We start from the raw sequence: 111,283 nt of genomic DNA, 5'->3' as shown, positions 1-111,283 counted from the left end.
CCCAAACACCGTCCGGGAGCGGTTGACAACATCATTGAGACTCCTTCGGATCATACGTACCTGCTCCACCAGCTCAACGGCTACGCCGCTGCGCGATCAACCCACCGTGTCCGGCGCTCCTACGTCGCTTATTTCCTCCCACCTTGCCCCGCTCTCTTGCCCTACGGGTTGACCAGGTTCCGACAGGCACAGCTACGCAAGCTTCGCCAGCAGGCAAAAACAACGGGGAAAGGAGCACGAGGGATGCGGTGGGGTTTGTTGTCGCTCGCTGAGGGGTGCGAGGCGGCTCGGTCTGGTTGGTCGTGCGGGGTTGTACAGTCATCGTGGGTCGTGCGGGGTTGTACAGTCATCGTGGGTCGGCGAGGCAGCACAGTCATCGTGGGTCGGCGAGGCAGCACAGTCATCGTGGGTCGGCGAGGCAGCACAGTCATCGGTGGGTCGGTGGGTCGGTGGGTCGGTGGGTCCTCGAGTCCTCGAGTCCTGGCGACTGGCCTGGCCTGACAAAAGGCTCACGGCACGACTGCGGACACCCGGGTTGCTGCACGGCACTGTAGGACCTTCGACTCTGTGCCGACGGCTGGGTGAGCAGTCGAATGGGAAGTGGGCGAACCAGTTGAAGCCGCAGACTCTGGATTTACGGGACTTGGTCTCCAGATAAGGATCGCCCCCTCCATGACAGATGAGGATCGCCACCTCAAGGAAGTTACGGAAATGTCAAAAGAGCAGCTAGCCCCTTCGCCGTCCCAGACTGCCCCGGCCGAGCCAAGCCGACTGAGCAACACCCTCGCTAAACCGTGGGTAGGACTTGCAACCACTGCGGCTGTGACGGTCGGGTATGCGCTGATGGCCGGTTGGCTGACCCCCCGAGGCCCCCTGACGGAAATCCAAGCCGCAGTAACTGTGGCGATGAGTCTGCTGGTCGGTGCCGCCAGCGGCGTCGCTCTTCGCTCTCGGTGGGCGATTCTTGTTGCACCAGTGTTTTTCCTAGTGTCGTTCGAGCTCTTCCGTGCAGGTGTTCAAGGCCCAACCGTGGACGAGATTCGGCTCGACTCGATATACGGCATCATCGCCTTTGTCACCGGACGGGGGTTCCATTGGCTTCTGGTGCTGATCCCGATGATGTTGGGCGCCATCCTTGGTGCTGCGTTTGTTCGGTCGAGAAAGCAGCACAAAGGCCAAGACACTAGTGCTCCGGTTCACCGGCGTACACGGACATTCTTGTTCCGCGGACTGACGGCTCTGACCGGGGTCATTGTTCTTCTTCTCGGGTTCTTCGTCGCGTTGCCGGGATCCACGGACCCTATCGTTGCCGAGGACGGCACCCCGTTGCCAGGAAGCGTCTCCGAGTTCGCAAATGTGGATGTCGGAGATCATCAGCTGAGCGTAATGATCCGAGGACGCAGCGACACGAACCCGGTTCTGCTGTTTCTTGCTGGAGGTCCCGGAGGCACAGAACTGGGAGCGATGCGCAACCACGGGGGAGCCCTGGAGCAGGATTTTGTCGTTGCGACCCTCGACCAGCGAGGCACCGGCAAGTCGATGCACCAATTCGAGCCGGCATCAACCTTTACGCTTGAAAACGCAATTCGCGACGCACTAGCTGTCACAGAGTATCTTCGCCAAAGGTTCGGTCAGGACCGTATCTACCTGGTCGGACAATCCTGGGGGTCAACGCTCGGGGTGCTTCTCGCAGATCGTGAACCTCAGCTCTACCGTGCCTTCGTCGGCGTCGGCCAGATGGTGAGCCAGCGCGCCACCGACATCATCTTTTACGAGGATGCGTTGGAGTGGGCACGCAGCACCGGCGACGCCGGATTGGCAGCCACACTGGAGGCAAACGGTCCGCCGCCGTACACCGACATCAGACATTACGAACCGGCGATCGGCACCGAACAACTCGTTCATCCGTACGACCACACGCCGAACGCCGAGGGTGCAGGCCAAAACTTCGAAGGGCTCTTTGTCGAGGAGTACTCCAACGTTGAAAAGATTCGAAACCTGGGCGTCACCCTCGACGTCTTCGCAATGCTTTACCCACAACTGCAAGAGATCGACTTTAGAGAACAGGTGACGAGCCTTGATATCCCCGTGTATCTGGCGCAGGGACGTTACGAGGCCCCTGGTCGCGCCGACCTCGCGGAAGAGTGGTACGAGATGCTGGCTGCTCCCTCCAAGGAACTGCGTGTGTTTGAGACCTCAGGGCACCGACCAATGTGGGAACAGCCAGCCGAGTTTGATCGGCTGATGTCTGAGGTGCTGGCGGACACCAGCGAATAGGAAGCCCCCGGTCTGCCCTCAACGACAGGTGGTCCATCCACAACAGGCCAGCCGAAGCCGCTTATGGTCTGTACATCAGCCTCGCAACAGCACCCACCAGCAACCCGATGGCTGCCCCGATGCCAGCGCCCACCGCTATGCCAGGTCCACCCGCAATCGCCACACCTATCGTGGCGCCGGCGCCCGCGCCCAGGCTAATCCCCACACCGGGCAAGTATTCGTGGAACTCACGGTCGGGCGTCTCTGATGAAGCATCCATAGTGTTCATGAGCGTATTCTCGGCCTGCCAGCCTCCGAATGGCTAGGGGCTTTGGACCTCTTCGCGCTATCTCCCGATCATCAGGGACGACGGCGTATCCCAGCACACCGTCTGAATCTGTAGTAGTTGACCCAGCCATTGCGACAACCCGAGTCGATCCCAACCATGTGCCGCCCCTCTCGGCACACCGCAATCGGTGGCCAAACGTTCCACGTCATGTCGATACAGTTGAAACATGAGTCGAATCATCGCCGGAGCCGCTGGAGGCATACCGTTATTCAGTGTTCCGGGCACGGCAACACGGCCCACCACTGACCGGGTCAAAGAGGCGTTGTTTTCGCGTCTCGACGCCTACGAGGTCATCACCGATGCCAGAGTGCTCGATCTCTTTGCCGGTTCCGGCTCGCTGGGTGTCGAAAGCGCCAGCCGTGGAGCAAAGATCGTCGATCTGGTGGAATCGGGCGACAAAGCCGTTGCAGTGAGCCGAACCAACGCCGACCTGGTGAACAAAACCCTCAAACACCCGACTGTCCGAGTGCACCACCTCAGGGTAGAAACCTACCTGGATCGGGCTGTTCCGTCGGATCAATGGGATCTCGTTTTGATGGATCCTCCCTATCCGGTAGAAAACGAGGCGCTGACCGACATCCTCAAAACCCTGGTTCCCCACCTGGCAGAGGGCGCTGTCGTCGTACTGGAACGTTCATCGCGCTCGCAGGAACCTGAGTGGCCAGCCGGTCTGGAACGATTTGCCGAAAAAAAGTATGGCGAAACCAAGCTGTGGTTCGCGGAACCGGCCGTGGCAGCGGTCTAGTTTCCTAGGCGCTCACCGCCACCGGCATGCCAGGTACCCATTCCTCCCTTCTGCTGCTATCGGAATAGCGTCAGAAGGGAGGGACGGTTATGGTCTTCCGTCAGCACGGTAAAGGAATGCTGCCATGGCGTCGCGGTTGACTGGCTGCAGCGCACGATACGTGCTCGTCCCGTTCGGCTCTTTCCAGCCGGTGCTGATGCCTTGTGCAGCGAGCCAGGACATTTCTTTGTAGAAGAGTTGGTTGGTGGAGACATCCGCGAATGGAGACCGCTTTGGTGGTGTGTAGTCGGGGGATCCGGCTGCACGGGAGAGGAATGCTGCCATGGCGTCGCGGTTGACTGGCTGCAGCGGACGATACGTACGGGTTCCGTTCCGTTCTTTCCAGCCGGTGCTGATGCCTTGTGCAGCGAGCCAGGACATTTCCTTGTAGAAGAGTTGGTTGGTGGAGACATCCGCGAATGGAGACCGCTTTGGAGGTGTGTAGTCGGGGGATCCGGCTGCACGGTAAAGGAACGCCGCCATGGCGTCGCGGTTGACCGGCACAAGCGCACGGTAGGTGCTGGTTCCGTTTCGTTCTTTCCAACCGGTGCTGATGCCTTGTGCAGCGAGCCAGGACATTTCCTTGTAGAACAGCTGCTTGGTGGAGACATCCGCGAAGGGCGAGACTCTCGGCGGTGCGTACGGCGCGTTAGCGCTGCTGAACGTGGTGGTCCATTTGGCGGTGGCACCGGGTTCAAGAACGTAATCGGTCCTGGCACGGGCGGTCACGGTGACGGCACCTTTACCCGTATAGACGCCCTTGGCAGTTGGCTTACCGGCGAGTAAGTACTCGACACCTGTGGTGAAGGGGATCGTGACAGTGTCCTTGGCGGTGCCGTCCTTGTCGGTAAACACCACGGGTGCAGGAGTTACCCGGTAAGGGGTTTCCTTGAACTCCTTGGTCCAACGCGTAGTGGCACCGTCCCGAATGATGTAAGTGGGTTTAGCGTTCGCGTAGACGCTGACGTAGCCCTTCCCCGGGTGGGTTCCTGCGGGGGTGCGAGTACCGCCGATTGTGTACTCAACTCCCTCTGTTGAAGGGATCGTGATGGTGTCCTGAGCGGTGCCGTCCTTGTCGGTGAAGACCACGGGTGCAGGAGTTACTGTGGTGGACGGACGGACAAAAGTGTGGGACCAGGACACTGTTCCGAAGAGCTGATACCCCGGCTGTGCTCGCGCTTCGATATTGATCCGGTTCCACCCAGAATGGTGGGTGCCCGCCGGAGTCTTTTTCTGGTTGACGAAGTAGTCGACGCCGGTCACCGCGGGGATGGTGTAGTTACCTGTCGAGTTATCCCACGTCGGCGACTGGGTTGTCACCTTGCTGAGGGGCGGCACATCAAGGGAAGGTTTTCCGTCGAAGTAGTCCTGCGCCGTTGCGTATGTTCCCACGGGAGGTTGTACAAAAGTGAAGAAGTTAACTGTTCCGTACATGGTGTAGTTGCGCGGTTCATTCCGGTAATCCTTGTTGCCCGTAATGAAGATGCCGACTCCGATTGTTTTGAACCCGGGGTCGCTCAAGATCGAGCGATGTCCCGGCGAATTTTCCCATTGGGTGACAAGACTCTGGCCTGTGGTGTCCCACCGGGCAGCGATGACTTCCCCGGCGCGTGTCCACCGATTGGCAACCCTTGGATCCGAGGCATAGCCGGGGTTGTGAAGAAACATCTGGTTCGTCGCCATGTAGTCGGACCAGTCTTCGGCAACCTCTGCGGCGGTCACGTTGAAGTTGACCGGCTCCAACCCATTGTTCGCACGGAACACGTTAATGCCGTTGAAAACGTCCAGGATCTGTTGCTTGTTGGCAAGATCCAGGGTGCTCGGCGCTGGGCTCGCCTGAATGACATCAGATTCAGGACTGGCCGCCGCTGGTGCAGCCCCAAGGGAGAAAGTCGTCGCCACCAGTAGTAAACCGACAAAGCCAGCCAGAATCTTCCTGACACCGCTGCGGACCTGCCCATGTTTACCGGAATGTGGCTGTACCAACGTGGGACGACCAAGGTCTGCGGTGCGGGTCTGGACAGGGTGGTGCCCGGAAAATAGTGACATTGAATTCCCCCAGAGAATATTGATCGAGACCCTCAAAGCATAAACCACATAATTACTCTGAAATACCCAATTTTCTCCGGGTTTTGTGGCCGAAAAGTCAGCTTTTCCCGTGGGCGCAAAAACGCCTATTCAGATGTCGGATACATCAGATCAAAAGTCGCTACGTCGCACCCGAGCGGTGTTTGCAGCAAGAAACCTCTCGCCTTACTTCCGAAGATCCGCTTCCAGACGCTCAAACCAGAAGTGAGCGACAGCCCGATACGGCGGCCGAAATGCATACAGACAAGCCAGCCGCAATCTGGTCGCCGCTGAATAGGCGTGCATCCGGGTGTCGGACACCTTCATTGCCAAAGCGGTTTCAAGGATTGCCTGCTTAGCGGTCGATGCCGCAGCAGCAGAGAAGACACCCTGCGCTCGCCGAAAGTCGATATGTACCAACAAATTTGCCAAATCCAGCGCCGGCTCGGCGACCGACACAGTGTCACAGTCGATCAACCCGACCGAGCCAGAATCAGCGTTGAACAGCAGCTGTTTGTCGTGCAAATCCCGATGCGACAACACAGACCGTTCGGGCGCTCCGGAAATCAGTAGACGAGCCACCTGGGACGATGCTCCTTGGAGTCTTTCAGCTGAAACGGCCAACGCTCCGAATTCCTGGACCTGGTTCACCCAGCGAGACACCGTCCGAGCTTCATCCCGCGTCGAGTGGGTGGGCAATTCAGGCACACCCGACACAGCCGGCGCTACAGCCAACCTGGGCCAGCGCACCGCCCACTGGTGCCACGCCTGCTCCCACCCGTCCTCGACTGAGGGAACTCGTTCGGACAGGGGCGGCTGCGAAGACCCTTGATGCGGAGAGACGTGGCTCGAAGAGACCTGTCCCGTTACCGCCTGACCCAGTTCGTGGAAACTGACCCCGTGGACCGCTGTCAGGGTCACACCCGCCGAATGCTGACTAACGACGTCGGGCATCACGATCCCCGACGGCTGAGCCAACGCACGCATCAGCCGATGGGACGCAGCCACGCCTTCAGCCTTCCCTGGCACCAGAAGCTTGGTGAAGCCCACAGCATCGCGCACCACAGCACGCCGTTTGTACCGATGAACCAACAGCTGCCCCTGGGCCGCAGCGCCAGGCAAACCAGTCAACAGGGGATCTTCGGCAAAGGGGGACAGCCTCACTCTGCCGTCGTGCTCGATTGTCCCGGCACGTATCTGGCCGTTCTCGGCGTCAGAGGCCTCAAAGATCAGCCGACCACCATCTTTGGGCCACGCCCGATGAACCTTTAGCTCTCGGCCGGAACGATCGGCCATGCTCTCAGGAACAGTTGTCACCACAGGATGTCCTCCATCAGCTCAAGGTGGTTAGCCATGTCGTGCCGCCAGGTGGGGGAGCAGGACCGAAAAGAGTTGCTCAGACGGCTGAGCAGGTGAAAGATGGTCCACGCCAGCACCTCGGAATCGGTGGCACCAGTCGGCCCAGCACTGTAGCCGTCCAGCATGGCTGCAGTACGGGGAAGCGACAACACCTCGGAGCCCTTCGCCAGAGAGCCGTCAGCAGCGCCGTGCAAAATCTCAACCGCTGCAAAACTGCCCAGATCCGATGCGCCGGCACCATAGGTACAACGCTCCAGGTCGGTCAACCGAATATCGGAGCCATCGACCAGCACCTGATCGGCGGAAAAATCGCCATGCATCAGCGCCGCCCTGCCCGGACGTCGCAGCAACGGCTCCAACCCGGCACGCAACCGCTCAAGACGGCCAGCAAGCTCCGGAGACAACAACGAGTTCTCCTCCACCAGGTCCACAAGCGATCCGGCCGGCGCCCGCCACCGATGAGTACCAAACGCAGGGGGTTGGGCATGAAGAAGAGCCAACGCCACACCGGCAGCATACGAGGCTGCACCGGCGTTACCTTGCTCCACGGTGCTGAGATCACCAGTACCAAACCAGGTGAAGTACTGGAGCTGCCGCGACGAAGGCAACCCCATGGGCTCAACAGTCTCCAACACAGGGACTCCACTGGCAGCAAGCTGCGACAGAAGTTGTCCATCGGCATAGGGGACAGCAGTCCCGACCTTGCACACCAACCGCTCCTCCCCACGAACAACCTCAAACACCACCCTGCGCTGCGGGTTGTAATTGAGCACCCACACCACCCGATCGGTGAACAGACGCTCCATCCCCGCCCTGCGAAAACGCGCCAATGGCTTGTACAAACGGTGATCCAGTTCGATCGGACCCGTCACCAGACGGTGGCCTGGATGATCCGGCAACACCACGTGCCCTAGTTCCAGCCCGCTGGCCACCGCCCGAGCAAAGACCTTCTCCAGCTTGACCGCTACAGGGGGGGCATAGGTGGCTAGCCAGCTGATCCCGCCGTCGTCCTCCCGCAACCTGGCAACCGCCGACGTCCCCGGCTTATGCCGAAGCCGATCAGCACGCACCGGCCGACCCAGCAGCTCGCTCAGCTGGTCACTATCGAAAAACGGGGCAAGACCAGGCAAAGCCATATCCACGGTCGACGTCGGGCTGACAGTCATGGCGCTCATCCTGCACCACCGGCGGACTTCTCCGCCAGATGTGCTTCATCGGCTGCCTGCTGCTGACGAACCCAGGAAGCAAACACCTGATGCTCCATCAGTTCAGCAGGAGATCCATCCAGCAGCACCCGACCGTCCTGCAACCACACCACCCGATCATGGGTGAGAGCCACCGACGCCTCATGGGTAATCGTGATGGTGGTACGACCCTCGGTCAGAGTGGCCAGACCAGCCAACACCTCGGACCGTGACTCCTGATCCAACCCGGTCGTCACCTCATCGAGAATCACCACCGGCGCGTCGCGAAGCAACGCCCGCGCAATAGTGATCCGCTGCCGTTGCCCACCGGACAACGTGCCGCCGCGCTCGCCGACCAGGGTGTCGTACCCGTCCGCAAAACCTGCGATGAACGTATGGGCATTGGCCAACATCGCAGCCCGCTCCACTTCTTCATCGGAAGCATCGGCACGGCCATAGCGGATATTTTCCCGGATGGTGCCGGTAAACAACACAGCGTCCTGCAGCACCAGACTGATATTCGACCGCAACGACTCAAGCTTCACCGTCCGCAGATCAAGACCATCAACATGGGCCGATCCCGACACCGGATCCATCATCCGCACCATCAGCGACACCAACGTCGATTTTCCGGACCCGGACGGACCCACAATCGCCGTCGTGCGACCGCCCACCAGCGAAAGGTTGAGGTTCTTCAGCACCGGCGCACCATCACCGTAGGCGGCGGTCATGTCCCGGAACTCGACATCGCCCCACGCTTTACCCAGGGACACAGCGTCCGGGGCATCGACAATGTCCACCCGCTCATCGAGCAGATCGGCCACCCGCTCACCGGACGCCGTCGCCCTGGCAATCCGCCCGGTGTACTTGGCCAAATCGCGCAACGGCTTCATCGAAGTCTTCAGGTACATCAGAAACAGCACCAGGTCGCCGGGAGTCATCGCTCCCTGCACCACCCGCCAGCCGCCACCAGCCAGGACGACGGCGGTAGCAACGCCGACAATGACATCGGTGCGTCGCTCCAACGCGGCCGCCAAACGACGGGACTGCACCCCGTCCTTCAGCGTCTTCTGGTTGCTGCTGCCAAACCGGTCCGACAGGGTCTTCTCCAGCCCATAGGTCTGCACCACCCGAATGGCGCCCAGACTCTCCTGGGCGGTGTTGGCTAACGACCCTTCACCCTTCCGGGTTCTCCGCGCAGCGACAGTGATTTTCCCGGTGCTCAGTCGCGACAACAGCAGGAAGCTGGCACACGCCACCACCACTACCAACGCCAGCAACGGATCAAGCCAAAACATCACGCCGCCCATCACCACCAGCGTGATGCAATTGGCGATCAGCGGCAGCCCGGCGCTGACCGCCACCTCCTGCAGCCGGCCGACGTCGCCCACCAACCGCTGGATGGTGTCACCGGTCCGCGACGAGGAATGGTAGCGCGTGGATAGCGACTGGACATGTTCAAAGACCCGTCCGCGCAGCTCGGTAGCCACCCGCGATCCGGCAAGGGCAAACGCCACAGTGGCCAGATAGTTACACAGCGCCCGCATCCCAATGATCACCAGGAGCCCGACGCCGCAAGCCAGCAGCAGCCCCTCGGTCGCCAACGGACCGGTTCCGGCAAGCTCGGCACCCAGGCTGCGCGAAATGGCATCGACCACAAACTTCACCGGCCACGGCTCCAGGACCCTGAAAATCACTTCAAAGAGCAACGCCACCACTCCGCCGCCCATGAGCATCCGGTGTTTGCGTAGATGGGGTTTGGCGATATTGATGGTCCGGCGCAGCGGGCTGCGCGCCATCTTGGGACCGATGGTGGGCAGCGTCGCAGGTTCCGGTGCCCTGATGATTTCCGGAGCCGAAGGGGTCTTCGAAAGGCTCATGCCATGATCCCTTCAGTGATTCGGTCCAACACGCTGTCCCAGCTGTGATGAGCGGTGGCCATCGTGCGTGCAGCATCCGACATTGCAGCCCTCGCGAGCGGAGCCCCCGCCAGATCGTCAAGTGCGGCTGCAAGCGCCGCAGGATTTGAGGGATCCACCAAAAGGCCGGTCACGCCGTCGTCGATAATGGCTGGCACCTGACCCACCCGGGATGCCACCACCGGTAACCCCGCGGCACAGTATTCATAGATCTTCAACGGCGAGAAGTACTGGTCATTCGCGTCTTTCATGGCCGGATAGGGCGCCGTAGCAACCGCACAGCCAGCCAACGCCGCCGGAATGAGCTCGGGGGTGATGGCTCCGGTGAACTCGACGGCTGTGCCGGTCGACGCCGCTAGTTCACGCAGCCGCTCACCTTCAGGCCCGGCTCCAACAATCCGCAACGCCCAATCGGTCGACGCAACAGCCTTCGCCTGGATCAACGTCTCGACGCCGTGCCAGGGTTTCAGCGTTCCAACAAACACCACCACGGGGGTGCCCACAGTCTCGGGCGTTGGCTGAATCCGATTGACGTTCACCCCATTCGCGACCACCGCAACCGTCGAATGATGCTCAACGGACACCCGGTCCTTCACCCACCCAGCGACCGGTTCGGACACACACACCGTGCGGGCTGCCGCAGCCACCTGCCGCTGCAACACCTCAAGAGCAACATCCTCATTCACTAGGGAACGATGGATACGTTGCTCATCGATCAGCGGGGCATTGACCTCAAGGAATCCCGGAATGTTCAGCGCAGAAGTCACCCGGGCGAGAGCGTCGCTGAACAGCGAATAGCGCTCATACACCACCGTTGCACCATCGGCGATGACCCGGTCGGCCAATGCCGTAGCGGCAGCAGCCTGGGCACGTTCCCGTTCGACCCCATTGCCCTGGGGAATGGGCTGAACAACCACCGGGACATCGGCAAGATCAGCCGGAATGTCGGAGCCCGGCCGAGTGCAGTAGATCGTCACATCGGCGCCACGTGCACGCCAACTACGAATGATTTCCTGGACATGGACCGAGGCACCCTTGGAACCGAAAACCGGAACCCCGGGGTCCAGACACAGATAGGCGACACGCATCATGAGAGGGTCACCGCCTCTTCCAGCACCCGATCCGCTGGTCTGCCCGGTCTAGTCCCGGGAGTCCTACCAATTTCGCCTGCGGTCCTACCCGATTGCAGGTCCTGCAACAGCGCTGACTGCCGGTGGGAATCAAACGACGTCTCGATCAGCCGTCGAGCAGCAAGGGCAACCGACTGCCGATCGAACGACGACGACGCTACGGTCACCAGGGCATCAACCAGATCGCCGAGGACACCCGAACGGATCAGGATCCCGGTCTGCTCGGTATTCGCTGACCTCCTGGCCACCCCTGGCTCTGCCGCAAACACGCCGTTGGCGTCGGTGATGACCTCGGGAATCCCCGTCACATCGCTGGCAATGCACGGCACTCCCATCGCCATTGCCTCCAGCAGCACGGTCGGCAGACCGTCGGCGTTGCCGTCCTGGGCCACCAGGCAAGGGGCCGTGAACACATCGGCCCATCGCAGCAGTTCAACCACCTCTGCCTGGGTCCGCGGACCCAGCAGCGTGACAGTGGACTGCAACCCGACCTGAACGATCTGCTGTGCCAACTGCTCGTAGAGCTCGCCGCCACCAGCGATACGGACCTCAAGCGCCACACCCCGGCGCACCAGTTCGGCGACTGCATCCAGAAGAAGGCTAAACCCCTTCTTCTCGACCAGCCTTCCCACGGCGGCAACCCGAAGCGCCGGCCTGGGAGAAGACGGCGCAACAAAGGGAAACCGTTCGAGTTCGAGGCCGTTGTAGACCCGGGACACCCGGTCAGCATGGTCCGGAAAGAGCCCCGCCAGGTACGCCAGATTGAAATCGCTGACCGTGACCACATGGTGAGCGGTACCGATCAGACTCCTCAGTACCTCAAGATCCACCTCCTCATGAAAGATGTCCTTGGCATGGGCGGTGAATGAAAACGGAATGCCGGTCAGCTCGGACGCAATCTTGGCGGTCCGGGCGGCAATCGAGCCAAAATGCGCATGAAGGTGGGAAATGTTCCGTTGCCACAGCAGGGTGGCAAGCTCCACCCCCTGATGGACCTCGACCGGGTCCAGTCCAGCAAGGTCCGGAAGCATGCGGGCAAACCGGTCCCCGAAGCCTGGCATCGCCGCGTGCGCCGCAGACATGATGGTCCACCCCTCAGCCAGTTTTGCTGGTTTGGACACATACGTGACGGGTGCCTGGACCCGCGCCAGTTCGGGATGAAAGCGAGGATCGGCTGGCGGCCGCAACGAAAAGATCTCCAATTCGTCGCCGGCGGCTTCACGGGCCAGAATTTCAGTCACGATGAAGGTTTCCGAAAATCGGGGATAGATCTTCAGGATGTAGGCGGTGCGTGCGGGACTAGACGGCTGCAAGGGTCTGCCAATCGTTGTGACGGGTGGAGGATACGGACGGGACGGAGGGTCCGGCCAGTTCGGTGGACTCCGACGGCGCCGTGGAATCGGTCAAGCCGAGCAGGCCGGCTGCATAGCCGCCCACAGTCGCCAGTCCGCTCCGGTCGACGTTGAGTCGTTGCGTCGGCGTTCCCACCACCGAGTCGAACCAATCGGTGAGAACCTGCGGCGTGAACTGGTCCGGGTGACACAGATCCACGACCTGATGACGGGCCAACGACTGGGCCCTGATGAGCTGTTCCTGACGGGGCTTCACCCGGGGAACAACCAGGGCTGGGGTGGTGGTGCTCATGATTTCGCACACCGAGTTGTACCCGCCCATTGACACAATCGCCGATGCTTCACGCATTTCGGCCAGACCGTCCCGCACCATCGATACCACCCGGGTGCCCGGCGCTGCCGCCTGTTCGATGAGGATCCGGTCCTCCTTGGGCATCTGAGGTCCCGTGACAATCAGGTGTTCGTAGCCGTGGGGGACTGTTGCCTTCGCAGCGGTCAGCAGAACAGAGCGTCCATCCGAGCCACCGCCAGCCATGGTCAGGACGTAGGGCTTTCCCGTGGCACCGGTACGGCGCCTGACTTGCCGGCCATCCGACAGGTAGCCGGTGTACCGCACCATCGACGCCAGCGTGTCGGGAATCTCACCGGAGCTCACCGGATCGTGAATGGCCGGATCGCCATACACCCACAGCTCATCGAAGTACTCACACAGGCGATTCAGATCACCGAGGGCGGTCCATTCCCGTCGTGCGACCTCGGGAGTGTCCAGGACTTCACGCAAGCCCAGGACAACCTTGCAGTCGGGTCGAGCCTTCTTCAGTTTTGACAGCGCCGAAATGAGTTCATGGTCGACACCGAAGGCGTGACGGTCCACCACCACCAGATGGGGTCGAAACTCGGACAATACGGCATCCATAATCTGCGACCGCAGCCTGATGAGCTTGGACTGATTGATCGCCAGATTGCGGGGCGTATAGCCGTCGCTGCCCTTTGAAATACCGGGAAGCACCACCCAGTCCCAGTCGTCGGGACTGTCGAACCGGGTGGCCTGTGATTCGCCGGTGACCAGCAACCCGGTCACTGTGCGACCGGTCAACCCCGGAAGGCTTGCAGCAAGAGAGTGGGCCAGCGCCAGATTGCGTCGGGTGTGGCCCAGCCCCTGGGAATCATGGGAGTAGAGCACAACACGGAGTTCCTGGGAGGAGCGCTCTGTCGAGGACAGTCCCTTCGACGAGTGCGCCTGAGTCAAATGCGTTGCCATGGTGGTGACCGATCTTTCCCTGCGGTGATGTAACTGCTGCAGGTTCTCTATCTAGTCAGCCACCCATGAGACGTTCATGAGCCCCTTATGAGAGAACTCTCATCCGGCTGCCTGCCAGCGAAGCCCCGGAGACGGGCCCGAACGCGCTGAAGGGATGCCAGGACTGGCCCGTGGGACTATTGGGGTCAGCGCCCGTCCTGAACGATCAATCATGAACCTGAAAGATCAATCATGAAACATGCCTCACGCCACCCAGTTCTCAGTACCACCGGCACGCTTCGAGCCATCTCTCTCTTCGCACTGAGCGCCGGGTTGTGGTGGGGCTGGTTCGCGTGGGACACAGAGTACGACGTCGACCCCGCAACCGGCTCGGTATCCGGACCCTATGAGTGGTGGCAGGTCGGCGGATGCATTCTCGCCTGGGCAGGTCTCGGCTGGATCGGCAACAGGATGCTGCATCCGGCTGCTGTTGTCACGGTGATGCCAGTCGCCTTCACCACCGCGTTTGCCATCTCAGCCGGACACATGGACGACTCCGGGTTATGGATCGTCGGTGCGATTCTCATCATCGCGGGCACCACGATTGTCACCACGCTCTTCGTGGCACTCCTGAACTGGCGTACTCCAGTGAATGGACAAACCCCTCTGAATGCACAACCTTCTCTGGATGCACAGACCCGACCGTCCTAGTGGACAACCGGGTCTGTGACTCTGTGACTCTGTGACACCGTGACTCTGTGACACCGTGAAACGGCGAGGAGGTCCTACTGCGGTTGGTAGGACAGACAATCAGCAGTGTCGGCGCCGTGGCCAATGGTCACATTGGTCTTGCCGCACATCAGGTGGTCGTTGAACGTGCACTCGGTGCGCTGGCAGGCACCGACGTGAGCCAACACCATCGGCAAACCGCCGGTCTCTGACGTGTCGATGAACGTCGAACATGATGCATGATCGCGGCTACCACCGACAGTGATCGCATAGGCAGTACAGCCGTCGTGATTAAAGGAGCAGGATTCAACACTGCACTCTGAAACGCTCGTGACCTCGGTTGTCATGGTTCCTCCATCAGTAGCCGTCTTATGCATCAACGGTACTGCTGAACGAATGAAAAAACAGCCGATAAAAGCAATTCGATAGCGCACATTAAATTAGCGTATTTATTGCTTTCGTATTGCGGACGGATGAATAGGATAATGCACGCCCTGGCGTTACTGCGGTCCCGAAGAGAATGCAACAAGGTCGGAACCGGTCACCACGGCACCCGGATGCGGACCCGCCGCTACCAGCGCCGCCGACCACTCGGCGGGCCACACCGCATCGGTCCCCACCACCACGATATTCCCAGCCATCTGCCCTCCGATCATTCCCGCATCAGCCAGCACCGCGACGTCGTCGGCCGCCGCCTGCAACCGACGAACCTGGGCACGGGCAAAGGTCAGCGGCGGATCGTCCCCAACATTGACGAGAACAACTCCACCCGGAGCCGCCAAGGAGGTCAGCGCCTGATAGAACGCCTGATCGGTGAGATGGGCAGGGGCATCATCGCCGGCAAACACATCGAGCACCACTGCATCGAACGAGCCCGGCTCGAACCTGTCGAGCGCCACCCGGGCATCCTCAATCACCAGGGAACAGCTGGTCCCATCAGGCAGCGGCAGGTGCTCCAGGACAAAGTCCAACAACTCCTGTTCCAGTTCGACAGCAACCTGCTCAGAACCCGGTCGTGTCGCCTGCACGTAGCGCGCCAACGTCAACGCGCCAGCACCGAGATGCACCACCCGAATTGGCTCTCCGGCGGGTCTGAAGATATCCAGCACATTCGCAATACGCCGCAGATACTCGTAAAAGACGTGCCCGGGATTCCCCAGATCAACATGCGATTGTTGGGCACCACCAATACTGAGAATGAAAGCGCCTTCGGTGAACGCGTCTTCATCGATTTCGGCTAGCTGGCCACTGCCGGCAAGGGGAAGAGTGGGCACAGCGCCATCCTCGTCGGCGCCCAGTTCAACACCCTTCACAGCCGAGCCCGCAACGTCGACAGACGCTCAGCTGCTTCCTCGAGCACCTCGGTCTTCTTGCAGAACGCAAACCGGAGCAACGAACTGGTCCGTGCTGCACCCTCGGGATGGCAAAAGACAGCCACCGGAATAGCCGCAACCCCCAACAGTTCGGGCAACCGCCGAGCCAACACGGTGGCATCCGAAATTCCGAGCGGCGCTGCGTCGACGTTCACGAAGTACGTGCCCTGGGGTGAAAAGACATCGAAACCGGCAGCCTCAAGACCGGCACTGAGAATGTCCCGCTTACGCTGCAGCGTTGCGGCGGTCGCCTCGAAGAAGCTGTCGTCCAGGCCCAAGCCGTGTGCAACAGCGCTCTGGAACGGAGTCCCGGAGCTGTAGGTCAGAAAGGTTTTCACCGTACGGACCGCCGAAATGAGGTCCCGTGGCCCACTGATCCACCCAATTTTCCAGCCGGTGACCGAAAACGTCTTCCCCGCCGAGGAAATGGTGAGCGTGCGGTCCGCGGCGCCAGGCAACGACGCAATCGGCAGATGCCTGACGCCGAAGGTGAGGTGCTCATACACCTCGTCGGTGACGATCACCGCGTTGTGCTTCACCGCAAGATCGACAACCTTCTGCAACACCTCCCGCGTAAACACGGTGCCCGTGGGGTTGTGCGGATTGTTGACCAGAATGATTCGGGTGTTGGCGTTGACGGCCCGCTCAAGGGCGTCCAGGTCGGGCTGAAAATCGGGAGCCAACAACGGAACAGTGGTGTGGGTAGCGCCACTCAGACCGATCGTCGCGCCATACGAGTCATAGAACGGTTCAAAGGTGAGCACTTCATCGCCGGGCCCGGCAAGAGCCAACACAGCTGAGGCAATGCCCTCGGTTGCGCCGGTGCTGACAATAATCTCGGCACCGGGATCCGGGGTCAGCCCGTAAAACCGCTCCTGATGGGCAGCGATGGCCTCCCGCAGCACCGGCAGTCCCTGCCCCGGCGCATACTGGTTGGCGCCCGCCGCAATGGCCGCACGGGCAGCCTCAAGAATTTCAACCGGACCATCCTCATCAGGAAAACCCTGACCCAGGTTGATGGCGCCGTGCTGCATCGCCAACATGGTGATTTCCTCGAAGATCGTGACACCGAGACGCCCATCGGAGGCCAACAGGTTGGCGCCCGACGCCGTCCGTTGCCATGGCGTAGGGGTTGTGGCGGTGCCGGTCACCAGTGATGAAGTAGTTGAACTCATGCACTCAAGTATTGCCGTTATGACGCTGCACCGTCGCGGCCGGATGTGCCGCAGCGCACTTCACTGTAGATTCGAACCATGCGTCGTGCAGTCTGCCCCGGATCCTTTGACCCCATCCACAACGGTCACGTGGAGGTCATCGCCCGAGCCGCAAGCCTTTTTGACGAGGTAATCGTTGCGGTGTCCAACAACCCAGCCAAAAATTACCGATTCGACCTGGATGAACGCCTCGACAGCGTCCGCGAAACCCTCCAGTACCTCAGGGGTGTGTCGGTCCTGCCCATGAGTGACGGTCTGCTGGCTGACTTTTGCCGCGCACATGGCGCCAACCTCATCGTGAAGGGTCTGCGCTCCAGCCAGGACTTTGACTATGAGCTGCCCATGGCCACCATGAACCGCCAGCTCACCGGCGTCGAAACGGTCTTCATCCCGGCCGAAAACAGCTACACCCACCTGTCGTCGTCGCTCCTGAAAGAGGTCGCGTCACTCGGCGGAGACATCTCGCCGTTCGTTCCCAAGGGCGTGCTGAAAAGGCTCAAACGGCCCTCCTCGTAGCGCACGCCCGGGCTGACCGATCACGGCCGATGAAGTAGTCTGGCCTCATGAACGACAAGACCCGCCTCGCGCCCGAAGATCCCTTTCCCGAGGACCTCGACGAATTGGCCGATGGTGAAGTGGAAATGCTGAACAGCAAAGTCCACCGCCAGATCGACGAGGAATATGTGGACGAGGGCGAACCACACCCCGAAACCGAATTCCGCAAGGAAGAGCTCAACGAGGAACTTGACGAGCGCGACGACGGCGCCTCCGACGACGCGGGTGAGTCTGACGCAGCTGAGGACGATGCAGCTGAGTCTGACGCAGCTGAGTCTGACGCAGCTGAGTCGACGGACAGCGACACCCGCAAGTAGCGGCTACCTCACGTACAGCTACCTCACGTACAGCTACCTCGCGTACAGGGCGATCTCGGTGGACTTGACCACAAAGAACACCCGCATGCCGGGCACCAGGTCGAGATCTGCCGCAGCCGCGGCCGTAATATCGGCGCTGAGATGACCAGCCCGGACACTCACCAGCTCACCGCGTTGATCCAGGTCGCTGACCGTCACCGGCACCACGTTGCGTGGGCTGCCCGACGGTGCCTCGACAAACACTGACACCGCACGAGGACTGAATACCGCCGCCGCCTCCTGGCCCTCCGGCAGGGGTTGCTCGGCCAGCGCGGATAGTCGCAACCCCTCGACAGTGACCAACCCACCCCCGACACTGGTTCCGATCACCAGATTCAGCCCAGCCAGTCCGGCCCCAAAAGCGCTCCGGGGACGTTCCAGCACCTCGCGCGTCGAACCCATCTCAACCACCTCACCGGCCTGCACAATGATCGTGCGATCAGCAAGCATCAGCGCATCAAGCACATTGTGGGTGACGATAATGGCGCTGCGACCGGTCAGGACCCGACGCAAGGTCCGCCTCATGGCCGGAGTCACAGCGATGTCCAGCGCCGCCATCGGTTCGTCCAGGAGCAAAAGCTGCGGATGGGTGGCCAACGCCCTGGCCACCGCCACCCGTTGTGCCTGCCCGCCGGACAGCTCCGACGGCCGACGGTCAGCAAACTCCTCCGCCTCCACCTCCTGAAGCCACCGGAGCGCTTCGGCCCTGGCAGCAGCCCTGCCCTCGCCCCGGCTACGCGGCCCAAAGGCCACATTGTCCAGCACGCTGAGATGCGGAAACAGCAGCGGCTCCTGCGCCAGCAGCGACACCCCTCGGTCGTAGGGCGGCAGCCAAACCCGGTCGCCGAACAGAACCGTGTCGCCCAGGGTGGCGCTGCCGCCGTCGGGACGCAGCAATCCAGCAAGCACGGCAAGCAGCGTAGACTTGCCGGCACCGTTGGGCCCCAGGATGGCCACCGTTTCGCCTCGCTCCACCGTGAGTTGCACATGCAGACCGCGCGACGCTACCTGCACATCGGCCACCAGGCTCACAGTGCCCCCCCGCCGGGCGCCCGCGACCGATGCGCCAGCCCTACCACCAGCACAGCGACCACCACCAGCACCAGTGACAGCGCGACGGCGGCATCAGGGTCGGTTTCTCGCTGCAGGTAGATCTCGAGCGGCAGCGTGCGGGTGACGCCCTCCAGGCTGCCAGCGAAAGTCAGCGTCGCGCCAAACTCGCCGAGCGCCCGCGCGAACGACAGCACCATCCCCGAGATCAACCCAGGCAACACCAGGGGCAGTGTGATGCGCCGCAACACCGTCCCCGGCCGTGCGCCGAGGGTTGCTGCCACCGCTTCGTACCGGTTGCCCGCCGACCTGATCGCACCCTCGAGGCTGAGCACCAGGAACGGCAACGCCACAAACGTCTGGGCAATCACGACGGCGGTGGTTGAGAACGCAATGTCGATCCCCAGGACCTCAAGGCTGGTCCCCAGCAGACCCTGGCGGCCAAAGGTGTACAGCAACGCGATGCCGCCGACCACCGGAGGCAGTACCAGTGGCAACAGCACGAGGGCACGCAGCAGCTTCTGGCCGGGAAAGTCGGTCCGGGCCAACACCAGGGCCATCGGCACCCCAAAGACCACGCACAACACGGTGCTGATCATCGAGGTGCGCAGGCTCAGGCCCAGCGCTGCCACCGAAGAATCAGAGGTGATCAGGGAGAGAAACTCCGCCCAGTTCACCTGCGAGATGATCGCTGCCAGCGGCAACATGACAAACAGCGCACCAATTCCGGCGACGAGGAACACCCACCGCGGAATGCCGTGCTGGATCGACCGATCGCTGAAGGACCGGACCCGGGGCGGGGTCCGGGCGGAGATGCTCGCTAGGGGGTTGCTCATGGTGCGGCGAACCCGGCAGCACTGAGCAACCGCTGGCCTTCGGGCCCGGTCACCAGATCAAGGAAGTCACGGGCGGCCTCCACGTTGCCATCCGTCATCGCCGCCACCGGATAGGTGGTCACCGCCTGATCTGATTCGTCAAAGTCGATGCCCTCCACTGCGTCTCCGGCTGCGAGCACATCGGTGACGTAGACCAGCCCGGCGTCGGCCTCGCCGGAGCGCACCTTCCCCAGCACATCAGTGACCGAGGATTCCTCACTGACAGCATTCACCGTGATGCCTGCCGCTTGCTGCGCCTGGACAGCCGCCGCACCACAGGGCACCTGCGGAGCACAGAGGACAACCCTCGTGCTCGGATCCGCCAGATCGCCGAAACCCGCCACGTCGGCCGGATTGCCCGGGGGAACCGCGATCATGAGGGTATTGGACGCAAAATCCACCGGGGTTCCGTCGATCAAGCCCTCCTGGACCAGGCGGTCCATGGTGGCGGTGGCCGCTGACGCAAACACGTCGGCTGGGGCGCCAGCGGACAGCTGGGTGGCCAGATCCGAGGAACCGGCGAAACTCAGCGTCACCTCCATCCCCGGATTCGCCGCTTCAAAGTCCTCGGCGAGGGTGGTGAAGGTCGATTGCAGGGATGCCGCAGCAAAGACGGTCACCGTGTTGTCCCCCGATACTGCATCACCGGGGGTGCTGCAGGCCGACAGCGCGAGAACTGCCACCGACGACGCAACCAGGAGACGACGTCGTCCTCTGGCTGGCAGCCCAGGTCTAGTCTGCATGTCAGGCTTTCCGGCTGGGGGTTTCGACAATTACGGTGGTCGACTTCACCACGGCAACAGCTACCGAGCCGGGCTCCAACGCCAGATCACGCACGGCTTCGGCGCTCATCAGCGACACCACCCGATGCGGTCCGCACTGCAGCTCGACCTGGGCCATCACCGTGTCCGTTACCACCCGGGTCACCAGTCCCACAAACCGGTTACGGGCGGAACTGTCCATCCCCGATGGATCATCCGGTAGGACCGCCCGCTCACGGGCCAGGTGCGCAAGTTCCAGGCCGTCGACTGTGGTGATGCCGGAGCCCGACTTTTCACTGGTCAGAGTGCCATCGTCCACCCAGCGGCGCACCGTATCGTTGCTGACCCCAAGATAGTGGGCCGCATCCTTTATCCGTATTTGCGCCATAAACAACACCCTATCGCAGCAGATGCGGCAAGGGTTCGGTTCCCGCGCAGTGCGAGGTGAGTCTCAGATGCGGTTGGCGCACACCGGGCGCAGGTAGCTCGCAGTAACGGCGACGCTCTCCTCGACGAAGCGGGGCAGCCATTCAAGGAACCCGTGGTCCGGCTCGGAAGGCACCATGACCAGGTCCGCGGTGGAACACTGGCTCAGGTTGGTGAAGGCACGCAGGGAGTGATAGTCCGAGGTCACCACGATCAGCGTGTCCCAGTCCCGATCGGCGGCGAGCCGGGCCAAAGCGCGAGCCTCCCCCCGGGTGGTCCGGGGGTCAGGCTCAAAGCACACCCGCGACTCGTGGGCCGGGCGGCGGCACAACCTGTCGGCGTCGACGTTCCCCGGGGTGCTGGTAGTGGACATCACCAGGATGGATGAGTGGCCGGCAGCAACCAGTTCCTGCCCCACGGGGAGCCGCTCCGAACTGGCGCCACCCAACACCACGACGGCGTCCGCATCGACGCGTGCCAGATAGTCAGCGTCGAAGACCGGCGGGTTGATGAACAGGGAGTAGCAGGCGAGTAGCCAGACGCAGGCGAGGGCCATCAGCGTAGCCGTCGAGCGTCGCAGCCACAGCCAGAAGGCACTGGTGGCTGGGGGGATCTTCACCGGACACAGCCTACGTGCCGGGGCGGGGGAGTTGGGGGACCAGACCCCACCGGAGCGCCGCATCGCGTGGGAGCTACCCGCGTGGCGCGTTTGGCTCTGCACCCAATCCGTGGTGAGGTGGGCATGAGCGGCACTCGCCGTCGTCGCCGGCGTTAGCCGCATACCGGGTCCTGAGGAACTGGTTTGAGCCGGGCGGGCTTATCAGGCTAAGATGATACGTCGGTCATATGTTCTACAGGAGTTCCCATTAAGAGCGATCTCAGTTCGCCTTTGATTTTCAATGTCAAGGACCTCGGGCGCAGCCCGGGCAGCATGCGAACAATCGAAGAACATGTACCCGCACCAAAGGATTTCGGTGTGGTTCTCATCGGTGTTCAGGAAGGTTCCCCAGTGGAACTGGATCTGAGACTTGAGGCAGTACATGAAGGCATTTTGGTATCTGGCATCGCGGACGTCGGGATTGTAGGCGAATGCGGCAGGTGCTTGGATCCCATCAGGTACAGCAGCAGCATCGATGTGCAGGAGCTTTTCTACTACGACGACGTCGAGTTGTCGGACGGAGAAGAGCCTGTCGAAGAGCACCGGGTTGATCGGGATTCAATTGATCTTGAGCCGGTGCTTCGGGACGCAGTGGTAACGTCGCTGCCGTTCCAGCCGGTGTGCCGGGAGGACTGCGAGGGTCTGTGTTCTGAGTGTGGAGCACGCCTTGCAGACGACCCCGATCATCAGCACGAAATTTTGGATCCCCGCTGGTCTGCCCTTTCCGGGTTGACCGGCACTGCAGCGTCAAGCGACGCGGCAGCAAGTACAGAGTCTGTCGAGAGAGAAGAGAGTTAGTCGTGGCTGTTCCTAAGCGGAAAATGTCCCGCTCGAATACCCGTGCACGTCGGTCCCAGTGGAAGGCAACTGCGCCCAAACTGGTGAAGACCGTGGAGAACGGCCGCGTTACCTACAGCCTGGCTCACCAGGCCAAGGTAGTAACCGACTCCGCCGGCACTGCACTGTTCCTTGAGTACAAGGGACGCAAAGTAGCCGACGTCTAACGACCGCTGCGTACCCCGGCAACGCCGGACCCGCAGCGTTCTTATGCGAACGCGTAAGTAGACGTGGCTAATACTGAAGACCTTTTGAAGCGTCTCGGTGTCTCAATAGACGCCGGGACGCTTCGTCTTGCCCTGACACATCGCTCATTCGCCTACGAGCATGGGGGCATCCCCACCAATGAGCGCCTGGAATTCCTGGGCGATTCGGTGCTGGGGCTGGCGGTCACTGACGCGCTGTACCGGGACAACCCCGAGCTGTCGGAGGGGGATCTCGCCAAGCGACGCTCCGCCGTCGTCAGCACCCGTGCGCTGGCCGGGATTGCCCGCGACCTGGAGCTGGGCGAGTATGTGCTGCTGGGTCAGGGGGAGAAGCTGACCAACGGCAAGAACAAGGCCTCGATCCTCGCTGACACCATGGAAGCCATCATTGGCGCTACCTACCTGGACAACGGGATCGAGATAGCCCGGGCCATGGTGATGCGGCTGGTCGCGCCGTTGCTCGGCAGCGCCGTAGCGATGGGCGCTGGCACCGACTGGAAGACCAGCATCCAGGAGATCGCAGCAGCACGCCGGCTCGGCACCATCGACTACAAGGTCACCGGCTCCGGCCCCGACCACGCTCGCACCTTTGAAGCGCTCCTCACCGTCGGCGGACTTCCCTATGGCTCCGGGTCGGGCCCCTCCAAGAAGGAAGCCGAGCAGGAGGCAGCCGCTGCATCCTGGCAGCTGCTCCGCCACCTGGCCCACGAGCCGAAATCCGCCGCCTACTCGGTCTCCGCGCCGGCCAATGGCACCGGCCCTGCTGGTGCGTCTGACAAGGCCCTCGCCCCCGGTTCGGGCGAGTCAGCCTAAGCTGCACCATGCCTGAACTTCCCGAGGTAGAGGTGGTGCGGCGCGGCCTCGCCCGCTGGGTGGTGGGACGAACCATTGACGACGTCGACGTCCTCGATGTCCGCTCCATCCGCCGTCACGGGCTTGGCGTCGAGGACTTTTCCGGCAACCTCGTGGGAGCCAGGGTGCTGGACGTGGTGCGGCGGGGAAAGTTTCTGTGGATGCCGTTGGCTCCCCCTGCCGAGACGGGTACGACCGGCTCCGTTGTTGCCACGAGTAGTGCCGCACCGAGTGGTACCGCGCCGAGTGGTGTCCCGCCGCATGGCGCCGCCCCGGTGGCCCTGATGGCTCACCTGGGCATGAGCGGCCAGCTGCTGGTCAAAGACGCGGGCTCGCCCGAAGAAAAGCACCTACGGGTCAGGCTCACACTGTCGGCTGTAGACGACCCCGCTGACGGACCCCTTCCGCAGGAGCTGCGGTTTGTCGATCAGCGCATTTTCGGGGGCCTCTTTGTGACGTCGATGGTGTCGACCACTGACGGCCATCCAGGTGGGCTGGGGGAGAGCCCACTGCCGTTGATCCCGGTGGAGGCTTCCCACATCGCCCGCGACCCACTGGATCCGGCGTTCTCTTTCGACGGCTTCTTCTCCACGCTCCGGCGACGCAAGACCGGGATCAAACGGGCTCTCCTGGACCAGGGGCTCATATCGGGAATCGGCAACATCTACGCCGATGAAGCGCTGTGGGCCGCCAAGGTCCACTATGCCCGTCCCACCGATGTCATGCGACGGGCAGACGCCCTACGGCTGATTGACGCCTGCCGTGATGTGATGCTGCGCGCGCTCGACGCCGGCGGCACCAGCTTTGACTCGCTCTATGTGAATGTCAATGGCAGCTCCGGCTACTTTGAACGCTCCCTCAACGCGTATGGCCGCGAGGGAGAACCCTGTACCCGCTGCGCCGCCGATCCGCTCTGTGACGGCGTTTCGCTGATCCGCCGCGAGATGTTCATGAACCGTTCGTCGTTCAGCTGCCCACGGTGTCAGCCGAAACCCCGCAACGGCCGCTGGTAGCAGAGCTCCCACCCGGGGCGCCTGTGGGCTAGATCCAGCACCCACGGCCCTTTCTGGCCTCTTTGCCCACTGTGTGGCTGGATTCACTGGGCATGTACGTAACTCTCCACCGGCTGGACTCATACAGTGGGCATATAGGGCAAGTTTATGGTCCAAAGTCCGCAGAGGGCATCTCGAGCACACCCGGGCACGCCTGAGCACACCCGAGCGGCCCCGAGCGGCCCCGAGCTTGAGTACCTGAGCTCAGGCGCAAGCCCTCGGCCAGCTCCAAGGGCCTGGACCACGCTCGAGCTTGGCCTTCCTCCCCGGGCCACTCCTGCACCTTGAATTCGGCCTTGGCGCTTCCACGCACGTCGATTGACACCTTTTGCCCGCTGTATACCGGATTCACTGGGCATGTACGTAACTCTCCACCGGCTGGACCCATACAGTGGGCAAACCCGGGCTGGAGCCTCCCCAAGCCGCAGGATCCAGCCCAGCCAGCCCAGCCCCCACTCCTGCTCCACCAAAGAGACTTACCCACTTAGCTAGGTGGCCCGAATAATCGGCGCCCCGAAAGAGCAACCATTGGGCATGGACACCGTAAAGACACTCCAAGACCTCGGCGGAGTGGCACGCCGAAAAGACCTCACCCGCGCCGGTCTCAGCACCGTTCACCTCCGGGCAGCACTCGCAAGGGGCGAGGTGGTGACTCCAGCGCCAGGGGTTTTCGCCATTCCGGGCACCACTGGAAGCCTGCTTGCCGCAACATGTGCCAAAGCCGAACTCGCCTGCATCAGTGCTGCGGTTCAACGAAACCTCTGGGTGCTACGCCCGCCGAGGTGGATCCATGTGAGCGTTAACCACAGCCGGCCCCTCGGAGATGAGTTTAGAATCCATCGGGCGAAAGGGCCCCTCACCATCCTGGACATCTGCGTGCAAAGCGTCAGATGCCTGCCCGAGCTGGACGCCCTGTGCATCCTGGAATCGGCGGTCGTGCTGAAACTCGTGACGCCGAGAGATCTACTCACTGCGCTGGCCGGAAAACGCGATGCCCGAGAACGGGGAGTGGTTCGGATGATCGATCCCCATTCCAAATCCATCATCGAAACCGCTGCCCGTTACCACCTGCGCCGTGCTGGACTCAGCGTCCAGACGCAGGTCTTCGTCCAGGGCGTAGGACGGCTTGACCTCTACGTCGAAGGGCAGTTAGGCATCGAAGCCGACGGTCGCAGCCATCACAGCGGACCCGCCGAATTTGCCGAAGATCGCCGCCGGTGGAACCTGCTCACGATCGGCGGGGTGCGTGTCCTCCGTGTCACGTATTCGATGATCGTTTTTCACCCAGAGCAGTTCCTGCAAGCCGTTGAGGATTGCCTCGCCCTGCCACGGCCGGACCCGCAACCCTTGGGTATGGACACAGTCAAGACCCTCTACGAGGCAGGCCATCCAACAGCACGCCGCCACCGTAACCTAAATGTGACAAACCCGAATCAGGAAATGTACAGTAGATCGCACGCCGGGTTCCGTTCAACTCAGCGTCCTCCCGACAGATTGCCTAATTCTGCCGCCGTCGGGGGGTCCGTTCGCACACATCAGGCAGAAGCGGGGGAACCAGTAGTAGCGGTCGTCGCGAGACGACCTAGGGGTGAAGGCGCACTGCGCCCGGGTGGCTCCCATCCGAATCCGACAGCTAACTTCGCAGGCATTGGGAGAGGCAACATCATGTCCAAGAACCGTTATATCGCGCGCCACCGTGCAACCCCACCAAGCGCCATGCAGACCGTTTCCAAGGCAGTCAGCTCTCACGCTGGCACCATCGGTCGTCCAGCAGCTGTAGTCGTTGCCGCATCAGGTCTGATGTTGAGCGCCGGACTTCCAGCAAACGCTGCAGGCGAAGTCAACGTCAGCGCACCGGCTGCCGTCTCCGCACCAGTTGCCCAGACGACCGCCGCCAGCTCCACCACCCACACCGTTCAGTCCGGAGATACTCTGGGCAGCATCGCCAGCACCTACGGCGTCAGCATCGAGGCCATCTTCGCCTCGAACGGTCTCGGCTGGGATTCGATCATCTACCCAGGTGACGTCATCTCACTGTCCGGCAACGCCGGCCAGGCCACCCAGGTAGCAGCACCAGCACCGGCTGCAGCTCCAGCTCCAGTTGCTGCACCAGCAGCCGCTCCGGCTCCTGCTGAAACCAGCACGCTGGGCATCACCACCGCTTCCGAGGCTATCCAGCCACTGGGAGCAGCATCCACTGGCGGACAGGTTTCCAGCGCAGGGATCGCAGGAACCGCACAGGGCCTCGTCGGCTCCCCCTACGTCTTCGGCGGCACCTCGCCAGGCGGCTGGGACTGCTCGGGCTTCGTGCAGTGGGTCTACGCCCAGCACGGCATCGACCTGCCCCGCACCAGCCAGGCACAGATGGGCGCGCTGACCCCCACCAGCAACCCTCAGCCCGGCGACCTGGTCATCCAGAACGGCGGCGGACACGTCGGCATCTACATCGGTGGCGGCCAGATGGTCAGCGCACTGAACCCGAGCCAGGGCACCCTGGTCCACGCGGTCGACGCCATGCCATTGGTTGGGTACTACACCCTCTAAACCCACCGCTTCGGCGGAACGGTTGTCAGCAACCGAATGCGTCATCGGAGAAATCCGGTGGCGCATTCGTGCTGACAGGACGCTTTGGTCCCCGATCGAATAGGCCAGTGACGCTCTGCTGGATCGTGCTAGGAGCGGGAGGCCTGGTTACCCTGGTAATGCTGTGCCAGGCGGGCCAGACCCTCGTCGACTGACACCGTAGGCGTCCAGTCCAGCAACTCACGGGTTCTGCGCTGGTCAAACCAGTGCGCAGTGGATAGTTGCTCCGCAAGGAAACGGGTCATCGGCGGTTCACTCTCGATCCCGCCACGCTGCCAGACAAACTCCACCAGGGATCCGGCAACCCGGGCCACACCACCAGGAACGGCCCACCGCGGCGGCTGAACCCCGCCGGCACGGCAAATTCCGGCGATCAACTCGCCGATCGGGCGGGGTTCACCATTGGTGACCACCACAGCTTGTCCAGCCAACCGGCCCATGTTGTTCAACGCGGCGCCAATGGCCTCGGCTGCATTGTCCACGTAGGTGGTGTCGACCAGTGCGGTGCCGGCATCCAGAAATGGCAGCCGCCCGGCACGGGCGCGCTCCAGCACCCGTTCAACCAGCTGCGTGTCACCGGGACCCCACACAATGTGGGGACGGACCGCTGCCACCCGAAAACTTTCGCTGTTGGCATCCAACGCGAGTAGCTCGGCCTTCGCCTTGGTTTGCGCGTAATTGCCACGCACCAGGGCCGGAGTGGCCACAGTGGCGCCCTGGCCTACGAGTGCCTCACCCACATGCGCCACCGACGGCGACGAAATGAAAACGACATCACGCACACCGGCCGCGCGCGATTCTTCGAGCAGGACGCGGGTACCCTCCACATTGATTGCCTGAAAATCAGCCGCAGCACCGGCAAAGGATACCTTCGCCGCAAGATGCACCACTGCATCGATGCCCTGCACAGCGCGGTGGACTGCCGTTTGGTCGGTGACCGATCCGAGACTGTCTTCAACGCCAGCCAGACCGGATGGGCGCCGCTGAAACGTTCTGACCAGGTGACCCTGCCCCTGGAGGAGTGCGGCAGTAGCCCGACCCAGCATCCCACTGGCTCCGGTGACGAGAACCCTCACAGCTTGCCGATCCGGCCGCCGGCGAGAACCCCTGCAGCCCACGCCGCAACTGCTGTCCGGTCAATCTTCGCGTTATGCCTGATATCGGTGGGTAATGACGGAACCGCCAGCACCGCCGATAGCTCCACGCCGACAGACCTGGCCGCACCGCGTGCCTGAGCCGCCAGCTTGGCACCGGCCAGGCCAGGCTTCTTGACCGGTGGAACGGTTTCCACCACTGCAACGACCGCCTGGGTGCCTGCCGGACCAACACCGACCAGAGCGGCCAACCCGACGGCGTCCAGCGACTCGAGTGCCTGTTCCACCCCAACCGGGGTCACAACACCCGTCGACGCCGTCACGATGTGGGGGAGTCTGCCCTCGACCCAGAGCCTGCCAGCGCCGTCGAAATGGCCCACATCTCCGGTGCGGTGCCAGCCGCCGGTGCGAGAACTCTCACGTTGGGTAACCCACAACCGGTGGTAGCGCTCTTTGACGTGAGGGGCATGGACGAGAATTTCCCCAGTGATACCGGCAGCGGTGGTGGGGTCGCCGTCGCCGGTCCCCTCCTCGCTGAGGGGACTGACGGTGAGCTGTGCGCCCGAGACAGCCCTGCCCACACAGACGCCGTTTCCTGCGCCGACCACACTCCCGGCTGCCGCATCGGCTTCGGCCGAAAGGATCACCTCGAGGTCGACGTCGGTCACGGGTAACGCTTCGGTCATGCCGTAGGGCGTGTGCAGGGATGCACCCGGGAGAATGTCCAGCAGCTCGGTCAGCAACCGTGACGGCACGGGGGCTCCGGCTGAAAGCAGCAGCGAGACACCGGCCAAGGCCTCCCGGTGAGCGGCAGTGAGCTCTCCCTGGGTCGCGAGGATGTTTCGAAGGGCTGCTGGAGACGCAAACACGGTGGTCGCATGGATGGCAGCGACAGCGTCCGCAAGCGCCGCAGCCGAGAGGGTTTTCGGTTTGGTGACGTCCATGTCGGGGGTGATCGACGTCGTCCCCAGGGCTGGCCCCAGCAACGCGAACGGTGCGAACCCTGCCACCAGGCCGTCGCCGGGCCGAATGGTGAAGGTCTGCGCCAGGGTATCCCGCATCGCCGCGAGCCGCCGATGGGTGTAGACGACGCCCTTGGCCGGTCCGGTGGAACCCGAGGTGAAGAGGATGGCCGCGTCGGCATCGGGGTCAAGACCGGAGGGGTCGAGACCGTCGGGGTCGAGACCATCGTCGGTCATGGTTGACGTTCCGCGTTCACCGGCCGTGCGGAGTTCGGCGAGCGAGTGCTGCACGCCGAGGAGCTTTCGTTGTGCGGCCGGCAACGAGGCAACACTGATCCGACGACCCGGCCAGTTGAACAGCTTTGCCGCGGTAAGCGCCAGGTCGATGCCGATCAGGAAATCGGGGACCGTGCCACGAACCGCCTTGCTGAGCCCCTTTCGCCCCAGCCCGGCGTCGGCGACGATAATCACGGCACCGATCCGCAGGCAGGCATACAGGAGAACGGTGAGTTCGACTCCGGGCGGAACCATCAGGCTGATCCGGCTGCCGCGGCGCACCCCGATCCGCAGCAAAGCTGCCGCCAGGGTCTGCACTTCACGGTCGAGGCCTTGCCAGGACAGCGACCGCGCAATCCGGCCGTCGGCGCCCATGTCAGCTACCGCCAGCTCGTCCGCGTGGGGGCCAGCGGCGCGCTGCGTCAGCTCGTGTTCCAGCGGAGTGAACGTGCTGGATTCTGCGTCGCCGGATTCTGCGTCAGGGGATCCGGCGTCACCGGATCCGGCACCGTTAAGCCACCTGAACAGGGGCGTCGCAATGTCACGATCCTCGCCGACCAGGTGACTGGCGCCCTCGAACCGGTGAATATCAGCCTGGGGGAGTCGCTCCGCCAGGTCGTTGAGATAGGTGTCGGAGAAGATCGGATCCTCAGGACCCCACAACATCAGGGCTGGCACCTCAAGGGTGCGAATTCCCTCCGCGATGGACCGAAGCGCCGGATAGCTCGGATGCGACGGGCCCACAGGAATGTCCGCGACAAAATCAGCGATCCCCTGACGCCTGGCACCGCTGCGGTACGGCAGCAGGAACGCCTCCCGCACTTCCTTGGACAGCGACGGACGCGCCAGCGAATGGGTCACGTCAAGGAACGCCGACGTGTCCTTGGTCCCCCACCGGTGCACCATCGGATGCAAGGCCAGCCGCAGCGGCGCAGGAATCTGCCGATCGGGGTCTTGATGAATCGCCGTATTGGTGAGCACGACGCCGGACAGCAGGTCCCTGCGCCGGTCGGCAAATCCGAGGCTCACCACGCCGCCCCAGTCATGACCGACGGTGATGACCGGCCCGGTCAGCCCGATCGACTCAACAAAATCATTCAGGTCCTCGACACGGTCGGCGAGCCGGCGGAAGCGGCCAGTGCGCTCCGACAAACCCATGTTCAACTGGTCGACGGCGATCACCCGCCAGCCGTGTTCAACACCGGCTGCGAGCACAGACCGCCACAGAAACGACCAGGTGGGGTTGCCATGGACACAGAGCAGCGTGCCCCTGGGCGGCTCCGGAAGCTGCGATCCGTTATCCAGGTAGTGCCAGGTGTTTGTGGTGCCCGCCGGGTCCACGGCAGCGGTCGAGGGGACGTCTCGGTAGGCCGGCCACGCAGGGTCGACGCCGGGAAGTGCTACCACGCAATCTCCAACATCGCGGTGTTCAACCCGGAACCGACCCCCATGCACAGCACCCGGTCGCCCGAGGTCAGCGTCTGGGCTTCAGCGGCGAGGGTCATCGGCAGCGACGCCGGACCCACATTGCCCCATTTCTGGAAGGTCATGGGGACCCGGGACGGATCCAGGTCAATGGCTTCAACAATGGCGTTCGTGTGGGTGCTGCTCACCTGATGGGTGATGTAGCGGTCCATCGACGTCCAGTCCCATTCCTGCTGGGCTTCATTCCAGGCATCGACAACCAACTCGAGGCCGCCGTCAAGCAACCCCTGAGCGTCGGTGTACATGCCGTCCATCCCGCCGATACACAATTCGTGGTGTTCGGTGCCGGCCCGTGCCACACCGCCCAGCACCCGGTGGGCGCCGGGGTGAGCATCGGCTGGCCCCAGCACCGCAGCCGCAGCGCCCGACCCGAGGGTGAGGGTGGCGAATTCCTGCAGGAAGCTGGCCCTGGTCGCGTCCGGCTGGTTGAGCCTGCGCAGCGTGGCTTCCTGGGTGGCCTGGGAATCTTCACCGTTGACTACCATGGCGTACTGGATTTGTCCGGCTTCGATCATGTTCGCGGCGAGGGTGATGCCGTTGACGAAGCCGAGGCAGGCGTTGGCGACGTCGAAGTTCATCGCCGACGATGGCAGACCCAGGTTGTTGTGGATTTTCACCGCCACCGACGGTTCCAGATTGGTCCGGGTCACCGAGGTGTTGATCAGCAGTCCGATTTGTGACGCTTCGATCCCCGAGGAGGCCAACGCTTTGGCTCCGGCCTCGACGGCGGCGTCGTCGAACTTGGTGCCTGGCGCCCACCATCGGCGTTCGGTAATTCCGGCGACCCGCTGGAGCAGGCCACTGGAGAGTCGAAGGCGCTTCAGCGCCGGAGCCAATACCCGGTCGAACTCATTGGAGGTTACGATGACCGGAGCCTCAACACTCTCTACGCCCAGTAGCGCGGTGTTGTGGTGTCGGAAGTTGAAATTGCCGGTCAAATTTCCTGCCTTGTCGACTAGTCAGTGCGCCTCGGATACCTGCGCTGGATGGCCTCGAGGGCGCTCGGACGCACAAACGAATCTAACGATTCGTTATAAAGCGTACTTGGTGTAGCTTCAACAAGCGGCGTTCGGGCATAATTACGCGGTGCGTGAACCCGCGCAATGCTGCAAAACGGCCCGTTAACCCAGTAGATTAGGGAAAACCACCATCTTTTGGAGACCTAAGACACTGTGCATCTGAAAAGTCTAACCGTGCGCGGCTTCAAGTCCTTCGCCTCCGCGACGACGTTCCACTTCGAGCCAGGCGTCACCGCGGTGGTCGGACCCAATGGGTCGGGCAAATCCAATGTGGTGGACGCCCTCGCCTGGGTGATGGGCGAACAGGGAGCCAAAACGCTGCGCGGCGGCAAGATGGAAGACGTCATTTTCGCAGGTACCTCCGGCCGGGCGCCCCTCGGCCGTGCCCAGGTCTCGCTGACCATCGACAACGCCGACGGCGCTCTGCCCATCGAGTACGCCGAAGTCACCATTTCCCGCACGTTGTTCCGCACCGGCGGATCCGAATACGCCATCAACGGCGACACGTGCAGGCTCCTCGACATCCAGGAGCTGCTCTCCGATTCAGGGCTCGGCCGCGAAATGCACGTGATCGTGGGGCAGGGCCAGCTGGACAAGGTGCTGCATGCCACCCCCGAGGACCGGCGGGGCTTCATCGAGGAAGCGGCAGGGATCCTCAAGCACCGTCGTCGGCGGGAGAAGACGGTCCGCAAACTTGATGCCATGCAAGCCAACCTCACCCGGCTGACCGACCTGACCGGTGAAATCCGCCGCCAGCTCACGCCGTTGGGCAAACAGGCCGACGTCGCCCGCCGCGCCAAGACCGTTCAGTTTGATGTCAGGGATGCCAGGGCGCGGCTCATGGCCGACGATCTGGTCCAGCTGATGAACTCCTTCGACCGCGATGTCGCCGACGAGACAGCCCTCAGGGAACGCCGCGCCGACGTCGAACGGCTGCTGGCAACCGGCAGAGCCCGACAAGCCGACCTGGAACGGTTCGCGGCCGACGCGACACCGCGGCTGAACCTGGCCCGCGACACCTGGTACCAGCTGGCCAACACCCGCGAACGATTCAGGTCGTTGGGCAGTCTCGCCGACGAGCGTCGTCGGCTGCTGGGAGACGGGGCCGACGACGACGGAGCCTCCCGGGCCGGCGGCAGGACCCCGGACGAACTGGATCAGCAGGCCGCCCGCGTCAGGGCCGAGGAAGCCGCGTTGCGGGACCACGTGGCCGAACGCGCCGAAGCGCTGGAAACTGCCATCGAATTGCGCGCCGACGCCGAGGACGCGGCAGCCGTCGAGGACACCCGGTTGACCGCTCTGCTCCGTGCCGCCGCCGACCGGCGGGAGGGCCTGGCGAAACTGATCGGCCAGGTATCGGCCGCCCGCTCGAGGGTGGAATCGGCCGAAGCGGAGCTGGGCCGGCTCCGCGCATCAGTGGGCGACGTCGACGTCCGCCGAGCCGCCGCCCAGCAGGAGTTCGCGGCACTCGAGGTCCAGGTGGCCGGCGCCGAGGAGGGCGAAGAGAACCTCGACGAACAGTACGAGGCTGCCAGCCGTGCACTGGAGGCGGTCCAGCTGCAACTCGAGGACCTCACCGGCGCCGAACGTGCCGCCGACCGGGAACGGGAGTCCCTGCAGGCCCGGCTGGACGCGCTGAGGACCGGACTCCAGCGCCGGGATGGCAGCCAATCGGTGCTCGACGCTGGCCTTGACGGCGTCCTCGCCGCCGTCACCGACCTCCTGACGGTCCACCCCGGATACGAGACAGCTATCGCTGCCGCGCTCGGATCAGCAGCCGACGCCGTCGCGGTCCAGGACCTGACAATCGCCGATCGTGTGCTGCGCCGGGTGCTGGAGGACGACGCCGGGCAGGTGACCCTGCTGGTGGCCGACGCAGCAGGAGACGGCACGCCGCCCACAGTTGACCCCCCGGGGCTGGATCTGCTGCCCGACGGCGCGACACCAGCCCAAGACCTGGTGACCTGCGACCGCCAGCTGGCAGGAGTGGTAGCCCATCTGCTCCAGGGGAGGGTGGTGGTCCAGGGGATTGACGAAGCCTTCGGGCTGGTGCAGGCCCAGCCACACCTGACGGCCATTACCAGGGACGGAACCGTGGTCACCGTCGCGTCGGTCAGCGGCGGGTCCGCAGCCGAACCGGGCGTCCTGGAGGTTCAGGCGGCGGTTGATGAAACGACGGTCCGGCTGGAGGCGGCCGCCAACCGGATGGAACGTGCACGGTTTGAGATAGCAGCCAGCACCGGACGGCTCACCGAGGCCCAAACGGCAGCCGATCAGGCCCTGGAGCAGTTGCATGATTCCGATGCCCGGCTCGCAGCAGTCGCCGAAAAGCTCGGTCAACTCGGCTCGGTGGTGCGGTCCGCGGCCGGCGAAACCGACCGGTTGACCCGGCTGGCCGACGCTGCGGCCGCCAACCTGGGTACCGAACAGGAGCGGCTGCAGGAAGTCACCGAACGGCTCGCGGCCGCCCAGGATGCACCGGACGAGAGCGAGCCGTCCAGCGAACAGCGGGATCTGCTGGCGCTCGGCGCGGCGCAGGCGCGGCAGGGCGAGATGGAAGCACGCCTGTCGTTGCGTAGTTCCGAAGAACAGCTCCGCGCGATCGCCAACCGTGCCCTGTCCCTGGAGCGGGCAGCTGCCGCCGAACGGCAGGCACGGGTCCAGGCCGCCGAACGGGCACGGATCCGGCGTCTGCAGGCAGCCAGGGCTGCCGCCGTCGGACAGGCAGTGCACACCGCACTGCAGTATCTTGACGTCTCGGTGGAGCGGGCAGCGCACCACCGCGACGCCGCTGAAGAGGCCCGAGCACAGTGGGACGCCGAGCTGACCGACGTCCGAACCAGCAACGACCGCCTGATCGCCGAGCTCGGTGAGCTGACTGACTCGGTGCATCGCGACGAGCTGGCCCGCGCCCAGCAGCGTGCCCGGATTGAGACCCTTGAGAACCGTGCGATTGATGAACTCGGGCTCACCTCAGATCACCTGATCGCCGAATACGGTCCCCACCTGCCGGTCCCGGTAGCCGTCGCTGCAGCCGACAAGTGGGCGGAGTTGAGGGCGCCGGTGGACGACGACGGCAATCCGATCCCGGCCGGGATTCCCTTTGTCCGCCGGGAGCAGGAGAAGCGGCTCAAGCGGGCCGAGAAGGACCTCGCGTTGCTGGGCCGGGTCAACCCGCTCGCACTCGAGGAGTTCGCCGCGCTGGAGGAACGCCACCAGTTCCTCAGCACCCAGCTGGAAGACCTCAAGGCAACCCGGAAGGACCTCCTCGACATCATCCGCGAAGTCGACGAACGGGTGGAACAGGTCTTCACTGCCGCCTACCAGGACACGGCAGTGCAGTTCGAACGCGTGTTCGGGCGGCTGTTCCCCGGCGGGGAGGGACGGCTGGTCCTCACCGACCCGGACAATATGCTCACCACCGGTATTGAAGTTGAGGCACGTCCGGCGGGTAAGCGCATCAAACGGCTCTCGCTACTGTCGGGAGGGGAACGCTCGCTGACCGCCGTCGCCCTGCTGGTCGCGATCTTCAAGGCCCGTCCGTCGCCGTTCTACGTCATGGATGAGGTGGAGGCGGCCCTGGACGACACCAACCTCAGCCGGTTGATCACCATTTTCGAGGAGCTCCGCGAATCCAGCCAGCTGATCATCATCACCCACCAGAAGCGCACCATGGAGGTCGCCGACGCCCTGTATGGCGTCACGATGAGGGGCGACGGCGTGTCAACGGTCATCAGCCAGCGGCTGGTGGACGCCTAGGTACCGGTACAGCTAGCCAACGGGAACTACTAGCCAACGGGAACTGCGGTGACGATGACGTTCTTCCCCCACAGGTCGTCGGTGTAGCAACTGATCAGGACCAACCGGTGCGGCACAATGTCCCAGATGTCGCTGGTCTTCAACGTGTCCTTGTCGTGAGTGGTGACCGACTCGACGACGTACTCCAGCGCTCCTGTCCCGATGCCCACGGTGAGGGCATCCCCTACGGCGACGTCGCTACTGAGTCGATTGAACGGCGCCTCACGGTCTTCCCAGCTGTGACCGGTGATGTAGGTGGTGTTGGTAGACCCCTCACCGGGGCTGCCGTAGGTGGTCAGCCAGTACGCGTCGAGGGTGAAGGGCGGCACAATCGATTGACTGGTAATCTCGCCTTCCGTCGGGGTCAGTCCCAGGATCTCCATGTCGATGCCAGCTGCGGGAACTGTGAGATGGGTAGGTGCCGAAACCCCAACGGCGACGGGTGCGGTGATGTCCCCGGGTTCGACGCCGGCGAGGCCTGACGGCGTCGGTGACACCTCGACCGGAGAGCGTGAATCCCCGGGGGGCGCCGTCACCGATGGGCCGGAGTTGGAAGCCGGTGCGCTCGCGGACTGGCCGCTCGATGGTTGGGGGGTGCTGCCCGCCGGTGGGGTCCCTCCACCCGAGCACGCGGTGAGAAGGATCAGCACCGCACCAAGCAGCGCGTACACCAGACGGTTACCGTAGTGATGCCGTGACACAGACAGTGGACGGCTGGGGGATTGGCCTTGGGTCATTGCTCCTCGATTCGCTCCGGGGATGGGTGCGGTCAGCAGGTGATCGTTCGCGCAGTGAACGTGGCGCCGACCAGGATGATCGGCGCCACGTTCCCTCCGCGGGTTTGGGGCAGGTACTAGCCGACGGTCCGGGTACCGCGGCGTAGCTTCACGACAGCTGCAGCTGCAACAGCTCCACCGGCAGCCAGCAGAGCCCCCAGTCCCAGGAATCCCGGGCCAGCAGGTGTTGCCGACGAAACCGGCGCGGCAGTAACGTCGTCGCTTTCGCTCGCGGTCTGGATGTTCAGCCCGCCGTTGCTACCCGGCGAGCCGGGTGCTCCACCGGAGCCTCCGGCCGTACCGTTAGAGCCAGCCCCGCCGGAACCCCCTGCCCCGCCGGAGCCACCGTCGCCGCCGGAACCCCCGGAACCGCCGGAGCCGCCGTCGCCACCGGAGCCGCCATCACCTGCATCGACGTCGACGACGATGTCGATGTCGAGCAGAATGTCGCCGACACCGCAATTGGCGATCGCGGCGGCAAACAAGCCTTCTAGTTCAGCAAGGTCGGCGTCGCTGATGCCCGGTGCGTTGAGCTGCAGGGTGGCCAAGGCCTCAATCGCGGCATCGAGATCCGCCTCAGCCGCGAGGATCGCTGCCACATTGGCTGCCAGCTCAAGAGCAACCTCGGCCTCGTCGACAACCAGCTGGGCGTCAACGACAACCGCGGCGGCTGCATCCAGAGCCAGCTGGAGATCATCCACCACTACCTGGGCGTCGGCCTGGATGGCAAGGGCCGCAGCGAGGGCCGCACGGGCGGCGATGACTGCGTCGGTTTCCACTGCCAGCAGCGCATCGAGTGCAAGCTGGGCGTTGGTCACCCCCAGGTCGGCGACCACCTGAGCGGCAAGTGCCGCATCAAGAGCGAGCTCGGCAGCGGCGATCAGCAGGGGATCGCCATCGGCGATGGCCGCGGCCAGCTCGGCTTCGGCGGCGATTACTGTCTCATCGGCAACGAGTTGGACTTCAACCGCTGCGTCGAGAACGGCCTGCGCGTCTGCGATCAGATCTGCCTGGACGGCCAGCGCCGCGTCGAGGGCCGCTGTAGCTTCATCAACGTCGGCAGTCACATCGAGCAGGACCTCGAGTGCGGCGTCAAGGGCGATTTGAGCATTGTCGAGGTCCAACTGAGCATCGGCCAGGACCTCCAGCGCAGCGTCGAGCGCAAGCTGGGCATCGCCGGTTGCCAGTGCTGCGGCGTCAACCAGGGCATCCAAGGCCACCTGCGCATCGAGGACCGCCTGCAGGGCGAGCGACAGCTCGATGGAAAGCTCGGGGTTTGCTCCCGTCTCAGCCAGGGCTGCACGGAAGTCGGCCTGCGCGGCCAGGCACTCCGGTGAGTCGAGTGCTGCCTGTGCCGGGGCAGCGCTCAGAAAGGTGCCGCCAGCGACGAGTGCGGCTGTGGACCCGACGGCTAGCAGACGATGACGAGTGATCATGGGGTTCTCCTGTGGCGAGAGTGAGCTGCCGAATTGCGAACGACAGCGGAGATCACCGGTTCCTTGAGGTGTTCTCTGAGACCCATGTCACACAGTCGAACGGGTAAGTGATAGGTCCAAACAGTTAGTAAACAGTGACCACTTCGTTACTAAGTGGGCTTATCTCATGGGATAGGTTAGCCAAAAGGCTGGGAAATACCGCTACCTGGTAGCACTCTTGGGGAGACATCTATGACCATGGCTGACCATTCGGCCCTAGCGCTCACTGTTCATTTGGCCAGCAACGACTATCTGACCGGCGTTGCACTCGAACAGTTGTTTGGGCAATCAGGATTCATTGAACTGTCCGGTTTCAGCAGGCACGGTACCGAGGCGGTTTCGAGTGTGAGGGCTGAACGCCCCGACATCGTGTTGATTGATGCCTCGATCACTGGTGGCGGGCTGGCCGAAACCACCTCCGCGATTTCTCAGTTGAGGGACGGACCAACGGTAGCGATCCTGTCCACCGACCGATCCGGGGATTCGAGCCGCGCGATGGACGCAGCCTTTGCGGCAGGAGCGTCAAGCTACATCGTCAGGGATTCGAGTGTCGAGGATATCGCTGCGGCACTGCGGCTGGTGCATCGTGGGGGACTGGTGAACGCTGTCTTCCCGGCCTGTCGGCACTCGCCGCGACTGGTGAACCGATCCGATGCACACCTCATGAAACGCTTCGGAACCCTGAGTTCACGGGACCAACAGATTGTTGGGGCCCTGGCCAATGGGTGCACCAATCTGCAGATCTCGCGACAACTCAACGTCAGCGAGGCCACCATCAAGGCTCGGCTCGCCCAGGTCATGCAGTTGCTGGGGGTGGATAACCGGGTGCAGATAGCGGTTGCAGCGGTCCGTGCCGGAGTGTCGACTGCCTGAGTCTAGGTGCCGGTCTTCTCGGGGAGCGTCTCGCGGGCGCCCAGCCAGACCAGGAACGCCGCGAACGCCACCACCCCGGTGAGGGCGAACGCCCAGCCGAAGGACAGCGCATCCACGATCAGGCCAGCGATGATTGGCCCAATAATCGCGCCGGTGTCGGCGCTCATCTGGAACGCTGCAAGCACCTTGCCGCCGCTGCGCTGGTTGCCAATCACATCAGCGACCACTGCCTGCTGGGCAGGGTTGAGCAGACCAGCCCCGATGCCGGCAACCACTGAGACCGCAAGGAACATCACCAGGTCGGTGGTGAAGCCGAGTCCCGCCATGGCCACTCCGTTGACAGCCAACCCGGTCAGGACCATGGGTTTGCGGCCCAGCCGGTCGGCCAGCCTGCCCGAGAAGGTGAGCGCCAGGGCGGTACCGAGGGCGAAGAAGGTCAACGCGATGCCCGCCGCTTCAGGTCCCTCGTCCAACACCGCGACGACGAAGAGCGGAACCAGGGCCATCCTCACCCCGAACGAGGACCAGCCGTTGGAGAACCCGGAGGCGAGGGCCGCCCGATACGCAGAATCCCCGAGCGCCTCACGCACCGACAGGCCGGGCAGCGGAGCCACGTTGCCTGCCTTGTCCCGAAGCGCTGAATCCCGCAGCTTGATGAACACCACGGCCGCCGCCACGATCAACGCACCGGCGTAGACCAGGAAGGGCACCCGCAGGCCGAACACGGCCAACAGCCCGCCGATCAGCGGACCAAAAATACTGCCCAGCAGGAAAGCAGACGCGTACGATCCCGACACCCTGCCCCGCAGCCCCGGGGGCGCCAACCGGACGATCAGGCCCATCGCCGACACCGTGAACATGGTCGACCCGATACCGCCGAGCCCCCGGAAGATCAGCAGCTGCCAGTAATCCGCGGCAAACGCGCAGGCCCCGGTGGACAGCGCCACAATCAGCAGCCCCGACACGTAGACCGGACGCTCACCGAGGCGTTCGACGAGTTTGCCGCCCGCCGGCGCGAAGACCAGCCGGGTAAAGGCAAACGCGCTCACAATGATCGCCGACGCGGTGACGCCCAGGTCGAGACGGGCAACAAACGGCGGCAGGTCGAAGCTCTGGGCAAACTGCGGCAGGACCGGTGCCACCAGCCCGAACCCGATGGCTATGACGAAGGCTGCAGCAATCAGGACCCAGATTTCCTGGGGAATCTTGATACGTTCTGCGGGTGCGACGACGGAATCACCGGCCGTGGGGGAGCGTCTGAGGCTGAACATGATGACAGTAGTCTTTCACCAGTTTCCCTCCGGCCACGCCAGAGGCGTATGAGAAGCTAGGTCTGTGAACGAGACGACGCTCCAGATAGTAATTTACGTAGCCATTTCTCTCGCGGTGATCGGCTCGCTTGCCGTGCTGCTGCTGAAGGGACGCAGAACACCGCCGGGTACCTACACCACCACCCGCGACGACGACGATCGGGTGACCGGTGGAACGCCGGGGACCTCCACTGACACGCTGGAACAACCGAGCGACACAGCGCCCGACGTCGTCGTACCCGATGACCTGCGCGACCTCGACGAGACCACCATCGGGACCGAAACGGTGCCGGTCGAAACCCCCGCAGAGGTGCAGGGCCGCCTGGCCCGCCTCCGTGCCCGACTGATCCGGTCGAACAACGCGCTCGGCAAGGGCCTGCTCGCCCTGCTGTCCCGCGACAACATCGACGAGGACGTCTGGGACGAAATCGAAGAGACCCTGCTGCTCGCCGATCTGGGCACCGAACCGACAATGGAACTGGTGGACGCGCTCCGCGCCCGGGTGAAGGTGGCGGGTAGCCGCAGCCCCGCCGAGGTGAAGGACATGCTGCGCGAAGAGCTGATCAAACTCGTGGATCCCACCATGGACCGCTCCCTCGCGACCCACCGACACGCAGACCGCCCGGCGGTCGTGCTGGTGGTCGGTGTCAACGGGGTCGGCAAGACCACGACCGTCGGCAAGCTGGCCCGGGTGCTGGTCGCTGATGACAAGGACGTCCTCCTCGGCGCGGCCGACACCTTCCGCGCCGCAGCAGCGGAACAGCTCGCCACCTGGGGACAGCGTGTGGGCGTCCCCACGGTCCGGTCCGACGTCGACGGCGCCGATCCCGCCTCGGTTGCCTACGAGGCGGTCAAGGCCGGGATCGACGGCGAGGTGGACGTGGTCATGATCGACACCGCCGGTCGCCTGCAGAACAAGGTCGGCCTGATGGACGAACTCGGCAAGGTGAAGCGGGTCATCGAGAAGCTGGCCACCGTTGACGAGGTGCTCCTGGTGCTCGATGCCACCACCGGTCAGAACGGCCTCAACCAGGCCCGCGTGTTCGCCGAAGTGGTCAACGTGACCGGAATCGTCCTGACCAAGCTCGACGGCACGGCCAAGGGCGGCATTGTCGTCGCGATCCAGCGCAGCCTCGGTGTCCCCGTGAAACTGGTGGGCCTGGGCGAAGGCGCCGACGATCTGGCGCTCTTCGAAGCCGAAGCTTTCGTGGACGCACTTCTCAACTAGCCACACCCGGCTAAACACAAAAGCGGCGCCCCACCGAGTCCGGTGGGGCGCCGCTTTTGTGGTGCGGGCTAGAAGGTGAAGTTGAAGACCGACACGGTGCCCGCAGTGACCGGCAACTGAACGGATTCGGCGCCCGGGACGAAACCGGGGATGGCGGGCCGTTCCCCGGCGGGAACCGGTGCGGCAAAAGCACCGTCGATAATTGTTGAGTCCTCGGCGCCGTACGACGGGCCAGCGAGCTGGGTCATCGAGCTGGTGCGCGCCGCCGCTGGCAGCGTCACCGTGACGTCGGTCTGGGCAGCAACCTCGGGATCGTTCTGGTTGACCAGGACCACGCTCATGCTGTTGTCTTCATGGCGCACCACGTAGCTGTAGGCCAGGCCACCGCCCTGGGCGGTGTTCTGCAGGAATGCTCCGGGTGGAAGTTCGGCAACCATCGACAGGCCGTAGTAGTTGGCCCGCTCGTTGAAGGTGGCATCGGGCTGGAGGTAGGGTCCGCCGGAGCAGATGGATGACATAGGAGGTCCACCCTGGCAGGTCAGCAGCGAGCTGTGGAAGCTCAGCCGGGGGATACCGATCTGCGCCGCGCTCAGCGCATAGTCGACGCTCCACAGCGCTGATGCGTGGGTCTTGGTGGTTTCGTTTGATCCTGGGCAGGCGGAGATCCCGGTTTCGGGGATCCAGGTTTCCAGGCCGGCAGCTTCGGCGGGGGCCAGCGCTGCACGGCGGTAATCGTCGGCACGGTCATGGATCGCTGAAGCCATCAGGTTGTCCATGATGGGCTCGCCCAGGGGGTCATTCGATCCGTCACACTGCGACAGCGGGTAGTGGTGGAACGAAAGGATCTTTTCCTGCTGCAGGTCCGCCTGGGTGAACGGCTCCCACCAGGCCTCCGCATAGGTGCCGGGGCCCACGATGCGAACCTCTGGTGCAACCTCATACATCGCATCCGCATAGGTTTTCAGCTCCTCGAGGTAATCGGGGATGCCCCAGTCGGACGGCCGCAGACCATTGGTGGGATACCCGTTGGGCTCGTTGCCGATGGTGATTCCGACCAGCCGGTCCCCGAAAATGTCCGAGGCATGCATGGTCATGTCCGCTGCACGCTCGGGATCGTAGTTGCCCATGTCCACAGTCAGGCTGATCGTCGCGTCGGCCGCTTCCAGGAGGGTGTTGACCCGTTCCAGGTCGGCCGGGCCTGCGGCACGCACCGGGTGAGCTTTGTCGCCTTCAAGGTTTCCGGGGATTGCCTCGTTGGAGGACGTCCAGAAGAACCGTCGATCCACCGCGTTACCGCCGAACCGAAGCATGGGGCGACCCAGACCGGTCAGGCTGGCCACAATCTCGGGGTTATCCCCGGACATCCGGGGATCCGCGAGGTCGGTGGCTTCGAGGGACAGCCCGATCAGGTTGGACGGCAGCTCCGTGCCGGTTGGCTCGTCCGATACCTCGATGGTCATCGCTTCAACAGCTTCCAGCGGCGACCCCGCTGGTGGGCCGGCCTGCTCATAGAACACCGTCGGAGCTGGCGGCAACGGCTCCGTCGACGTCGGCACGGGGGTGGGTGCTGATGACGTTTCGACGGCCGCTGCACTCGGCGACGGCGACGACGACGCCGACGGCGTCGCACCTGGCTCCTCGTCCTGGGCGAGTGCGGAAATGCCTACCCCCGCACCCACCAACACCACGATGGTTGCCAGTCCGGCCGCCATCAGGACCTTCGGACTAGGGCGGGAACGCTGTGCGGGTCCTTGCTCAGTCTCCTCCGGTGCAGGATCAGGCGTCGGGCTATTGGGGTAATCGGACATTATTCTCCATCGTTGTCAGCTCCTAGCCAGTCTAACCAGCCCGCAGCCTACTTATTTTCCGTACCTCAGGCAGGGGGTCCAGTCCAGTCACGGCGGTGTTTTCTGGGTCCGTTTACCTGGCTGAAACATGGCTGTCACGCAGTCTTTACCGCGGAGAGGGTTCTGTAACCTCCCCGCAATCAATTGGTTCACGGATCGGAAACACGCCGTAGGCAGACTTACGAATGCGGGAACTCCCCGCCACTCGCGAGAGGATGTGACGATGGATCTGACAGCAGGTCACGTCTGGGTAATGATTTCGGCCGCCATGGTGCTTTTGATGACACCAGGGTTGGCATTCTTCTACGGCGGCATGACGCGCGCCAAGGCCGCACTGAACATGATGATGATGAGTTTCATCGCCGTCGGTTTGGTCGGCATCGTCTGGGTTCTCTGGGGATATTCAATGACCGGGGGCGACGGTGTTGCACAGCTGTTCGGTAACCCGTTCGCATCCTTCGGTCTCGAGGGGCTGATCGGCACCGAGGACATGATCGGCGCTGGCTACGGCGTTACCTTCGCCATTATCACCGTCGCCCTGATCAGCGGGGCGATTGCCGATCGGGCCAAGTTCGGCGCCTGGTCGCTGTTCGTGCCGATCTGGGTCACTGCCGTGTACTGCCCACTGGCCTTCATGGTGTGGGGTGGCGGGCTGCTGAGCGCTGACGGCGCTGTTGGCGGCGCGGTCGGTGAAGCAATTGACTTCGCCGGTGGCACGGTGGTTCACATCAGTGCCGGCGTTGCGGCGCTCGTGCTCGCCATCATCCTCGGCAAGCGCCAGGGCTTCGGTAAGGATCCGGCGCAGCGCCCGCACAACGTGCCGCTGGTCATGCTCGGCGCAGCACTGCTGTGGTTCGGCTGGTTTGGATTCAACGGCGGCGCCGCTGGCTCCGCCGAAGAAGCGGGTCTCATCTGGGTCAACACCATGGCCGCTCCGGCAGCAGCAATGGTCGGTTGGCTCGTCCTTGAACGGTTCCGCGACGGACGTCCGACCTCCCTGGGCGCAGCCTCGGGTATTGTCGCCGGCCTCGTTGCCATCACCCCAGCATGCGCCAACGTCACCCCCATCGGTGCGATTGGTCTGGGCCTGGTCGCCGGCGTACTGTGCGCCCTGGCCGTGGGCCTGAAGTACAAGCTGGGCTTCGACGATTCACTCGACGTCGTAGCAGTCCACCTGGTCGCCGGCACCGTCGGCACTGTTGCCCTGGGCTTCATCGCCATGCCGGTCGACGGCGAAGGCGGTGGCCTCTTCTACGGCGGCGGTGGTGGTCAGTTGCTCGCCCAGGTGGTGTCGGTCCTCGTGGCCGTTACACTCTCGGCCGTGATGACCGCCATCATCGGTCTGGGCATCCACAAGACCATCGGGTTCCGCATCACCGCGGACGACGAGGTATCCGGTGTCGACCTCTCCGAGCACGCAGAAACCGCTTACGAATTCGGCGGCCTCGGCGTCGGTGGACAGTTCCACCCCACTACCACTGTTGCAGCGACGGAGAATGCTTCGGAAAAGGTGAACTCATGAAGCTGGTAACAGCAATCGTCCGCCCGGATAAGCTCGACGGCGTCCGTGGAGCCCTCGAAACGTATGGTGTACAGGGCCTCACGGTCAGCGGGGCAAGCGGCTACGGAAGACAACGGGGCCACACCGAGGTCTACCGGGGCGCCGAATACACGGTGGACCTGCTCCAGAAGATCCGCGTCGAAGTGCTGGTCGCTGATGCCTGGGTCACCGACATCGTTGATGTCCTGGTTTCAACCGCCAACACCGGCAGAGCCGGTGACGGGAAAGTGTGGGTGATCCCGGTCGAGGACGCCGTCCGCGTCCGCACCGGGGAACGCGGCGACGCAGCGCTCTGACCCGACTCACCACGCTTACCGAGGTCACCCTTCAGCTCCGAGATCACCGCCTACAGTGGGTGACAGGAGCAGGAGGGTGACCTCGTTGTTAAGCGCTTCCGCAGCGGCTAGCCGGTCCAGCCCACGGGGCCGGAAGAGCCCGCCGGATATTCGTCGAGCGGCACCTCATTGGCGGCCCATGCGGCGAGGACGGGATCGACGATCCGCCAGCAGTCCTCGGCGGTGTCGCCCCGCACCGACAGGGTCGGGTCGCCGGTCAGCACTCCCTCGAGGACTTCCCCGTAGGGCAACAGCTCCGAGGCATTCAGCTCGACCTCCAGTACCGCCCGGTCCAGGGCGAAAACGTCGCCCGGGCCGTTCACATCGATTTCCAGCTTGAGGGTTTCGGGGCCAAAACCGATCCGCAACTGGGTGGGTGAATCCTGCCCGCTGAAGCCCGCCGGAAGATGGCTCACCGGCTTGAACGTCACCAGCGCTTCTTTGCGGTTCCCGGCCAGCGCCTTTCCCGACCTCAGGATGAACGGCACACCCGACCAGCGGGCGTTGTTGATCGACACGGTGATCTCCGCGAGGGTCTCGGTTCCGCGGGCCGGGTCGACGCCGTCCTCGGCTGCGTAGTCGGGGAGCGCCCGCCCATCGACCGTCCCCGCTGTATACCGGGCGCGCCGGGTACTCGTCACGAAATCCGGGTCGACCGTGCTGGCGCGCAGCACGGCACCAAGGCCATCCCTCAGGTCCCGCTCGTGCAAACTGACCGGCGACTCCATGGCGAGGATGGCCATGGCATGGAGCAGGTGACTCTGGATCATGTCCCGGAGAGCCCCAGCGCCGTCGTAATAGCCAGCACGGCCTTCAAGGGCCAGCGCCTCGTCGTAGACCACCTCGACCCGATCGATGTGCAGGTTGTTCCAGACAGGTTCCAGGAGCCGGTTGGCGAACCTGAGCCCCAGAATGTTCAAAACCGTCGCTTTGCCCAGGAAATGGTCCACCCGGTGAATGTGGTCCTCGGGGACCAGCCGGGTCAGTGTTTCGTTGAGCTGGAACGCTGAACCCTGATCGGTGCCGAACGGCTTCTCCATCACCAGCCTGGTGTCCTCCGGCAGATCTCCGGGGGAGAGGAGCTCACACGCCTTCTCCGAGATTGCGGGCGGCAACGCAAAATAGACGGCGACCGGCCCTTGCAGGGAAGCAATCAGGTTGGCCAATTCGCCCGGCGCGGTCACATCAATCTGGCGGTACACGCTCGTGGTCCGCACCAGGTCGAGCACAGCCCGGCCGTCGTCGTCGGCCACCTCCCTCGCACTGGCAAACGACTGGGTGACCCGTTCCGACCACTGCTCGTCGCTCCAGTCGTCGTAGCCGGCGCCCACCAGGCGCAGACTCTGCGCCCGACCATGGTGGACCAACCGGGCCAGCCCGGGGAGTAACAGTCGTCCGGTCAGATCGCCTGACGCGCCCAGGATGAGCAGTGTCGAGACCTCCTGATCGGGGGAGAAGGGCAGGTAGTCCTGGACTGAGTTCGTATGCGTTTCCACACCATCCACCCTGCCACCCAAGCACCGAGATGTCCCGCAAGCCGCCGTCCGCCCCAGTTGGTACCCTTGATGGCAGAGTCTTTTATCCATCGAAGAAAGCAGTTCACGGCACGTGTTCAATTCACTCTCTGACCGGTTGACAGAAACTTTCAAGAACCTCCGCGGGAAGGGCCGGCTCTCCGAAGCCGACGTCGACGCCACGGTGCGCGAGATTCGTCGCGCCCTCCTCGATGCTGACGTCGCGGTCAGTGTGGTCCGCGAGTTCACCGCCAAGGTGAAGGAACGTGCGCTGGGCCTTGAAGTGTCCCAGGCGCTGAATCCGGGCCAGCAGGTCGTCAAGATCGTCAATGAGGAACTCGTGGGAATCCTGGGCGGGGAAACACGCCGGATCCGTCTCGCCAAGAACCCGCCGACCGTCATCATGCTCGCAGGCCTGCAGGGTGCGGGTAAGACCACCCTCGCCGGCAAGCTGTCCAAGTGGTTGAAGGGCCAGGGTCACAGCCCCCTGCTGGTCGCGTGTGACCTCCAGCGCCCCAATGCCGTCAAGCAGCTGCAGGTCAACGGTGAACGCGCCGGCGTGCCGGTGTTCGCACCGCACCCAGGTGTCAGTTCCGAGTTTGAAACCGCCACCGGGGACCCGGTCGCCGTCGCCCGCGCCGGCGTCGCCGAGGCACGCACCAAGCTGTACGACGTCGTCATCGTTGATACGGCTGGTCGCCTCGGTATCGACGCCGAGCTGATGCAGCAGGCCTCCGACATCCGCGACGCCGTCAACCCCGACGAAGTGCTGTTCGTCATCGACGCGATGATCGGCCAGGACGCCGTCAACACGGCGCAGGCGTTCAACGAGGGCGTGAACTTCACCGGCGTCGTCCTGACCAAGCTTGACGGCGACGCGCGCGGTGGCGCGGCGCTATCAGTGGCGTCGGTCACCGGGAAGCCCGTCATGTTCGCCTCGACCGGTGAGGGCTTGAACGACTTCGAGCTGTTCCACCCCGACCGGATGGCGTCACGCATCCTCGACATGGGCGACATCTTGACCCTGATCGAGCAGGCCGAGAAATCCTGGGACAAGGACGAAGCTGCGCGGATGGCGCAGAAGTTCTCCGACCAGGAAGACTTCACCCTTGACGACTTCCTGGCGCAGATGCAGCAGATCCGCAACATGGGCTCCATGAAAAAGATGCTCATGATGATGCCCGGCGCCGCCGGGATGCGGGAACAACTGGAGAATTTCGACGAACGCGAGATTGACCGGGTCGAGGCGATCGTGCGGTCCATGACCAAGCACGAACGCGTCGCACCGAAGATCATCAACGGTTCACGCCGTGCACGGATCGCCCGTGGCTCGGGCGTCCACGTCTCCGAGGTCAACGGCCTGCTGGAGCGGTTCGGCCAGGCGCAGAAGATGATGAAGAAGATGGCGTCCGGCGGTGGGATCCCGGGAATGCCAGGCATGGCCGGACCCGGCGGCTTCAACGGCGGCGCACGCAAGGGCAAAGCCGTGGCGAAGGGTAAGAAGAAAGCCAAGTCGGGTAACCCGGCGAAGGCAGCCCAGGAGCGGGCCGACGCCGAAGCCCGCCGCAACCGCCCATCGGTTCCGTCGGGAGCAGCCTTCGGCGCCCAGAATGACTTCGACCCGTCGTCCCTGAACCTGCCGAAGGGCTTCGACAAGTTCCTCGGCAAGTAGGCCCGCCTCCCGGCGCGACCCGCCACACCCCTCGGGTTGAGTCACCACAACCCCTGGATCGAGTCACCACCCATGACCATTTTTCGTGATGAAACCCGTTATGTGTGGTGACTCAATCCATCCCCGGAAGCTGAGAGCGACGCAATGACCCAGGAACGGCTCGTCTTCGTCCACGGCAGCGGCAGCTTCGGCACCGCCGCGTGGCCCACCCAGCACGCCCTCGCGAGCAGCTACGACTGCCTGTACCTTCGTCGCCACGGTTTCGAAGCAGGAGCCGACCCGTTGCCCACCGATTTCGCGGCGGATCAGCACATCGTGGTCGACGCACTGGGGGAGGGTGGCCACGTGGTGGCCCATTCGCAGGGGGCGATCTCCGCGATGATGGCGGCCGTTGAGCGGCCGGAGCTGGTCCGCTCCCTGATCCTGATCGAGCCCGCATGTTTGTCCCTGACGGCCGATCTGCCCGCGACCGCCGCCCATCGTGCACTGGTAGGGCCGCTCTACGATCGCCGCGACTCGCTGTCGGATGAGGCGTTCCTCCAGGAATTTGTTCGACTCGTCTTCTCCACCGAGGCCCGGCACCCCGCGACGTCGGAGGCCCGCCGTGCAGCCCACCGGCTCAGGCTGCAGTCCCCGCCATGGGAAGCGCCACTGGGCATTGTTCCTGGCGTTCCAACACTGATCATTACCGGTGGCTGGGAACCCCTCTACGAAGAAATTGCCGACTATCTGGCGGTCACCGGCGCCCGGCACGTCGTCGCCCCGGGCGCCCACCGGCCGCAAGACACTCCCGACGGCGACGCCCTGATCCGCGAGTTCATCGCCGAGCATGCAGGTCCCGGCGCCTAGTAGCAGTCCAATGACGGGCCTGTGTTGGTGAGCAATCTGGACACAGGGGGTCGACCTGGGGATCGGTGAGGGAAATCTCCGCCACCAATGTCCGGATTGCCCACCGAACCGGACGCTGGGGCCGCGTCGGCGAGGCTTGCCCACGGAACCGGATGTGCGACGCTGGGGCAGCCCTACACTTGAGCGCATGATCAGCATCCGCGAGGCCGGGAGGCTGGATATCATTTTCCTGCCCGCTATCGAGGCGGCAGCCGATTCCTTGGTGACCGTAATCAACGGGAAGCCCCTGCCGCTGTCCCTGCCCGCGGGGGCATCGCGAGCAGAACTCGAGGCTTCGCTGAAGCTATTGGTCGCCGGACGGCCATGCGTGGGGTTCTCGCGGCTGGTAGAGATCGACGGCGCCGCCCACCTCGAACAGCTGGCGGTCCTTCCGCGCTACTCGGGTCGCGGGATAGGCCGGGCGCTGGTCGAAGCGTCAAAAGCCTGGGCCAGCGACCACGGTTACACCTCGCTTACCCTCAGCACCTTCGCGGACGTGCCCTTCAACGCCCCGTTTTACGCAACCTGCGGATTCGAGCCGATACGGCAGCTCTCTCCGGCACTGCTCCAGCTGAGACGACACGAAACGGAAGCGGGTCTTGACCGGATCGGCCGTAGGGTGGTCATGCGCGCCGCTCTATAGGCAATCCGCAGGTGCTCAATCGGGCAGGTTTCCCCACCTTCCATGACAAAACGCGGCCCGACGGCGGCGAGCCCGGTCGCAACACGCCAAGGGGCTGCTACGACCTGGGGAATCTTGCCCGGCAGCCAGCGGGACCAGACCAGGACCACGGGGTACCCCGGGAATAACTTGAAGCTTCAAGTAGTTGACTCTGATACAGCAGCATGTTGAGGAGAACACCATGACCAACACCCAGGATCTACTGCCCGACGACCTATCGATGGGCGCAGTGCTACTCAAGGTCGGCGATCTGCCCAGAATGTCCGACTACTACCAGCGGGCCCTCGGACTCGAAGTCCTCGAGGAAACCCTCGACGGCGTGCACCTCGGTCGCGGAAACACGCCGCTGATTCACCTCGCACCGGCGCAAGGACTCCAACTCCCCGCTCGGGGTGAGGCAGGGCTGTTCCACACCGCGCTGCTCTTCGATGACCGGTCGGCCCTCGCCGCAACTGTCGCCGCGACCGCCCAGTACGACGCCGGCCTGTACGTTGGCAGCGCCGATCATCTGGTCAGTGAGGCGTTCTACTTCACCGACCCCGAGGGCAACGGGATTGAGCTCTACTTCGACAAGCCCCGCGACACCTGGCAGTGGACCACCGACGTCACCGGGCAGGCCACGGGAAGGAGGCCAGGGAAATCAGTCGTGATGGACAGCCTCCGGCTCCCGGCGGACACCTATCTGCAGGACCACCTGACCCAGGATGCGGTGACGGGCCAGGCCAAGGCGGCGGCCGTCGTCGGGCACGTCCATCTGCAGGTCGGCGACGTCGAAACCGCTGAGAGGTTCTACGTTGATACGCTCGGATTCGAGCGGACCGCCGGCTGGCACGGCCAGGCGCTGTTTGTCTCGGCCGGGGGATACCACCACCACATGGCCATGAACGTGTGGAACAGCCGCGGCGCCGGACCACGCAAAGACACGCTGGGACTCGGCGAGGTGCTCATCCGGGTTCCGGGCGGGGACCACGTGGGAGCTCTGGCCGAAAGGCTGAAAGCTGCCGGCATCGACAACCACCACACGGGCAGCGAACTCCGCTTCAACGACCCGTGGGACAACAAAATCCGGGTGGCAGTGAGCTAGCGTGGCGTGATTCGTGCTGGAGTCTGCGATCTGGCACAATAGACCTGTACTCGATCCGGGCAGCCCCTCTCTCTGCGCGCGCATCTTGTCCTTTTGAACCCTCAGAGGTGGCCCGCCCCACGGGAGCACTGAGTAGGGTTCACCCCTTTAGATCATCAAGGAGTGACCACAACAGTGGCCGTAAAGATTCGCCTGAAGCGCATGGGTAAAATCCGCGCACCTTTCTACCGTGTCGTCGTCATGGATGCACGCGCCAAGCGTGATGGCCGTGCCCTCGAGGAAATCGGTAAGTACAACCCCACCGAGGAGCCCTCGTTCATCGAGATCAACTCCGAGCGTGCACAGTACTGGCTCGGCGTTGGCGCACAGCCAACCGAGCAGGTTGCAGTACTGCTCAAGATCACCGGTGACTGGCAGAAGTTCAAGGGACTCGAAGGCCAGGAGGGAACCTTGAAGACCAAGGCTCCCAAGGAAACCTTCGTCGCTCCTGAAAAGGGTTCGGTCATCGTTCCTGAAGCGATCACCCCCAAGGCCAAGAAGTCCGACGCCGAGGCGCCAGCCGAAGCCGAGACTGAAACCGCCGAGGCCAACTAAATTGCTGGCCGAAGCGCTGGAACACCTCGTCCGGGGAATCGTTGACAGTCCCGATGATGTCAAGGTTTCCCTGAAGAACAACCGCCGTGGGGAAACCCTCGAGGTGCGGGTTCATCAGGACGATCTGGGCCGGGTCATTGGCCGCCAGGGCCGCACAGCCCGTGCCTTGCGCACCGTTGTGTCAGCCCTCGCCGACGGCGAACCGGTACGCGTGGACGTCGTCGATACGGACCGCCGCCGGGGCTAACAGCGCTTCAGCACAGTAGTTGAATAAAGCACAGTAGTTGAATAAGCAGCACAGTAGTTCATTGAGTTTGGCCCCGCACCGGATAATGGTGACGGGGCCAAATTTTTGCCCACCTACCCCAGCAGCACCAGGAGTGTCAGATGGAAGTTCAGGTTGCCAGGATCGGCAAGCCCCACGGTATTCGCGGCGAAGTGACAGTACAGCTGTTCACTGATGCGCCGGAGGACCGGTTCGAGGCCGGAGCCATCTTCCGCGCCGAGCCGGCAGCGCTCGGTCCGCTGACGGTCAGCGGTGCCCGCTGGAACAAAGACATCCTGATCCTCGGGTTCGACGGGTTCTCTGACCGCAACGCAGCAGAGACCCTGCGCGGCGCCAAACTGTTCATCGATACCGACGAGGCAGCAGATGACGACGACGACGCCTGGTACGAACACGAACTGGTGGGTCTTGAAGCACGAGTCGGGAACGACGTCGTGGGTAAAGTCAGCGGACTCCGCACCCTCGAGGTGCAGGACCTGTTGATGGTCGAAACCTCTGCAGGCCACGAGACGCTGGTCCCGTTTGTCGCCGAAATCGTTCCCGAGGTCAACGTCGCGGCCGGTTATGTGTTGCTGACCCCGCCCGCCGGGTTGTTTGAACTCAATCTGCCCGGATCGAACCAGGCCGGCCCTGACGACGGCGAAGTGACCGACGTCGACGACGACGGCCCCACTGACACTAATTCCGACACTGAGTCTGCCCCCGACACTGACTCTGCCCCCGACACTGAGTCTGCCCCCGACACTGAGGGCAGCGGTCGCTAGGTGCGCATCGACGTCGTCAGCATCTTCCCGGAGTATCTGGCTGCCCTCGATCTGTCGTTGATTGGGAAGGCGAGACAGGACGGGTTGCTGGATCTTCGGGTCCATGACCTGCGCAGCTACACCACCGACCGGCACCGCACCGTCGACGACACGCCCTACGGCGGCGGCGCCGGAATGGTGATGAAGCCCGAACCCTGGGCCTTGGCGCTGCAGTCAGTAAGTGACGCGTCGCCGGCTGATGGTCGCCCGGTGCTGATCGTGCCATCGCCAGCGGGGGCGGTTTTCACCCAGCAGATGGCGCATGAGCTGGCTGAGGAATCACACCTTGCGTTCGCCTGCGGCAGGTATGAGGGGATCGACGAACGGGTGCTCGAGTGGGCTGATGAGCTGTTCGACGTTCGGCCGGTCAGCCTCGGTGATTACGTCCTGAACGGGGGAGAGGTGGCTGTGCTGGCGATGGTGGAGGCCGTCGGAAGGTTACTGCCGGGAGTGGTGGGCAATCCCGCGTCACTGGTTGAAGAGTCCCACTCCGATGGACTGTTGGAGTACCCGGTGTACACCAAGCCGTCCGACTGGCGCGGCCGCGGTATTCCCGAAGTGTTGCTCAGCGGAAATCATGCGCGGATCGCCCAGTTCAGGCGGGACGAACAGTTCCGCCGCACGGCACAGCGTCGCCCGGACCTGCTGGAGGGGCTGCCCGCAGGGACCCTGAGCAAGGCGGACCTGGCCGCATTGGCGCAGCTGGGGTACGTCGTCGTCGACGGCGTTCTGACCCGGCAACCGGAGAAATAGGAAATCTCTCAAATAGGACTGAGGTTCGACTTACAATTTGCCTTAATGTGCCGATAGTCAATTATACGGCGCTGGTTCAGCCCGGATAAGTCTCAAGCATGTCTCCGAAAGGTAATCCTTTATGTCCAACCTCTCTTTCGCGCCGGGCGAAACAAATGTTCATTCGGAGAAGTTCAGCCCCTCCGTCATCATGTTTTGGCTCAAGACTGAAATAGCCTCAACAAACATGCGTATCGTATCTAAGTCGCCGAACACTCTTCTAGGGTTGATTCCGCTTGGCTACCGAGACGCAGCCTTCCCCCTCTCAAATGTTTCGTCCGTCGGGGTTGAAGTTAAGTTCTCGATGAAGCGTGCTATTTTCGGGTTGATCCTCCTCTTCATCAGCTTTGCACTTCTGGATAACTTCTTCGGTTGGGTGCTGCTACTTATCAGCGTTTCGATGCTTCTCAACTCGATCAGTGCCTCTCTCAAAATTCAGAACAATGGAGGAGCAGTGACGGAGCTGCGTGTTTCAATTTTGGAGAAATCCAAACTCGAGCAGCTTCGGGATGACATCAACTCACGGCTTTTCGCAGACCACGCAGGAATTCGCCATCAGGAGACAATGGACGTAGGCCGGGCAAGTCTCCTCAACCAGCAGGCACAAATCGACCTGCAGCAGCGCAATGGTGGCTCGTCGCAGGGTAACTATCCTACTCAGCCACCACAGGCACCGACCAGGTAGTCGGGATCTAGCGCTAGGGTCGGATTGGCCGACAGCCGGTCCGACCCAGCCAAAGCGTTGACTGACCACCCCGGTCCATATGGCATAATTGAGCTTTGTGTCTACTGGGTTGTTCCCTGCCACAGGGGGAGAACTACCAACAGGCTGACACGCCGGCAGCCAACTCATGGTTTGCCGGTCCACTTAATTTTCCGGCGGACATTGCCTAGGCCTTGACCGCTGTGACAAACGTGAATGACCTGTGGCGTTCACCAGGAGCAATAACCATGCATATTCTTGACGCCGTCGACGCAGCATCACTGCGCACCGACATTCCTGCATTCCGCGCCGGTGACAACCTCAAGGTGCACGTCAACATCATTGAAGGCAAGAACACCCGTGTTCAGATATTCCAGGGCTTCGTTGTCGGCCGCCAGGGCGATGGCCTCCGCGAAACCTTCACCGTCCGCAAGGTGAGCTTTGGTGTTGGTGTGGAGCGTACCTTCCCGGTTCACTCCCCAGTCCTCGACAAGATTGAGGTTGTCTCACGCGGCGACGTTCGCCGCGCGAAGCTGTACTACATGCGCGATCTTCGCGGCAAGGCTGCCAAGATCAAGGAAAAGCGCGAACCCAAGACTGCCAAGTAACACCAGTTCTTGAACCGCACCATGCCGGGATCAGATCGTCCCCGGCATGGCGCGGGAGCACGACCAGAACGCCGGCCCTTCCGGGGCTGGCGTTTTGTGCTGTCAGCACTTCTTATCGCAGTGGTGCTCGCCTCGGTCCTCAGGGCGACCGTGGTGGACATCTACTTCATTCCCTCGGCATCGATGCAGCCGCTCCTCGAAGAAGGAGACCGGGTGCTGGTTTCCCGGCTCGACGGCGAACCAGAGCGTGGCGACGTCGTCGTCTTCGACGGTCGGGGCTCGTTCGACCCCATCAGCGGGGGTGGCCCGGGGGAGCTCCTCGGGACGGTAGGCCACTGGCTGGGGGTCTCCGGCAGCGACACCGTCTATGTGAAGCGGATCCTGGGCGTCGGCGGTGACACGGTGGCGTGCTGCAGTCCGGACGGACAGCTGGAAGTGAACGGGAACCCACTCGACGAGCCCTACGTTTTCCCTTCGGACGCACCCAGTGACCAACAGTTCGAGGTTGAGGTTCCACAGGGTAAATTGTGGGTAATGGGTGATCACCGCTCCGATTCATTTGATTCACGGTCGTTGCTGGGGGCACCCGGAGGGGGGCTGGTCTCGACGGACCGGGTACTTGGCCGGGCAGTGCAGATTGTCTGGCCACCTTCGCGTTCCGGCCCCATTGAACGTTTCACCGACCACCGACCTTAGGTAGATGACCAGCAGATGGCAACAAGCGTCCCCGGCAAGTCCAACGACGACGCTGATGCCCCCAACCCGGAGATGAGCCGTTCGGCGCACCGTGACCGGAGCGGGAAGAAACAGGCGAACGACGACGGCGCCCGTAGCCTCGGTGGCTGGCTCAAGGAAATCCTGATCATCGTCGGCATCGCCATCCTGCTCTCCTTCCTGATCAAGACCTTCCTGTTCAGGGCCTTTTTCATCCCTTCCGGGTCGATGGAAAACACCCTCGAGATCGATGACCGGATCTTCGTTAACCAGTTGGTTCCCGCGCCCTTTGAACTGCAGCGTGGCGACGTCGTCGTGTTCCAGGACACCGAGGGCTGGCTCCCCGCACCGCCGCCCGGCACCGGTCCGGGCGCCAACTGGGTCAAGGATGGCCTGATCTTCGTCGGGCTGCTCCCCGATGACACCCAGCAGCACCTGGTGAAACGCGTCATCGGTATGGCCGGCGACCGGGTGGTGTGCTGCGACGACGACGGCCGGATCACCGTCAACGGCGAGCCTCTGGAGGAGCCGTACCTCTATCCGGGCGCCAGCCCCTCGGATACTGAATTCGATGTGACAGTCCCCGAAGGAAAAATCTGGGTGATGGGCGATCATCGCAACGCCTCGGCCGACTCGCGTGCCAACACCGACAAACCCAACTCCGGTTTCATTGGCGTCGAGGACATCGAGGGTAGAGCGGCAGTGATTGCCTGGCCCCTGAACCGGATGGGATTCCTCGGGAATTACCCGGAGGTCTTCGACTCAGTTCCCGGGCCCGAAGCTGCCACAGCACCCTAACCGCGATGAAATCTGCTGCCCCCACCCTCCGCTTTGAACGGTCCTTCCTCGACTCGGGTCACCGCTTCCTGGCCGGATGCGATGAGGTGGGCCGGGGTGCTCTCGCGGGTCCGGTCTCGGTGGGGCTCGTCATGATCGACCTGTCGGCGGTCACGGGGCTGAGAGGTGTCCGGGACAGCAAGCTGCTGTCGCCTGCGGATCGGATCAAACTGGTGCCCAGGATCCAGAAATGGGCGTTGGCCTACGGTGTTGGGCATGCCACAGCGGCCGAGATTGACGACGTCGGGCTGATGCGTGCGCTTCAGCTGGCGGGAAACCGCGCCTGGGAACAGGTGGTGGTTACGGCTCGGCCCGACGCTGTGATCCTGGACGGCAACCACGATTGGCTGTCGCCGCGTGAGCAGGCCACCCTGTTCGACGCCGACAACCTGAAGACCGGGGCGCTGGACGGTGTTGCGTTGGATGCTGACGCGTTGGACGCCGAGATCTTCACCGGATGCGATGTCCCAGTTCACACCCGTATCAAGGCTGACCTGCAATGCCTCAGCGTCGCGGCGGCCAGTGTCCTGGCCAAGGTGGAACGCGACGCCATGATGGTCGCCTATGCCGCTGACCATCCCCAGTATGGCTGGGAGATAAACAAGGGATATGCGACGGCGGGCCACCGCGCCGCGATTGACGGGCTGGGTGCCACCGCTTTGCATCGCACCACCTGGCGATTGGGGACCGGCGACAGGATCACCATGCCCCGAGTGGAAATTGGGGGATGATGGGGTCATGAGCGCTGAGGATCTTGAAAACTACGAAACCGACATGGAGCTGCAGCTCTACCGTGAGTACCGTGACGTCGTCGGGCTGTTCAGCTACGTGGTGGAAACCGAACGCCGGTTCTACCTGGCCAACCACGTTGACCTGCAGGCGCGCTCGGCCGACGGCGAGATCTACTTCGACCTCACGCTTCAGGACGCGTGGGTGTGGGATGTCTACCGCACAGCACGGTTCGTCAAGAACGTCAGGGTCATCACCTTCAAGGACGTCAACGTCGAGGAACTGACCAAGTCGGACGACATCGCCCTGCCGAAGGACGGTCCGCTCGGGAACTGAGTGTTTCCTTGTCTCTCGCGGTAGATCCAGCCTGACCGTTTCATGTCCTCTTGACGGGGAATGCCGTCTTCGCTAACGTACAACCGTATGGTTGTAGATGAGCTAAGTGACGCCGAGGTGGACCGTCTGTTCCAGGCGTTCGCCGATGCGACCCGACGGGATATCCTCGCCAAGGCCCTGGTCAGTGACTACTCAGTGTCCGGGTTGGCTGCCCACTATGCCATGAGTTTCGCCGCGGTGCAGAAGCACGTGGCAGTCCTGGAACGTGCCTCGTTGGTTACCAAGGAGAAGCGCGGAAGGGAGCAGATTGTGCGGGTTCATCTCGATGGGTTGAGAAGGGCGCGGCGCCTGCTTGATGAGTACGAGGTCATCTGGCGGCAACGAGTCGACCGGATCTCCGACATCCTGGCTGAGGAAGAAGGGAAATCACCATCATGACAGTTATCAGTTCACACAAGGACACCGAGGCGCTAACCCTCACGATCGTTGCCGAGTTCAGCGCCACCGTTGAGCGGCTCTGGCAGGTCTGGGAGGATCCACGCCAACTCGAACGCTGGTGGGGTCCACCGACCTATCCAGCGACGTTCGACAGTCATGATTTCGTACCGGGCGGCAAGGCCGCCTACTACATGACCGGCCCGGACGGCAGCACCAGCCGCGGGTGGTGGAAGTTCACCGCCATCAATCCGCCGACCCACCTCGAGTTCGACGACGGCTTCGCTGATGCGAACGGTGACCCCGTGGATGAAATGGGGATCACCCACGGCGTCGTGACGCTTGAGGCAGTGGACGGCCGCACCCGGATGACCACCGTGTCCAGCTTCGAGAGCCTGGACCAGCTGGAGAAGATGGTTGCCATGGGGATGGAAGAAGGGATCAAGGAGGCAATGGGACAAATCGACGCGGTTCTTGAACGAACCTCGGTCTAGCTCGGGCTGTCTCTCAGCTGCTGACCACGCCGACGGCTTAGCGGGCGGACCTGCTACCTCGGTCCGCGACACGGGCGGGCTCAGAAAGGAGGCGGGCGTCCTCGTCGGTGCTAACGACTTTCCCTTTCTCCTGGCGCTTGTTCAGCCTGCGCATCCTGCCCGTCTCGAGCGCCCAAAAGGTGGCAAACAGTCCGATTTCCCACCACTCAAGGAGGATGACCTCACGGCCCGGAGCGAAGCGCTGAGCCACAAGCACTGGAATAAAGGCACCAAAAGTCATGAGGACGGCGATGACCAGGTACCCCTGTCGCGCCGACTCACGAAGGGCACTGAACTTGTAGAAGGGCCAAGTATTGGTAAGAACTGCAATAAATAGCGAAGTGATCAAGAATATGGCCGCAAGATCGTGAATTGTGAGGGGGATGCCCCATGGGGTGAGTCCATCCATGGTGACGTCGCCTACAGGGAAGTACAGCTGTTGGCTTGCCAAAGCCAGGAACCCAATAAGGACCGCCATGGTTGCAACAAGAAAGACGCGGGTGAGCTTATGCAGCCAGTCGTGGGCAACGTCAGCTCGAAAGAGCCTCTGGATATTCCCCGCTCGCACCTCAAGCAGGAATACCACCAAGACGAGGAACAAGACACAGGCAAGTGTGACACGGAGGAAAAAGATGTACTCAGCTGCCGACGGAGCCAAACCGTCCGAAGTCTCTGATGCCTTCAATTTCTCCATGAGCACTGGAAAACCAGCCGGAACCAGAGCCACATAGACTGCATAAAAACCGGCGCCGTTGAGTGCATAGTCCTCGATCAGCCCCACCCCCTGATAAGCGACCAGGCAAACCGCTATCGCAATCAGCGTTCCCACGAAAACATCCCGTACCCAGCCCCCGTAGTAGGCACTGATCGACGTCTCCAAATGTCCCTGCTCAACTGCGGTGGAGACAGTAACAACGAAGAGGACCACTGGCAGCAGAATAAGAAGCCAACGAAGGTAGCTATACGTGATGAGGTGGATGTCTCTCGGTGTTTCGATCTGAAGGTCAGGAGGACCTGGTCCGTCTACGACCGGCGAGACCACATCGTGTTGGCCGCCGTCTTCCACTGATTCGTTAGTCACGACAGGCCCCTTTCCCGCATTCGCTTGGAAGAGCGTCCCGCTCCCAGCCTGATCTGTCAACCAGATCGCGGTGGGGACTGCCCGCGGTCTGGTGACTCGCGGGTTGAGCCGACCGCTGGTCCTCGTCAACTCCGCAGTCCCACTCGCCCTGCACAGGGCGAGGGCCGCTGATCTTTCACACATACAAGCGGTTTTCCAACACCTCCGGTACCAGCTGCAACAGGCTGGTACCGGAGGTGTTGTGATGAAAGCGAAAGACCGACTGGGACGCAGGGGAGAGGCGCTGGCTGCGTCGTATCTCGAAGCCGCAGGAGTGGACCTGGTGGACCACAACTGGCGCTGCGCACTGGGGGAGATCGACCTGGTCGCGATCGACGGATCGACGCTCGTGGTGATCGAAGTGAAGACCCGCTCGTCCCTGGATTTCGGTCATCCGATGGAAGGGATTAGCGCCACCAAGCTCCACCGGCTCTACCTGCTTGGCTCGATGTGGGCGCAGGCTCATGAGCTGCGCTTCTCGGCGATCCGCGTGGATGCTGTGGCCGTTGTCGACGACGGGACAGGGGCACCTCAGATCGACTATCTCCAGGCGGTCAGCTGATGCCGCTGGGACGCACCTACGCGGTGTCGCTCGTGGGGCTGAACGGCCACATCATCGAGGTGGAGGCCGACATTGGGCAAACCCTCCCCGCCTTCGTGATCCTGGGTTTACCCGATGCATCGCTCAACGAAGCACGCGAGCGAATTCGGGCCGCAGCACGCAACGCTGGACTTCCGTTGAGCCGTCGAAAGATCACCGTCAACCTGATTCCCGCCTCCTTGCACAAGCGCGGCTCGGGGTTCGACCTGGCGATCGTCATGGCGGCCCTTGCCGCTACGGGGGAGGTACGGGGTTGCGGCGACACCGTCTTCATCGCCGAGGTGGGCCTCGACGGTAGGCTTCGGCCGATTAGCGGCGTCCTGCCCGCGGTAATGGCCGGAGTCAAGGCGGGACATAAACGGTTCGTGGTGGCTGCCGACAATCACGGTGAGGCGGCGCTTGTGCCGCAGGCCGAGGTCAAGGGGTTTGCGAGCCTCGCCGAAGTCTTCTTGGCGTTCGGCGCAGATCCTGCGAAGGTGTCCTTGCCTGGCACGCCAGCTGATCCGGTGCTGGCACCCTTTTCTCCGAATCCAGGAAATCGCCAGTCAGCAATTAAGGACCTGGCCGACATTGCCGGCCAGCCAGCAGCTCGATTCGCTGTCGAGATCGCCGCCGCCGGGGCCCATCACATGATGATGGTGGGTCCACCCGGGGCCGGCAAGACGATGCTGGTTGAACGACTGCCCGGGATCCTCCCCGACCTGACCGATGAGGAGGCCATGGAGGTGACAGCTATCCATTCCCTTGGCAGGGTGCTTTCCTGTCACGGGTTGCAGCGACGACCTCCGTTTGAGAGCCCCCACCACACGTCCTCAACGGCGTCGATCATCGGAGGCGGTAGCGGTATTCCGCGCCCCGGCGCCGCGTCACGGGCACACCGTGGCGTTCTCTTCCTCGATGAGGCACCCGAGTATCAACGGGGAGTACTCGAGGCCCTGCGTGAGCCTCTGGAAAGCGGTGAACTGGTGCTGCACCGGTCGGCTGGGACCGCGTCGTATCCCGCCAGGTTCCAACTGGTGATGGCGCTGAATCCTTGTCCCTGCGGGCTGGCCAGCGGCAAAGGTATTGACTGCGTTTGTACTGCTGAACAGCGGCGACGATACTTCAACCGGCTGTCCCAACCCTTACTCGACCGGGTGGATCTTCAGCTTGCGGTGGCCCGGGTCTCGCTGGCGGATTACTCCGACGGCGCCCGGGCGGAGTCGTCGGCGGTCGTCGCCGCACGGGTGGCGACAGCTCGCGCGGCTCAACGAGACCGGTTGGCGAAATGGGGCGCAAATACGAACGCCGAAATGCTGTCATCGGTGCTCAACGACGGTCTCAAACTTTCGCGGGCCGTCACAGCACCGGTAGACAAAGCCATGAACAACGAGACACTCACCATGCGGGGACACGATCGGGTACTGAGAGTGGCGTGGACTCTCGCCGATCTGAGTGGACAGTCCTCACCCACCACCCATGACGTTGAAGTCGCCCTAAACCTTCGACTGCAGGAGCGTGCTTCGTGACCAATTTTAGCGATCCCACAGTCGTCGCTCGGGCAGCCCTATCGCGATTGTTTGAGCCATCAGACACCGTGGGCCTGGCCTTGACCCTCGCGTCTGGGCCAATTGATGCGCTGCGGATCGCGACCGGCCGGATCTCGGCTGGAACCACGCTGACGCTGGAGATCGCTGGGCTCCTCGAGGCACAGGGAATCAGTACCCGCCCGCAGGCGCTTGGCGATGCGCTGGAACGGTGGCGGCCACGGGTCGCGGATCTGGCTCCCGAACGAGACCTTGCAACCCTCGAACGGCTGGGTGGGATACTACTGACCCCGGAATGTGACGAGTGGCCCAAAGCCATCGATGACCTGCAGCTCTCAGCACCCTCCTGTCTCTGGGTCCGCGGAAACTACTCCCGGGGCATCCCTGAGCTCAACCGTATGGTGGCAGTGGTGGGGTCACGCGACAGCACAGCCTATGGAGCAGGCATGACGGGTGACCTGGCAGCCGGCCTGGTCACCCGCGGGTACACAGTGGTTTCGGGCGGAGCCTATGGAATCGACGCTCAGGCGCACCGTTCAGCTCTGGCGGCCGCCCAGGATGAACGGGCGATGCCGACTATCGGGGTGACCGCGTGCGGTATCGACCGGTATTATCCGGCGGGCAACGAGCAGCTCCTTCGCGAAACGGCGCGGCGCGGAATGCTGATCGCCGAAGTGCCACCAGGCTCGTCGCCGACCCGGTGGAGATTCCTGCAACGTAACAGATTGATCGCAGGCCTGTGCGCGGTGACCGTGGTGGTCGAGGCACGATGGCGGTCGGGTGCGCTGAATACCGCCCATCACGCTGCCGGGTTGGGACGATCCGTGGGTGCCGTGCCGGGATCGGTGTATTCAGCCAATTCAGCGGGATGTCACCGGCTCCTGCGGGAGGGCAGCGCCGTCTGCGTCACCGACGCAGCGGAGATCGCAGAACTGGCCGGCCCGATGGGGAGCGTCACGCTCCCTGAGCCAGACGAGGCACCTGCCGTACACGATGGTCTCACTGTCGAGGATCTCCTGCTGCTTGACGCGCTGCCCGTTCGGGCGAGCACAACCATCGACAAGCTGGCCTCGGTAGCCGGATTGAGCATCCGCGACGTTCTGGCAGGACTAAGCCGGTTGGAGCTAAGCACTCTCGCACAACGAACCGACGACGGCGGCTGGCGTCGCGACACGCCGCATCCCTACAGCAGACGCCCTCACAACAATTCCACCAACAGTTCCAGCAACAGTTCCAACAACAGCGAGAAAGGGTGACCCCGATGAAGACGCACAAGTTCATCGATACCCCGATTGGCAGGCTCCTCCTGGTCGTCGAACGAGGGGCGCTGACAGCGGTCTACCACGATCTGCATGAGCCACCACCGATCCCATCGGCGGTCGGCCTCCCGTTCGCCAAGGTATCGGGAGTGAGTACGATATCGGGCACGGGCACTATATCTGAGGTGGGCAGCGGGTCCGGCGGCTCGGCCACCCCGGCCGGTTCAACGGGCTCCGGCGGCTCGGCCACCCCGGCCGGTTCAACGGGCTCGGGCGGAGGCACCTCTGTTGCCGGTGTGCCCGGTGTTGAGCAGGAGCACCTGAGTGCGGCGAGTCTGAAGGCGGACACTGCAACCTACAACCGAGCGAGCGACCAGTTCCGCGCCTACTTCGCGGGAAGCCGACGCGCTTTCAGCCTGCCTGTCCACGCCAATGGCACTGAGTTCCAGCAAAAAGTCTGGGCTGTGGTGCTGGCAATCCCGTATGGCGAGACCCGCAGCTATAAGGAGCTGGCCGTCCAGCTCGGCAACCCTCTCATGGGTCGGGCGGTCGGCGCCGCCATCCGGGCCAACCCGTTGGCAATCATCATTCCCGGGCACCGCGTGGTCAGGTCCACCGGCGGTGTCACTGGATATTCAGCCGGGCCGGAGGTCAAACGATTTCTACTCGAGCTTGAGGCGGGTGATGCAATCTGTCCTGCTGCCTGAGATCAGGCGGAGTCTGTCACCAGCCAGAGGCTGTGACCGGAGGCAGGCGGAGTCCGTCACCAGCCAGAAGCTGTGACCGGAGGCCGGCGGAGAACTGTTTCAACACGAGATCTCGCCACAATAGGGCGGCAGACCGGAGCGCCTGCTTGAGGATGCAAGCCGCAGGGCCCACAGTGAATAGATGCAGCAATTGCCCGAGCCCTTCCAGAGTATCGTCGCTCGGTATCAGGGCTATCTCAGCGCCGAACGAAATCGTTCTGTGCACACTGTGCGTGCCTACCTGACCGATATCGGAGGGCTGCTCCGCTTTGCTCAGGAATCCGGTGTCACAGGCCTGGAGGAATTGACTCTGGCTGATCTTCGGTCGTGGCTTGGTTCGATGGATGCCCAGGGCCAGGCGCGGTCCACAATTGCCAGGCGCGCTGCCACCGTCCGGAGTTTCCTCGCATGGGCCGTGCGCGAGGAACTGATCGAAACGAACCCTGCACTTCGGCTACGTGCACCCAAACAGGAAAAGACCTTACCCGGGGTCCTATCCTCGAAACAGTTGAACGGAATCTTTGAAACCCTGCGCGCTGCAGCAACCGACGGCGACCCGATCGCCCTGAGGGACACAGCCCTCGTGGAAGTCCTTTACGGCACCGGCATCCGGGTGGGAGAGTTGGTCGGCTTGGACAGCGACCACCTCGACGTGGATCGCCGGACGCTGCGCGTGGTCGGTAAAGGCAACAAGGAACGAACAGTTCCCTACGGTGTGCCTGCGGCACACGCCCTCGATGATTGGCTCCGTCGCGGCCGTCCACGACTGGTCACTGCGGCCAGCGGCTACGCGCTGTTCCTGGGTCGACGCGGCGGCCGCATGGATCAACGCCAGGCGCGGTCGACAGTCGAAAGGCTGTTCGCCGGCGTCGAAGGCACTTCGGCGACCGGACCCCATGCCTTGAGACACAGCACTGCGACCCACCTCCTCGATGGCGGCGCGGACCTGAGGGCAGTCCAGGAGATCCTCGGACATTCCAGTCTCGCCACCACCCAGATCTACACGCACGTCTCCGTGGATCGGCTCCGCTCAAGCTATGAGCAGGCCCACCCTCGCGCCTGAGACCACACCTTGTGTTTGTCGTGACAGCAGTCAGACGAACGACCAGTAGTCCACGTGGCGAAGTGTGCAGCACCAACGTTATGACGGTGGCGGAGCGTCATGACAGTGGCGCAAATTCGTGTCGGTGGCGCAAATAGGTTATGTAAGGCAGAATGAACCCTAGTCTGCCGTGTCGGCGGACACACACAGATATTTTCGTTCCCGTTGCAGGTCGTTGGGGAAGACGTACCTACAGCTATGGAGGATGGAATGTCTGGTATTACGGCGCGCGGAGTGTTGTATATTCACTCAGCCCCTTCCGCGTTATGCCCACATATCGAGTGGGCGATCGGTTCTGTGATTGATCAGCGAACCGATCTAGAGTGGAGCCCTCAACCTGCTTCGCCCGGCATGTTTAGGTCCGAACTCTCCTGGGTCGGACCCCAGGGATCCGGCGCGCAGTTGGCATCAGCCCTGCGGGGTTGGGCACATCTTCGGTACGAGGTCACCGAGGAGCAGAGTGCCGGAGCCGACGGCGGACGGTGGTCCCACACGCCGGAACTGGGCATCTTCCACGCCGCAACCGACGTTCACGGCAACATCATGGTGACCGAGGACCGTATCCGGTATGCCTATGAAACGGGCGCGGGCGACCCCGCTGCCGTTTACCACGAGCTCTCCCTTGCCCTCGGGGAATCCTGGGATGAAGAACTCGAACCCTTCCGGCACGCTGCTGAAGGCGCACCGGTCAGGTGGCTTCACCAGGTCGGCTAAGCAACCCCCCGCTGTCTGACGGACGCCAACAGTTCCAGAGATCTCAGTTCCTGACACAGTAACCCCGGACACAGTAGTTCCTGACACAGTAAGAGGCGCCGCCCCTGAGGGACGGCGCCTCTTACTGTGTCCGGGTCACTAATGGTGACCCGGCTGACTCACTAGACGCTGCGCACGACTATCACTGCGTTGTGTCCGCCAAAACCGAACGAGTTACTCAGCGCCACCAGATCGCCAGCGGGAAGCGTCCGCTCGGTAGTCACAATGTCCAACGGAATTTCTGGATCCTGGTTCTCCAGGTTGATCGTGACAGGCATCTTGCGTTCGTGGACAGCGAGCACTGTCATCACCGCCTCAACGGCTCCTGAAGCGCCGAGCAGGTGGCCGGTCTGCGACTTGGTGGCTGACACCGCCACATTGTCGATGTGTGAACCCAGCGCTGTTTTCAGAGCTACGTATTCGGGTTTGTCACCCACGGGAGTGGAGGTTGCGTGTGCGTTGACATGCGAAATATCCGATGGCTGCACCCTGGCGTCGAACATGGCAGCCTTCAAGGCTCGCGTTGCGCCCAGTCCGCCGGGATCGGGGGCAGTGATGTGATAGGCATCTGCGGTGACCGAGGTGCCGGCAAGTTCGCCGTAGATCCGGGCTCCACGTGCCAGCGCATGTTCCTCGGCTTCGATGAGGAGAGCCCCAGCACCTTCGCCCATGACGAAGCCATCTCGCCCGGTGTCGTAGGGGCGTGACGCGTGCTCGGGATCGTCATTCCGCCGCGACAGCGCGTGCATCGAGGCGAACGCGGCAATTGGCATCGGGTGGATGGCCGCTTCGGCGCCGCCACACATGACGACGTCGGCCTTCCCGGAGCGAATGAGCTCGAGCCCCTGGTGGAGCGCCTCGGTGCCGGATGCACACGCGGACACCGGTGTGTGGGCACCCGCGCGGGCACCGAGATCCAGGCTGACGGCTGCTGCGGGCCCATTGGGCATCAGCATGGGCACCGTCATGGGCAGCACGCGACGTGGGCCCTTGGCGCGGAGGGTGTCCCATGCATCCAGCAGGGTCCACACCCCGCCGATACCGGTCGCGAAGGCTACCGCAAACCGGTCATGGTCAACTTCTTCAAGGCCAGAGTCCCGCCAGGCCTCGCGGGCTGCGATGACCGCGAACTGGGTGGACGGATCCATGCGCTTGGCTTCAACTCGCGAGAGGACCTCGCTGGCAGGGGTGGTGACCTGTGCCGCGAAGGTCACGGGCAGCTCGTACTCCTGGACCCAGTCGGCTTCGATGGTTCGAGCACCGGAAACACCTTTGAGGGCGTTCTTCCACATGGTGGGAACGTCGCCGCCAATGGGCGTCGTCGCGCCTAGGCCAGTGATCACTACTTTGCGTGCCATGGTTCACTCTCTAAAACGTGGGGGTGTTGCGATGGAACGTGCTAATGGGTCTTCCGGGCCGCCGGTACCCAAGGATGCCGGCGGCCCCGAAGGCTGAACTGCTTAGGCCTGAGCGCCGGAGATGAAGTTGACGGCGTCGCCGACGGTCTTCAGGTTCTTGACCTCTTCGTCGGGGATGCGAACGCCGAACTTTTCCTCGGCGTTGACCACGATGGTCATCATCGAGATGGAATCGATGTCCAGGTCATCGGTGAAGGACTTGTCCATCTCAACCGACTCTGGTGCAAGACCAGTTTCCTCGTTGACGATTTCGGCCAGTCCGGCCAGGATTTCTTCGTTGCTAGCCATGGATGGCTCCTTTTCTTGTCTAGCCGGATCAATGACCCGACATGGTTAATCAAACCGCGGTTGACGGTTTTGCTTGGGAAAAACTAGGGGAGCACGATCACCTGCGCGCCGAACACCAACCCGGCGCCAAAACCGATCTGCAACGCAAGACCGCCACTCAGAGAGGGGTTTTCCTGCAGCATGCGGTGCATGGCAAGGGGAATGGAGGCGGCCGAGGTGTTCCCCGCGTCTACAATATCGCGAGCCACCTCGACATGCTCGGGAAGCTTGAGCTGCTTAACCATTTCATCGATGATGCGGATATTCGCCTGATGAGGGACAAACGCGGCCAGGTCGTCAGCTGTGACCCCGGCTTCGTCGAGAGCACGTTGTGCCACCTTGGCCATTTCCCAGACAGCCCAACGGAAGACGGTCTGCCCATCCTGGCGCATGGTGGGCCAGGATGCCTTTGGCGCATCATCGAGGGTCCCACCCACCGCGGCAACCGAGGCCAGCTCGGCGTCCCGGATGTCAAGGAGCGAGTGGGACATCCGGATGGCCTGGTGCTTGCTGCCATCGGAGCCCCAGACGGACGGACCAATCCCTGCGCTGTCGGCAGGACCGATCACCACAGCGCCAGCGCCGTCGCCCAGCAAAAAGGAAATCGTGCGATCTGCGTTGTCGATGAAGTCCGACAGCTTCTCAACGCCCACCACCAGTACGTACTCGGCGGTTCCGGCGTGCACCATCGCATCAGCCTGTGCAATGCCATAGCAGTAACCTGCACAGGCTGCGGAAATGTCGTATGCCGGCGCCGGGGTCGCGCCCAGCCGGTCGGTGAGTTGAGCGGCAGCCGAGGGAGTGGCGTAGGGATGGGTCACGGTCGAGACGAGCACGGCGCCGAGCTGGGATGCCTCAATGCCGGCATTCTCCAGAGCGCTTCGCGCAGCCGCTTCGGCCATGTCGATCACACTGGTGTCCCGGTCGGCGCGATGCCGCGTCACAATACCGGTCCGCTGTCGGATCCACTCATCAGAAGAATCTATCCACTGACAGACGTCTTCATTGGTAACAATGACATCGGGGCGGAAAGCCCCAATGCCCAGGATACGGGTGTGCTCGCGCAGTGGAGCTTGCTTCAAAGCCGGGGCGTTCACGAATGTCCTTCTGCGATGGGGGAAATGACCGGATCCGGTGTACGGGAATGCTCATCAATAAACGCAGCCGCAGCAGCAAGATCCTCCGGCGATTTTACGGGCAATGTGGGCGTCCCGCGCATTCCGCGCTTCATCAGGCCGGTCAAAGTACCTGCCGGCGAAAGTTCGATCACTCCGGACACGCCCATCTGTTCCATCTGGGCCATGCAGAGATCCCATCTGACCGGCCGGGATACCTGGGCGATCAAACTGTCCAGATTGCCCTCCCCAGTGACCACCGGCGCCCCGTCAAAGTTGGACAACAAAGTAGCGGTCGGTGCCATCGGCGTCAGGGACCCGCGCAGCTCCTGGAGGGCCGTCGCAGCCGGGCTCATGTGATGGGTGTGGAAGGCTCCGGCAACTTTGAGGGGGATGACGCGGGCTTTCGTCGGCGGATCAGCTGCCAATGCCGCGAGCTGGTCCAGCGTGCCGGCGGCGACTACCTGGCCACCACCATTGCTGTTCGCCGCAGTAAGACCGTGTCGGGCAAGGACGGCGGCGACGTCGTCGGGGTCCCCACCCAGCACTGCACTCATTCCCGTGGGGAGGAACGCGGCTGCCTCCGCCATGGCTGTTGCACGGACGCGAACGAAGGTGACGGCGTCCTGTTCGGACAAGGCGCCTGAAATGGCCGACGCCGTGAGCTCGCCGACCGAGTGGCCGGCGACCACTGTCGCTGCGGTCATCGGACGACCGGCCAGCAACACGCGTGCTGTCACCAAACCGGCAGCCACAATCAGTGGTTGCGCCACCGCAGTATCCTTGATGGTCTCCTCATCTGACTCGGTGCCGTGTCGGATGAGATCCAGCCCGGCCTGGCCGCTGAGGGAGTCTAGATGCTCAGGGACACCAGGAAGTTCTAACCAGGGGCTCAAGAAACCGGGCGTTTGGGACCCCTGACCGGGGCAGACGATTGCAAGCACGTTTCAAGCTTTCCAAACTGGGAGAGGTTTATCGGGTACCCCGGCGCACGAAGCTCCGGGAGCCGCTTTGTAGGAAGTCTACAACGAGGGACCGGGTTACGGACGAGTAACAGGGCGCTCGGCGGGCCCTGGCGACGGCTGGGATAGTCTTCCCACCATGAGCGCCGTCTGCAGGACAAACGCTTCACGGGGGAGCAAGGGATCCCATCCGGTGATGTCGCAGACGCGTCGCAGCCGGTAGCGAACGGTGTTCGCATGAACGAACAACGCGCGGGAGGTCGCCTCCAGCGAATGCCCCAGATTGAGGTAGGAGGACAGGGTCTCCTCGAGACCATTCGATGCACCGACCAGCGGACGGTAAATGTTGCGAATCAGCGCCTTTCGCGCCGTGTCGTCGCCGGAGATGACACGTTCGGGCCACAGGTCGTCCGCAGCGACCGGGCGGGGTGCGGCAGGCCAGGCACGCGCCGCAGTCAGTCCGGCAAAGGCTGCCTGCGCCGAGCCACTTGCGGCCACCAGGGATTCCGATTCGGGTCCGTACACCACAGGCCCCGACCCGAACAGATCACTCAAACGGCTGTAGGTGCTCTCGTTATTCTCCACCCCGCCGAGAACGAGGATCAGCCGGTCGCCCTGGATTCCCACCAGGGTATCTTCGGCGATTCGATCAGTGGTGCGCCGCAATTCGTTGAGGAACAGGGCGTTGGGCTCCGGCGGCGAACTGCCTACCATGACGGTAATTCGCGCCTGGGACTGCCAGCCCACGGCAGCGATTCGTGAACGCAGGGCGTCCGAACTTTCACCGCGGAGGATGGCATCGACTACGAGCGCTTCGAGTCGGGTGTCCCAGGACCCGCGGGTCTCAGCGGCCCGCGCGTAGACGTCGGCAGCAGCAAACGCCACCTCCCGTGAGTAGCGCAGAACGGCCTCGCGGAGTGCGCCCTGATCAGCGTCCGCTGCCAGGTCAGGCACTCGGTCCTCGACCACTTGGACCACCACACGAATCAGTTGCAGCGCCTTCTGCAGGCTGATCGAACGGGTGAGCTCGGTCGGCGCGGTGCCAAACACGTCGCTGAGGACCCAGGCCGGCGACACGGGGCGCTGATACCAGTTGACGAAGGACGCGATCCCCTTCTGCGCCACCATGCCCAGGGCAGACCGCTCATCCGGGCGCAACCCCCGGTACCAGGGCAGCGACGCGTCAAGTTGCTGCAGGGTAGCGGTTGACAGGGCGCCGATCTTCGACTTCAGCCGTTCCACCGTGTCCGGGTCGGCGACCGGGATCTGGGCCTTGCGGGAACTGGGCGGAAATGGGCGTTCGGACACAGGCATGGGTCGAGCATACGTCCCCTGGGTGTCAGGCTCCATTTTGTGTGGAGGCTACAAACACGCCGACAGCACGACGGGCACCGACAGAAACGGCCCTGAGCCTCAGATCCGCCGGTGGCAACCGGCAAACCTGACCCTCAGGGCCGTTTATGGTACGAGTTAGCTGTCTCCGCCGGTGGTGCCGGTGGTGCCGGCGTTCACATCAAGCAGCTTGTACTTGTCGATCGCTTCGGCGGGCGCACCAGCGTCCACCTCACCGCGGCGTGCCAGCATTTCGAGGGCTCGCACCACCACGGAATGGCTGTCGATCTTGAAGAACCGGCGTGCCGCGGCCCGGGTATCGGAGAAACCGAACCCGTCGGCGCCGAGCGTCGCGAACTCGTTCGGCAGGAACTGCCTCACCTGGTCCGGAACAGCCTTCATATAGTCAGTCACTGCCACGATCGGACCAGTGGCGCCTTCGAGCTGCTGGGTGATGAACGGTACCCGGGCGTCGTCGGACGGGTTCAGGAACGCGTCCTCTTCAGCAGCGAGCCCGTCCCGGCGCAGTTCGTTCCAGGACGTCACCGACCAGACGTCAGCAGAGACACCCCAGTCGTCAGCGAGGATCTGCTGCGCTTCCAGTGCCCACGGCACCGAGACGCCCGAGGCGAGCAACTGAGCGCGCGCACCGTCGATCTTGGCCGGGGACAGCAGGTAGATGCCCTTGAGGACTCCCTCGACGTCGAGTTCTTCCGGCTCCTTGGGCTGCAGGATCGGCTCGTTGTAGACCGTGATGTAGTACATCAGGTTCCGGTCCTCGGACCCTTCGCCGTACATGCGCTTCAGACCGTCCCGCATGATGTGGCCGATTTCGTAGCCGTAGGCCGGATCGTAGGTGACCACTGCCGGGTTGGTGGAGGCCAGTAGCGGGGAGTGCCCATCAGCGTGCTGCAATCCCTCACCGGTCAGAGTGGTGCGGCCCGCGGTGGCACCGATGATGAACCCGCGGGTCATCTGGTCAGCGGCAGCCCAGTAGGAATCGCCGGTGCGCTGGAACCCGAACATCGAGTAGAACACGTAGACGGGAATCAACGGCTCGCCGTGGGTGGCATAGGCAGTTCCGGCGGCAGTGAACGCTGCTACCGAACCAGCCTCATTGATACCCGCGTGCAGGATCTGCCCTTCGACCGACTCTTTGTAGGCCAGAACGAGGTCCCGGTCCACCGACAGATAGTTCTGGCCATTCGGGTTGTAGATCTTGGCCGTCGGGAAGAACGAGTCCATCCCGAAGGTGCGCGCTTCATCAGGGATGATCGGCACCACGCGGTTACCGAACTCCTTGTCCCGCATCAGGTCCTTCAACAGTCTGACGAACGCCATGGTGGTGGCCGCCATCTGCTTGCCGGAGCCCCGCTTCGCCACCTCGTAGGCTTTGTCGCCCGGGAGGGTAATCTCCGTGTGCTTGTTCCGCCGCTCGGGGACAAACCCGCCCAGCGCCTTGCGGCGATCCAGGAGGTACTTGATCTCGGGGGCGTCCGCACCTGGGTGGTAGTACGGAGCGTTGTAAAGGTCGTCGTCGATCTGCTCGTCCGAGACGGGGATGCGCAGGTGGTCCCTGAACGCCTTCAGATCCTCCGACGTCAGCTTCTTCATCTGGTGGGTCGCGTTGCGTCCCTCGAAGTGTGGGCCTAGACCGTAACCCTTGACCGTCTTGGCCAGGATGACGGTCGGCTTCCCCTTGAACTCGGTCGCGGCTTTGTAGGCGGCGAAGACCTTACGGTAGTCGTGGCCACCGCGCTTGAGCTTCCACACGGCGTCGTCGCTGTAGTCAGCGACCATTTCCTTGGTCTGCGGTGTCTTTCCGAAGAAGTGCTCGCGGACGAATCCACCGGACTCCGCCTTGTAGGTCTGGTAGTCGCCGTCGGGCGTGGAGTTCATGATCCCGACAAGAGATCCGTCCTCGTCCTTCTCCAACAGTTCGTCCCATTCGCGGCCCCAGACCACCTTGATGACGTTCCAGCCAGCGCCTCTGAAGAAGGCCTCAAGTTCCTGCATGATCTTGCCATTGCCGCGCACCGGGCCATCGAGCCGCTGGAGGTTGCAGTTGATGACAAAGTTGAGGTTGTCCAGCCGTTCGTTCGCCGCGAGCTGCAGCAGGCCGCGTGACTCTGGTTCGTCCATTTCGCCGTCGCCCAGGAACGCCCAGACCTGCTGGTCGGAGGTGTCCTTGATGCCACGGTTGTGGAGGTACCGGTTGGACTGGGCCTGGTAGATCGCGTTCATGGGGCCGATGCCCATGGACACGGTGGGGAATTCCCAGAATTCTGGCATCAGGCGCGGATGCGGGTACGAGGAGAGGGCGTGGCCTTCCTTCGACTTCTCCTGCCGGAATCCGTCGAGATCTTCCTCGGTCAAACGTCCTTCGAGGAAAGCCCTGGCATACATCCCCGGGGACGCGTGGCCCTGGAAGAACACCTGATCACCGCCGCCGGCGTGGTCCTTGCCGCGGAAGAAGTGGTTGAAACCGACCTCATAGAGCGTGGCGGCACCCGCATAGGTGGAGATGTGCCCGCCGACGCCGATTTCGGGGCGCTGGGCGCGGTGCACCATGACTGCTGCGTTCCAGCGCATCCAGGCGCGGAACTTGCGCTCGATTTCTTCGTCACCCGGAAAGTCGGGTTCCTGATCCACCGGGATGGTGTTCACGTAGTCGGTGGTTGTCACCATTGGCACACCGACGCTCCGCGCTCCGGCACGCTGCAACAGCGAACGCATGATGAACTGCGCCCGTTCGGTGCCCTGGACCCGGATCAGCTCATCGAGGGATTCAATCCACTCGGCTGTTTCCTCCGGATCACCGTCCGTGCCGCCGGTCAAATTGCTTAGAATCTCCGGTCCACCCTGCTCTACAGCCACGCCAAACCTCTCCCACTTCGCAGATGATGTCTGCGATGCTCAAAACTGCCGCAACGGAGCTGTACTCCGAAGCCTGTCTGTAGCCACAATCCAAGATTGTCAGGATCGTGGCGGATCACCTAGTTACTCTAGCCGCGACGTGCCGGGGATGCGTAGCCGGGACAAGGTGACGGGCGGCTCACTTCAGCGAGAACCGGCTATAAGGTGTAGGTAAGCAGACAATAGACCGCTGGAAACCCGTGCTGGCTTGATGCATGGCGTTAAAGGGTGTTGGCTGGTAATAATGCATATCAACGTAACTAGTGGTCCCGTCCTCAGGATGGTCCACAGTCTTTCGGGAGGACAACAGTGAGCGAGGCCGAAGCCGCCACAGCGGATACTGTGGCGGGCAAGTTGGGTTTCAAGGACGGGGACCTGCTGCAGGAACTCGGATACGACGAGGATGTGGACTTCGACTTTCGCGCCACCCTCGAAGATGAAACCGGATCGGAATTGCTCACGGAAGATGACCAGGACGTTGTCGACGGTGTGCTCCTCTGGTGGCGCAGTGACGACGGCGACCTGGTCGACGCGCTCGTGGATTCTTTGACCTGCCTCGACGAAGGCGGCACCGTGTGGGTACTCACCCCCAAGTCGGGACGCGACGGCTACGTTGCTCCCGCACTGATCCAGGAGGCCGCACCCACCGCTGGACTGCACGCGACGTCGTCGGCCGGTGTGTCGAAGGACTGGGCAGCCACCCGATTGGTCAGCCGACGGAAGAGCTAGCATGACCGGGCTCCCGGCAATCGGCGAGCCAGCGCCGGACTTTGAACTATCCAACCAGTTTGGCGAAACAATTCGTCTCAGCGAGCTGCGCGGTACACCGGTCGCGCTGGTGTTCTACCCCTTCGCCTTTTCGGGCGTCTGCACCGGTGAGCTCTGCGAGCTGCGTGACAATCTTGCGATGTTCGACGACGACGACGTTCGTCTCCTCGCGGTGTCCGTGGACTCGAAGTACACGCTGCGGGCCTACGCTGCAGAGCAGGGCTTCAGCTTCGACCTCCTCGCGGACTTCTGGCCCCATGGCACCCTGGCAATCCGGTACGGCGCCTTCGACATCACCCGCGGTTACGCCGAGCGGGCCACCTTTTTGATCGACTCGGACGGTCTCATCGCAGCGACCTTCAGGACCGAGCTCGGAGCCCCGCGTCCGCTGCGGGCCTACCAGACGGCGCTCGCTACCCTTGCGGCACCGGCACGGCACTCCCCATGACCGCGAACTCTCCCGATGCTGAAGCTCCTAAGGGTCTGGGGCTGACTGGTTTCGCCAGCGGCGATCCTGTGGCTACCGCCCAGGACCTGACCGCAGACCAGGGCAGGGCGATGGAGGTGGTAGCCGAAGTGCTCGGCGGTCGCCGACTGGCAGTCCTCACCGGGGCCGGACTCAGCACAGACTCGGGGATCCCGGACTATCGCGGCCCCGAATCAGTGCCCCGGAGCCCCATGACCTATCAACAGTTCGTCGGGGACGAAGCACTCCGGCGCCGTTACTGGGCCCGGAACCATGTGGGCTGGCACCATCTCCGTCATGCGGACCCCAATCCCGGACATCTCGCGTTGGCAACACTCGAAGCGCGGGGCCTGCTCTCGGGGCTGATCACCCAGAATGTTGACCGGCTCCACTCGGCCGCCGGGAGCGCCGAGGTGATCGACCTGCACGGCACCTACGATCGGGTGGTCTGCCTGCAATGCCGGAATCACTACAGCCGCGCCGCCATCGCCGTCCTCCTGGAAGCGCTCAACCCCGGGTATCTGGAGCGTGAGTCCGACGCCGGCGACGTGGCACCCGACGCCGATGCCGACGTCGACGACACCGGCGATTTTGTCATGGCCCCCTGCCCCAACTGCTCAGGCATGCTGAAACCAGACTTTGTGTACTTTGGGGAGAACGTGCCGAAGGACAGGGTTGCCGAGGCCTATCAGGTGGTCGATTCCGGTGATGCCCTCCTGGTGGCAGGATCATCGCTCACGGTGATGAGTGGACTGCGTTTTGTGCGACACGCGTCGAAAGCTGGCAAGCCCGTGGTGATCATCAATCGTGGTAAGACCCGCGGTGACGATCTGGCCACTATCCTGGTGGACATCGGGGTGTCGGAGGCGTTGGCCTTCCTCGCCCAAACCCTGCCGGACCTTGAGCGCCGTTAGGCCGGCGGCGATTGGCATTCTATTTCGAATGCCAGTAGAGTAATTCTTCGTTGGTTTGGCCGGTTCCAGGACCGCAGGCCACGCGTTTGGGTCTTTAGCTCAGCTGGTAGAGCGCCACGTTTACACCGTGGATGTCATCGGTTCGATCCCGGTAGGACCCACCACCGAAAACCCCGTTCTTTCGAGCAACAGAGCTTGAGAAGACGGGGTTTTTCCATTTCCCATCGCCTATGGCCGATCCACGGGCTGGCAGGAGCCCTTGAGCTGTGAACCGGAAAACATCGAACCACGCCGCCAGCGCGGCGATACTGTGTCTGCTGGCTGGGCTGACCGGCTGCGGGTCGGCCAGCGGAGCCGACAGCGCAGCCGACAGCGCAGCCGACGCCCAGGAACGGTTCCTGACCGAGTTGCGCCAGGCAGCACCCGACTCAGCGTACTCAAAGGACGAACAACTCCTCGCCACCGGCCAGCAGGTCTGCGCGGAGCTGGAGGCTGGAGCCGATCTCGAGCAACTCGGAGCCCGCAACCCGGCAGAGAATCTCACCGACGAAACCGTCGAACGGATCCGAATCACCCAGGCCCTCGCCTCCCAGTACCTGTGCCCTGACGCTGGCTAGACAGCTGACGCTGCCACGATCCTGACGCGGCCTCCAATGGCGCCCCCGCCACTACCGGACCCGGTCCAACTCGTCTCCCAGCGGTCCCGCCAGGGCCCGACTGAACTCGGTGGTGATGTGGTGCTCGTCCCGGTAGACCAGCAGGTCGCCAATGATCGAAGGGCAGAGATTGGTACACAGGTAGCCGTTGAGGTCGACATAGAACGAGTTGTTCTCCTGGGCCGTGGCTCGTTTCTCCAACGCGACGACTTCCTTATCGATGCCCTCAGTCCGCTCCAGGTCGCACCTGGTCGCATCTTCAGTGTTTTGCGACAAACAATCCAGGGGAGAGGCATCGTGACTTGGCGTATCGGCCAGCACCACAGCCCGCGATGACTCTGGCAAAGCCGCCAGGGTGGAACGCAGCCCCGCTTCCCACTGCTCAAGCAACCCCGTCGACGTGTCCACCGGGGAGACTTCTCCGAAGTTGCTGAGCAGGACCAGTTCGGGGTCCACCTCGTTGATGTAACTGAGCGCGCTCTGGTGCCACTCTTCGCACTCGGAATAGGGGGACTCTTCACGCATAATCCCGATTTCCACAGAGGGACAGCTGGATTTGGTCAGATTGTGCAGCCGATAGGAATTCGCGGCGGCGTAGGCCTCCACGGCGGGGAACCATTGAGCGGCATGGGAATCTCCGAACAAGACAATGTCCCGCTCTGCGCTGCTGTCCCCGTAGACGCAGTCGGCCTGGACAACCGTGGCGGCAAAGTCAGCATGGCAGCCGTCTGCATAAATCCCGGGGACGCTCTCGGGTGCATCGCGGAGGGAGGGCGTCAGGTTGGCAGGCACGAACGTGGACCCGGTGGGGGAGAGCTGCAACGGTTGGGCGGGGGCGTCCCGGGTGGTGGCAATGGGGGTGCTGCTTTGCACCGCGCTGAGGCCGGCGGCCACGGCGACGAACGCTAACGACGCCGCTGCAGCGGTGGCGATGACGCGGCCAGTGCGGGCGGGCGCACCCGCACTCGGATGCCTGAAGCGGGTTTCGACAAACCTGTACAACAGGACAGCGAGGGGCACGCTGAGCACGCCAAGGGCGAGCGTTACGACGAGCGGAAGCGGGTTCTCGTAGCCAACGGCGGCCTGAGGAATGATCAGTAGCGGCCAATGCACCAGGTAGATCGAGTAGGACCAGGCGCCGATCTTCTGTAGGGGTCGAAGTCCGAGCACCCTGCCTGCCCCGCCAGCAGGACTCGCGCTGCCACAGATGATGACGGCCGCGGTGGACAGGACCGGAAGCAGCGCAGCCCACCCGGGAAACACGGTTCCCGAGTTCAGGACCACGAGGCTGACGGCGATGCCTGCCAGGCCCACCCAGGTTCCGGCTGCCGCTGTCCTGCCGTTCAGGCGGATCAGCCCCGCATGAAGGGCGAATGCTGCGAGAGCACCGACCCCCAATTCCCAGGCCCGCGTCGGCAACAGGAAAAATGCTGCCGGCTGCGAGGTGGTGGTCATGATGACGCACAGCACGAATGACACAGTGACAATCGCCAGGACCACCCAGAACAAGCGCTTGATGGACTTGCTGACCAGCAGGAAACCCAGCAGGAGAATCAACGGCCAGAAGAGGTAGAACTGCTCCTCAATGCCCAACGACCAGTAGTGCTGGAACGGGGACGGCGCTGTCTCGGCGAGGTAGTCGGCGCCCTGCGCGGCGAACAGCACATTGGGGACGTAGAGAGCGGTGGCAATGGCATCCTGGAGGGCGCCCGGCCGGGTGGACGGCGGGAGGAAGACCAACGAGGCCAACGTCGTCAACGCGAGGACAGCAAACGACGCTGGGATAATCCGCCGGATGCGTTTGGCATAGAACTCACCGAACGGGATCCGGCGGTGCGCCTGAAGCATCGAAATCAGCTGGCCGGTAATCAGGAAGCCGGAGATCACAAAAAAGACATCCACCCCGACGTACCCGCCCGGGACCACCGCCAGTCCGGCATGGTAGAGGACCACGGCGCCAACGGCTATCGCGCGCAACCCCTGAATGTCGGGCCTGAACGACGCCGACTGCCGGGCAGGTGGAGAAGAAATGACATGTCCTTTCGCCGGGGATGCCTTGGTTAATCTATATCAATTCAGCAACGATACGCAGCGGACGGGTTGACTACTGGAAATGACACGTCTAGAGGTCTGATCGTCACGATCGGACCCCGTCTGGCCTCGGGGCTACCGGCAGTAATAGGGTGAAACTACTGCTTCGTAGCGCGGGCTAGCCAGCTGTCCGCGGATCGGCCCGCTTCCGTGGGGGCATAAACCCAGTATTGGAGACTTCATGAGTGCACAGATCGGTGTCACAGGCCTAGCGGTCATGGGCGCAAACTTGGCCCGTAACCTTGCGCGCAACGGTTACACCGTCGCGCTGCATAACCGCTCGATCGAGAAGACCGACGTCCTGTTGGAGAAGCACGGCCACGAGGGCAACTTTGTGCGCACCGAATCCCTGCAGGAACTGGTCGATTCTCTGGAAACGCCGCGCCGGGTGCTGATCATGGTCAAGGCTGGCGGCCCGGTGGACTCGGTCATCGGGCAGCTGGCGCCGCTGCTCGAAAAGGGCGACATCATCATCGACGCTGGCAACTCGCACTACGAGGACACCCGCCGCCGTGAAGCTGACCTGGCAACCAAGGGCCTACACTTTGTGGGCGTCGGTGTCTCCGGTGGCGAGGAAGGCGCGCTGCTGGGCCCATCGATTATGCCGGGCGGCTCCCGCGAATCCTACGATTCGCTGGGACCGATGCTCGAAAAGATCTCCGCCAAGTACAACGACGAACCATGCTGCCGCTGGATTGGCACCGACGGGGCCGGTCACTTTGTAAAAATGGTCCACAACGGTATTGAGTACGCCGATATGCAGGTCATCGGCGAGGCCTACGACCTCCTCCGATCGGGTGCAGGCATCGAGCCAGCCGAGCAGGCCAAGATCTTCACCGAATGGAACACCGGCACCCTGTCATCGTTCCTCATCGAGATCACCGCGGAGGTTCTCGCCCACACCGACGCCACCACGGGTAAGCCTTTCGTCGACGTCGTCGTCGACTCGGCGGGCCAGAAGGGGACCGGCCGCTGGACCGTGGTATCGGCGCTCGAACTGGGCAGTCCAACATCGGGCATCGCCGAGTCGGTGTTCGCCCGAGGTCTGTCGTCCCAGCGCGACCAGCGTGCCCAGGCACAGGAGATCCTCGCCGGTCACGAGGGGTCCGTGGCGCTTCCCGAGACCTTCGTCGAAGATGTTCGGCTGGCCTTGTACGCCTCCAAGCTGGTCAGCTACGCGCAGGGTATCGACATGCTCACCGCCGCGGCCAAGGAGTATGGCTGGGAGCTGAAGCTTGATGAGATTGCTTCGCTGTGGCGGGCCGGCTGCATCATCCGGGCCGAGCTGCTGGACGACATCATGAAGGCCTACGCCACCGCTGACGGTCAGCCAGCCAACCTGCTGCTCGCCCCGGCCTTCGCCGAATCCATTGCCGGTGCGCTTCCGGCCTGGCGCCGGGTCGTCTCGACCGCCGTGCAGCTCGGCATTCCGGTGCCGGTGTTCTCGGCCTCGCTGGCGTACTACGACGGACTCCGTCGTCGTCGCCTGCCGGCAGCCCTCACCCAGGGCCTGCGTGACCTGTTCGGCGCGCACACCTACAACCGGGTCGACATGGAGGGCACCTTCCACACCCTGTGGGGCGAAGACAAGTCGGAAATCGAAGCCGTCGACACGCACTAGACCACCACTGGTCCGGCAGCCCAGGTACGCCGTGGCTGTTTAACTGAGATTGGCCCGGCAAGTTGCCGGGCCAATCTCAGTTAAACAGTGCTCTAGATGTAGAGCGCAGGATCGATGTACTCCGCTGGGTCGACGGCAGGAAGGGTCTCCCGTGCCGAATCGCGATGCCGGTAGGTCGCCGGGATCCCGGTCGCAATTGAATCGGGCGGCGTGTCCTTGACGACGACGGCGTTGGCGCCGATGGCGCTTCCGGCGCCGATGGTGATCGGTCCGAGCACCTTCGCGCCGGCGCCGATGGTGACCCGGTCACCGATGGTCGGATGCCGTTTGACCTTTTCCAGGGACCGTCCACCCAGCGTGACGCCCTGATACAGCATCACGTCCTCACCGATTTCGGCTGTCCCGCCGATCACCACTCCCATGCCGTGGTCAATGAAAAATCTCCGGCCAATGGTCGCTGCGGGGTGGATTTCAATCCCGGTCGCCGCCCGGGCCAGCTGCGCGAGCAGCCGGGCCGGGAACCGGAGACCGGGTCTGGCCCACATCCGGTGCGTCAGGCGGTGCACCCAGATGGCGTGCAGGCCGGAATAGACCAGCCCATTTTCTAAGGAACCCCGGGCGGCCGGATCGTGTTCGCGGGCCGTCTGAAGATCCTCGTGCAGTCGCGCTAGAAAACTCACAGACTACTTTCTGTTGAGGGGCGTTAGCCCCTGATGTCGTCAAACAAGACAGTTGAGATGTAACGCTCACCGAAATCGCAGACAATTGCCACAATGAGCTTACCTGCGTTCTCTGGCCGCTTGGCGAGCTCCAGGGCTGCCCAGACGATGGCACCGGAGGAGATGCCCCCGAGGATGCCTTCCTGTGTTCCGAGGGCACGGGCCACCCGTACTGAGTCCTCGACCGAGGCGTCGATCACCTCGTCGTAGGCGTTCCGGTCAAGAATTTCGGGGATGAAGTTTGCGCCAAGACCCTGGATCTTGTGGGGGCCCGGGGCTCCACCGTTCAGGATCGGCGAATCGGCTGGTTCCACCGCGACGATCTGAACGCCAGGCTTGCGTTCCTTGAGGACCTGCCCGACGCCGGTGATGGTTCCGCCGGTGCCCACTCCCGCCACAAAGATGTCTACGGCACCGTCGGTGTCTTCCCAGACCTCCTCCGCAGTGGTGGCGCGATGGACGGCCGGGTTGGCTTCGTTGGCGAACTGCTGGGCCCAGATAGCGTTCTCGGTAGTCGCCACAATGTCCTTGGCCTTCTCCACCGCGCCGCGCATGCCTTCGGACCCGGGGGTCAACACGATCTCGGCCCCATAGGCCCGCAACATCACCCGGCGTTCGGTGGACATTGTCTCGGGCATGGTGAGCAGGACCCGGTATCCCCGTGCGGCGCCCACCATGGCAAGAGAGATGCCGGTGTTGCCAGAGGTGCCTTCAACGATGGTTCCGCCCGGCTTGAGCGCTCCTGCCTTTTCGGCGGCGTCGATGATGGCCACCCCGATCCGGTCCTTGACGCTGTTAGCGGGGTTGTAAAACTCGAGCTTGACGGCGACCTGGGCGTCGAGGCCCTCGGTCAAGCGGTTCAGGCGCACCAGGGGGGTGCGTCCGACCAGCTGGGTGACGTCGTCGTAAATTTTTGCCATGGGTACCTGCCTAGGTTGGAAGTCGGGACATGTCCGCCGGATACTCCGGTTCGCGCTGGGATTCAGCCTAGCGGCGTGGGTGTGCTGGCGGGCGGGTGCGTTACTCGATCAGCCATTGGGCGTAATACTTCCGCGCCTTGGCCAGTTTGGGGTTGATGATCACCTGGCAGTACCCCTGCTCGGGGTGCTTGGCATAGAAATTGTTGTGCCACTCCTCGGCCAGGTGGAAGCGGGGGAGCCGGCTGACCTCGGTGACGATCGGAGCGGACCAGCTCTCCTGGTTCCGCTCAACGGAACGCTCGAACAGTTCCTTCTGTTCGGTGTCCTGATAGAACATTGACGAGCGGTACTGCGTGCCGACGTCGTACCCCTGCCGATTGAGCGTGGTCGGATCGTGCGACACGAAGAACATATCGAGGATCACCTCTGCCGGGATGATCGACTCGTCGAAGGTTACCGCCACCACTTCGGCGTGACCGGTGGTGCCGGTGCAGACAGCGTCGTAGTCAGGGTCCGGGGTGTGACCGCCGGTGTAGCCGGAGATAACGTCGGTGACGCCGCGGGTTTTTTGGTAAAGGGCGTCGAGGCACCAGAAGCAGCCTCCGCCAAGCACGAATGTCATCATGCCTATAACAATGCGTTGCCGATCCAGAAGATTCCCGAGGCACCCGAGCAGTGGCAACCGGGACCCCCACAATTGGGCCTGAGCCGCGATTGCGGGGTACAACTAGTGCTATGGAAGCTGAACCTCAGAGCACTGAGCAACCCTCCGATCAATCCTCCGAGCAGCCCACCGAAGGTGCGACGAAGCCGAGTGTGGGCGATGCCCTGCTAGCCATTGAGGAGCTGTGGCCCGAGTCCCTGGCCGAGAGCTGGGACACGGTCGGCCTGGTGGTGGGGAGGCCGGAGCGTAGCGCGGCGAAAATCCTGTTCGCCGTCGATCCCACCCACGATGTAATCAGCGAGGCCCTCGACTGGGGTGCAGACCTGGTGATTGTCCATCACCCCCTGATGATGAAGCCCGTGAACTCGGTGGCGGCCAGCCACTTCAAGGGCAACGCTGTGCACCGCCTGATTGAGGGCGGGTGCGCCCTCGCAACAGTCCACACCAACGGCGATAGCGCCGTCGGTGGCGTCTCGGATGTGCTGGCAGACGCGTTCGGGCTGCAGGACGTCCACCCCCTCGCCCAATCGGCCGATGGGCTCCCCGAAGAGGGTATCGGGCGTGTCGGTAATCTCTCCGAGGGGACCACCCTGGGTGATTTTGCCGGGGTGGTGTTCTCGATCCTGCCGGCGGTGGCGGGAGGAGTACGCGTGGCTGGCGACCGCGACGCAATGGTGCGCCGGGTTGCTGTCTGCGGCGGAGCCGGCGACAGCCTCTTCGACCAGGTCCGGGAAAGCGGCGCCGACGTCTACGTGACCGCTGACCTTCGCCACCACCCGGTGTCGGAAGCGCGTGAAGCCGCCCGGGATGGCCGGCCATACCTGATCGATGTCTCACACTTTGGAAGTGAATGGCTCTGGCTGACACCCGCTGCCACCGCCCTGGAGAATGTGCTGGCCGATCAGGGATTCACCGCCGAGATCAGGGTCAGCACCGTCAACTCGGACCCCTGGGATTTTGTCCTGACGCCCGGCACCGAGTAGCCGGAAACCAAGCAGCCGGCCCACAACGGTTCGCAGCTTCTCGACGGTGACCGGATCGTGCTCCGTGCAATAGGGTGGATAGACGCCCCATCAGCAACTGCGGAGGTTTTACTGTGGCAAAAGCACCACCGGCAGAGCAGCTTCGGCTGTTGGAACTACAGGCGCTCGACTCGCGGCTGAACCAGTTGCAACGTCAGGCGGCCACAGCGCGGGCCAATCCCGCCATTGCTGAGCTTTCCTCACAGCTTGAAGGGACCGACGGCGACCTGGTGCGTGCCGAAACGGCACTGCTCGATCTTGAGCGTGAACTGACCCGCTCCGAGGACGACGTGCAGTCGGTCGTCAACCGGCTAGAGCGCGACCAGAAGCGACTGGACAGCGGCACGGGCAGTCCCAAGGACCTGATAGCACTGCAGAGCGAAGTTGCGTCCCTGACCAAACGACGCTCCGATCTTGAAGACGTCGAACTGGACATTATGGAACGGGTCGAGACGGCCCGCGGAGCCAAGCAATCGGCACAGCAGTTGAAGGATGACGCCCGGGAGCGTCTCGGCGCGATCGAAGCCACCCGGGACGCCGAGCTGGCCACCATTGCGGCCGAGGCGGACTCGGTCAAAGCCAAGCGCGCCGAACTGGCAGCAACCTTCGAGGCCAGCCTCCTGGCCCTGTACGAGAAGACCCTGGCCCGCCGCGGTGTAGGTGCTGCACGGTTGTTCCACGGCACCTCTGAAGGCTCGGGAATGCAGCTGAGCCCCGGTGACCTCGCCGACCTCCGCAAAGCTGCCGAGGATGACCTCGTGTTTTGTCCGGATTCGGGCGCCATCCTGGTGCGATCCGCCGAGTGGGGCAACTAAGCCGGTGCCCGCTGAACAAACCCTTTTTGACCACGCGGACGAAACCCGCGCCACGGCAACTCCGCGGTTCCTGATTGTGGAAGCCGACGGCGGATCCAGGGGTAATCCCGGGCACGCCGGTTACGGTGCCTTGGTGCGCGACCCGGAATCCGGCGCCATCCTGGTGGAGAAGGCCGCCTACATCGGCAAGGCCTCCAACAACGTCGCCGAGTACTCAGGCCTCGTTGCAGGCCTGGAATTGGCCAACGAGCTCGATCCCACCTGCCGGATCCTCGTCAAGATGGACTCCAAACTCGTGGTGGAGCAGATGGAGGGGCGCTGGAAAATCAAACACGCGGACATGCAGGCTCTGGCTCGAAAGGCCCGGGCGGTGCTGGATCCTCGACGGGTGAAATACCAGTGGATTCCGCGGGAGATCAACAAGGATGCCGATCGTCTGTCCAATGAGGCGATGGACGCGGGCATGGCGGGCACCCCCTGGGTGCCACGCGCCCTCCCTCAGGCCCCGGCCGGATCGACCGCTGAGGTAGCCGAGTCTGAGCCGGTCAGGATGCCGTCTGGACGCCTGCACCATGTTGAGCTGTGGGTCAGTGACTTGCCGGCGGCCACAGCTTCCCTCGGCTGGTTGCTGCTGCAGCTCGGCTTCACGGCCAAGGAGACCTGGGCGGACGGTGCCAGCTACGTCGGCGCCGACGGGCTGTACCTGGTGATTGAAGCGGGCCCCGATGTCACCGGTGAGCTTCACGAACGTCGTCGGCCCGGGCTGAACCATCTGGCGTTCCGGGCCGGCAGCCCGGTTGAGGTGGATCTGCTGGCACGCCGCGCCACAAGCCATGGCTGGACGCCACTGTTCGCCGACGCGTATCCGCACGCCGGGGGTCCGCAGAGTTACGCGGCCTATTTGGAGAACGCAGCCGGTTTTGAAGTGGAGCTGGTCGCCGACTGGGACGGACCAGCTCAAACCACCTGAGCCTCTAGCCCTGCAGGATGATGCTGAGCTGGGCTGGCTTGCGTGAGGTGGCCGGGGTGAGCTCGGCCTGCCACTGCTCGCGGGCAGCCAGCAGCAGCTGATCCGGGGTAGTGGGCCGGCCGGACCGCCGGGTGATCAAATGCCGTGCCAGCAGTCCGCGGGTGTGCTTGGCTGAATGGGACACCACCGAACGCTTCCCATCCCGCTCCTGCAGCACATTAACGGCGACGGTTCGCTCGGGGACGCCAGCCCAGGCGGCCCCGTAGGTGCTGGAGCGGCAGTCAACCACCAACGAGTCGCCGGACCGATGATCCAGGGGGCCGCCAAGGCGTTGCCTCCAGAAGGAGGCGAGCGTGCCGGTGTCGGGAAGCGACACCGACATGGACAAGCGGTAGGCAGGGATCGGATCGGCGAAGCCCAGCGCACCCCAGAGTGCCGAGATCACCACCACCGACTCCTGGGCCTTCCGGCGTTGCACCGGCGTAAGGGTGCTGTAGCCCAGTGCGTCGTACAGGACCCCCGAGTAGACCTTGTAGGCCGGAGCGGCGGGCTGATCCAGCAGGGTGATGTTGCGGAGCACCTCGGCGCCCAGCGATTGGCCGACGCCAAGGATGCGGTGGGCGTCCGGGCCGGTACTGGCGGTGGCCAGGGATGCCAGCACCGTCTGGCGGGCCGCCGTGAGCTCCGGGAACTGGAGAGCCCCGAGATCGACGGCGGGGCCCTTGACCGCTGGGGATTTACCTTCGGACGGGGGCAGCAAAATCAGCACCGCACTACTTTACCCAGGTTCACCGCCCCCATTGCGCAGGGTGTCGAGGACCACAGCGGATGGGCGGTTAAGGACTCGGTCGCCGGCCGCGTAGAATCGGGTGCGGATGGGTTGACTAGGCGGTCGCGTTGCACCGACTCACGCGCCCGGCGCGGGAAATCGGTGCACCGAGGAACGTCCGGGCTCCGCAGAGCAGGGTGGTGGGTAACGCCCACTCGGGGTAACCCGCAGGAAAGTGCCACAGAAAATAGACCGCTGCAGTACGCAGCAATGCGCTGCAGTAAGGGTGAAAAGGTGGTGTAAGAGACCACCAGCGTGCCGGGTGACCGGTGCGGCTCGGTAAACCCCACCCGGAGCAAGGCCAGACAGGGCGCGTTTGAAGGCTGCTCGCCTGAGTGTCCGGGTAGGCTGCTGGAGGGCGTCGGCAACGGCGTTCGTAGATGGATGGCCGCCACTTCTCCACCGGCGACGGTGGCGAAGGACAGAACCCGGCGTATCGGTCAACCCATCCCCAAAAAACCGGCGATTATCACCGCGCCAGTGCCGCTGGTCAAGACCCCGGGACCAAGTTCGAACGGAATTCCCGATCTGACCAGTGAAGCGATTCCGCTCGGCTACGCTATCCCAATGACCGAGACCCTGGTGCCCCAAAAGTCGTTGCTGGTTCGCAACCGCAACTTCCGGGCACTCTGGCTTTCCAGCACCGTCGGGGTGCTCGGAACGGCAGTGACCTCCATTGCCTTCCCCGTCATTGCCGTCATCGAACTGCAGGCCAGCGACTTCGCTGTGGCCGCACTGGCGGGAATGACCTTCCTTCCCTGGCTGCTGCTGGGATTGCCGGTGGGAGTCTGGGTGGACCGCTGGCCACGGAAGCCGGTGATGATCTGGTCCCTGATCGCGCGAATCCTCGTGCTGGCGACCCTCCCGGTGGCGTTCTGGTGCGGCATCATGTCGATCGCCCAGCTGTTCGTCGTTTCCTTCCTCGTCGGCCTGTCGGCAGTCTTCTTCACCCTGGCCGATCAGGCGTTGATACCCCAGGCGGTGTCGAAGGATGAACTGGTCGAAGGCAACGGCCTGATGACGGCGTCGTCGGCGTCCGCCGACGCGGCCGGTCGCGGCCTGGCCGGCTGGTTGACCGTGGCGTTCGGCGCCTCCAACTCCTTGCTGGTGCAGATTGCGACGTCGGTCGCCTCCCTGTTCGCCATTTCGTCCCTCAAGCTCGAGGAGGCTCAGCCGTATCAGGGGGAGCGGCGGATCTTCCGGGAGATGAAGGACGGGCTGCGGTACACGTTCAGTACCGGTCCGCTGCGGGCGATCCTGTTCAACGCAGCGCTCTGGAACCTGGGCGGAAGTATGGTCGCATCGCTGTTGGTGCTTTTGGTGCTGCGAACCCTCAACGAGTCCGAAATCTGGTTGGGTGTACTCCTCGCCGCAGCGTCCGTCGGGGGAGCGTTGGGCGGTATCACCGTCAAACGCGCCACCGAGCGGTTTGGGTCGGGTCCCGTTTGGCGCTATTCGATGGTGCCCGGCGTGCTGGGCTACGCCTCACTGCTGGTGATGACCCCGGGCTACGGAATGCTGTGGGGCGTTCTGGGCCTGTTCCTGATGGGCGTGTGCGTCGCCTGGAACATCGTGGTCGGGGCAGCCTTCAGACAGCGGGTCTGCCCGCCCGCTATGATGGGCAGGCTCGGTGCCGCTTCCCGAATGGTCAGTTGGGGGATGCTCGGGATCGCCAGTATCCTCGGCGGCATCCTGGCAGAGCTGGTGGGTATCTGGACGGCTGTCCTGATCGGCGTCGTCCTGACGGCCGGAGCCCCGCTTGTGGCGATCTTTGGGCCGCTCCGCCACGTCAAGCGGCTCGAGGATCTCGAACCCGGGCAGGAGCCGGCCGCCGCCGCCAAAAAGGACTAGCGACCACTCACCGACCGGCCACTCACCGCCTGACGAACGGGCCGACGGGGGTCGGCAGCTAGTGGCCGAAGGGGTCCGGGTCCACTCCTGGCATCCAGGTCAGACCGGGTGTGCCCCAGGCGTTCTTCTTGATGGCCTTGCGGGCGGCGCGTGAGTATGGTTCGACCAGCCGGTCCACGTACAGCTTGCCTTCCAGGTGGTCGTACTCGTGCTGCATGCACCGTGCGAACCAGCCGGTGGCCACGAATTCAACCCGCTCACCGAATCCGTCGAACCCCGTCACCTTGACCCATTCGGCGCGTTTCAGCGGAAAGGATTCACCGGGGACGGACAGGCAGCCCTCGGATTCTTCGTCGGGATCCGGGTCAGCCCCCGAAATCTTGGTGGTCACCAGTGTCGGATTCACCAGGACGCCGCGGGGCGCGACGTCGTCGTCGTTCACCATGCCATACACGAAAATCCGCTGGCCCACCCCGATCTGGGGGGCGGCGAGGCCGACGCCGTTGGCTTCGTCCATGGTTTCGAACATGTCGGCAATGAGGGTGCGCAGCTGCTCATCGAACTCGGTGACGACGGCGGCGCGGCGGTGCAGCACAGGCTCACCGGTGATGGTGACTGGGTGAACGGTCATTGTTGCTTTCCTGGAAGGGGAGAAAATCGGAAGGGGCTAACGAGCCCGGCTATCAGCTGGCGATGTGGCGGCCGACGACGTCGCGCATGATCTCGCTGGTGCCGCCGAAGATGGTGAGCAGCCGGGTGGCGAGAAACGCCTGCGCCACCGGATACTCGAGGATGTACCCGTACCCGCCGTGGAGCTGCAGGCAGCGGTCAGTGATGGATTTGGCCCGCTCGCTCGCCCACAGTTTCACCCGTGCGGCGCTGGCCGCGTCGAGGGTGCCTGCGTTGAATGCGAGCATCGCCTGGTCCACGTACGTTTCGGTGACTTCAACCTCGGTGAGGATATCGGCCAGCTGGAAACGGGTGTTCTGGAAGTCGATAACCCGCTCACCAAACGCGTTGCGTTCCTTGGTGTAGATGACGGCGGCTTCGTAGCTAGCGCGGCACACGGCCGACGCGGCCACAGCAATTGCGAGGCGCCCCTGCGGTAGCTGTTCGGTGGCGTACCGGAGCCCGTGGCCCAGCTCTCCCACCAGGTTGTCCCCGCTGACCCGCACCCCGTCGAAAAAGAGTTCCGCGGTGTCCGAGGCTTTGAGACCCATCTTGTCCAGTTGTTTGCCCGTGGCGTAGCCCTCGCCTTTTTCGACCATGAAAAGGGAGAACGAATCGGCAGAGCCCCGGCCGGTGCTGCCATCGGTGCGGGCCATCACGAGGGAGGCGTCACCGCTGATGCCGTTGCCGATGAAGGTTTTCTGTCCGGAGATCAGCCAGTCATCGCCGTCGCGCACGGCCTTGGTCCTGATGCCCCGCAGGTCACTACCCGCGCCGGGCTCGGTCCACGCAACGCTGGTGACTCGTTCGCCGGTCACCATTCCAGGGAGCCACCGGGCTTTGAGGTCCTCGGAGCCGTAGGCCAGCAGGTGGGGAAGGACCAGGTCGTCGTGCAGGTGGAAAGCGAGCGCGACGGCGAGGTGGTTCGTGGTGGCGAATTCCTCGTCCAGCACAGCGCGGAAACGATAGTCGGGCATTCCCGCCCCGCCGAATTCCTCGGGCACGGCCAGGCCCAGGAGTCCCTGATCGCCGGCAGCAGTCCACAGCGTGCGCGGCATGAGGTGGTCCTGATCCCAGCTGGCGTAGTGCGGCGCCACTTCGCGGGAAACGAATTCGGCTGCGACCTCGCGGAACAGCAGATGGTCTTCCTCAAACACGTTGCGTTCCATGCGGTCCAACCTCCACGGTGGCTCAACGCCAGCTGACGCCGGCCTGGGTCCTACAGGTAAGGCCGCCCCCGAAAATCTTCAAGGACGGCCTTCCAAGGTCAACGATCGACCTTCTTGGGGTGAGTAACGGGGCTTGAACCCGCGACCTCCTGGACCACAACCAGGCGCTCTGCCAACTGAGCTATACCCACCATGTGCCTTCGGCCAACATGACATCCCAGCGGTTGTTTCCCGTTGGCTTGTCACCTACAAAAGGCAGCGCAGACAAGTCTACACACTTTTTGCGGTCCCTCTGCAACCGGACGTCCAGAAGCGGTTCCGGGCTCGAAAACTAGTCGGCCATCGATCCCGCTATTGCCTTGCTGGAGGCAGAATCGGGGCCCGGGCTCGGCACGAAAATCGACTCCCGGTAGTACCGCAGCTCACGGATGGAGTCCTGGATATCCCCCAGGGCCCGGTGGCCCCCGCTCTTGGCAGGGGACTGGAAATACGCCCGGGTGAACCACCGGCGAGCGAGCTCCTTGATGGTTGATACGTCGATGATCCGGTAGTGGAGGTGCTCAATCACGGCCGGCATGTCGCGAGCCAGGAACGACCGATCAGTGCCCACCGAGTTCCCTCCCAACTGGGCCTTGCGCGGTTCGGGAACCCATTTGGTGATGTAGGCCAGGACCTCAGCCTCAGCTTCCGCCATGCTGATGCCCTCGGGGAGTTCGGTGAGCAGCCCCGAGGTCGTGTGCATGTCCCGCACAAAATCACCCATCTGCGCGAGCGCTACGTCGTCGGGCTTGATGACGACGTCGACACCCTCTCCCAGGATGTTCAGCTCGGAATCAGTCACGAGTACTGCAACTTCGATGAGTGCGTCCGAGACAAGGTCGAGCCCCGTCATTTCGCAGTCAATCCAGACAATGTGTTCATTAGATATCGGCACACCCCAAATGTACCGCGTGATCAGGCGCGGGAGTGGCTCCACTGTCGGCCGTCGGAGCGTTGCTCGACTGATCCGGCGAACACTCCCGAACCGCGGTTGCGCCGATAAGTCTGCACTGGCAGGGGACCGGTGTCCGGCGGACCGAACTCCTGAACCCATCGGCTCGCGGCGGTGGGGATCGATGCGTCAGAGGCAGGCCGTTCGTGCGCGGGTCGCGCCCGGGCCGGAAGGGCGGGCTCCGGCGTCGCGGCCGGTGCTGTGGTGCCTAACGCTGCGGAGGGCGCTGTTGGCGCAAGCTGGCGCTGGGCCGAGTGGGCTCCAGCGGGGTGTGGGGTAAGGGCACCGTTGGTGAGGATCCAGACCACACCGAAGGCGGCCGCAGGCATCGCGCTCAGGAGAAGTCCGGGTCCGGGGTCTAGGTCCAGGACCCAGATGGATCCGAGACATGCCACCGAGATGAACACACCCCACGCAAGAAGATCGTTCGCGGGTTTCTGCCGTTTGACAGGTTCCGCACTGTGGCGCCCCAAAGCCATCAACCACCAAATCGTCAAGGAATACTGGTCAAACCCAGTCTAAGGGCTGTTGTGCCGGATCCGGACGCAGCCACCGGGTGCGGCGATACCGGCTACGGACCAGTCGTCAATGCTAAAATCTAGCCAGTCTGCCCGGCCACGGCACATCGGTCTAGATACAGTATTTCAGCAGGATTGCCGTTCGAGATTTGTGTTCGACCGAAGATTGGATAACCACAGATGACTGCCCAGGTGCCAGCCGACGCCTCGCAGCCCCGGACGGACTCAGCCTTGGCGGGCCGCCCGAATGTCGCGGTGGTCCAGGGGTTCGTCGGATCACTGCTGATGATGATCGGATCCTATGGTGTCGGCTGGCTGTCGCTGGCGTCAGTTGAGTTGCGCAGGATCCCCGTCATTATGTGGATGCGGTTTGAACCGGCCGGCGCTGTGGTGTCCGTCCTGATCCTCGCCCTGGGTGGCATGCTCCTAGTCCGCTCCTGGCTGCGGCTCGGTCAACGTCTGCACGGGTGGGGGCCCGAATCCCGGCCGGTGATCCTTCGTGCCGTGGTTGCCTGGGGTGCGCCCATGTGCCTGGCCCTCCCGCTGTTCAGCAGGGATGTGTTCGCCTACATTGCGCAGGGCCAGGTGGTGCTGTCAGGGCTGAACCCCTATGTCGACGGTTACTCCCAGATCTCGAACTACCTGCAAATCGGCGCGGACGATATGTGGGCGCAAAGCCCCACTCCCTACGGGCCCCTATTCCTGTGGATCGAAGCGCTGGTGGTTGGCAGCACTGGCGGGCAGCCTGACTTCTCGATACTGCTGTTCCGGCTCATCGCCATTGTGGGAGTGGCACTGTGCGTGTACTACGTGCCCAAACTCGCCGAACTGCACGGCGTCAACCCTAACCGCGCGCTGTGGCTGACGGCAGCTAACCCCCTGTTTCTGATCAATTTCATTGCCAGCATCCACAATGATGCGCTGATGATTGGTCTTGCCCTTTGGGGGCTCTACCTGGCGGCGACCCAAAAACCGCTGCGCGCCATCGTGATCGTCACCCTGTCTATTGCCATCAAGCCCATCACGCTGATCTTCCTTCCTTTCATCGGGCTGATGTGGGCTGGTAAGGGTGCCAGCTGGCCGCGGAAGTTCCTCTACTGGGGTCTCACCGCTGGCATCTCCTTCGGCATCCTCTGGGTGATGGGAATGATCAACGGGTTCGGGTTTGGCTGGGTGGGCGCGCTGAGCACCCCAGGCAGCGTCTGGATCTGGTATGCGCCCATCGGTTTCCTGGGCATGGTCGTGATGATCCTCGCGGACGCACTGGGCTTTGACGGTCAAGCCTTCACTGATGTGGTCTATCTGCTGGGGCGGATCACCTCCCTCGCCATTATCGGGTGGCTCATGTTCACCGGCGAACACAGCCGATTGGTACGCCGGCTGGCACTCGCCTTCGCCGCGATCGTGTTCCTCGCGCCGATGATCCAGTCCTGGTACGTCGTGTGGCTGATCCCCTTGTTCGCGGTGACTGGTATCCGGAACGACTGGCAGGTCAAGACCCTCTACTTCATGGTGTCCTTCTTTATGATCTATGCCATCTCGGATCAGCTGGACATCTTCCCATATTTCGAGCTCAGCCTGACGGTGGCACGGCAGGTCGCCGCGGTGGTGGCCCTGGGCTTCGCGTCCTACCTGGTTTTCCTCGATCCGAAGACCAAGATCCTGTTCCGTAAACGCTATGAAACCCTGGCGGCAGGCGAGCTGCATTGATCACTGGAGTCCGCCCGAACATGCTTTCTCGGGCTGAACCGGCGATACTGGATCAATGACCGACTCGACAGAACACATCATCAGCGGCGATTTCGAGATCTCTGACTGGAGTCCTGAGCCCTACTCAGTTCCCGGATCGTCGAGTGAATTGTCCCGGGTCAGCGCCACCAAAGTCTTCACCGGTGACCTTGCTGGCACCAGCTTCGCCGAGTTGCTGATGGCGGGGAACGACTTCGGCGCCGGGTACGTCGCATCGGAGGTCTTCACCGGATCGATTGGCGGCCGGGTGGGCACCATGATCGTCCAGCACTGGGGGATCGCCGAGGGCACCGCTGCGGCCAGCTCAGGCCACATCATCCCGGGATCCGGTACTGAAGGCCTCACTGGAATCTCCGGCAAGGCTGTCTATTCGCAGGACGTCGCAGGCCAGCACCACCTCGAACTGAAGGTGACCTTCGGGGCGTAACCACCGGAGTGCCCATCGTCACGACGATGCCGGGCAGCGTAGTAACCTTGAAAAGTCGCCCCCGTAGCTCAGTGGATAGAGCAACGGCCTTCTAATCCGTTGGTCGCGCGTTCGAATCGCGCCGGGGGCACCACAGCATTACCGGAACGACAGCATTACCGGAACGACAGCATTACCGGAACGACAGCATTACCGGAACGACAGCATTACCGGAACGACCGGCGGGTGGGATGCCAGCCCCGGGCCAGGACGGACGGGGGATGAGCCCCCGGCCCCGGGCCAGCGTCGTCCGCGACGACGCGGCCGACGACGCGGCGGACGACGGCCGGTTCGGCGAGGTGTTGACTTTCCCTCCACTTCCGAGTCTCCTCTGAGTCTGTCCACATAGGGCCGTCACAGCCCCCGCAGGCACCCCGCTGCCGGTGAAATAGTGTGTGCTGGCAGACCCGCCAGCTCACATCTTTGCTGAAGGGGAGTTCGATGAGCGACAACATCACAGTCCGAGGCTATGTGGCCACCGACGTCAAGTCCGGTGTCGCAGTCAGTGGCCTGGCCTACGCCAGTTTCCGGATGTGCTCGACGGAGCGCCGATTCGATCGGAACACCAGCTCCTGGGCTGATGGCCAAACCAACTGGTATGCCGTGTCGATGTTCCGACAGTTGGCCACCAACGCCGGAGTGAGTATCAGGAAGGGCGACAAGGTGGTGGTGAGCGGGCGGCTTCGGGTCCGTCCGTGGATCCGGGAGGACGGGAGGACCGGTACCTCGGTGGATATCGACGCCGAAACGGTCGGGCACGACCTGATGTGGGGGACCGCCCACTTCCACCGCACCAGCTCGGACCGCACCGGAGGGGAAACGTCGACGGCGGGTGATCCGTCGGATGTTCAGGACTCCGACGTGGATGATCCACGGGTCGACCAGGCCACCGGGGAAATCATGGACAAATCGGGCGGCTACCCCGCGCCCTCTGAGGGGCCCGCCGCTGACGCTGAGGACGCCGGTGACCCGTCTGGCAGTGGCGACAGTTCGCCGGAAGCAGGACGGGAACTCAGTGATGCACCCTTCTAGAACTCAGTGACGCACGCTTCTGAAGGGGGTCGCTCCTGTCAGGCAACGGGACCTACCGCACACAAATGGGAGATAGTTGGTTGCACCGACTAGCCTTGGAGCATGGCGGAATTTATCTACACAATGACCAAGGCACGCAAGGCTGTCGGCGACAAAGTAATCCTCGACGACGTCAGCATGTCCTTCTACCCCGGCGCGAAGATTGGCGTCGTGGGCCCCAACGGCTCGGGCAAGTCCACCATCCTGAAGATCATGGCAGGCCTGGACACCCCTTCGAACGGCGAAGCAAAGCTCAGTGCCGGCTACTCAGTGGGCATCCTGCTGCAGGAGCCACCCCTGAACGAGGAAAAGACCGTTCTGGGCAACGTCCAGGAGGGCGTCGGCGAGATTTACGGCAAGATCCAGCGATTCAACGAGATCTCCGAAGAGATGGCCAACCCGGACGCCGATTTCGACACCTTGCTTGAAGAGATGGGCAAGCTGCAGGAAGCCATCGACGCGGCCGACGCCTGGGACCTCGATTCCCAGCTGGAACAAGCCATGGACGCGCTGCGCTGCCCGCCACCGGAAACGGATGTCACAATTCTTTCCGGTGGTGAACGACGCCGGGTCGCGTTGTGCAAGCTGCTTTTGCAGAAGCCGGATCTGCTGCTCCTTGATGAGCCCACGAACCACCTTGACGCTGAGAGTGTGCTGTGGCTGGAGCAGCACCTCAAGAGCTACGCCGGCGCAGTCCTGGCCGTGACCCACGACCGGTACTTCCTCGACCACGTTGCCCAGTGGATCGCCGAGGTCGACCGCGGCCACCTGTACCCCTACGAGGGTAACTACTCCACCTACCTGGAGAAGAAGCGTGCCCGCCTCGAAGTGCAGGGCAAGAAGGACGCCAAGCAGTCCAAGCGCCTCACCGAGGAACTCGAATGGGTTCGCTCCAACGCCAAAGGCCGCCAGACCAAGTCCAAGGCCAGGCTTGCCCGGTACGAGGAAATGGCCTCAGAAGCGGAGCGCACCAAGAAGCTCGACTTCGAAGACATTCAGATCCCGCCGGGCCCACGCCTGGGCAACCAGGTCATTGAAGCGACCGACCTGCGCAAGGGCTACGACGATCGCGTCCTGATCGACGGGCTGTCCTTCTCGCTGCCCCGCAACGGCATCGTCGGCGTGATCGGGCCCAACGGCGTCGGTAAGACCACACTGTTCAAGACCATCGTGGGCCTTGAACCGATCGACGGCGGCCAGCTGACCATCGGTGATTCAGTGAAGATCTCCTACGTTGACCAGTCGCGTGGCGGCATCGACCCCGAGAAGACCCTCTGGGAAGTGGTCTCCAACGGACACGACTTCATCCAGGTGGGACAGGTCGAAATGCCGTCACGGGCCTACGTATCGGCCTTCGGCTTCAAGGGCCCCGATCAGCAGAAGCGCGCCGGTGTGCTCTCCGGTGGTGAGCGTAACCGGCTGAACCTGGCGTTGACGCTCAAACAGGGTGGAAACCTGCTCCTCCTTGACGAACCGACCAACGACCTCGACGTCGAAACGCTGTCCAGCCTGGAAAACGCGCTCCTCGAGTTCCCCGGCTGCGCCGTGGTGGTATCGCACGACCGGTGGTTCCTCGACCGGGTGGTGACCCACATCCTCGCCTACGAGGGCACAGAGGAGAACCCGGACAAGTGGTACTGGTTCGAGGGCAACTTCGAATCCTATGAGGAGAACAAGGTGGAGCGCCTCGGCGCCGACGCCGCAAAGCCTCACCGCGTCACGCACCGCCGACTGACCCGCGACTAACAGCGGGTCCGCCGGAAAAGGGAGCGCCCCGACCGTCAGCGGTCGGGGCGCTCCCTTGTGTCGGGTCAACACCAATTACTCTTTTGGGGCGATTTTCCGGCTATTTGTGTTGACTCGATCCAGGTGGGGCATCAGGGCACGCGGACCATGCCCTCCTGGGCAACGGTTGCCACCAGCTCGCCGGCACGGTTGAAGATCTGACCAGTCGAGAGACCGCGTGCCCCCGAAGCGCTGGGGGACTGCTGGACATAAAGCAACCACTCATCCACCTTGACCGGACGGTGCCACCACATGGCGTGATCCAGGCTGGCGACACTCATGCCGGGGGTGATCCAGCTCAGGCCGTGCTGGCGGAGGATTGATTCGAGCAGCGTGTAGTCACTGGCGTAGGCCAGGGCCGCCCGGTGCAGCCCCTGATCTGCCGGCATCGGGGCGAAGGTTTTCATCCAGACCGCGTTGCGTGCCACCCGGTCGCTGTCATGCTGCACATAGAGCGCACCATCCACGTGCCGAATATCGAACGGCCGGTCAAACGACCATGCGCGCGCCAACGGGTGGTCCATGTCGCCGAGCAGGTCAGCGGTGCTGGGGAGCGACTCCGGATCGGGTACTCCCTCAGGCATCCGCTCCTGGTGGGAGAGGCCGTCGTCGGGCTGCTGGAAGGAGGCGATCATCGACAGGATGGGGACACCATTCTGGTATGCATGCGCCCGCCGGGCCGAGAAGGACCGGCCATCACGGAGCCGCTGCACCCCGAAGGTGATCGGTTCAAGCGCATCTCCCGCCCTCAGAAAATAGGCATGCATGGAGTGGACTTCCCGGGTCGGCTCGACGGTGCGAATCGCCGCGATCAATGCCTGCGCCAACACCTGACCGCCGAAAATCCGTCGCCCTGCCTGTTGCACCGAGGTACCCACGAAGATTTCCTCGTCAGTCTGCGCCCCATCCGCGCTGCTCAGATCAAGCAGGTCGACCAGCGTTTGGGTTGGATCGACAGTGGACTCGACAGCCATAGGTCAGTTCTCCTTGTAGTGCGGTGGGGCAGATCCGTCGCGGGAACCACGTCGAAAGTACCTCTGACCTTAGTTGCACACGCGTCCGCCCCTCAACACCGGCGGAGAAGCGTTTAGCTGGGCCGGGGTTCCGTTTGAGAGGATGGGAGCATGCCCCGGATCCAACGCTTCCCTATTCAGCTACGCTTCGGCGACGAGGACTCCTATGGACACGTCAATAACGTGCGGTTCCTGCAGTACCTCGAAGACGCGCGCGTCCAATTCATTCACCTGCCGCTGTCAGACTCGGCACCGGAGCGCGGCGGGCAGCGGGATACGCTGCTGGATCTGATCGGTCCCGACCATTTCACCCTGGTCGCACGGCACGAGATCGAGTACTCGGCGCCCCTCAACTACCGTCCCAGCCCCCTGGAGATCAGCATCTGGGTGACAGGAGTCGGCGGCTCCAGTTTCGACCTCGGCTACCAGATTGCCGAGCCAGACGGATCGTTGAGTTACGCTCTCGCGGCCTCCACCATGATCCTGGTCAATCGGACCACCGGCCGGCCGGCGAAGCTCAACGAAGCCCAGCGCGCCGCGCTCGAGCACTCGCTCGGCGACCCGGTGGCATTCCGACGCCGATCGAACGGCTAACCGGTGGAACCACACTCGTCATCAGAGTTGGTCTTCGCTGATCAGTGGAATGTCGCCGATCTGCGCACCTTCATCGCGCGCGCCCGGGCCGCCGAGGACGGTGCCGTCAGGCTGCAGGCTGCAGGCAGCGTCCTCGCCGCCTACATCTGCATCCTCCGTCCACGGATTCTGGGCGAAGCCACGCCCACGGTCCTGGGACTGCGGACCATGCCGCTGAACGCCCCCGCCCAGGTGGATGCGACGGTGGCGCTGGCCTCGGTGTCGGACCGGCTTGCCCGGATGGCCGACGACGACGTCGTTCTGCAGGTTCCGCCGACCACCGTCACCGAAAGCTGGGCGGGAGTCCTTCCGCCGCGGGCCGGATGGGTCTCACACGGCGACCTGGACGCCAGTGTGGTCGAAACCGCAGCCCGAAACGGGATTCGGGAAGTTGCGGAAACCGTGCCCAACAACCCGGGTGCCCTGATCGTGAACAGCGCCAGGGGAGCCATCTGGGGCCGCAGCATCGAGGGTTTGCCGGTCGAGGTGCCAGCGGGGGCAGCCTTTGGCGCCTTCGCCCTGGGATTCCTCGCGAAGAGCGAACGCCCAGCGATCTTCACCAACGGCCGATGGACCAGGATCAGCACCTCACGGGGTCATGTGCTGTCTCGGATCCCGACGCTCCTCTAACCAATCGGTTCGAAAGGGCAGGGTCCTAGCGGTCGTCCGCTGAGTTGACCATTGAATGGGCGGCCCGCTCCAGGTAATCCCACAGGGTCGCTTCGTGCAGGGGTGCCAGGTCAAGCGAGTCGAGTGCTGCGCGCATGTGCGTCAGCCAGTGATCGCGTGCCTGCGGCGACACGGTGAACGGCATGTGCCGCATCCGCAGTCGGGGGTGGCCGCGCTGCTCGCCGTAGGTCTTCGGGCCGCCCCAATACTGCTCCAGGAACATCAGCAGGCGCTCCTTCGCCGGCCCCAAATCTTCCTCCGGGTACATCGGCCGCAGCAGCTCGTCTTCGGCGATGCCGTCGTAGAAGACGTCGACCAGCTTGACGAAGGTCGGGTGGCCGCCTACCGCCTCGTAGAAGTTGTCGGTGTAGGCGGGCTGGTCGAAGCGCGGCCCCACCGGGGTCAGCTTGGCCAGCGGCTCACCGAACCTTGATGGGATGGGAATGCCCTCGGGGCTTCCAGGGGTGGTCATGATTTCTCTCCTGTCGGGTCGTCGGCGGCTACCGGGGCTACATAGTCACCCTGTGAACGGTTGCCCACTTTCATGATGTCCCCGTTCCGGATGTACCAGATGGCACCGTTCTCGTCGATCAGCCGGGTGATCCGCAGCCCGACCGACTGCACCACACCCACGGTGTCCCCGACCTCGATGGTGTCGCCGATTCCGTACTGGTCCTCGAGAGTGATGAAGAATCCCAGGAACGCGTCCCTGATGATTTCGCGGGCGCCGAAGCCGATCGCAATACCCACAATGCCCACGCTGGCGAGAATCGGACCGATATCCACGCCAAGCGCCTGCAACGCCATCATGATGGCGATGATGGCAATGGTCAGGCCCGAGACGCTGCGCAGCAACGCGCCGATGGTTTCAGTGCGTTGGACCCGCCGCTTGTGGTCAAGCGTGCGAAGGACCGGCTGCGCCCACTTGAAGTGGGGTTTCTTGAACAGGTCGGAACCGCTGCGCACCCGGCGCACCATCCGATTAATGACAAACCGGACCACCAGCCACAACACCAGCCCTGCCACGATGATGATGGCGGCGTTCAGTAGCTGGTCTCCTAGACCGATCTCGGTGGGGGACTGCATGGGGGAGTGACCGATTCCTTCACTGGCTCAGGTGGGCTCTCCGCGCGGCGGAAAGGGTGTCTGCTCCTAGGCTAGCGCCGTAGGCTGGGCGGATGCGCATCCTGATCCTTGGCGGAACCGTATTTCTCTCCCGGCGAATTGCTGAACTGGCCCTGGAGCTGGGCCATGAGGTCACCTGCCTGGCCCGCGGCGCGGTGTCCGTGCCACCACCGGGTGCCGCCTTCGTCCAGGAAGACCGTGACGGGTCCACACCGTACGTCGGAGTGGACCGGGACTGGGACGTGGTGGTCGAAGTATCGTGGCAGCCCCATCAGGTTGAGGACGCACTGAGGTTTCTGGGTGCCAGAGCGGGACTCTGGATCTATGTCTCAAGCTGTTCCGTGTACGCGGACAATTCGGTGCCTGGCGCGGACGAGAGCGCTACCCTCCTTCCGGCGTACGACGGCGACACCCCCGCACCCGGCGAGTCGTATGGCGAGGCGAAGGTGGCCTGTGAGGAGCTATGTCGCTCCTATCGCAATAACGGTGTGCTGATTGCCCGTCCCGGACTGATCTGCGGCCCGGGCGACCCCAGTGACCGGTTCGGCTACTGGCCGGGCCGGCTGGCCCGCAGTGGAACGGTTATCGTGCCGGCCATCCGCGATCGTCCGACCCAGACCATCGACGTGGACGACCTCGCCGGCTGGCTCCTCACTGCGGCCGCCCGGGGTCTGACCGGTGTGTTCAACACGGTTGGCCCGTCGACCGGGTTCGGGGATCTCATCGACCAGACGGCGTCCCAGGTCGGCTTCGGGGGCCTGCTGCGGTGGGTGGAGCCGGACTGGCTGGCCGACCACGGCGTCGCCTACTGGGCCGGCCCTGATTCGCTGCCGCACTGGTTGCCGGAGGGCTATGACGGGTTCGCCTCCAGATCGGCGGGGGCTGCTCGGGCCGAGGGGCTGACCCAGCGACCGGTTCAGGAGACGATCAAACGGGTGTTGGAGGATGAACGACGGCGGGGGCTCGACCGGGAGCGAAAGTCGGGGCTGTCCGCAGGCACTGAGGAACAGCTGCTCGCGCAGCTCCCGGACAGGTAGCGTCCAAACCTGCATCACCCTAGGCGTGCTGTGGGGTGTCCTCGGCAATCATCACCACTGGCTCGTGGTTGACCGGAAAGTTGACCGACCGCGCAATGAAACAAGACGCGGCGGCCTCGCGGTGGATGGACTGCGCCGTGTATTTCAGCAGATGGTCGGTGATGGTCACCCGGGGTTTGAGGGTGACGCTGAGGAATTCCCCGCTGCCGTCAGGGTTCAGGCGCATGGTTCCGACAGCTGTGTCCTCGTACGCCGTCACCACCACACCGTGTTTCACCGCCATGTGCAGGTACGCGAGCATGTGGCACTGGGAGAGCGCGGCCAGCAGCAGCTGCTACGGGTTCCACCGGTCCTTGTCCCCATGAAACGTGGGGTCCGCCGTGCCCAGGAGCAGCGGCGGACCCTTGGCCGAAACCTCATGTTCCCGGCCGTAACCGCGGTAGGAAAGAGTTCCTTCGCCGCGGTTACCCGTCCATTTGGTGTTGACCCGATAATGGTGCTCGGAGAGGTTCATGGGATATAAACTACACCCCAAACCGCCTGATTTACCGGTCGACGGCCTGCGCTTTCAGAGCCCGCACAATCCCGTCCTGGCTCTCCAGGATCAGGCGCCGCAGCGAGGTGCTTTCGGCGTCGAGCGCGGCCAGGAAGGCCCCCGATTTATCCAGCGTCTCCTGGGTGGTTAGCCGGGATGGGTACAGGCCCACGATGATTTGCTGAGCGATCTCGTGAGTCCGGCTGCCCCACACATCAGGGGCAGCGGCAAAGTACTGGTCCACGAAGGGTGCAAGGACGGCTGGGTCGTGAACGCGCATGAACCCGGCAATCGCTGACCGCTGGGCCGCGTTGGGCATGTCCGACCGTTCAACGATGCTGTGCCACGCCTCGGCCTTCGCCTCCGGCGTGGGGATGGCAGCCTTCGCCTGGGCGGCTGCCAGCTGACCGGTCGCAGTGGCATCACGCTCGAGTTCGGCGTCGATGTCAGGCTGCGCGAACCTGCCCCCGGCCACGAGTGAGGTCACCAGTTCCCAGCGGAGGTCGGCGTCAATTTCCAACCCCTCGGGTGTCTCGGAGCCGGTGAAGATCGCTTCAATGGTGTCCAGATGGGAAGCGGTCTGCGCGTGTCCGGCGAACGCCTTGATGAACTGCAACTGTGAGTCCGACCCGGCGTCGGCCCGCTGGGCGAGTTCCCAGAGGCTGTCGGCGGCCGCGATCGTCATCGCTGTCCGGTCGTCGGGATTCACATAGAACGCGAGCGTCGTGGCGAGCTGACGGAGCAGGACCAGCACCACCGACGAATCGGATTCAGCGCCGATGTTCTGCAGGATCAGCTCCACGTAGTTACGGGCCGGCGTCTCACCGTCGCGTGCTGCGTCCCAGGCCGACGCCCAGACCAGGGTGCGGGGGAGCGAGTCGTTGAAGTCCTTGAGATGTCGCGTTGCAGTGCGTAGCGACACCTCGTCCAGTCGGATCTTCGCGTACGCCAGATCGTCGTCGTTGAGCAGCACCAGATCGGGGCGGGCCCGGCCCACCAGTTCAGGCACGTCGGTGCGTTCGCCGTCGACGTCGAGTTCCACCCGGTCGATGCGCTGCAGTTTTCCCGCATCATCCAGGGAATAGCAGCCAACCGCCAGTCGATGCGGGCGGATCGTGGGATAGTCGGCAACCGCTGACTGGAGGACCGCAAAGCTGGTGATCACGCCGTCGTCGTCGACCTCGAGTTCCGGCCGCAGGGTGTTGACTCCAGCCGTTTCCAGCCACAGGGCCGACCATTCCGTGAGGTCACGGCCGCTCGCCTTCTCCAACTCTGACAAAAGGTCCACCAGTTCGGTGTTCTTCCAGGAGTGCTTGCCGAAGTACTCCCTGACGCCTTCCATGAACTTGTCCTGGCCCACCCAGGCCACCAGCTGCTTGAGCACCGAGGCGCCCTTCGCGTAGGTGATGCCGTCGAAGTTCACCTGGACATCTTCGAGGTCGTTGATCTCGGCGACGATCGGGTGGGTGGACGGGAGTTGGTCCTGGCGGTAGGCCCAGGCCTTCTCCAGCGAGGCGAACGTGGTCCATGACTGTTTAAACTCGGTCGCCTCTGCGGCGGCGAGCGTGGACATGAACTCGGCGAAGGACTCGTTCAACCAGAGGTCATTCCACCAGCGCATGGTGACCAGGTCCCCAAACCACATATGGGCGAGCTCGTGCAGGATGGTGATGGCCCGGCGCTCAACCGTGGCGTCGGTGACCCGGGACCTGAAGACGTAGCTCTCCACAAACGTGACCGCTCCGGCGTTCTCCATGGCACCCGCATTGAACTCGGGGACGAAAAGCTGATCGTATTTGGGGAAGGGGTAGGGTGTGCCGAACTGCTCCTCGAAGAAGGTGAACCCTTGCCGGGTCAGGTCAAACACGTTCTCCGCGTCCAGGTGCTGCATCAGAGACTTCCGGGCAAAGACGCCCAGGGGAATGACGCGGCCGTCCGAACTGGTGAGCTCGCTGCGCACCGACTGGTACGGGCCAGCGATCAGTGCGGTGACGTAGGAGGACAGCACACCGGTGGGCTCGAAAGACCAGGTGGACGTCGCGACGTCGTCGTCGGCCGATCCGGCGGCGACGGGTTCGGGGGTGGGAGAGTTGGAGATGACATCCCAGTGCGACGGCGCCGTGACAGTGAAGCGGAAGGTTGCCTTCAGATCGGGTTGCTCGAAGACGGGGAACACCCGCCGGGAGTCTGGCACCTCGAACTGGGTGTAGAGGTACACCTCGTTGTCGACCGGGTCAACGAAGCGGTGTAGACCCTCGCCGGTGTTCATGTAGAACATGTCAGCGTCAATGACCAGTTCATTGGTTGCCGCAAGCTGGGGCAGCTGGATGCGGATTCCATCAGAGACCTCGGACGGGTCGAGTTCGACGCCGTTCAGGGTCACCCGTGACACGTCCTTGGTGACGGCGTCAATGAACGTTGAAGCACCCTGGGTGGCCTCGAACTTCACGACGGTCCTCGACCCGAAGACCGTGTCGCCACGGGTCAGATCAAGGTTGATGTCGTAGGAGGTGACCGTCAAAATGTCAGCGCGAGCTCGTGCCTCTTCGCGCGTCAGATTCATGCCTGGCACAGTGGAGCCTTTCGGAAAAGATGATGGGAAGCCCTGCGGGTGGCGGGCATCGTGTGTGATGCAGCTTACGCAGCATAGCCATTGTTTCATTAGCGTCGACCAACCTGCACACCCGGCCAGCAAGTACCCTTGACAGCACACACCCATCTCATCGAACGGATCTTTCATGCGCGTTCATATCGCCACTGACCACGCCGGCATGGAGCTCAGTGCCCACCTGATCGAGCACCTGCGCGGAGCCGGGTACGAGGTCATCGACCACGGACCACAGGCCTACGACGCCGAGGATGACTATCCCGGGTTCTGCATCAACGCAGCGCAGGCCGTCGTCATTGATCAGCAGGCGGGGCGCGAGGCGCTGGGGATTGTGCTCGGTGGATCCGGCAACGGCGAACAAATGGCGGCCAACAAGGTGCGGGGAGTCCGTGCTGCGCTGGCTTGGAGCCTGGACACCGCAAAGCTGGCGCGCCAGCACAATGACGCCAACGTGGTGGCAGTGGGCGGACGGCAGCACTCGGTCGAGGAAGCAACACTCATTATTGAGGCCTTTCTTACTGAGCCGTTCAGCGACGCGGAGCGCCACGTACGGCGGATCGGGCAGATCGCTGCCTACGAGACCACCGGCAGCGTCAACCTGTAGCCCCATGCCCGAAGGCCATTCAATTCACCGGCTGGCGTCCCAGCTGTCCTCAGTGTTCGGTGGGCAGCAGGTGGCGGCATCCAGCCCACAGGGTCGGTTTGCTGCCGGAGCGGCCGGCCTGGACGGACGTGTGCTGGTGGGAGCCACCGCGCATGGAAAGCAACTTTTCGTCGAGTTCGCCGACGGACTCGACGAAAGCCCCACCCCCGCACTCTTCCTCCGCGTACATCTGGGGCTTTACGGTGCCTGGAGCTTTGGCGGCGACAAATCGTTCATGGGCGCGTCCAGCATCGGTGCACCGCGCAAGGTGGGGGAGCGGGAGCTTGCCGGCACCCCCGACGCGAGCTACGACGGGCCCCCGGCTCCCGTGGGTGCCGTCCGTCTGCGCCTGGTCAGCGACTATGGCTGGGCCGATTTGCGCGGCCCGACAGCCTGCGAGGTGATTACCGAACCGGAGCGTGACGCCGTCGTCGCCCGACTGGGCCCCGATCCGCTCGGCCGTGCCGCTCGGGACGCTCCCGACGACGTGGCCCGGTTTGCTTCCGGTCTGCGCAAGAGCGCCAGCCCGGTGGGCCTGCTTCTGATGAATCAGGCGGTGATCGCGGGCGTAGGGAACATTTATCGGGCTGAGGCACTGTTCAGGCGAAAGCTTGACCCCTGGCGCCCCGGTAAATCGGTCAGCGTCGAGGAAGCCACGGTCCTGTGGGAGGACATCGCCGTGATCATGGGGGACGGAGTCCGTGCTGGCCGGATTGTTACGACGACGCCAGCCGACCGTTCCTCCTCGTCGTCCAGGGTCAAGCGCGAGGACGCGCACTACGTCTATGGGCGGGCCGGTCTGCCCTGCCGCCTTTGCGGCACACCGGTGGCCGTTGCCGAGATGGCCGCACGGAAATTGTTCTGGTGTCCCGAGTGTCAGGCACCCTAGCAGCCCGATCACCCAACAAAAAAGCACCCTGGCCAGATTGGCGGGGTGCTTTTTTATCGGGACCTGTGGGGGAATACTCCCGCACTGTGGAGGGGATGACGGGAATCGAACCCGCATCATCAGTTTGGAAGACTGAGGCTTTACCACTAAGCTACATCCCCGAAAACCCGAGCGTACTACCAACTACTTTAGCTGCTCAGGCCGTCGGAACGCCTATAACTACACCACAGGCAGGGCCGTTTAGCCAAATGTGCAACTGGGGCAAAAGTTACGTAGACTAATGGCTGCACTTACGGGGTGTAGCTCAGCTTGGTAGAGCGCCTGCTTTGGGAGCAGGAAGTCGCAGGTTCAACTCCTGTCACCCCGACTCTGCATTATCGCCGCGGATGCCGTTCCGGTAATTCCACGGACGCCGTGTGGTCATTCATCTTCAATCATTCAGGAGTACTACGCCGTGAAGAGCGCTGTCGAAAACCTCACTCCCACGCGAGTGAAGCTCAATGTTGAAGTTCCTTATGAGGAGCTCAAGCCAAACATCGATGCGGCTTACAAGACCATCTCCGCGCAGGTCCAGGTTCCGGGCTTCCGTAAAGGACGCGTCCCCAACCAGCTGATCGACCAGCGTGTAGGTCGCGGCTACGTCATCGAAACCGCCATCAACGATGGTTTGAATGACTTCTACCAGAGTGCCGTTCAGGAAACAGGGATCCGTCCCCTGACCCGCCCTGAGGTGGAGATCACCGAAGTGCCTGACCCCGCTGGCAAGGATGGACAGCTCCTGTTCACCGTCGAGCTGGACGTCCGCCCGGAGATCACCCTTCCCGAGTACTCGGGTCTCGAAGTGACAGTGGAAGCAGCAGAGGCATCCGACGCCGACGTCGACAAGGCACTTGACGAGCTGCGCGGCCGGTTCGGCACCCTGACTGCGGTTGATCGTCCCGCCGCCGACGGTGACTTCCTCACCGTCAACCTGGTCGCAACGGTCGACGGCGAGCAGGTCGACGCCGCACAGGACGTCTCCTACCAGATCGGCTCCGGCACCATGCTTGAGGGCATGGACGAAGCGGTGACAGGGCTCAGCGCCGACGAGGACGCCATCTTCGAGACCACGCTGGCCAACGGCGAGAACGCCGGCAACAAGGCGCAGGTCAAGGTCGAGGTCAGCGCCGTCAAGGAGCGCGAACTCCCGGAAGCCAACGACGACTTTGCCCAGCTTGCCAGCGAATTCGACACCATCGCTGAACTGCGCGCCGATCTCACCAAGCGCGCAGCCGAAGAAAAGGTCACGGAGCAGGGCGTTGAAGCTCGCGACCTGGTCCTGGAAAAGCTCATCGAGCTGATCGAGGTTCCCGTCCCGGCAGCCTTCATCGATGACCAGCTGGAACAGCACTTCACCGGTGAAAGCGCTCACGCCAACGCTGAGGGCCACGACACCGAAGAGCACCGCACCGAGATCCGTGAGAACACCGAACAGGCGTTCCGCAACGAAATGATCCTCGACGCGATCGCCGAGAAGGAAGAAATCGGTGTCAGCCAGCCAGAGCTGATCGATTACATCGTCTCGACCGCTGGCCAGTACGGCATGGAGCCGAACCAGTTCGCCCAGATGCTGGACCAGAGCGGCCAGGTTCCGATGATCGTCGGAGAGGTCCGCCGTCGCAAGGCACTGGCGAAAGTCCTTGAACTTGCAGTCGTCACGGATAGCTCCGGAGCCGTTGTCGATCTGAGCGACTTTGTCCGCCCCGGTGACGAGGACGACGACGCATCAGAGGCCCCCGCTGAGAAGAAGCCGGCCAAGAAGGCTCCAGCAGCCAAGAAGGCCCCTGCGGCCAAGAAGCCAGCTGCTGAGAAGAAGCCAGCTGCGGAAAAGAAGCCTGCGGCTGAGAAGAAGCCAGCTGCGGAAAAGAAGCCAGCGGCTGAGAAGAAGCCTGCCGCCAAGAAGGCGGCTCCGAAAAAACCAGCCAAGGCTGAGCCTGCCGCTGACGAAGAGCCCAGCAAGGCATAGCTCCACCCTTCACGACTGAGGGCCGTCTTCCCACCGGGAGGGCGGCCCTCAGTCGTGAAGAACCGCAGCCCCCGCTCTGGTGCGCCGTCAGCGAACAGCCTCCGCAGCGGGATCAAACGGACCCCCAAACAAGTTACTGTCCAATGAGAGACAAACGGTCGGCTACCGGCACCCGGTAGACCAACCAGAGTGAGAGGCTAACTTCCAATGGCAATCGAACCCACCACACCGACCATGGCGACCGTAGACCCCGCTGGCCGGGATGACTACATCTATAACCGGCTCCTGAAAGAGCGCATTATCTGGCTCGGCTCAGAGGTCAGGGATGACAACGCCAACGCCATCTGCTCCCAGCTACTGCTCCTGTCAGCTGAAGACCCGGACAAGGACATCTTCCTGTACATCAACTCGCCTGGCGGGTCGGTGACGGCGGGCATGGCCATTTACGACACCATGCAGTTCATCCCGAACGACGTCGTCACCGTGGCCACCGGGCTTGCCGCGTCGATGGGACAGTTCCTCCTCTCCTCGGGCACCAAGGGGAAGCGCTATGCAACCCCTCACGCCCGCGTGCTGATGCACCAGCCCTCCGGCGGCATTGGCGGTACCGCTTCGGACATCAGGATCCAGGCAGAGCTGATCCTGCACATGAAGCGCGTGATGGCTGAACTCACGGCAGAGCAAACCGGGCAGACGGTCGAGAAGATTCTCAAGGACAACGACCGCGACAAGTGGTTCACTGCGCAGGAGGGCCTGGAATACGGCTTCTTCGACAAGATCGCTGCGCACGCCAACACGGTATCCGGCGGCGGCGGAACGCAGCGCGACTAGTCGCTGCGCCTGCGCCCCACCCACCACAGCAGAGATCACCCAGGAGAGACCATGAACCACAATTTTGGAGCCGCAGCAGGCGGCGCCGCACCGCAAATGCCGTCCAACCGCTACGTTCTTCCCCAGTTCGAAGAGCGCACCCCGTACGGGTTCAAGCGCCAGGACCCTTACACCAAGCTCTTCGAGGACCGCATCATCTTCCTCGGGGTGCAGGTTGACGATGCATCCGCCGACGACGTGATGGCCCAGCTGCTGGTGCTTGAGTCGACCGATCCAGAGCGTGACATCACGCTCTACATCAACTCGCCGGGTGGATCGTTCACCGCGATGACTGCAATCTACGACACCATGCAGTTCATCCGCCCCGAGATCCAGACCGTCTGCCTGGGCCAGGCTGCCAGCGCAGCAGCCGTGCTGCTCGCGGCTGGCGCGCCGGGCAAGCGGCTTGCACTTCCCAACGCCCGTGTCCTGATCCACCAGCCCGCCCTTGGTGGTGGCCAGGGTGGCCAGGCGTCGGACCTGGAGATTCAGGCCAACGAAGTTATGCGGATGCGCACCTGGCTCGAGGATACGCTGGCACTGCACAGCGGAAAGAGCTCCGAGCAGGTCAACATCGACATTGAACGCGACAAGATCCTCACCGCCGCCGACGCCAAGGCGTACGGCCTGGTGGACGAAGTTCTGACGTCACGGAAGATCAGCCCACCGAAGATCAACAAGCCGTAAGGCACTTTTCTCCGGACGAAGGCCCGTGGTGCGAAACAATCGCACCACGGGCCTTTTGGTGCAGAATAGCCGCGCCAATTGTCCTAGAGTGGAAGGTAGCCCGCTTCCATCAGTTCGGATCCTGGGTGTCGATTTCAACAGATCCACGTAAGGGGACTGACACATGGCTCGCATTGGTGAGAGCACAGACCTGCTTAAGTGCTCTTTCTGTGGGAAAAGCCAGAAGCAGGTCCGAAAGCTGATTGCCGGGCCGGGCGTCTACATCTGCGATGAATGCATCGATCTCTGCAACGAGATCATCGAGGAAGAGCTGTCCGAGGTAGCTGACCTTGGTACCTTCGAGCTTCCCAAGCCCCGCGAGATCTTTGATTTTCTGCAGGAATACGTGATCGGCCAGGAACCCGCCAAGCGGTCTCTCGCCGTGGCCGTCTATAACCACTACAAGCGGATCCAGTCCGGGCACGCCCCGCGGAGTACGGGAAACCTCTCCGACGCGGTGCCTGCCGAGGAGGTGGAGATTGCCAAGTCGAATATCCTCCTCATTGGCCCTACCGGCTGCGGCAAGACCTATCTCGCGCAGACCCTCGCGCGCCGACTGAACGTACCCTTCGCCGTTGCGGACGCCACGGCACTCACCGAGGCTGGTTATGTGGGTGAGGATGTTGAGAACATCCTTTTGAAGCTCATCCAGGCTGCCGACTATGACGTCAAGAAGGCCGAACAGGGCATCATCTACATCGACGAGATCGACAAGATTTCCCGCAAGTCCGAGAACCCGTCCATCACCCGCGACGTGTCCGGTGAAGGCGTGCAGCAGGCCTTGCTGAAGATTCTTGAGGGGACCGTGGCCTCCGTCCCTCCTCAGGGCGGCCGCAAGCACCCGCACCAGGAATTCATTCAGATCGACACCACCAATGTGCTGTTCATCGTTGCGGGGGCCTTCGCGGGCCTGGAAGAGATCATCGGCTCCCGGGCAGGACGCAAGGGGATTGGCTTCGGCGCGCCGTTGTCCTCCCTGAAGAGTGAGGAAGCCAGCTACGGCGATGTCATGCCCGAGGACCTGCTCAAGTTCGGACTGATCCCCGAGTTCATCGGCCGCCTGCCGGTCATCACCACGGTGACCAGCCTGGACCAGAAGTCACTCATGCAGATCCTCACCGAGCCGAAGAACGCCCTGATCAAGCAGTTCCAGAAAATGTTCCTGCTCGACGGCGTCGAGCTCACCTTCGAGCCGAAGGCTCTTGAAGCCATCGCCGATCAGGCGCTCGAGCGGGGAACCGGTGCCCGCGGGCTGCGCGCCATCATGGAGGAAGTCCTGCAGCCCGTGATGTTCGATCTCCCCAGCCGGGACGACATTGCCACCGTCGTCATCACCGAGGATGTGGTCGGCAAGAAAGCCGAGCCCACGCTGATCTCGCATGACGTCGTTGCGAAGCGCCGGAACAAGTCGGCCTAACTCAGGAAATTTCGGCATTCTGCCGGAATACGTCGGTTGGAACCCGGGTTGTAGGGAATATGACTGAAACGATTGTTCCCACCGACAATGTCCAAAAAGCCGATTTCTGGTTCGATCCCGCCTGCCCCTTCGCCTGGATCACTTCCCGGTGGATGGAGGAAGTGGAGAAGGTCCGCAGCATCAAGGTCGACTGGCATGTCATGAGCCTTGCGGTGCTCAACGACGGCCGTGATCTTCCCCAGGAGTACCAGGATTTCATGAAGCAGGCATATGGGCCGGTCCGCGTGATTATTGCCGCGGCCGAACTCCATGGCAACGACAACATCAAGAAGCTCTACGATGCGATGGGCACCCGGATTCACCAGGGACAGAACCAGGATTTCCCTGCAGTGATCCGTGAATCACTCGAGGAAGTCGGACTGCCCGCCGAACTCGCGGACTACGCCACCAGCGAGGAATACGACCCCCAGCTCCGCGCCTCACACCAGGACGGAATCGACCGGGTGGGCGATGAAGTCGGGACCCCCGTCGTCGCGTTCAATGGCACCGCGTTCTTCGGCCCGGTGCTGACCCGGATCCCCCGTGGCGAAGACGCCGGACGCATCTTTGATGGTGCAGTCACCCTCGCCGCCTTCCCGGAGTTCTTTGAACTGAAGCGCTCACGCACCGAGAGCCCAGTCTTCGACTAACGGTTACAGCTGCAGAGTACTTAACCGGCTCTTCATAGTTGAGGGTGTAGGTGGGGTCTGAAGCCGCCTGATTCGAGCAGGCTGCGGGCGATGTAATTGGTGAGGTT

General features: G+C 63.2%; 105 protein-coding genes, 5 tRNA genes, 1 other RNA gene, 2 pseudogenes and 1 riboswitch. Of the genes and pseudogenes, 65 read left to right on the top strand and 48 right to left on the bottom strand.

Annotation, left to right across the window (positions count from 1 at the left end):
* The first annotated feature begins 672 nt into the window (after positions 1–672).
* Positions 673–2,277, top strand: a complete 1,605-nt coding sequence (locus ABD059_RS00940; RefSeq protein WP_343877176.1) for an alpha/beta fold hydrolase — start codon at positions 673–675, stop codon at positions 2,275–2,277.
* A gap of 61 nt (positions 2,278–2,338) precedes the next feature.
* Here ABD059_RS00940 and ABD059_RS00935 read toward each other — a convergent pair whose 3' ends face one another.
* Positions 2,339–2,545 carry a hypothetical protein gene (locus ABD059_RS00935; protein ID WP_343877174.1) on the bottom strand — a complete coding sequence of 69 codons (207 nt, stop codon included), beginning with the start codon at positions 2,543–2,545 and terminating at the stop codon, positions 2,339–2,341.
* 226 nt (positions 2,546–2,771) lie between these two features.
* Between ABD059_RS00935 and rsmD the strand changes: the two genes are divergently transcribed.
* Positions 2,772–3,350, top strand: a complete 579-nt coding sequence (gene rsmD, locus ABD059_RS00930; RefSeq protein WP_343877173.1) for a 16S rRNA (guanine(966)-N(2))-methyltransferase RsmD — start codon at positions 2,772–2,774, stop codon at positions 3,348–3,350.
* Positions 3,351–3,437: 87 nt separating this feature from the next.
* Here the strand turns inward: rsmD and ABD059_RS00925 are convergent, their stop codons facing one another.
* The 7 genes from ABD059_RS00925 to ABD059_RS00895 form a co-directional block, all read right to left on the bottom strand.
* A complete protein-coding gene (locus tag ABD059_RS00925; RefSeq protein WP_343877172.1) occupies positions 3,438–5,438 on the bottom strand; it encodes a CAP domain-containing protein in 2,001 nt (666 codons plus the stop codon).
* 204 nt (positions 5,439–5,642) lie between these two features.
* On the bottom strand, positions 5,643–6,773 hold the full coding sequence (locus tag ABD059_RS00920) for a phosphotransferase family protein (protein WP_343877171.1): 1,131 nt from the start codon (positions 6,771–6,773) through the stop codon (positions 5,643–5,645).
* Positions 6,770–7,981: a phosphotransferase family protein gene (locus ABD059_RS00915; protein ID WP_343877170.1), complete on the bottom strand. Its 1,212-nt coding sequence runs from the start codon at positions 7,979–7,981 to the stop codon at positions 6,770–6,772. Before ABD059_RS00915 ends, ABD059_RS00920 begins: the two co-directional genes overlap by 4 nt.
* A gap of 5 nt (positions 7,982–7,986) precedes the next feature.
* Complete coding sequence (locus tag ABD059_RS00910; protein WP_343877168.1) at positions 7,987–9,879, bottom strand: ABC transporter ATP-binding protein; 1,893 nt, start codon at positions 9,877–9,879, stop codon at positions 7,987–7,989.
* On the bottom strand, positions 9,876–11,006 hold the full coding sequence (locus ABD059_RS00905) for a glycosyltransferase family 4 protein (protein WP_343877167.1): 1,131 nt from the start codon (positions 11,004–11,006) through the stop codon (positions 9,876–9,878). The genes ABD059_RS00910 and ABD059_RS00905 overlap by 4 nt, the downstream gene beginning before the upstream one ends.
* Positions 11,006–12,289: a glycosyltransferase family 4 protein gene (locus ABD059_RS00900; RefSeq protein ID WP_343877166.1), complete on the bottom strand. Its 1,284-nt coding sequence runs from the start codon at positions 12,287–12,289 to the stop codon at positions 11,006–11,008. The genes ABD059_RS00905 and ABD059_RS00900 overlap by 1 nt, the downstream gene beginning before the upstream one ends.
* Before the next feature lie 58 nt (positions 12,290–12,347).
* On the bottom strand, positions 12,348–13,661 hold the full coding sequence (locus tag ABD059_RS00895) for a glycosyltransferase family protein (RefSeq protein WP_343877164.1): 1,314 nt from the start codon (positions 13,659–13,661) through the stop codon (positions 12,348–12,350).
* A 231-nt stretch (positions 13,662–13,892) separates the two neighbouring features.
* Between ABD059_RS00895 and ABD059_RS00890 the strand changes: the two genes are divergently transcribed.
* A complete protein-coding gene (locus ABD059_RS00890) occupies positions 13,893–14,351 on the top strand; it encodes a hypothetical protein (RefSeq protein ID WP_343877163.1) in 459 nt (152 codons plus the stop codon).
* Positions 14,352–14,425: 74 nt separating this feature from the next.
* Here ABD059_RS00890 and ABD059_RS00885 read toward each other — a convergent pair whose 3' ends face one another.
* The 3 genes from ABD059_RS00885 to ABD059_RS00875 form a co-directional block, all read right to left on the bottom strand.
* Complete coding sequence (locus ABD059_RS00885; RefSeq protein WP_343877161.1) at positions 14,426–14,716, bottom strand: DUF1540 domain-containing protein; 291 nt, start codon at positions 14,714–14,716, stop codon at positions 14,426–14,428.
* Positions 14,717–14,869: 153 nt separating this feature from the next.
* The gene (locus tag ABD059_RS00880; protein WP_343877160.1) at positions 14,870–15,643 is read right to left on the bottom strand and encodes a spermidine synthase; all 774 of its coding nucleotides are present in this window, start codon (positions 15,641–15,643) and stop codon (positions 14,870–14,872) included.
* Between the two features lie 35 nt (positions 15,644–15,678).
* Positions 15,679–16,917: an aminotransferase class I/II-fold pyridoxal phosphate-dependent enzyme gene (locus tag ABD059_RS00875; RefSeq protein ID WP_343877158.1), complete on the bottom strand. Its 1,239-nt coding sequence runs from the start codon at positions 16,915–16,917 to the stop codon at positions 15,679–15,681.
* 78 nt (positions 16,918–16,995) lie between these two features.
* On the opposite strand from ABD059_RS00875, the gene coaD reads away from it, so the two are divergent.
* Both coaD and ABD059_RS00865 read left to right on the top strand, forming a co-directional pair.
* Positions 16,996–17,472: a pantetheine-phosphate adenylyltransferase gene (gene coaD / locus ABD059_RS00870; RefSeq protein ID WP_343877156.1), complete on the top strand. Its 477-nt coding sequence runs from the start codon at positions 16,996–16,998 to the stop codon at positions 17,470–17,472.
* Between the two features lie 47 nt (positions 17,473–17,519).
* Entirely contained in the window at positions 17,520–17,828 is a 309-nt protein-coding gene (locus ABD059_RS00865) for a hypothetical protein (RefSeq protein WP_343877154.1), read from the top strand.
* A gap of 33 nt (positions 17,829–17,861) precedes the next feature.
* Here the strand turns inward: ABD059_RS00865 and ABD059_RS00860 are convergent, their stop codons facing one another.
* From ABD059_RS00860 to ABD059_RS00840, 5 genes are all read right to left on the bottom strand, one after another.
* On the bottom strand, positions 17,862–18,899 hold the full coding sequence (locus ABD059_RS00860) for a sulfate/molybdate ABC transporter ATP-binding protein (protein ID WP_343877152.1): 1,038 nt from the start codon (positions 18,897–18,899) through the stop codon (positions 17,862–17,864).
* A complete protein-coding gene (locus tag ABD059_RS00855; RefSeq protein WP_343877178.1) occupies positions 18,896–19,624 on the bottom strand; it encodes an ABC transporter permease in 729 nt (242 codons plus the stop codon). The genes ABD059_RS00860 and ABD059_RS00855 overlap by 4 nt, the downstream gene beginning before the upstream one ends.
* 125 nt (positions 19,625–19,749) lie before the next feature.
* A complete protein-coding gene (modA, locus tag ABD059_RS00850) occupies positions 19,750–20,535 on the bottom strand; it encodes a molybdate ABC transporter substrate-binding protein (RefSeq protein WP_343877150.1) in 786 nt (261 codons plus the stop codon).
* Between the two features lies 1 nt (position 20,536).
* Positions 20,537–20,941 (bottom strand): TOBE domain-containing protein, encoded by a 405-nt coding sequence (locus ABD059_RS00845; protein WP_343877148.1) that lies wholly within the window; start codon positions 20,939–20,941, stop codon positions 20,537–20,539.
* A 63-nt stretch (positions 20,942–21,004) separates the two neighbouring features.
* Positions 21,005–21,598, bottom strand: coding sequence for a YdcF family protein (locus tag ABD059_RS00840; RefSeq protein ID WP_343877146.1), 594 nt, complete (start codon positions 21,596–21,598; stop codon positions 21,005–21,007).
* 270 nt (positions 21,599–21,868) lie between these two features.
* Here ABD059_RS00840 and ABD059_RS00835 point away from each other — a divergent pair, with 270 nt between their 5' ends.
* From ABD059_RS00835 to ABD059_RS17680, 5 genes and pseudogenes are all read left to right on the top strand, one after another.
* A complete protein-coding gene (locus ABD059_RS00835; RefSeq protein WP_343877145.1) occupies positions 21,869–22,435 on the top strand; it encodes a YceD family protein in 567 nt (188 codons plus the stop codon).
* A 2-nt stretch (positions 22,436–22,437) separates the two neighbouring features.
* Positions 22,438–22,641 carry a 50S ribosomal protein L32 gene (rpmF, locus tag ABD059_RS00830; protein ID WP_024476178.1) on the top strand — a complete coding sequence of 68 codons (204 nt, stop codon included), beginning with the start codon at positions 22,438–22,440 and terminating at the stop codon, positions 22,639–22,641.
* Between the two features lie 63 nt (positions 22,642–22,704).
* Positions 22,705–23,493, top strand: a complete 789-nt coding sequence (gene rnc, locus ABD059_RS00825) for a ribonuclease III (RefSeq protein ID WP_343877144.1) — start codon at positions 22,705–22,707, stop codon at positions 23,491–23,493.
* A gap of 8 nt (positions 23,494–23,501) precedes the next feature.
* A complete protein-coding gene (gene mutM, locus ABD059_RS00820) occupies positions 23,502–24,545 on the top strand; it encodes a bifunctional DNA-formamidopyrimidine glycosylase/DNA-(apurinic or apyrimidinic site) lyase (protein ID WP_343877142.1) in 1,044 nt (347 codons plus the stop codon).
* Positions 24,546–25,118: 573 nt separating this feature from the next.
* Positions 25,119–25,253 (top strand): annotated as a pseudogene (locus tag ABD059_RS17680) (type IV toxin-antitoxin system AbiEi family antitoxin domain-containing protein); the annotation flags it as partial.
* 480 nt (positions 25,254–25,733) lie between these two features.
* Here the strand turns inward: ABD059_RS17680 and ABD059_RS00815 are convergent.
* The gene (locus ABD059_RS00815; protein WP_343877141.1) at positions 25,734–25,973 is read right to left on the bottom strand and encodes a hypothetical protein; all 240 of its coding nucleotides are present in this window, start codon (positions 25,971–25,973) and stop codon (positions 25,734–25,736) included.
* A gap of 96 nt (positions 25,974–26,069) precedes the next feature.
* Positions 26,070–26,246: riboswitch (cyclic di-AMP (ydaO/yuaA leader) on the top strand.
* A 3-nt stretch (positions 26,247–26,249) separates the two neighbouring features.
* Here ABD059_RS00815 and ABD059_RS00810 point away from each other — a divergent pair.
* Positions 26,250–27,128, top strand: a complete 879-nt coding sequence (locus ABD059_RS00810) for a C40 family peptidase (RefSeq protein WP_343877140.1) — start codon at positions 26,250–26,252, stop codon at positions 27,126–27,128.
* A gap of 128 nt (positions 27,129–27,256) precedes the next feature.
* Here ABD059_RS00810 and ABD059_RS00805 read toward each other — a convergent pair whose 3' ends face one another.
* Genes ABD059_RS00805 through ABD059_RS00795 form a run of 3 tightly spaced genes read right to left on the bottom strand, consistent with a single transcriptional unit; the run spans position 27,257 to position 31,922 of the window.
* A complete protein-coding gene (locus tag ABD059_RS00805; protein ID WP_343877139.1) occupies positions 27,257–28,243 on the bottom strand; it encodes an NAD-dependent epimerase/dehydratase family protein in 987 nt (328 codons plus the stop codon).
* Positions 28,240–30,906 (bottom strand): alpha/beta fold hydrolase, encoded by a 2,667-nt coding sequence (locus ABD059_RS00800; protein ID WP_343877138.1) that lies wholly within the window; start codon positions 30,904–30,906, stop codon positions 28,240–28,242. The genes ABD059_RS00805 and ABD059_RS00800 overlap by 4 nt, the downstream gene beginning before the upstream one ends.
* Positions 30,900–31,922 carry a 3-oxoacyl-ACP synthase III gene (locus ABD059_RS00795; RefSeq protein ID WP_343877136.1) on the bottom strand — a complete coding sequence of 341 codons (1,023 nt, stop codon included), beginning with the start codon at positions 31,920–31,922 and terminating at the stop codon, positions 30,900–30,902. The genes ABD059_RS00800 and ABD059_RS00795 overlap by 7 nt, the downstream gene beginning before the upstream one ends.
* Before the next feature lie 234 nt (positions 31,923–32,156).
* On the opposite strand from ABD059_RS00795, the gene smc reads away from it, so the two are divergent.
* Complete coding sequence (gene smc / locus ABD059_RS00790; RefSeq protein ID WP_343877135.1) at positions 32,157–35,762, top strand: chromosome segregation protein SMC; 3,606 nt, start codon at positions 32,157–32,159, stop codon at positions 35,760–35,762.
* Between the two features lie 29 nt (positions 35,763–35,791).
* Here the strand turns inward: smc and ABD059_RS00785 are convergent, their stop codons facing one another.
* Together ABD059_RS00785 and ABD059_RS00780 are read right to left on the bottom strand one after the other, a co-directional pair.
* The gene (locus ABD059_RS00785; protein WP_343877133.1) at positions 35,792–36,538 is read right to left on the bottom strand and encodes a sortase domain-bontaining protein; all 747 of its coding nucleotides are present in this window, start codon (positions 36,536–36,538) and stop codon (positions 35,792–35,794) included.
* A 116-nt stretch (positions 36,539–36,654) separates the two neighbouring features.
* Positions 36,655–38,013, bottom strand: a complete 1,359-nt coding sequence (locus ABD059_RS00780) for a hypothetical protein (protein WP_343877132.1) — start codon at positions 38,011–38,013, stop codon at positions 36,655–36,657.
* A 231-nt stretch (positions 38,014–38,244) separates the two neighbouring features.
* Here ABD059_RS00780 and ABD059_RS00775 point away from each other — a divergent pair, with 231 nt between their 5' ends.
* A complete protein-coding gene (locus ABD059_RS00775) occupies positions 38,245–38,925 on the top strand; it encodes a LuxR C-terminal-related transcriptional regulator (protein ID WP_343877130.1) in 681 nt (226 codons plus the stop codon).
* A 2-nt stretch (positions 38,926–38,927) separates the two neighbouring features.
* On the opposite strand, the gene ABD059_RS00770 is transcribed toward ABD059_RS00775, so the two are convergent.
* Positions 38,928–40,196, bottom strand: coding sequence for an MFS transporter (locus ABD059_RS00770; protein ID WP_343877129.1), 1,269 nt, complete (start codon positions 40,194–40,196; stop codon positions 38,928–38,930).
* Between the two features lie 64 nt (positions 40,197–40,260).
* Between ABD059_RS00770 and ftsY the strand changes: the two genes are divergently transcribed.
* The gene (gene ftsY, locus ABD059_RS00765) at positions 40,261–41,463 is read left to right on the top strand and encodes a signal recognition particle-docking protein FtsY (RefSeq protein ID WP_343877127.1); all 1,203 of its coding nucleotides are present in this window, start codon (positions 40,261–40,263) and stop codon (positions 41,461–41,463) included.
* Between the two features lie 68 nt (positions 41,464–41,531).
* On the opposite strand, the gene ABD059_RS00760 is transcribed toward ftsY, so the two are convergent.
* Positions 41,532–43,271, bottom strand: coding sequence for a hypothetical protein (locus ABD059_RS00760; RefSeq protein ID WP_343877126.1), 1,740 nt, complete (start codon positions 43,269–43,271; stop codon positions 41,532–41,534).
* A gap of 262 nt (positions 43,272–43,533) precedes the next feature.
* On the opposite strand from ABD059_RS00760, the gene ABD059_RS00755 reads away from it, so the two are divergent.
* Entirely contained in the window at positions 43,534–44,832 is a 1,299-nt protein-coding gene (locus tag ABD059_RS00755; protein ID WP_343877124.1) for an ammonium transporter, read from the top strand.
* Entirely contained in the window at positions 44,829–45,167 is a 339-nt protein-coding gene (locus tag ABD059_RS00750) for a P-II family nitrogen regulator (protein WP_019482927.1), read from the top strand. Before ABD059_RS00755 ends, ABD059_RS00750 begins: the two co-directional genes overlap by 4 nt.
* Positions 45,168–45,274: 107 nt before the next feature.
* Here ABD059_RS00750 and ABD059_RS00745 read toward each other — a convergent pair whose 3' ends face one another.
* Positions 45,275–46,702, bottom strand: coding sequence for a glucose-6-phosphate dehydrogenase (locus tag ABD059_RS00745; RefSeq protein ID WP_343877122.1), 1,428 nt, complete (start codon positions 46,700–46,702; stop codon positions 45,275–45,277).
* A gap of 112 nt (positions 46,703–46,814) precedes the next feature.
* On the opposite strand from ABD059_RS00745, the gene ffh reads away from it, so the two are divergent.
* The 16 genes from ffh to ABD059_RS00665 all read left to right on the top strand — a co-directional run bounded on the left by ffh (position 46,815) and on the right by ABD059_RS00665 (position 58,377).
* Positions 46,815–48,392, top strand: coding sequence for a signal recognition particle protein (ffh, locus tag ABD059_RS00740; RefSeq protein ID WP_343877121.1), 1,578 nt, complete (start codon positions 46,815–46,817; stop codon positions 48,390–48,392).
* A gap of 144 nt (positions 48,393–48,536) precedes the next feature.
* Positions 48,537–49,241, top strand: coding sequence for an alpha/beta fold hydrolase (locus ABD059_RS00735; protein WP_343877119.1), 705 nt, complete (start codon positions 48,537–48,539; stop codon positions 49,239–49,241).
* A 187-nt stretch (positions 49,242–49,428) separates the two neighbouring features.
* On the top strand, positions 49,429–49,923 hold the full coding sequence (locus tag ABD059_RS00730) for a GNAT family N-acetyltransferase (RefSeq protein ID WP_343877117.1): 495 nt from the start codon (positions 49,429–49,431) through the stop codon (positions 49,921–49,923).
* Between the two features lie 220 nt (positions 49,924–50,143).
* Positions 50,144–51,046 carry a VOC family protein gene (locus ABD059_RS00725; RefSeq protein WP_343877115.1) on the top strand — a complete coding sequence of 301 codons (903 nt, stop codon included), beginning with the start codon at positions 50,144–50,146 and terminating at the stop codon, positions 51,044–51,046.
* A 174-nt stretch (positions 51,047–51,220) separates the two neighbouring features.
* Positions 51,221–51,640 (top strand): 30S ribosomal protein S16, encoded by a 420-nt coding sequence (rpsP, locus tag ABD059_RS00720; protein ID WP_019482921.1) that lies wholly within the window; start codon positions 51,221–51,223, stop codon positions 51,638–51,640.
* Between the two features lies 1 nt (position 51,641).
* Positions 51,642–51,887, top strand: a complete 246-nt coding sequence (locus ABD059_RS00715) for an RNA-binding protein (RefSeq protein WP_019482920.1) — start codon at positions 51,642–51,644, stop codon at positions 51,885–51,887.
* A 140-nt stretch (positions 51,888–52,027) separates the two neighbouring features.
* Positions 52,028–52,690 (top strand): ribosome maturation factor RimM, encoded by a 663-nt coding sequence (gene rimM, locus ABD059_RS00710; protein WP_343877113.1) that lies wholly within the window; start codon positions 52,028–52,030, stop codon positions 52,688–52,690.
* On the top strand, positions 52,691–53,482 hold the full coding sequence (gene trmD, locus ABD059_RS00705; RefSeq protein WP_343877111.1) for a tRNA (guanosine(37)-N1)-methyltransferase TrmD: 792 nt from the start codon (positions 52,691–52,693) through the stop codon (positions 53,480–53,482).
* 121 nt (positions 53,483–53,603) lie between these two features.
* Positions 53,604–54,206, top strand: coding sequence for a hypothetical protein (locus ABD059_RS00700; protein ID WP_343877110.1), 603 nt, complete (start codon positions 53,604–53,606; stop codon positions 54,204–54,206).
* A gap of 266 nt (positions 54,207–54,472) precedes the next feature.
* Positions 54,473–54,832 carry a 50S ribosomal protein L19 gene (rplS, locus tag ABD059_RS00695; RefSeq protein ID WP_019482917.1) on the top strand — a complete coding sequence of 120 codons (360 nt, stop codon included), beginning with the start codon at positions 54,473–54,475 and terminating at the stop codon, positions 54,830–54,832.
* Positions 54,833–54,853: 21 nt separating this feature from the next.
* Positions 54,854–55,528 carry a signal peptidase I gene (lepB, locus tag ABD059_RS00690; protein WP_343877177.1) on the top strand — a complete coding sequence of 225 codons (675 nt, stop codon included), beginning with the start codon at positions 54,854–54,856 and terminating at the stop codon, positions 55,526–55,528.
* Positions 55,529–55,543: 15 nt separating this feature from the next.
* Positions 55,544–56,344 carry a signal peptidase I gene (gene lepB / locus ABD059_RS00685; RefSeq protein WP_343877109.1) on the top strand — a complete coding sequence of 267 codons (801 nt, stop codon included), beginning with the start codon at positions 55,544–55,546 and terminating at the stop codon, positions 56,342–56,344.
* A gap of 5 nt (positions 56,345–56,349) precedes the next feature.
* Positions 56,350–57,114, top strand: a complete 765-nt coding sequence (locus tag ABD059_RS00680; RefSeq protein ID WP_343877108.1) for a ribonuclease HII — start codon at positions 56,350–56,352, stop codon at positions 57,112–57,114.
* A 7-nt stretch (positions 57,115–57,121) separates the two neighbouring features.
* The gene (locus tag ABD059_RS00675; RefSeq protein WP_019482913.1) at positions 57,122–57,448 is read left to right on the top strand and encodes a DUF2469 domain-containing protein; all 327 of its coding nucleotides are present in this window, start codon (positions 57,122–57,124) and stop codon (positions 57,446–57,448) included.
* Positions 57,449–57,535: 87 nt separating this feature from the next.
* Positions 57,536–57,886 (top strand): ArsR/SmtB family transcription factor, encoded by a 351-nt coding sequence (locus ABD059_RS00670; protein WP_343877107.1) that lies wholly within the window; start codon positions 57,536–57,538, stop codon positions 57,884–57,886.
* Positions 57,883–58,377 (top strand): SRPBCC family protein, encoded by a 495-nt coding sequence (locus ABD059_RS00665; protein WP_343877105.1) that lies wholly within the window; start codon positions 57,883–57,885, stop codon positions 58,375–58,377. The genes ABD059_RS00670 and ABD059_RS00665 overlap by 4 nt, the downstream gene beginning before the upstream one ends.
* 37 nt (positions 58,378–58,414) lie before the next feature.
* Here ABD059_RS00665 and ABD059_RS00660 read toward each other — a convergent pair whose 3' ends face one another.
* On the bottom strand, positions 58,415–59,497 hold the full coding sequence (locus tag ABD059_RS00660; RefSeq protein ID WP_343877103.1) for a hypothetical protein: 1,083 nt from the start codon (positions 59,495–59,497) through the stop codon (positions 58,415–58,417).
* 244 nt (positions 59,498–59,741) lie between these two features.
* Between ABD059_RS00660 and ABD059_RS00655 the strand changes: the two genes are divergently transcribed.
* The 6 genes from ABD059_RS00655 to ABD059_RS00630 all read left to right on the top strand — a co-directional run bounded on the left by ABD059_RS00655 (position 59,742) and on the right by ABD059_RS00630 (position 65,484).
* Positions 59,742–60,098, top strand: a complete 357-nt coding sequence (locus ABD059_RS00655; RefSeq protein ID WP_343877101.1) for a YraN family protein — start codon at positions 59,742–59,744, stop codon at positions 60,096–60,098.
* A complete protein-coding gene (locus ABD059_RS00650) occupies positions 60,098–61,645 on the top strand; it encodes a YifB family Mg chelatase-like AAA ATPase (protein WP_343877099.1) in 1,548 nt (515 codons plus the stop codon). The genes ABD059_RS00655 and ABD059_RS00650 overlap by 1 nt, the downstream gene beginning before the upstream one ends.
* Positions 61,642–62,919, top strand: a complete 1,278-nt coding sequence (gene dprA, locus ABD059_RS00645; RefSeq protein ID WP_343877097.1) for a DNA-processing protein DprA — start codon at positions 61,642–61,644, stop codon at positions 62,917–62,919. The genes ABD059_RS00650 and dprA overlap by 4 nt, the downstream gene beginning before the upstream one ends.
* A gap of 5 nt (positions 62,920–62,924) precedes the next feature.
* Positions 62,925–63,629 (top strand): methylated-DNA--[protein]-cysteine S-methyltransferase, encoded by a 705-nt coding sequence (locus ABD059_RS00640; protein WP_343877095.1) that lies wholly within the window; start codon positions 62,925–62,927, stop codon positions 63,627–63,629.
* Between the two features lie 181 nt (positions 63,630–63,810).
* On the top strand, positions 63,811–64,731 hold the full coding sequence (locus tag ABD059_RS00635) for a tyrosine recombinase XerC (protein WP_343877093.1): 921 nt from the start codon (positions 63,811–63,813) through the stop codon (positions 64,729–64,731).
* Between the two features lie 249 nt (positions 64,732–64,980).
* A complete protein-coding gene (locus ABD059_RS00630) occupies positions 64,981–65,484 on the top strand; it encodes a DUF3145 domain-containing protein (RefSeq protein WP_343877091.1) in 504 nt (167 codons plus the stop codon).
* A 161-nt stretch (positions 65,485–65,645) separates the two neighbouring features.
* On the opposite strand, the gene fabF is transcribed toward ABD059_RS00630, so the two are convergent.
* The 6 genes from fabF to aceE all read right to left on the bottom strand — a co-directional run bounded on the left by fabF (position 65,646) and on the right by aceE (position 73,554).
* Entirely contained in the window at positions 65,646–66,881 is a 1,236-nt protein-coding gene (fabF, locus tag ABD059_RS00625) for a beta-ketoacyl-ACP synthase II (RefSeq protein WP_343877089.1), read from the bottom strand.
* A gap of 102 nt (positions 66,882–66,983) precedes the next feature.
* The gene (locus ABD059_RS00620) at positions 66,984–67,229 is read right to left on the bottom strand and encodes an acyl carrier protein (RefSeq protein ID WP_019482900.1); all 246 of its coding nucleotides are present in this window, start codon (positions 67,227–67,229) and stop codon (positions 66,984–66,986) included.
* Positions 67,230–67,312: 83 nt separating this feature from the next.
* Positions 67,313–68,365, bottom strand: a complete 1,053-nt coding sequence (locus ABD059_RS00615; RefSeq protein WP_343877085.1) for a beta-ketoacyl-ACP synthase III — start codon at positions 68,363–68,365, stop codon at positions 67,313–67,315.
* On the bottom strand, positions 68,362–69,327 hold the full coding sequence (locus tag ABD059_RS00610) for an ACP S-malonyltransferase (protein WP_343877083.1): 966 nt from the start codon (positions 69,325–69,327) through the stop codon (positions 68,362–68,364). Before ABD059_RS00610 ends, ABD059_RS00615 begins: the two co-directional genes overlap by 4 nt.
* Positions 69,328–69,423: 96 nt before the next feature.
* Positions 69,424–70,659: a PucR family transcriptional regulator gene (locus tag ABD059_RS00605; protein WP_343877081.1), complete on the bottom strand. Its 1,236-nt coding sequence runs from the start codon at positions 70,657–70,659 to the stop codon at positions 69,424–69,426.
* A 156-nt stretch (positions 70,660–70,815) separates the two neighbouring features.
* Complete coding sequence (aceE, locus tag ABD059_RS00600; protein WP_343877079.1) at positions 70,816–73,554, bottom strand: pyruvate dehydrogenase (acetyl-transferring), homodimeric type; 2,739 nt, start codon at positions 73,552–73,554, stop codon at positions 70,816–70,818.
* Positions 73,555–73,902: 348 nt separating this feature from the next.
* On the opposite strand from aceE, the gene ABD059_RS00595 reads away from it, so the two are divergent.
* The 5 genes from ABD059_RS00595 to ABD059_RS00575 all read left to right on the top strand — a co-directional run bounded on the left by ABD059_RS00595 (position 73,903) and on the right by ABD059_RS00575 (position 76,358).
* Positions 73,903–74,322 carry a DUF3052 domain-containing protein gene (locus ABD059_RS00595; RefSeq protein ID WP_343877078.1) on the top strand — a complete coding sequence of 140 codons (420 nt, stop codon included), beginning with the start codon at positions 73,903–73,905 and terminating at the stop codon, positions 74,320–74,322.
* Position 74,323: 1 nt separating this feature from the next.
* Positions 74,324–74,809 (top strand): peroxiredoxin, encoded by a 486-nt coding sequence (locus tag ABD059_RS00590; protein WP_343877076.1) that lies wholly within the window; start codon positions 74,324–74,326, stop codon positions 74,807–74,809.
* Positions 74,806–75,741 (top strand): NAD-dependent protein deacetylase, encoded by a 936-nt coding sequence (locus ABD059_RS00585; protein ID WP_343877075.1) that lies wholly within the window; start codon positions 74,806–74,808, stop codon positions 75,739–75,741. The genes ABD059_RS00590 and ABD059_RS00585 overlap by 4 nt, the downstream gene beginning before the upstream one ends.
* Before the next feature lie 88 nt (positions 75,742–75,829).
* Positions 75,830–75,905: transfer RNA gene (locus ABD059_RS00580), tRNA-Val, on the top strand.
* Between the two features lie 102 nt (positions 75,906–76,007).
* Complete coding sequence (locus tag ABD059_RS00575; RefSeq protein ID WP_343877074.1) at positions 76,008–76,358, top strand: DUF732 domain-containing protein; 351 nt, start codon at positions 76,008–76,010, stop codon at positions 76,356–76,358.
* 51 nt (positions 76,359–76,409) lie between these two features.
* Here the strand turns inward: ABD059_RS00575 and ABD059_RS00570 are convergent, their stop codons facing one another.
* Entirely contained in the window at positions 76,410–78,374 is a 1,965-nt protein-coding gene (locus tag ABD059_RS00570; protein WP_343877073.1) for an acyltransferase family protein, read from the bottom strand.
* Positions 78,375–78,669: 295 nt separating this feature from the next.
* Here ABD059_RS00570 and gndA point away from each other — a divergent pair, with 295 nt between their 5' ends.
* A complete protein-coding gene (gndA, locus tag ABD059_RS00565) occupies positions 78,670–80,109 on the top strand; it encodes an NADP-dependent phosphogluconate dehydrogenase (protein ID WP_343877072.1) in 1,440 nt (479 codons plus the stop codon).
* Between the two features lie 92 nt (positions 80,110–80,201).
* Here gndA and epsC read toward each other — a convergent pair whose 3' ends face one another.
* From epsC to msrA, 3 genes are all read right to left on the bottom strand, one after another.
* Complete coding sequence (epsC, locus tag ABD059_RS00560; protein ID WP_343877071.1) at positions 80,202–80,789, bottom strand: serine O-acetyltransferase EpsC; 588 nt, start codon at positions 80,787–80,789, stop codon at positions 80,202–80,204.
* 23 nt (positions 80,790–80,812) lie between these two features.
* Positions 80,813–81,748 (bottom strand): cysteine synthase A, encoded by a 936-nt coding sequence (cysK, locus tag ABD059_RS00555; RefSeq protein WP_343877070.1) that lies wholly within the window; start codon positions 81,746–81,748, stop codon positions 80,813–80,815.
* A gap of 100 nt (positions 81,749–81,848) precedes the next feature.
* Complete coding sequence (gene msrA, locus ABD059_RS00550) at positions 81,849–82,373, bottom strand: peptide-methionine (S)-S-oxide reductase MsrA (RefSeq protein WP_343877069.1); 525 nt, start codon at positions 82,371–82,373, stop codon at positions 81,849–81,851.
* Between the two features lie 110 nt (positions 82,374–82,483).
* Between msrA and ABD059_RS00545 the strand changes: the two genes are divergently transcribed.
* The 3 genes from ABD059_RS00545 to ABD059_RS00535 all read left to right on the top strand — a co-directional run bounded on the left by ABD059_RS00545 (position 82,484) and on the right by ABD059_RS00535 (position 85,219).
* Positions 82,484–83,395, top strand: a complete 912-nt coding sequence (locus ABD059_RS00545) for a Nif3-like dinuclear metal center hexameric protein (protein ID WP_343877068.1) — start codon at positions 82,484–82,486, stop codon at positions 83,393–83,395.
* Positions 83,396–83,508: 113 nt separating this feature from the next.
* Positions 83,509–84,249, top strand: coding sequence for a zinc ribbon domain-containing protein (locus ABD059_RS00540; RefSeq protein ID WP_343877066.1), 741 nt, complete (start codon positions 83,509–83,511; stop codon positions 84,247–84,249).
* A gap of 4 nt (positions 84,250–84,253) precedes the next feature.
* A complete protein-coding gene (locus ABD059_RS00535) occupies positions 84,254–85,219 on the top strand; it encodes a reverse transcriptase-like protein (protein WP_343877063.1) in 966 nt (321 codons plus the stop codon).
* Positions 85,220–85,223: 4 nt separating this feature from the next.
* Here ABD059_RS00535 and ABD059_RS00530 read toward each other — a convergent pair whose 3' ends face one another.
* Entirely contained in the window at positions 85,224–85,988 is a 765-nt protein-coding gene (locus ABD059_RS00530; RefSeq protein WP_343877062.1) for a YaaA family protein, read from the bottom strand.
* 107 nt (positions 85,989–86,095) lie between these two features.
* On the opposite strand from ABD059_RS00530, the gene rnpB reads away from it, so the two are divergent.
* An RNA gene (gene rnpB / locus ABD059_RS00525) (RNase P RNA component class A) lies at positions 86,096–86,500 on the top strand.
* Positions 86,501–86,615: 115 nt separating this feature from the next.
* Positions 86,616–87,899, top strand: coding sequence for an MFS transporter (locus ABD059_RS00520; RefSeq protein ID WP_343877061.1), 1,284 nt, complete (start codon positions 86,616–86,618; stop codon positions 87,897–87,899).
* A 58-nt stretch (positions 87,900–87,957) separates the two neighbouring features.
* Here the strand turns inward: ABD059_RS00520 and def are convergent, their stop codons facing one another.
* From def to ABD059_RS00495, 5 genes are all read right to left on the bottom strand, one after another.
* Entirely contained in the window at positions 87,958–88,530 is a 573-nt protein-coding gene (gene def, locus ABD059_RS00515; protein WP_343877060.1) for a peptide deformylase, read from the bottom strand.
* 52 nt (positions 88,531–88,582) lie between these two features.
* Positions 88,583–89,737: an acyl-CoA dehydrogenase family protein gene (locus tag ABD059_RS00510; RefSeq protein WP_343877059.1), complete on the bottom strand. Its 1,155-nt coding sequence runs from the start codon at positions 89,735–89,737 to the stop codon at positions 88,583–88,585.
* Positions 89,738–89,852: 115 nt separating this feature from the next.
* Positions 89,853–89,928, bottom strand: a tRNA-His gene (locus tag ABD059_RS00505).
* Between the two features lie 140 nt (positions 89,929–90,068).
* Positions 90,069–90,671 (bottom strand): oligoribonuclease, encoded by a 603-nt coding sequence (gene orn, locus ABD059_RS00500; RefSeq protein WP_343877057.1) that lies wholly within the window; start codon positions 90,669–90,671, stop codon positions 90,069–90,071.
* Positions 90,672–90,691: 20 nt separating this feature from the next.
* A complete protein-coding gene (locus ABD059_RS00495; RefSeq protein ID WP_343877055.1) occupies positions 90,692–91,207 on the bottom strand; it encodes a hypothetical protein in 516 nt (171 codons plus the stop codon).
* 219 nt (positions 91,208–91,426) lie between these two features.
* Here ABD059_RS00495 and mptB point away from each other — a divergent pair, with 219 nt between their 5' ends.
* The 5 genes from mptB to ettA all read left to right on the top strand — a co-directional run bounded on the left by mptB (position 91,427) and on the right by ettA (position 96,278).
* Positions 91,427–92,956: a polyprenol phosphomannose-dependent alpha 1,6 mannosyltransferase MptB gene (mptB, locus tag ABD059_RS00490; protein WP_343877053.1), complete on the top strand. Its 1,530-nt coding sequence runs from the start codon at positions 91,427–91,429 to the stop codon at positions 92,954–92,956.
* 55 nt (positions 92,957–93,011) lie between these two features.
* Positions 93,012–93,422, top strand: coding sequence for a DUF3224 domain-containing protein (locus ABD059_RS00485; protein ID WP_343877051.1), 411 nt, complete (start codon positions 93,012–93,014; stop codon positions 93,420–93,422).
* A 57-nt stretch (positions 93,423–93,479) separates the two neighbouring features.
* A tRNA-Arg gene (locus ABD059_RS00480) sits at positions 93,480–93,555 on the top strand.
* 347 nt (positions 93,556–93,902) lie between these two features.
* The gene (locus tag ABD059_RS00475; protein ID WP_343877049.1) at positions 93,903–94,493 is read left to right on the top strand and encodes a single-stranded DNA-binding protein; all 591 of its coding nucleotides are present in this window, start codon (positions 93,903–93,905) and stop codon (positions 94,491–94,493) included.
* A 102-nt stretch (positions 94,494–94,595) separates the two neighbouring features.
* A complete protein-coding gene (ettA, locus tag ABD059_RS00470) occupies positions 94,596–96,278 on the top strand; it encodes an energy-dependent translational throttle protein EttA (protein WP_343877048.1) in 1,683 nt (560 codons plus the stop codon).
* A 131-nt stretch (positions 96,279–96,409) separates the two neighbouring features.
* On the opposite strand, the gene ABD059_RS00465 is transcribed toward ettA, so the two are convergent.
* The gene (locus ABD059_RS00465) at positions 96,410–97,291 is read right to left on the bottom strand and encodes an acyl-CoA thioesterase (RefSeq protein WP_019482873.1); all 882 of its coding nucleotides are present in this window, start codon (positions 97,289–97,291) and stop codon (positions 96,410–96,412) included.
* A gap of 150 nt (positions 97,292–97,441) precedes the next feature.
* On the opposite strand from ABD059_RS00465, the gene ABD059_RS00460 reads away from it, so the two are divergent.
* Positions 97,442–97,924 (top strand): acyl-CoA thioesterase, encoded by a 483-nt coding sequence (locus ABD059_RS00460; protein WP_343877047.1) that lies wholly within the window; start codon positions 97,442–97,444, stop codon positions 97,922–97,924.
* Between the two features lie 3 nt (positions 97,925–97,927).
* On the top strand, positions 97,928–98,593 hold the full coding sequence (locus ABD059_RS00455; RefSeq protein ID WP_343877045.1) for a DUF8185 domain-containing protein: 666 nt from the start codon (positions 97,928–97,930) through the stop codon (positions 98,591–98,593).
* A gap of 25 nt (positions 98,594–98,618) precedes the next feature.
* Here ABD059_RS00455 and ABD059_RS00450 read toward each other — a convergent pair whose 3' ends face one another.
* A complete protein-coding gene (locus ABD059_RS00450) occupies positions 98,619–99,104 on the bottom strand; it encodes a globin (protein ID WP_343877044.1) in 486 nt (161 codons plus the stop codon).
* Positions 99,101–99,718, bottom strand: a complete 618-nt coding sequence (locus ABD059_RS00445) for a mechanosensitive ion channel family protein (RefSeq protein ID WP_343877043.1) — start codon at positions 99,716–99,718, stop codon at positions 99,101–99,103. The genes ABD059_RS00450 and ABD059_RS00445 overlap by 4 nt, the downstream gene beginning before the upstream one ends.
* Before the next feature lie 92 nt (positions 99,719–99,810).
* Here ABD059_RS00445 and ABD059_RS00440 point away from each other — a divergent pair, with 92 nt between their 5' ends.
* The gene (locus ABD059_RS00440) at positions 99,811–100,794 is read left to right on the top strand and encodes an NAD-dependent epimerase/dehydratase family protein (RefSeq protein WP_343877041.1); all 984 of its coding nucleotides are present in this window, start codon (positions 99,811–99,813) and stop codon (positions 100,792–100,794) included.
* Positions 100,795–100,813: 19 nt separating this feature from the next.
* On the opposite strand, the pseudogene ABD059_RS00435 reads toward ABD059_RS00440, so the two are convergent.
* A pseudogene (locus tag ABD059_RS00435) lies at positions 100,814–101,308 on the bottom strand (OsmC family protein).
* A gap of 31 nt (positions 101,309–101,339) precedes the next feature.
* Complete coding sequence (gene pepN, locus ABD059_RS00430) at positions 101,340–103,892, bottom strand: aminopeptidase N (protein WP_343877040.1); 2,553 nt, start codon at positions 103,890–103,892, stop codon at positions 101,340–101,342.
* A gap of 175 nt (positions 103,893–104,067) precedes the next feature.
* Here pepN and ABD059_RS00425 point away from each other — a divergent pair, with 175 nt between their 5' ends.
* Positions 104,068–104,541 carry a ribose-5-phosphate isomerase gene (locus ABD059_RS00425; protein ID WP_343877039.1) on the top strand — a complete coding sequence of 158 codons (474 nt, stop codon included), beginning with the start codon at positions 104,068–104,070 and terminating at the stop codon, positions 104,539–104,541.
* Between the two features lie 4 nt (positions 104,542–104,545).
* Positions 104,546–105,469 carry an Fpg/Nei family DNA glycosylase gene (locus ABD059_RS00420; RefSeq protein ID WP_343877038.1) on the top strand — a complete coding sequence of 308 codons (924 nt, stop codon included), beginning with the start codon at positions 104,546–104,548 and terminating at the stop codon, positions 105,467–105,469.
* A gap of 87 nt (positions 105,470–105,556) precedes the next feature.
* Here the strand turns inward: ABD059_RS00420 and ABD059_RS00415 are convergent.
* Positions 105,557–105,630 (bottom strand) — tRNA-Gly (locus tag ABD059_RS00415).
* A gap of 132 nt (positions 105,631–105,762) precedes the next feature.
* On the opposite strand from ABD059_RS00415, the gene ABD059_RS00410 reads away from it, so the two are divergent.
* The 6 genes from ABD059_RS00410 to ABD059_RS00385 all read left to right on the top strand — a co-directional run bounded on the left by ABD059_RS00410 (position 105,763) and on the right by ABD059_RS00385 (position 111,176).
* Positions 105,763–105,836 (top strand) — tRNA-Pro (locus ABD059_RS00410).
* A gap of 87 nt (positions 105,837–105,923) precedes the next feature.
* The gene (tig, locus tag ABD059_RS00405) at positions 105,924–107,474 is read left to right on the top strand and encodes a trigger factor (RefSeq protein ID WP_343877036.1); all 1,551 of its coding nucleotides are present in this window, start codon (positions 105,924–105,926) and stop codon (positions 107,472–107,474) included.
* 234 nt (positions 107,475–107,708) lie between these two features.
* On the top strand, positions 107,709–108,305 hold the full coding sequence (locus ABD059_RS00400; RefSeq protein ID WP_024475965.1) for an ATP-dependent Clp protease proteolytic subunit: 597 nt from the start codon (positions 107,709–107,711) through the stop codon (positions 108,303–108,305).
* Positions 108,306–108,356: 51 nt separating this feature from the next.
* Positions 108,357–109,031 carry an ATP-dependent Clp protease proteolytic subunit gene (locus tag ABD059_RS00395; RefSeq protein WP_343877034.1) on the top strand — a complete coding sequence of 225 codons (675 nt, stop codon included), beginning with the start codon at positions 108,357–108,359 and terminating at the stop codon, positions 109,029–109,031.
* Positions 109,032–109,194: 163 nt separating this feature from the next.
* On the top strand, positions 109,195–110,487 hold the full coding sequence (clpX, locus tag ABD059_RS00390; RefSeq protein WP_343877033.1) for an ATP-dependent Clp protease ATP-binding subunit ClpX: 1,293 nt from the start codon (positions 109,195–109,197) through the stop codon (positions 110,485–110,487).
* A 59-nt stretch (positions 110,488–110,546) separates the two neighbouring features.
* Positions 110,547–111,176, top strand: a complete 630-nt coding sequence (locus ABD059_RS00385; protein ID WP_343877032.1) for a mycothiol-dependent nitroreductase Rv2466c family protein — start codon at positions 110,547–110,549, stop codon at positions 111,174–111,176.
* The last annotated feature ends 107 nt before the right edge of the window (positions 111,177–111,283 follow it).

The sequence above is a fragment of the Arthrobacter flavus genome (assembly GCF_039526005.1).
Taxonomy (GTDB): Bacteria; Actinomycetota; Actinomycetes; order Actinomycetales; family Micrococcaceae; genus Arthrobacter_D; species Arthrobacter_D flavus.
Note: the sequence above shows the minus strand (reverse complement) of the source record. Positions and strands in the feature narration are given on the sequence as shown.

Bases quoted from the DNA above. Each gene is read 5' to 3' on its own strand.
- ABD059_RS00770 (WP_343877129.1), bottom strand. From the start codon at position 40,196: ATGTTCAGCCTCAGACGCTCCCCCACGGCCGGTGATTCCGTCGTCGCA.
- ABD059_RS00815 (WP_343877141.1), bottom strand. From the start codon at position 25,973: ATGGCCTGCCTCGTAGAGGGTCTTGACTGTGTCCATACCCAAGGGTTG.
- ABD059_RS00545 (WP_343877068.1), top strand. From the start codon at position 82,484: ATGGAAGCTGAACCTCAGAGCACTGAGCAACCCTCCGATCAATCCTCC.
- ABD059_RS00890 (WP_343877163.1), top strand. From the start codon at position 13,893: ATGAAACATGCCTCACGCCACCCAGTTCTCAGTACCACCGGCACGCTT.
- ABD059_RS00630 (WP_343877091.1), top strand. From the start codon at position 64,981: ATGTCTGGTATTACGGCGCGCGGAGTGTTGTATATTCACTCAGCCCCT.
- ABD059_RS00395 (WP_343877034.1), top strand. From the start codon at position 108,357: ATGAACCACAATTTTGGAGCCGCAGCAGGCGGCGCCGCACCGCAAATG.
- ABD059_RS00875 (WP_343877158.1), bottom strand. From the start codon at position 16,917: ATGAGTTCAACTACTTCATCACTGGTGACCGGCACCGCCACAACCCCT.
- ABD059_RS00780 (WP_343877132.1), bottom strand. From the start codon at position 38,013: ATGATCACTCGTCATCGTCTGCTAGCCGTCGGGTCCACAGCCGCACTC.
- ABD059_RS00865 (WP_343877154.1), top strand. From the start codon at position 17,520: ATGAACGACAAGACCCGCCTCGCGCCCGAAGATCCCTTTCCCGAGGAC.
- def (WP_343877060.1), bottom strand. From the start codon at position 88,530: ATGACCGTTCACCCAGTCACCATCACCGGTGAGCCTGTGCTGCACCGC.
- ABD059_RS00425 (WP_343877039.1), top strand. From the start codon at position 104,068: ATGCGCGTTCATATCGCCACTGACCACGCCGGCATGGAGCTCAGTGCC.
- ABD059_RS00725 (WP_343877115.1), top strand. From the start codon at position 50,144: ATGACCAACACCCAGGATCTACTGCCCGACGACCTATCGATGGGCGCA.
- ABD059_RS00385 (WP_343877032.1), top strand. From the start codon at position 110,547: ATGACTGAAACGATTGTTCCCACCGACAATGTCCAAAAAGCCGATTTC.
- mutM (WP_343877142.1), top strand. From the start codon at position 23,502: ATGCCTGAACTTCCCGAGGTAGAGGTGGTGCGGCGCGGCCTCGCCCGC.
- ABD059_RS00750 (WP_019482927.1), top strand. From the start codon at position 44,829: ATGAAGCTGGTAACAGCAATCGTCCGCCCGGATAAGCTCGACGGCGTC.
- ABD059_RS00895 (WP_343877164.1), bottom strand. From the start codon at position 13,661: ATGGCAACGCATTTGACTCAGGCGCACTCGTCGAAGGGACTGTCCTCG.
- ABD059_RS00650 (WP_343877099.1), top strand. From the start codon at position 60,098: ATGCCGCTGGGACGCACCTACGCGGTGTCGCTCGTGGGGCTGAACGGC.
- ABD059_RS00400 (WP_024475965.1), top strand. From the start codon at position 107,709: ATGGCGACCGTAGACCCCGCTGGCCGGGATGACTACATCTATAACCGG.
- ettA (WP_343877048.1), top strand. From the start codon at position 94,596: ATGGCGGAATTTATCTACACAATGACCAAGGCACGCAAGGCTGTCGGC.
- ABD059_RS00910 (WP_343877168.1), bottom strand. From the start codon at position 9,879: ATGAGCCTTTCGAAGACCCCTTCGGCTCCGGAAATCATCAGGGCACCG.
- ABD059_RS00810 (WP_343877140.1), top strand. From the start codon at position 26,250: ATGTCCAAGAACCGTTATATCGCGCGCCACCGTGCAACCCCACCAAGC.
- ABD059_RS00635 (WP_343877093.1), top strand. From the start codon at position 63,811: ATGCAGCAATTGCCCGAGCCCTTCCAGAGTATCGTCGCTCGGTATCAG.
- ABD059_RS00520 (WP_343877061.1), top strand. From the start codon at position 86,616: ATGACCGAGACCCTGGTGCCCCAAAAGTCGTTGCTGGTTCGCAACCGC.
- ABD059_RS00585 (WP_343877075.1), top strand. From the start codon at position 74,806: ATGACCGCGAACTCTCCCGATGCTGAAGCTCCTAAGGGTCTGGGGCTG.
- modA (WP_343877150.1), bottom strand. From the start codon at position 20,535: ATGCAGACTAGACCTGGGCTGCCAGCCAGAGGACGACGTCGTCTCCTG.
- ABD059_RS00760 (WP_343877126.1), bottom strand. From the start codon at position 43,271: ATGTCCGATTACCCCAATAGCCCGACGCCTGATCCTGCACCGGAGGAG.
- ABD059_RS00700 (WP_343877110.1), top strand. From the start codon at position 53,604: ATGTCCAACCTCTCTTTCGCGCCGGGCGAAACAAATGTTCATTCGGAG.
- ABD059_RS00670 (WP_343877107.1), top strand. From the start codon at position 57,536: ATGGTTGTAGATGAGCTAAGTGACGCCGAGGTGGACCGTCTGTTCCAG.
- ABD059_RS00450 (WP_343877044.1), bottom strand. From the start codon at position 99,104: ATGACCACCCCTGGAAGCCCCGAGGGCATTCCCATCCCATCAAGGTTC.
- clpX (WP_343877033.1), top strand. From the start codon at position 109,195: ATGGCTCGCATTGGTGAGAGCACAGACCTGCTTAAGTGCTCTTTCTGT.
- ABD059_RS00460 (WP_343877047.1), top strand. From the start codon at position 97,442: ATGCCCCGGATCCAACGCTTCCCTATTCAGCTACGCTTCGGCGACGAG.
- ABD059_RS00755 (WP_343877124.1), top strand. From the start codon at position 43,534: ATGGATCTGACAGCAGGTCACGTCTGGGTAATGATTTCGGCCGCCATG.
- ABD059_RS00590 (WP_343877076.1), top strand. From the start codon at position 74,324: ATGACCGGGCTCCCGGCAATCGGCGAGCCAGCGCCGGACTTTGAACTA.
- ABD059_RS00495 (WP_343877055.1), bottom strand. From the start codon at position 91,207: ATGGCTTTGGGGCGCCACAGTGCGGAACCTGTCAAACGGCAGAAACCC.
- ABD059_RS00855 (WP_343877178.1), bottom strand. From the start codon at position 19,624: ATGTTGCCGCTGGCAGCGATCATCTCGCAGGTGAACTGGGCGGAGTTT.
- ABD059_RS00675 (WP_019482913.1), top strand. From the start codon at position 57,122: ATGAGCGCTGAGGATCTTGAAAACTACGAAACCGACATGGAGCTGCAG.
- ABD059_RS00935 (WP_343877174.1), bottom strand. From the start codon at position 2,545: ATGAACACTATGGATGCTTCATCAGAGACGCCCGACCGTGAGTTCCAC.
- rimM (WP_343877113.1), top strand. From the start codon at position 52,028: ATGGAAGTTCAGGTTGCCAGGATCGGCAAGCCCCACGGTATTCGCGGC.
- ABD059_RS00620 (WP_019482900.1), bottom strand. From the start codon at position 67,229: ATGGCTAGCAACGAAGAAATCCTGGCCGGACTGGCCGAAATCGTCAAC.
- ABD059_RS00915 (WP_343877170.1), bottom strand. From the start codon at position 7,981: ATGACTGTCAGCCCGACGTCGACCGTGGATATGGCTTTGCCTGGTCTT.
- ABD059_RS00655 (WP_343877101.1), top strand. From the start codon at position 59,742: ATGAAAGCGAAAGACCGACTGGGACGCAGGGGAGAGGCGCTGGCTGCG.
- ABD059_RS00445 (WP_343877043.1), bottom strand. From the start codon at position 99,718: ATGCAGTCCCCCACCGAGATCGGTCTAGGAGACCAGCTACTGAACGCC.
- lepB (WP_343877177.1), top strand. From the start codon at position 54,854: ATGCCGGGATCAGATCGTCCCCGGCATGGCGCGGGAGCACGACCAGAA.
- coaD (WP_343877156.1), top strand. From the start codon at position 16,996: ATGCGTCGTGCAGTCTGCCCCGGATCCTTTGACCCCATCCACAACGGT.
- pepN (WP_343877040.1), bottom strand. From the start codon at position 103,892: ATGAATCTGACGCGCGAAGAGGCACGAGCTCGCGCTGACATTTTGACG.
- ABD059_RS00885 (WP_343877161.1), bottom strand. From the start codon at position 14,716: ATGACAACCGAGGTCACGAGCGTTTCAGAGTGCAGTGTTGAATCCTGC.
- ABD059_RS00440 (WP_343877041.1), top strand. From the start codon at position 99,811: ATGCGCATCCTGATCCTTGGCGGAACCGTATTTCTCTCCCGGCGAATT.
- lepB (WP_343877109.1), top strand. From the start codon at position 55,544: ATGGCAACAAGCGTCCCCGGCAAGTCCAACGACGACGCTGATGCCCCC.
- msrA (WP_343877069.1), bottom strand. From the start codon at position 82,373: ATGATGACATTCGTGCTTGGCGGAGGCTGCTTCTGGTGCCTCGACGCC.
- fabF (WP_343877089.1), bottom strand. From the start codon at position 66,881: ATGGCACGCAAAGTAGTGATCACTGGCCTAGGCGCGACGACGCCCATT.
- gndA (WP_343877072.1), top strand. From the start codon at position 78,670: ATGAGTGCACAGATCGGTGTCACAGGCCTAGCGGTCATGGGCGCAAAC.
- ABD059_RS00420 (WP_343877038.1), top strand. From the start codon at position 104,546: ATGCCCGAAGGCCATTCAATTCACCGGCTGGCGTCCCAGCTGTCCTCA.
- ABD059_RS00845 (WP_343877148.1), bottom strand. From the start codon at position 20,941: ATGGCGCAAATACGGATAAAGGATGCGGCCCACTATCTTGGGGTCAGC.
- ABD059_RS00640 (WP_343877095.1), top strand. From the start codon at position 62,925: ATGAAGACGCACAAGTTCATCGATACCCCGATTGGCAGGCTCCTCCTG.
- ABD059_RS00730 (WP_343877117.1), top strand. From the start codon at position 49,429: ATGATCAGCATCCGCGAGGCCGGGAGGCTGGATATCATTTTCCTGCCC.
- ABD059_RS00605 (WP_343877081.1), bottom strand. From the start codon at position 70,659: ATGCCTGTGTCCGAACGCCCATTTCCGCCCAGTTCCCGCAAGGCCCAG.
- ABD059_RS00925 (WP_343877172.1), bottom strand. From the start codon at position 5,438: ATGTCACTATTTTCCGGGCACCACCCTGTCCAGACCCGCACCGCAGAC.
- cysK (WP_343877070.1), bottom strand. From the start codon at position 81,748: ATGGCAAAAATTTACGACGACGTCACCCAGCTGGTCGGACGCACCCCC.
- ABD059_RS00940 (WP_343877176.1), top strand. From the start codon at position 673: ATGACAGATGAGGATCGCCACCTCAAGGAAGTTACGGAAATGTCAAAA.
- mptB (WP_343877053.1), top strand. From the start codon at position 91,427: ATGACTGCCCAGGTGCCAGCCGACGCCTCGCAGCCCCGGACGGACTCA.
- rplS (WP_019482917.1), top strand. From the start codon at position 54,473: ATGCATATTCTTGACGCCGTCGACGCAGCATCACTGCGCACCGACATT.
- ABD059_RS00775 (WP_343877130.1), top strand. From the start codon at position 38,245: ATGACCATGGCTGACCATTCGGCCCTAGCGCTCACTGTTCATTTGGCC.
- ABD059_RS00465 (WP_019482873.1), bottom strand. From the start codon at position 97,291: ATGGCTGTCGAGTCCACTGTCGATCCAACCCAAACGCTGGTCGACCTG.
- ABD059_RS00905 (WP_343877167.1), bottom strand. From the start codon at position 11,006: ATGCGTGTCGCCTATCTGTGTCTGGACCCCGGGGTTCCGGTTTTCGGT.
- ABD059_RS00785 (WP_343877133.1), bottom strand. From the start codon at position 36,538: ATGACCCAAGGCCAATCCCCCAGCCGTCCACTGTCTGTGTCACGGCAT.
- rsmD (WP_343877173.1), top strand. From the start codon at position 2,772: ATGAGTCGAATCATCGCCGGAGCCGCTGGAGGCATACCGTTATTCAGT.
- ABD059_RS00475 (WP_343877049.1), top strand. From the start codon at position 93,903: ATGAGCGACAACATCACAGTCCGAGGCTATGTGGCCACCGACGTCAAG.
- ABD059_RS00735 (WP_343877119.1), top strand. From the start codon at position 48,537: ATGACCCAGGAACGGCTCGTCTTCGTCCACGGCAGCGGCAGCTTCGGC.
- ABD059_RS00665 (WP_343877105.1), top strand. From the start codon at position 57,883: ATGACAGTTATCAGTTCACACAAGGACACCGAGGCGCTAACCCTCACG.
- ABD059_RS00680 (WP_343877108.1), top strand. From the start codon at position 56,350: ATGAAATCTGCTGCCCCCACCCTCCGCTTTGAACGGTCCTTCCTCGAC.
- ABD059_RS00510 (WP_343877059.1), bottom strand. From the start codon at position 89,737: ATGGAACGCAACGTGTTTGAGGAAGACCATCTGCTGTTCCGCGAGGTC.
- ABD059_RS00485 (WP_343877051.1), top strand. From the start codon at position 93,012: ATGACCGACTCGACAGAACACATCATCAGCGGCGATTTCGAGATCTCT.